Here is a 90,742-nt window from a genome sequence, read left to right as displayed (position 1 = left end):
TAGCGGTGTGCAAGTTCATTAAGTACAGAAACGGTGTTGTGGGGCGCTCCGCGCCCCACAACACCGTACTGAATCAACCTGCACAGCGCTATATTTGCTCATTCGGTATTGCCGAATGGAGAAACCCAGGAAGTCGAACCCAACCTGTCCATCCACCGCTTCGAGGGTGTGACAAATGCGGGTCTTACTCGGCTTGAATGCCAATCCTATCCTCTCTAACCACTTGGAGAGTAGCCGTTGGGCGTGTTCAATCACCTAGCGTTCAGGATGAATGACCACCAGGTCGTCGGCATAGCGAATCACTCTCGCCCCTTTGCAATAGCGGGCAATGTAGTTCTCCATGCCATGTAACGCCACATTCGCCAGTAACGGAGAGAGACTACCGCCTTGTGGAACGCCTTTTGACGTTTCACTGTATTGGAAGTTGTCCATTACCCCTGCCCGCAACCAAGCTCGAATTTGCCGAGTGATAAACGAGCTAGCGCTCAGCTTCTTCAACAAGGGCTGTTGTGCAATCATGTCGAAACATTTTGCCAGATCTGCATCTAAAATCCATTTCGGTTGATGACAAACCTGGAGGTAAATCGCCATGATTGCATCGTGGCAGGAGCGCCCTGGACGAAATCCGAACGAGTTTGGCTCGAACTTAGCTTCCCATTGCGGTTCCAGCGCGAACTTGAACAGGGTTTGTCTTGCCCTATCCTCTAATGTTGGAATATTTAACGGTCTGAGTTCTTCGGTGTTACCCGGCTTTGGAATCCAGACCCGACGCATGGGAGAAGCTTTGCCCCAACCAGATTTGAGACGTTGGGCAAGGGACAGCTGTTGATTCGCTGGAAGCGACTTTAAGCCGTCGATGCCTGCTGTCTTCTTGCCTGCATTGTCTTGTGTTACTCGTCGAACCGCCAGGATTCTGGCTGCCCAAGAGTGAATCAGGAGCCGTTGAAGCCTCTTGACTTTTGCCCGTTGACCACGGCAAGCGGCTCGGTAGATTTGTTTTTACAACTTAAAGACGTTCCGCTCCAGCTTTCGCCAGGGAATCATCTTCCATTCATACGTAGTCGTTAACTCGCTCATGACGTGTTCATTGCGACTGGCAACTCTACCTTCCCAATTGCTGTGTCTCCGTCTGCATATCCTTTGGCTTTCCTAAAGGCGTTGGCTTCTGAGACAATCCTTCCTCCTCAACCCATGCGGCTGACTACCTACTCTGCTATCGACCGATTCAGAGAGCAGTTGAGGAGGTTACTTCGTTCCCAGCTTCCGTTTTGCGCTGCACGTAGGCTTCCACTTTCCACCGGAATTATTTGAGAGTGTTTACAGGTTAGCTCGGCAACTACCTGCCTCGAATTCAGTCCCTTTTGGGCAAGCCCGTAAACCTGCGTGGGCTTGTTCACGTTGACGATGGTTCAGACATGGATTCGCTTTCGTTAGCCCTATGTAGCTCTGCTCGGCGGGGTTCCCAGTCAGGTTCTGAGTGACCGCCTTTTATCCCTGCTTCAGATGATTGAGAGTCAGTCGCACCTCTGAGGGATAGGCTGTTACCCCAACACTAGGGGAGATGGAATTGTCCAATTTGGACTCACCACACGGAAGTTGGGTTATCAAGGTTCAGTCCCTTGACTCTGCTTTATTTCAAGCCTGCTAAGACTTGACTTGAGCAGAAACGAATCGCACGCCGACATACGGGCAAAAAAGTGCAGGATGGGCTGGAAAGCTTTACTCCAATTGCTGTTCGTCCAACGAAATTGGTAAGGGAATCGCCGCTTCCAAGGATAAAGGGATCTGCTCAAAATCAATCACATAATCGCCATAACGCTTGAGGTGACGGGTGATGTAGGGACTCAAAGTTTTGAGCACGGCACGGTCTATCTTCATGCCCTCTGTAATCAATGTTTGGATCGCTAATGAAAAATCCACTGTATTTTGCAAGATCACCGCATTATCCACCAGATCCAGATATTTCAGTCGTTTTTCCTGCTCCACTGAGTTCAACTCCATTGCTATACAAAGGCGATGTCGGTTTTCAAAGGCACATTACAAAGCCTGTGGAGCCTGAGATGTTATTGAGGGCGATCGCAGGAGTACTCAATCAGTCCCAGCACTGACAAAGAAGTAATGCGAAACGTGGCAAACTTTGTTGTGTCCACAGTGATGTCACAATCATCTTTTAATCTTTAAGTATTGACTGGTAAAAAAAGTAACCTCATAAAACTCTAGATACGGAGGAATAGGGCTGAAAATCCATTTAGGGCTGAAATCTGATTTAACAGCGTGGTTACTTAGCACGATCTTCTATTGCTTGAACTTCTGGTTGAGTGAGAAGTTTCTTCAAAAATTCAAGAGCTTCCAAACATTAGCAGATCTATATGCTCTTCTGTTACACCTTTACCTTAGTTTTGCAAGCATTGTTTATAAATGCTTCTTTACACAGTTTTGGATGAAGCGGTATGAGTCTAGGAGCGTGAAATTATCTCCTGATATAACTTTCAACTTCAGTTTTATGTAGCTTAACAACGAATTAGTGTTAAAGCGACGAATTCAATCAGTGAGATTTGGAAAGGTTTGTTCTTTGGATAAGAAGGATGCAATCGATATTGAGTTGTTTGCCAAATGCTAAATCTATACAGAAGAAGGATGGAATATGTCGAATTTGCGTTCCTTAGAGTGACTTATTGTGATTTCAACATTTTGCTCCTAGAAGGTGTTTGCATCTGTGTCCAAAGCGAGATCCGTTATGATGAATTATGGAGATCATCTCTCTAAAGTAGTACAAGGTCTTTCTACTAGCCAATTAACAGCTCAATTTCAAATTGCTGCCAAATCCCACTTCAGTGGCAAGGTAGATTTTTCGGCTACTGATGGTAGGCAGTGGAGCCTTTACTTTCGACTAGGTCGTTTAATTTGGACAGCAGGTAGTGAACATCGCTTTCGCCGCTGGTATCGCCTGCTGAAACAATTTTGTCCAACGATCCAACCTGAATCCTTGCATTTACGGGAAAAGGACTTCCCATTCTACTGGGAATATCTGGTTCTGTCGGTCTTATTTAAACGTCAGCATATTAGCCGAGAACAGGCGATCGCCCTGATTCAGGCAGTTGCCTGCGAAGCCTTATTTGATTTGCTGTATGCCGGTGAGCAAATTACTAAAAGTGACTGTGTGTATCAAAAGCAGGAAGAGTTTGACGACCCGATCGCACCGTTCAACGCAGAACAGCTGCTTCTACAGGTGCAGCAAGACTTAAACGACTGGTATAACGCTGGGCTAGTTCATTATTCACCCAATGCGGCACCTGTGATTAAACGTCCAGAGGAGTTGAAACAATGTGTCTCTGCCAGAACCTATCAAACTCTGGAAACGTTGATAACTGGCAATGTCACTCTACGAGATTTGGCCAGGGCTACGGGGCAGGAGATGCTCAAACTGACTCGCGTTTTGGTTCCCCATTTTCAGCGAGATTTAATTGGACTGAACCAGATCCCCGATCTTCCCGTTCCCGGTAGCACTGGCAGTCAGGAAACACCAAGCGTTAGCACCGATCCAAATGCACCCCTGATTGTTTGCATCGATGATAGCCCAACGGTTTGTCAGGCAATGGAACACATTATGCAGTCGGCTGGCTATCGTTACTTCAGCATTGAGGACTCGGTGCATGCACTGCCATTGCTGCTAGAAAAGAAGCCCAGTTTGATTTTCCTGGATCTCGTCATGCCGATCGCCAGTGGCTATGAAATTTGTGCCCAGATTCGCCGGATTTCCGTCTTCAGGGCGGTTCCAATTGTGATTCTGACTGGCAAAGACGGGATTGTTGATCGGGTACGAGCCAAGGTTGTTGGGGCTTCTGGCTTCCTGACAAAACCGGTGGATGCGGCAAAAGTTCTAGAAATTGTCCAGCAATATCTACCCCATGCCCCATCTATTGATGCTCCGTCGAATGAGCGTACTGCCGTGACTCCGAACCCCATTCCAGATAGCTACAACATGGGCGAAACCACTGCTTTTTTGATTCATCAGAGCATGAGTAATGCTTCTGTGTCTCTGTAGTTAGGATCTCAAACTAAATAAAACCGGGGGAATATAGGGGCTTTGCCCCCAGCCAGGGGTTCCACCCCTGCACCCCGAATTCCTTCCCTTATTACTAACGAGTTTTACTTAGCGTTGCTGAGTTTCGGTGTGAATTAGACGTTAGATGAATTGAAAGTCTTCAATTCATCCGGCTATTTAGCATCCCTCTGTAGTTTGTCCCGTTCCATGTCTCTATCACCCGTTCATGAGCATCTAACCCTATGAATACCGTTCTACTGATTGAAGATAGTTTGACAGAAACCGAAATGTTGACCCGCTACCTCCAGCAGGCTGGTCTTCTGGTCATCAGTGCCAAAAGCAGCGAGGAAGCGCAAACCCATTTGAATGGGCGAAAGCCAGATCTGATTGTGCTGGATGTGATTTTACCAGGGCAAAGCGGCTTTGAACTGTGTCGAGAGTTGAAGTCAAATCAGAGCACAAAACAGATTCCTATTGTGATGTGTTCAACCAAGAACACAGACGTGGACAAGATGTGGGGCAATATGTTGGGAGCCGATGCTTACTTGCCTAAGCCTGTGAATCAGTCCGAGCTTTTGCAAACCGTCTGCCGCCTGATGGGGAAAGCCGCATGACCCAATCGCCACTCCCTGGCGATCGCACAAGCCAGAACCACACCCACCTGCTGCAATTAGCGTATCAGGGTGATGGCGAGGCAATGGCAACCTTAATGAATCGCCACCTGATCCGGCAAAATATCACATCCAGCGTGACCTGGGAGGGAAATCGGCTCCATGTTCTACTGGAGGCAGCCCAGATACCGGACCCGGAACCCCTTGTCTCCGTCATCCACCGCACCATGCTGAAACTGCACGTCCCAACGCTTAAAACGTTAAAAGTGAGTTGTCAGAAGACAGGGTGCCATGACATTGCCTGGAGCCGTGAACAGACCATAACCCCCAATCTGACTGAGGATGCCGACCTGTTGCAACAGGCACCTGCAACACCCCAAAGCCCCGTTGCAGCACCGATTTCGCTAGACGATTGGCTGGGTCAGACGGCCCAGTCATCTTTAGCGGAATTGATCCGACCCATCCCTGACGCGGAGGAAACTGAGACAGCGGCGCGATTCCTCCGGTTTTCTTTCAGTCCCTCAGAAACAGCACTGCTCGCCTTAAGCAGCATTCGGCAGGTGCTGAAGGTGCAGCCCCGGAGCGTGTTAAAAGTACCGGATATGCCCGCCTTTGTCGTCGGGATCTGTAACTTTCATGGCGAAATGCTGTGGATGGTTGATCTGGGTCTGCAACTTGGGTTTCAGGGAAGCACGATCAGTTGGGAAAACTGGCGATCGCACCCTCATCATTTTTCTGGCTCCCATCACAACAGCATGGCGATCGTGATTCAATCCCAGGGCAAATCCCTGGGACTGATTGTGCCCCAGGTCATTGATATTGAAAGTCACGATCCGGCTCGGATACAGCCACCGACAGCAGACCTGTTTCCAACTCCCCTTCTACCGTTTATGCAGGGCTATCTAGTACGTTCTAGCAGTCCTGTTCTGGATGTCACCCTACTGATTGGCGACCAACGGTTGCAGGTTCACACGACCTAAACGATCTGCCACAATAGCCCCCTGTGTAATCCGCTTAGTACTGCGGATTTGATAAAACCCGGAAATTATTTTTTGGAAGCGCGGCTTCGCCGCGCTTCCAAAAAATAAAAACTCGGTTTTAATTTATCCGCGATCCTTAGCCGCATCAATCAAGCTACACATTCATCCGAAGGTGTGCGGTTTTACTGTATTTATCCCACCCTACATCCCTTAGAGATTAAAACCCGTGACCCATTCTTCCTCGAATCAAGATTTGTTTGCGCTCTTTGACAACTCGTTAGACGATCCTGCCTTACTGGACAGTCGCTATGTTCCTGCTGCTGCGTTTATGCCGATGCAAAGTGATGACCACAATGGTGGGAATGGACAGTATCGCAACCCTATCTCCTCAGTGAATGGCAATGGTGGGATGGGAAATCGGATCGCCCCTGAAAACGGCAATCGCTCCAACCAGACCAACGGGTTCACCGATTTTAACGAAACCGAGAAAGCGGCGGTTCAAAAAACAGTCGTGGCTATCCAGACGATCGGCAAAGAGGTGGAGAGGACTCAATCCGCGATTAAAACTGAGCTGACGCGGTTAGGCACGACCCGTAACCCAGTGATTGCGGAGAATCTCGGTAAACTCGACAAGCTGCCTCCCCTCCTCAATCGGTTAGAGCAGTTTGTGCAACAGCAGTTTCAGGGACAGTTGACCCCGACCTTACAGCAACAAATAGCTGCGAATCGTGAATGGTTGGGTGCGATCGCCCAGCAGATGCAGCAGGCAGAAACCCAGAACGACCTGTTTACCATGATCATTGGTGAAATTCGCAATCAGCTTCAGGTCGATCGGGTGGTGATCTTCAACTTTGATACCGAAAATAAAGGCACCGTTTTGGCAGAATCGATCGCATCGGGGTGGACTCCTATGCAAGGCGAAGCGCTTCCCGCAATCCTGTTTGGCGCTGAAAATGCCCGCGAATACAAACGGAGACAGGTTGTTACTCTCTACAATCAAAACTCAGAGCGGGTCTTTGCCTACCAGCGCCAACTGCTCGATCGGTTTCAACTGGCAGCCAGTTTAGCTATTCCGCTGGTGCTCAACGATCGGGTTCAAGGCTTGCTGATTGTTCAGCAATGTCAACAGCCCCGCCTCTGGCAGGAACCAGAAATTTACCTGCTCACCGACATTGCCGCCAAGCTATCCCTCGCCTTGCAATTCGTACAATTCAAAGGGCAACTGAAGCAGGTTGCAGCGCGGGAACAGGCGATCGGCAAAGTGATCCAAAAGATTCGCAGTACGGTTGATGTTGATGCCATTTTCAAAGTCACAACTCAGGAAGTCAGTCGGCTGCTGAATGTGGAACGGGTGACGATTTACAAGTTTCGTCCTGACTTTTTTGGCGACTTCATTGAAGAAACGATTTCTGGTAACTATCCCCGTCTGGTGGGTAGCGGTTGGGAAGACCCCTACCTGAGTGAGCATCGCGGCGGTCGCTTCCGCAATAACGTGCCGCTGGTGGTCGAAGATGTGCGGGTAGGTGAGTTGCTGTGGGAGGGGGGACGGTTAAACGCCCAGGCTCCCCGTAAACCCATGACGGATTGCCACATTGAGGCCCTGGAATACTACCAGGTGCGAGCCTGTGCCGTGGTTGCTATCTTTCAGGGGCAGGAGCTTTGGGGATTGCTCTCGGCGTTCCAAAACACTGGCCCGCGCCAGTGGGAAGAACCAGACGTGCAACTGTTGATGCAGATTGCAAACCAGTTGGGAATCGCCCTGCAACAGGCTGAATTTGTCGCACAGGTGTCCGCCAAGGAACAGCAGTTGGAAAAATCGGTTGCCCGGGAAAAGGCAGTCGATCGCGTGATCCAGAAAATTCGCAGCACGTCTGACCTGCAATCTGTGTTTAAGCTCACGACCCAGGAAGTTAGTCGGCTGCTGAATGTGGAACGAGTGACGATTTACAAGTTTCGTCCCGACTTTTTTGGCGACTTCATTGAGGAAACGATTTCTGGCAACTATCCCCGCTTGGTCGGCAGTGGTTGGGAAGACCCCTACCTAAGTGAGCATCGCGGTGGTCGCTTCCGCAATAATGAACCCTTAGTCGTCGATGATGTTCGTGTCGGTGAAACCTACTGGTCGGGGGGACGGATGTACCCTGAGATGCCCCGTAAACCCATGACCGACTGTCACATTGAGGCACTGGAATACTATCAGGTTGAAGCCTGTGCCGTGGTTGCGATCTTCCAGGGAACGCAGCTCTGGGGGTTGCTCTCGGCTTTTCAGAACACTGGATCGCGCCAGTGGGAAGAAGCAGAGGTACAAGTGCTGATGCGGATTGCCAACCAATTGGGCTTTGCCTTGCAGCAAGCAGAATCGGTGGATGAAGCCCAGGCAAAGGCTCTGCAACTCCAGAAAGGGATTGAACGAGAACAGGGTCTGGCTCGCGTGGTCAACCGGATTCGGAATACCCTGGACATTGGCACGATCTTTAAGGCGGCGACGCAGGAAGTTCGCAGTCTGTTAAATGTGGAGCGGGTGACGATCTACAAGTTCCGTCCCGATTTCTTTGGTGATTTTATTGCTGAATCAGTTACGGGCGGCTATCCCAGCCTCACGGGTAGCGGTTGGGAAGATCCCTACATCAGTGAGCATCAGGGTGGCAGGTTCCGCCAAAATAATCCACTGGTGGTCAACGACATTCATGTGGGCGAAATCCTGTGGGAAGGCGGACGCTTGAATCTCCAGGCTCTCCCTAAACCGATGACCGATTGCCATGTGGAAGCACTGGAATACTACCAGGTGCAAGCCTGCGCCGTTGTTTCGATTTTCCAGGGAACCAAGCTCTGGGGCTTGCTCTCCGCCTTCCAAAACACAACCACTCGCACTTGGGAAGAGGCAGAGATCAACCTGCTGATGCAGGTCGCCAACCAGGTTGGCATCGGGATTCAACAGGCAGAATACGCCAGTGAACTTCAGGTGCGATCGCAGCAACTGGCAGAAGCCCTGACCCGTGAGAAAGCCTCAAAGGAATTGCTGCAACAGCGAGCGGTGCAGCTTCTAACGGCAGTACGTCCCGCCCTAGAAGGCGATCTGACCGTACGGGCACCCCTGACGGAAGATGAAATGGGTACGATCGCTGATGCCTATAACAACACCCTGCAAGCCCTGCGAAAAATTGTGGTGCAGGTGCAGGATGCGGCTACGCGGGTTAGCGAAACGTCCCAGAATAACAGTAGCGAGATCGCCAAACTGACTCAGGGTGCCCAAACTGAGGCGCAGCAAATGACAGCAGCGCTAGCCCAGATCCAGGCAATGGTTGATGGCACCCAGGCCGTCGCCAGCAGTGCCCACCAGGTGGAACTGGCCGTCCAGCAGGCAAACCAGACAGTACAACAGGGCGATGTTGCCATGAACCGTACCGTTGAAGGGATTCAAACGATTCGGCAGACGGTATCGGAAACCAGCCGGAAAATTAAACAACTGAGCGAATCTTCTCAGAAAATTTCGAAGGTGGTGAACCTGATTTCTGGCTTTACAACCCAGACTCAACTCCTGGCCTTAAATGCGGCGATCGAAGCGACCCGTGCTGGTGAAGCAGGACGAGGCTTTGCCGTTGTGGCAGATGAAGTCCGTTCCCTGGCACGCCAATCCGCAGAAGCCACGACGGAGATTGAAAAACTCGTCCAGGAAATTCAGGCAGAAACCAGCATGGTTTCCCAGGCAATGAATATGGGGATTCAACAGGTGGTCAACGGCACTGCTCTGGTGAATGAAACCCGCCAGAGTTTGACTGAGATTGTCACCGCAACGGCTCAGATCAGTAGCCTGGTGCAGCATATTACCCAGGCAACGCAGGCACAAACGCAGGAGTCTCAACTCGTGACGCAAACGATGGCGGCAGTGGTCGCGATCGCCACCGACACCTCATCTGCTACCCAACAGATTGCCACCTCATTTGACCAACTGCTCAAGACAGCCAGTGAGCTACAAGCCACGGTTGGACGGTTCAAACTGTAATTGAATTTCACCCGGAACGCTTGATTATGTTCATTCCATCTACTGTTCAGCCGGAAGACTATGCCAACTTCCGGACTGAGGCCAGCGATCTGCTCCAGACGATCGAGCAGGAATTGTTTCACTTAAAACAGGATCGTACAACTGCCCGTGTGCATCGTCTGATGCGAGCAGCCCATACCCTCAAAGGCACGGCTGCCAGTATTCAGTTAGAGACGGTGAAATCGGTTGCCCACGTTCTGGAAGATGTGTTCAGGGTGCTGTATAACCCGGACGTTGTCATTGATGCAGAGATTGAATCGCTGTTATTCCAGGCATACGAGTGTTTGCGATCGCCGCTAGTGGCAGAATTTGCCGATGGCACCGTGGATGACGCAGACGTGTTGGAACGCACTGCTACCGTTCTGTCCCAACTGCAAGACAAACTGGGCGATCTGTTTGAGCAGGAGACCCCCATTCCCACTGCGGCTGAATTGGGGTTTGATATGGTGCAATCGATGTTTGAAACGGGTGTAGAGCAACGTTTGCAAGCCCTGGAACAAGAATTAGTTCAAGCTCAATTCACCACCCTGGCAACCCAACTACAAACCGAAGCAGAGGTGTTTCTGGGGCTGGCAGAATCTCTGCAACTGGCAGGGTTTGGTGCGATCGCCCAGACTACCCTGGCGGCACTGGTGGCCCATCCCGATCAAATCTCTCAGATTGCTCCCCTGGCCATTGCAGATTTTCGTCGGGGGCAGGCAGCCGTTCTGGCAGGCGATCGCAGCCAGGGAGGTTCACCTTCCGCTGCTCTGCAACAGTTTGTCTGGCGGGAGCAAACGGACTTGGGGCAGCAGAATGGGCAGCATCAGCCGTCTGAGGATTTGCCATCAAACCAACCGCTTCCAGAAAAAAGACCTAAATATTTGATGCAACGGCTGAAGAACTTTCTCTTTATGGAGTTAAATTTTCACGCAGCACCTTCCGATGCTTCTCCACTGCCAGATCTGCCTGCCGCATCTCCCCCGCTCGATGACAATCTGGATGCCTTCTTTGATCAGATTCAAACGACCCCAACCCCTATTCCTCTAGCCCCAACGCTCGATCCCGATCCGTTTTGGGTTGCAGCGGAACTCGACCTGCCCCCTGTTCCGGCAGCCGCCACGCTGCCCCTGACTGATCGTTCCATTTCTGATGTCATGCTGGAAAGCCCGATCGCCCCCAACCCCGACCTGCTTTCTGACGGTCTCCTGACTTCACCTGCTCCAACGAACCAGGCTCCTCTGGCTACACCACCGCTTTCCCCATCATTGGCAACCGACCGTCCCCAGACTCTTGCTCCTGCACCGACCCCGGTTGTGCGCGTTAACCTGGGGCAACTCGAACGGTTAGATTACCTGACGGGAGAACTGCTGATCAATCAAAACCAGCAGGCCATGGAGGACGATCAGTTTCGCGTGGCGGTTCAGGAACTGCTGATGCATTTGCAGAATCATAAACGAACCCTCAGCAGTCTGCAAGGCTGGTCTGATTGGACGCTGGCAATCAATACGGCTTCAGCCCAACCGTTGCTGCCGGAAGTCATGGCAGGCTTTGATGCCCTGGAGATGGATCGGTATACGGATTTTCACAGGCTGGTGAAGTCTGCGATCAATGATCTGGTTCAGATCGAGATGGTGGGAGAAAGCCTGGGAAGCCAAATTCGGCAGGCGAGACAGTCGCGAGAAACCCAGAAACGACTGCTGACCAGCATTCAGGATGATCTGACGACTGCCCGTATGCAGCCCCTCAGCGAAACCTTGAATCGGTTGCCACGGGTTCTACAACAGTTAGCAACAGCCCATGCCAAACCAGTCGAAATGTCGTTAAGTGGGATGTCGGTGTTAGTAGATAAGGCGATCGCAGAACGGCTTTACAGTCCGCTGCTGCATCTGGTGCGGAATGCCTTTGATCACGGGATTGAATCACCTGCCCTGCGACAAGCCAAAGGCAAACCCGCCACGGGACAGATTCAGATCCACGCCTACCATCAGGGCAACCGCACGTTGATCGAAGTCCGCGATGATGGGCAGGGTATTGACTGGCAGCGGGTTGCCGAAAAAGCGATCGCCTTGGGGCTGGTCAGCGCGGAAACTGCTCAGGGCATGTCCAACGAGCAGTTAGCAAAATTTTTGTTTCAATCGGGTTTCTCGACTGCTAGTCAGGTTAACGAGCTATCGGGTCGGGGAGTTGGCCTGGATTTGGTACGGGCTGAAATACAGGCTCTTAAAGGGACGATTCACGTCAGTTCTACTCCCGGTCAGGGAACGCTCTTTACCCTTTCTCTGCCCCTGTCTTTCTCTATTACCCGACTCCTGATCTGTCAACATCAGGGAATGTCCTATGCGTTACCAATCAATACCATTCAGCAGGTGATTTTACCGCAACCGGATCAGTTCACTCACTCCAGTAGACAGCAGATGATCCTGCGCTGGCAAACGGAGCAGGGAGAACAGATGGTTCCCGTACATTCCCTATCACGGTTGCTGAATGACTCGTTGCCCCCCACTCCTGTGGATCAATCTGCCCAACCCACGCCGATCATTTTGCTGCAAGCAGCGACGGGTCTGTGGGGGTTGCTAGTGGATCAGGTTATGGGAGAACAGGAGTTGGTGATTCGCCCCTTGGGAACCGCGATCGCCCCTCCTCCCTATGTCTATGGCTGTAGTGTTCTAAACGATCAGCAAATGGCTCTGGTGATTGACCCGGTGCTGCTCCAGCGATCGCACATCGCCTCGCCCGATCCGATCGAACTGGTCGGCGGAAGTACAACTCCCGCGCCTCTGCCCGTCGCCTCCCCACCCCCTAGTCATATCCTGTTGATCGAAGATTCACTGACGGTTCGGCATCGCCTCGCCCGAACTCTCCAGGAACAGGGCTACCGGGTTTCCCAGGCAGGTGATGGTCTGGAGGCATTTGCCTTCCTACAGCAAGATCCCCACATTGATCTGATTATTTCTGACATTGAAATGCCGCGTATGAGTGGCTTTGAATTTCTCAGCGAGTTGCGCAAAACACCGACCTTACAAACCATTCCTGTCGTCATGCTGACCTCCCGCAGCGGCAATAAATATCGCCAGTTTGCCGCCAATTTGGGAGCCAGTGCCTTTATTAATAAGCCATCCTCAGCACAAGAACTCCTGCCGATTCTGGAGTCGCTGATTCATCCATCAAGCCCGCTCAAGAGGGCATCTGAATCGATGGATTTAGCCATCGCCATCTACCCCAACCGTTAGCAGGTTTATTCATGTCTACGCTGATACCATCGCCATCTCTACCAGTTATGTCTCAGGAGACCCACTCACCATCCTGTCCGGCGATCGCCTTTCAGATTGCCGGACAATGGCTGGCACTCCCCTCTACTGCCCTGCTGCGGGTTGTGCACAAATCCGTTCTGAATCCGCATGGTCTATCGGAAACTCTCGCCTATCTGGGGACGCATCCCCTAGCAATCTTGAATCTGCATCCGGTGTTGGTCAATGTTCATCGCGATTACCAGGATGTCCAACATCCGTCTGCCCAGATCACATCACCGTCAAACCCACCGTTTCTAGTGATTGCGGCGGTAGAAACAGCTATGGTTGGTATTCCAGTCAACCATCTCCCCACCTTGCTGGATATCCCCCTTGCCGAAGCTCATGCTTTACCGCCCAACTATTACAACGCTATTCAGGGGATTGCCAGTCATGGGCTCACCGTCCCTCAATTAGGGGCTGTGCTCCTGCTGAATTTAGACGCAGTTTTGAGCTTGGTGATCAGTTGAATTTCAGATGATGGGGTATGGCAACGATTCGTGTAAAAAAGGACCATTTGCCAAAATTAGGCATCGTTGATAGCTTTTGCTGATGCCTAATTGACTTCTCTGCGGTTGCTGTAATCGCAGTCAATCAAGATAGAAACGTCGAGCCTAGCTGTTAGCTACAATCTCAGTCGTATAAGCGTTACAGAGTTTCATGGCACAAAATTACACATGTCTCGGCACAATCCCATTCAGGTGTGCATGACAAGCACCCAGTTTTTGAGGAATTGAGTGAACAACAGGCACTGCAAGAATACAAAGGGCAACAGGGCGATGAACGAGGCTTTCGATTTCTGAAAAGGGTAAATTCAACTTCTGGAAAACAGAAGCAGGAATCATTCGCTCAATTTCTGCGATCGCAACAGGGGGCATTTCCACAGGCTTCTATCCAACCCTTCACATCCGCAATCGTTTCCTCCGTTGACCAGGGCGCTAGCTGTGATGGACTGGTATCACTATCACAAATTCACTCCCCTCACCATAAACAGACCTGCACTCTAACTTACCCCCGTGTTTTTCCTTGATAATCTGGTAGCTAATCGACATCCCCATCCCCGTTCCCTTTCCCACCCCCTTCGTTGTGAAAAATGGATCAAAAATGTGTTGTTGCACCTCTACAGGAATACCCGATCCATTATCTGCGATCGCAATTTCTACCCATCGTGCATCAATCATTGATGTCCGAATTGTTATAGTCGGCTTGGTTTGATTTTCTAGATTTTCCTGAATACGGGTCGGTCTTTCCTCCTCCAGAGCATCGATCGCATTCGCTAAAATATTCATCAAAACCTGATTGAGCTGCCCAGGATAGCACTCTACCAGCGGCAACGTTGCGTATTTTTTGATCACTTCAATAGCAGACTGCCCCACCTGAGCCTTCAACCGATGTTGTAGAATCAACAGCGTACTTTCGATGCCTTCATGGATATCAACTGCTTTAAACTCAGCTTCATCAATCCGGGAAAAATTACGAAGCGACAACACAATTTGACGAATGCGATCGGTGCCAACTCGCATAGAATCCAGAATTTTCAACAGATCTTCCTGCAAAAACTCCAGATCAATCATGTCAGCTTTCGCCCTAATTTCTGGCACAGGTTCAGGATAATATTTGCTATGAAGCTGTAAATACTCTAATAAATCTTTCGCATAGCTTTGCACATGGTTAAGATTGCCATAGATAAAGTTCACTGGATTATTAATTTCATGGGCAACCCCTGCAACCAATTGCCCTAAGCTCGACATTTTTTCTTGTTGAACCAGATGAGTTTGAGTACGCTGGAGCTGTTGGAGCGACTCCTTTAGCTCAAATGTACGCTCTTCTACACGCTGTTCTAATTTCTCATTAGCCCGTTTCAATTCACTGGCAGCAGCACGATTTTCTGCTACTGCGGCTGAAAGAATTAGAGTGGCAACCGTCAACGCACTGATAAATGACTGTAATAGCATCACTGATTCAGCCGCAGAACTTCTCGCAAACGGTCCGAACCCACGCGAAGTTCCTACAACGGCGATCGCATCAATGAGCAAAATAACTACGGTAGACTCACGCTGATCAAACCGTAGCGCTGCCCACAACAAGGGCAAGATCAGCATATACTCAATCGGATTGCCACCCCAAAATGAGGTGTATCCTATTCCCAGAAGAAAGAGTAATACTAGCAACAGTTCGCCAATATGCGATCGCGAAAAGCTAAGTTTTGGTTTGGAGCGTCGCAACCATGCCAACAGCATAGGGGTCACTGTCAACATGCTAACAATGTTGCCAGTAAACCAAATCCTCCAGACTAATCCCCAATTCTCCCAGGGTGTAAACCCTGCCCAACAAGTTGTTGTTACTGCAACGGCAGCACTCAAAAGCGGATAGGGAACCAGTAACACAACAAATTTGATTACATCCTGAACCCGGTCAAGGGGATAGCGTTGCTTAATCAGTCGCAGGATCAACCAGCTAATAATCAGTGGATCGCTCAGGTCAAGCAAGGCTACGATAATGCTAACCAGCGTATTGTCGTAGTAGAGCGTCCGCAGCACAATAAAGTCACTGAGCCAAATTGCCGGCCAAATTCGTTGACCAAATAGTAGGAATGCTGTCAAGAAAACGCTGGTTGAAGGCCAGATCGAAGACGTACCATCTTCGAAAGCAAACATGCCAGAGACTTGAACCAGGGCAAAGTGAACAGGCAGTATGATCAGCGTCGCTAACAAAATTGCCCGAACATCGATCGGGAGATGAAACTTCCTTAACATTTTGCTTTGTTGCATCTTGTCTCTAATATGTGTAGCGATTGAACGGGTTGAACCTTGCTGTAGAAAGCTGCCGCTGACTATTAATTCTCTAAAGTTTCACTACAGATTCTAAAGAGAGACGTAAGTGTACTCCATCCTTTGCAAATGGACGGTTACAGAACATTGCGCCAGCATTTGTTTTGTTAACCCTATGTTTAAGCAAAATTTAAGGAATGAACATAAAACTCTTATGCTGATCGCTTGACATCACTCTACTGCTAGCATAGTTCCCAAGCTAAGATTGAAAATCAACATATTTTTAATCCACGGGCAATTTTTTGCCGAAATAGCATATCTTACCCGGTCGATCCCTTTTGGGGTAAATTCGTTGCTGGGAAAGACAAAACAAGAACTTGTTACTCCCATGTCCCTTTCTCATTCCCATTCAGTCTCAGACAAGTCTACGACTCAAACCCCAGTAAACGTCTCTTCCCGCGCTCCGGCATGGCATCGCCCTACCCTTTCGCCCGAACATGGGGTTTATGTGGTGCTGATCGTTTCATTTCTAACGGGCGCAGCCGCAGCACAGCAGTGGACATGGGCGACGACTCTGGCTTTTATTTGTGCGTTCGCAGGGTTTCAGGCAGAACACCCGCTAGTCTTGCAAATCAAACAGCGACGGAGTTGGAAGCCTCGGTTTATTGTCTGGGGTAGCCTCTATGCAGGATTATCTCTGGGTCTTGCGGGTTATCTATATCTGCGATCGCACAGTGTGTCTACCCTATCATCACTCTCTCCGCCATCACCCCTGCTATGGTTATATCTGGGGGCGATCGTCGCTTTTACAGTCGATGCCGTCTCCGTTTTTTACCGCAACCAAAAATCGGTACTCAATGAACTGCTAACCTTTGCTGCGGTTTGTTTAGCAGCACCGTTTGCCTACGTTGCCACAACTGAAACACTGACAGTTCCTGTGTTGGGATTGTGGCTGTTGAATATGCTGTTTTTCAGCAGTGCCATATTTACAGTAAAACTTCGTAAACCCAAGACAGAATCTATTGTTCCGGGTTTAATCTATCATGCGATCGCCAGTCTAATCATTGGGGGCCTTTGGTATTGGGGTTGGCTTGCCCCTGTTACGGCATTCGCCTTTAGCATTGTGTTACTAAAATTTGGTTTGATTTTGGCAAGGCGAGAATGGTATAAAACCACCCCAATTCAAAATGTAGCACTTCTGGAAACCCTTGCCGCGCTGATGTTTTTGTCTATTACAGCGGTCTCTCTACTGCCAGCTCATTGGTAAAATTTAATTACCAAACTCAATCTATAGCAATTTCCTGTTGTGAGAGAGCCGCGCGGAGCGCGGCTCTCTCATACCAATTAATTAGCGCTTTCACCAGATCCCGTAGGGGCGCATTGCAATGCGCCCTTACAGGAGATCAATGTGCCGTGCAGTCTGTTTAAATTGGTATCACAACAGCTGTTTCAGACAATATTACAGTCCATTGCCAATCAAAATAAAGGGTGCCCAGTAATAGGGGTGACTAATGGAATCCGTTGGCATAGCCTCTGGAGGCAAATTCAGAATACTGAAATCACCTGTAATTAAAGCAATCTGTGCCTGTCGGAGTGCTTCTGCTTCACTCATTCCTTGCCCTAACGCAGCATAGAAAGCCGTCATCAAAGCCTGGGTGCTGGCGTCGTTAACATACCAGAGAGAAGCGATCGCCGCTCGTGCGCCAGTACGCTGCACTTGATAACCAAACCCTAGTATTTCTTCACCATTGCCTAGACCGCTAACCGCTGTTTGGCAGGCACTCAGCACCACCAGATCAACATCCGAAATTTTCCAGGAGCCAACATCTCGTAAGGTAACGCGATCGCCATTACCAAACAAAATAAACGACGCGTCGGGCGTACCCGGAACAAACTCTGCATGGGTCGCTAAATGAACAATCGAATAGTCAGACATTTGGGATTCAACAGCGACTCGGCTAAAGGCATGATTCAGCAACTGAGTAGTATCAGGCACTTCGGCAGCAATAGTAGCAACTTCAATACCGGCATGGGGCAACCCACTGAAGGCAAATTCTTCTGTGCCCACCCGAAACTGATAATTGAGCGTACTATCACTAAAAGCGCCCGCTAAAACTCGTAAAGGCGCATCTGCTGAAGAGCTAAAGTCCATTAAAGAAGCTGCCGTAATGTTATTAATCCGAAAACGTTGAATGAGCCACTGGTTACCGTCATATAACGCCCCTAGTGGTAGATAGCGCAACTGCCCATCGGCAGCATAGAGAATAGTCGTCGCCCCTATATTTTCCAGGTCTGCTTCAAGCGGTTGAATTAACCATTCATAAAGCTGTTGGGCTTGAGGTTTGGCATTGCGGCTACGGTTTTCAAGATTGGGCAATAATGCAGCTAAGGCAGCATTCAATTGTTCTCGATTGATCTGGACAGTGCGACGGATCGGTTCACCGCTGGGGGCGACTAAAATCAGCTCTAGGCGATCGTCTAAGATGAGGGGATAAAGAATGACAGCGGGTTGTTCTAAGTGTTGTAAATGAGTTTGTAAACTGGCAAGCTGTTCGGGGTTTAGATTCTGTCCTCGGGCAGTGCGCCGAAGCTGAACAACCTGCGCTTCTACTTCGACCTGGTGAACGAATTGATTGAAGTTTTCTCCTTGCTGGAGAGACGCATTATACAACGTTATAATGTCGTGTTCAGGTTGCCAAAAGTCTAATCCTTGAACAGTTTGAGCATTGCCACGCAGATCTCGAAGATAGTTTTGTAACTCCTGAATTTTCAGCAGATCCAGTACTTGTTGCGCCTCCAAGACTCGGTCTTGTTGCAATAATAAATCAGCTAAGTAGCGATAGGTATCTGAAACGGTTGCGGTAAACAATGCTTGCTGATCATCTGGTAAGACCTGCAATTCGTTGCGAATCCCTTCCCACAAATTGACCGATTGTTTAAGGAAGACGATCGCTAATTCTGGTTGATTGCGGTCAGCCAGGAGAGATCCGAGATTATCTAACGTGGTTGCTTCATTGGCGCGATCGCCAATTTCTCGACTCATTCTTAGCGATTGTTGATAAGACTCGATGGCTTCAGGGTTATTCCCCAATTCATGGTGAGCTACTCCAATATTATTCAGGGTTCTTGCTTGGCTAGCGCGATCGCCAATGTCTTGACTCGTCCTCAGCGATTGTCGATAGTAATCAAGGGCATTAGGATAGTCTTCTAGACTTCTGTAAATTCCTCCGATATTACCAAGCGTTATGCCTTCGCCCGAACGATCGCCAATGGCTCGACGAATCCTCAAAGATTGCTGGCAATAGTCAAGTGCCCTGGTATAGTCACCTAAATAATAGTAGAGCAACCCAATATGATTGAGCGTCACTGCTTCACCATCGCGATCGCCAATGTCTCGGCTGATAGCAAGTGATTGGTGATCGTAATCCAAAGCTTGCCGATAATTTCCTAAATTATCGTACACAACGCCCATGTTACCGAGTATGATCCCTTCTTCAGCGCGATCGCCAATGTCTCGGCTGATGGTCAACGCTTGTTGATAGGTATCGAGAGCATCGGCATAGTTACCCAAATAGTCATAGAGTTGCCCAATATTACTCAGGGTCTTCCCTTCGTCAGCACGATTGCCAATATCTTGATGAATGCGCAAAGCTTGCTGATAGTAGTCTAAAGCAGTAGGATAATCACCCAATTTGCTATGGATCGACCCTATATTATTTAGCGCCGACCCGACACCCATGCGATCGCCAATCTCTTGACTGATCCTCAACGCTTGTTGACAGCTATCGAGCGCACCCGAATAATTTCCTAAATAGATGTAAACCGTCCCAATATTATTTAGAGCCGTCGCTTCGCCCACCGGATCGCCTATGTCTCGACTGATGCTCAGTGATTGTTGATAAACATCCAGAGCACCAGGATAATTGCCTAAAGCGCTGTAGATTGAGCCCATGTTAGCCAGTGTCGTTCTTTCACCCGCCCGCAGGTATAACCTGTCTCCTTGAGAATCGCCTATGTCTCGACTGATATTGAGTGCTTGTTGATAGGCATCCAGTGCTTGGGGATAATTGCCCAGGCCATCGTACACTAAACCCATATTATTCAGCACAATGCTTTCACCTTCGCGATCGCCAATGTGTCGGGTGATACGCAAAGCGCGTCGATGATAGCCCAATGCCGTGGAATAGTCACCCAGATAACCATGCATCAACCCCATATTACCCAGGGTATTTGCCTCACCAGCGCGATCGCCAATGTCTTGATAAATGAGCAATGCTTGCTGAAACACCTGCAATGCATCGTGCAATCGGCTAGTTGAATAGTATTGGGTTCCCTGAGCCAACAATCGATTGGCTTCTACCTGTTGCAGAATGCGATCGCTAAATTGAGGCTGAGTTTGTCCGGCTGGTGTGGGGCGAACAGCAAGCGTATAACGCCCTTGCGCCTCAGCATACGCATTGACCAGGACCCGGTACACCCCATTTTGCGGCAATGTAATGGTTAAAGCAGAGTTGAGATTATCTTGATCAAAGTCGTCATTCTGACCCAAGGTTTGACCCTGAGCATCCCTCAAGATCAAATAGGTATCAAACTCTAGACTTTCCAAAACGATAGTAATAGATTGTCCTGCCTGTCCTTCAAAGGAATATTCATCATATAAGCTCCCATCAGACAGCAGGGGGTCTCCGGGTTCTAAAACGCCCCGAACTTCCAGGAGTGGCACTGTCGCAGGTTGGACGGAGGGACGTGCATCTTGTGCCCATACAGGTCTGCTGACAAGCAGCGAGATAGACATCATGCCCAAGCAACCGAGAGATGAAGTATATCGATTGAGAAATTTCATGGATTGTAACTCAATCTAAAAAAGGTGCAGTGGCGATCGCGTCTAACCCAACGGCACCCAGTAAATCATACCAATCCGTTAGCAGAGCCGGATTATCGGGTTCCGCCTGACGAAGCGTTGCTAAATCGGTCAACGCATCCTGCCAAATCCCATGACTGGCATAAATCGTAACTCGATCTATGCCAGAAGATACTTGCGATAAATCATGATTTAAAGTTTCATCAATTGCTACTCGCCGCACCCACCCGTCAACCACAGGATTTTGGGACGGATTACGGGCATTGATCAGCACAGAAAAAACCCATTGATAAGATTGATTCAGATCTAAGGGTTGCGTCAGGTGAACTGCAACAATTCCAGGAGTTTCGGTCAATGAAATGGATTGAGTATCGAGAATCTGCCCGTCTTTATCCAGCAAAACAAATTCTGCACTTATGCTAGATGGAGAACGAGATAGAGATAATGCAGGCACATAAAACCAGAAAGTCGGCGTATCGTCTACGGTTCGAGTGGGTAGGGAACGAGATGGCGCTTCACACGCTGTTTCTCCCGGTAGAATTGGTTCAGTTCCCGGAACAAGGGCAATCAGTTGATCGAGACACGGACCGCGCGACCCACCAGACGTTCGACTGCCCGGTCGTTCATCTCCAGCAAAATCGTCAGATGAAGCATTAAACACAAATTCTTTCGGTGACAAAAATTCAGGGTTTGAGTTCAAACGAGAAGCCGAATGAACCGTGGGCAAGGCTTGCGCTTGTGGGGCATACAAAAGTATTGGTAGCAGCATTCCTGCCATGAACCCTATGTTAGGAAAACGGGTTGTCCTCGTCATAACTGGGATACGTCCTCGGAGAGCTGAATGCCAGGTTAATGACTTCAGGAAAAATAGGATAGATTCCAGATCATCGATGTAATTATAGCGATCCTAAATCCGGTGTGAAAGCGCCCGCCCTTCGGGCGGGCGCTTTCACACCGAATCATTTTCACAGATCAAATAGGATTGCTATATGAAAAGGTAATGATTTTTTGTGGCGCGGGCGTTGCCTGCACTACAAAAAATCATTACCCAATACCCCAATCTAAAGGTCTCTTTTTTTCTAGCGCAGTGACGCGAATGCACAAGGATTCAGGGGCGTCTGACCAATTTACGACCCACCGATAAGACTGTTTAAACATCCTTTCGGGTCATGCTGATTTTGCTCATTTCCAACCAATATTCAGAGTCTGGTAAATTAGTATTTTGATATAGAAACCATCCTCAGGATGATAGATCCATGAGCCTGTCATTGTTTTTGCGACGGCTCCGCCATCACGGTCTCAAAAATTAATTGCAGACTAAATAACCAGACAGATGCTCAACTGCCCAGAATATCGCTCAGAATATTGATCATGACTCGAACCACGCGATCCCTCCTCATTGTCGATGACTCTCCAGAAGACCAGGAACTGTATCGACGTTACTTATTGCGGGATCAAGAGTTTTCCTACACTATTCTGAAAGCATCGATGGGACAGGAAGGTCTTGACCTGTGGGAACAGTACCGACCTGATGCGGTCGTGGTGGATTATCGTTTACCTGACCTGGATGGGCTGGAGTTTCTCACCCGACTTCAATCCCTGACCCAAGAAATTTGTTTGCCCATCATTATTGTGACAGGTCAAGGCAACGAGGCGATCGCCGTTCAAGTGATGAAGGCAGGCGCACAAGACTATTTAGTTAAAGAGCAATTAAATACTGAAGTCCTGCGAGTCGCACTCAACTCTGCTATCACAAATGTTAAGTTACGGCAACAATTGCGACGCAGTGAGAACGCCCTGCGAGCCAGCGAAGAACGGTTACAGGCGGTGCTAGATGCCTCTCGCGTAGGCACCTGGGACTGGAATATCCAAACGGGCAAGATTTCCTGGTCAAACAATCTGGAAGCTCTATTCGGTCTGGCACCTGGAGAATTCGACGGCTCCTTTAAAATGTTTTCCGATCGACTACATCCAGACGATCGCGATCGCGTCCTGACAGCGGTAGATCATGCCGTTGCGACCGGCGAAAACTATAGCCTTGAATTTCGGGTTTTATACCCTGATGGCACCATACGTTGGGCATTGACCCAGGGAAAAGTGTTCTATGATCCCGACGGACGCCCCATCCGGATGGCAGGTATTGATCTCGATATCACCGAGCGCAAACGTTCAGAGGCAGCCTTGCAAGAGAGTGAAGAACGCTTTCGCCAGCTTGCCGAAAATATTAATGCTGTATTTTGGCTCAAAGAGCTGCCCGACAACCGCGTCTCTTATATTAGTCCTGCTTATGAACGCTTATGGGGATTGGATCCTGAAGAACTGTATCAAAATCTACATGCCTGGGTTAATTACATTCACCCAGACGATCGAGACGCGATCGCCCTAGCCTTTCAGCAAAAAGCAACGACAGGTCAATTTGATCAGGAATACCGAATTGTTTTACAGGATGGCAGCATTCGCTGGGTGCGCGATCGCTGTTTTCCCTTAAAAGATGGAACCGGAAAAATTTGTCGGCTAGCTGGCATTGCCGAAGATATTACCGAACGCAAACAGATCGACGAACAGTTGTGGTTGCAAGCTCAAGTGCTCGACCAAACCCATGACTCAGTAGTATCCACCGATCTCGATGGCTATATCACCAGCTGGAATAAGGGCGCAGAGAGGGTCTTTGGCTATACAGCTGAAGAGATACTGGGTCAACATGTGGCGTTGCTCTATCCCCTGGAAGGTCGTGATTTTTTAGAAAATCAGGTCATTGCACCTCTAAAAGCAAAAGGAGTGCATGAAGTAGAGGCAGTTGCCCAATGCAAATCTGGCGATCGGATCGATCTGCTGCTCTCCCTTTCACTACTTCAGGATCAACAGCAAAATCCTGTCGGCATGATCGGCTTCTCAATGGATATTACCGAACGCAAACGGACAGAGCAAGCCCTACGAGAGAGCGAAGAACGCTTCCGGGCATCGGTTGAAAATATGTTGGATTGTTTGGGCATCTATCAGGCTGTGAGAAATGAACACGGTCAGATCGTCGATTTTCGCACAGAGTACGTCAACCAGGCAGCCTGCATCAACAACCAGATGACCTATGAACAGCAAATAGGGCGAGGGCTATGCGAATTGTTGCCGGGACATCGCAGCAGCAGTTTATTTTACGAATATTGTCAGGTGGTCGAAACCGGGCAATCGCTGGTCAAAGACAGCGAGGTTTACGAAGACAATTACGGAAAACAGCATTTGGTCAGGGCATTTGACATTCGTGTTGCGAAACTAGGCGATGGTTTTGTGGCAACGTGGCGAGATATTACCGATCGCAAACAGACGGAAGAAGAATTGCGCAAAAACGAACAACAATTGCGTCTGGCACTAGCAGGCGCGCAAGCAGGTTCGTGGGATTGGGATATTGAAACAGATAACATCACCTGGTCGCCCGAAAACTATGATTTGTATGGAGTTAGCACAGCAAATCATGCCAATTGGTATCAGATTTGGTATAACACCATCCATCCAGAAGACCGAGAACGCGTTCGCCTGAACATCCTGCACTTTATCGAACAACGCTTACTTGAGTTTCAAATTGAATTTCGCATTGTTCATCCCCAATTAGGTATTCGCTGGCTCTTGGGTCTGGGTCGCTCTACGTTCAATCAACAGGGTGAGCCTGTTCGGTTAAGTGGCATCAATCTAGATATTACCGATCGCAAGCAAGCAGAAGAGTCATTGCGCCAAAGTGAAGAGTTTAAACGCCGGATGTTAGACAGCAGTAGTGATTGCATCAAACTATTGGATCTCGACGGGCGACTCTTATATATGAATACGGGTGGACTCTGTCTCTTAGAGATCGATGACTTCACCCCCTACCTCAATACGAATTGGAGTAGTCTTTGGCAAGAGGACGATCGCAATCGTGTAGAAGTAGCGATCGCCGCTGCTAAAGCCGGTGAACTAGGGCGATTTCAGGGCTTTAGCCCCACTGCTACGGGCAAGCCCAAGTGGTGGGATGTCGTCGTTACACCGATTCTAGATACCTCAGGGCGAGTGTCGCAGCTTTTGGCAACTTCACGCGACATTACAGAACGCAGACAGTCTGAAGAAGCACTCCGCGCCAGCGAAGAACGCTTTCGCACCCTGGCAGATAATATGTCGCAGTTTGCCTGGATGGCAGACGAAAACGGTTGGATCTTTTGGTACAACCGACGCTGGTTTGACTACACAGGCACCACCCTGGAAGAGATGCAGGGCTGGGGTTGGCAAACAGTACATCATCCCGACCATATCGATCGAGTCGTTCGCTACATTCGCCACTGCTTTGAAACAGGTCAGTTATGGGAGGACACGTTTCCCCTGCGGGGACAAGATGGGCAATACCGTTGGTTTTTATCCCGTGCTATCCCGATCAAAGATGCCACTGGCAAAATTATCTGTTGGTTTGGCACCAATACAGACATTGACGATCGCAAACAAGTCGAAGAAGCGTTACTGCAAAGTGAAGAACGCTATCGCTGTTTGGCAGAATTGATCCCGCAATTGGTTTGGACAGCTGACGCCGAAGGTCTATTACTGGATGTCAATCAACGCTGGGTAAATTTTACAGGCTTAACGCTAGAACAAGTCCATGAAGCAGGTTGGGAGCAACTCATTCATCCTCACGATTTACCCACGATGACACACCTGTGGACAGAGTCTGTTCGCAAGGGCATCCCCTATCAAGCGGAAGGTCGCATGCGACGGGCAGATGGGGTCTATCGCTGGCATCTGCATCAAGCAATTCCTCAAACCAATGAGCAAGGTCAAATTGATAAATGGTTTGGCACAGCAACGGATATTGAAGCACAAAAGCAGATGGAGCTTGATCGCGATCGCCTGTTAGGGCAAGAGCAAGCGGCAAGAGCCGAAGCCGAACGTGCCAATCGGGTGAAAGATGAGTTTTTGGCAATTCTATCCCATGAATTGCGATCGCCCCTCAACCCGATTTTAGGCTGGACAAAGCTATTACAAAGCCGCAAATTTGATCAATCGAAAACTGCTGAAGCTCTGGCGACGATCGAACGTAACGCCAAACTACAAACTCAACTGATTGATGATTTACTGGATGTAGCCAAAATTCTGCGCGGCAAACTCAGCATGGAAATAGCGCCAGTTGATTTGGTGTTTGTGATTGAATCAGCCATGGATACCGTTCGAGCCGCCGCCGTTGCCAAATCGATTCTATTGCATCCCATATTGCCTCAGATTGGACGGGTATCGGGCGACTCAGCCCGACTTCAGCAGGTAGTTTGGAACCTACTGTCTAATGCGATCAAGTTCACCCCTAACGGCGGACGAGTAGATATTTCACTCACCCGAGTTGACAACCAGGCACAAATTACCGTCAGCGATACAGGTAAAGGAATCAACCCCAACTTCTTACCCCACCTGTTTGAATCCTTTCAACAAGAAGATACATCAACCACTCGCAAATATGGTGGATTGGGGTTAGGGTTAGCCATTGTTCGATCCCTCGTTGAAGCCCATGGAGGCACCATTGCAGCCTATAGCCTGGGTGAAGGGCAAGGCGCAACCTTTATAGTGACATTGCCCTTATTGGATACCGAACTAGAGCAGAGACACGCAGATGAATTATCCGAGCAAGAACTTGATCTCACAGGTGTTCGCATCCTCACAGTCGATGACGAACCAGATGCCCGTGAGCTACTCACTATCTTACTTACCCAATATGGAGCCGAAGTCCTGACAGTTACATCTGCGGCAGAAGTACTAGATGCGCTAGAGTCGTTTCAACCTGATGCCTTAGTCAGCGATATTGGGATGCCTGAGGTTGATGGTTATACGTTAATCAAACAGATCCGGGCTTTACCCCCCGAAAAAGGGGGACAAATACCAGCGATCGCACTGACTGCCTATGCCAGAGAAGAAGATCATCAACGCGCCATCAGCACAGGCTATCAACAACGGGTCACCAAGCCGCTCGAACCCGATCAATTAGTTCAAGCTTTAATGACCCTTGTCCGCAAGTAACCATAGGATCATCTTTACGTACATGATTAAGATTGATTTTGCTGATTGGCGATCGCCAGTATTGCACTACCAGACACCACAACCGTCAAGGCAGACGGAATCAGCGGCAACCATCCACCTGTCAGCAAAACAATCCAGCATACTCCATAGAGACTGAGCAAGGTACCCCCGATGATACATCCAAGCCAGACATACGGTCTTTTATAAGATCCTTTCCGGCGATGCCATTGCCCTACCATCCCCCCTGAAAAGATTGACCAGCTGACAATCCAGAGCCACTCTCCCCACTCTGGCAACCACCAGATTAGTGGTCGTTGATCTAACACTGCACTGATCAGTTGACTAATCATCTGAGCATGAATCATCACACCCGAGACAGCTTGGGGGACAGCACTTGAGGTGTAGGGTGTAAAGTGTAAATCTTTATCATCAACCACACCAATCAAAATGATGCGATCGCGGACTAACGTGGATAAATTTTGATCCAGCGAACCATTGAGAATGTCTTGAAGAAAGACCTGTTGAGGATTGGTGGCACGATAATTAATCAAGGTTTGATACCCGGCAACCCAATGACGGGGCAGATGATATCCACCCGCATTAGCCGTCAGTTTTGGAACCACCGTGTCTGCAATCTGCATGGCTCCGGTGGGCGATTTTTGCAGATCTTGAGATAAATAATGCAGCACAATCCCCAGGCTAAACGACTGACTGGTGGGGCATTGGGGTGAGGCTGGCATCGCCAACAATTGACGACGAATCACATGGCCCGCATCTAAAGGAACGTCAGCAAAGCCAAGCCATTCTTTGGTAAGTCCGGGTGGAGCGGCAATGCTGGTGGGTTGTTCAACCGTCTGAGCAATTTCGCAAGTAGCCATAAATCGCGGATCGGGCGCGAGCAAAACAGCCACATCTGGGGCAAAAGCAAAGTCGTGAAAGATATCTAAACCAATGACTTGAGGGTGATACGGGGCTAGTTTTTGCAACAGGTGTGCCAGGGCTTGATCCGACAGACTTCCCTTACGTTCCATTCCCAGTCGATCTTGATACTGAATATCTGCTTCTCGAATTGTGATCAGTAAAATGCGATCGTCGGCAGGTTCTGCCGGACGTTGCCGCATCAAGTGATCAAATGCCATCAGTTCAAAAGACTGCAACAGACCGAGCGATCGCACTGCCACTACGACAACCGCAACTGCCAAACTCATACAACACGGAATCCACATCGGAATCCAGGCTACGTCTGATTGCAGTTGGTGCAATTCATCTGCCACCCAGGTCGGATTAAACACAGCTTGATAAATCGGATTATTGACCACGAAATGACGACCTTGTTTCCTGATCAAGCCCGACAATCGTAACTCCCAATGTTCGGGTCTATCATGGGCGCGGATCTGACCTCGCTGTAATATTCGCTGGTAGAGTCGCAGCAATGCCACGGCATTAGACGAGTGCTTGAGAATGCGATCGCGAATAGTACGCAAATGTTCGGGTTCATCCTGAGCTTCCCAACGGTCAATCAAGCGCGATCGCACAAGTTTGGCAATACAATAGTCTTCCTCTCCTGCCGCAATGCAATGGTTCATTGTGGCAATCATCCAGCATATTTTTTGCGTCAAGAAAGGTTGTCCACCCGTCCAATACAACACAGCTTGCAACACAGCCTGGGGATGAGTGACTTTCCCAGTTAATCCTGTTGTCAACACCAAACTTTCGTGGAACTGAAACCCTTGTAACTCAATGGCTCGACCAATATTAAACGGTGTCACATGGTAATCTTGAATTAAATCAGATGGCGTTGCCACCCCTAATAAAACGAAGCTAAGTCGGCGGTAGTCGAGTCGAACCGCACGGGTTTCATAACAGTGTCGAATCAATGCAAAAAACTCATCCGTTGGAAACTGCAAACCCCGCACACTATCAATTTCATCAATAAAAATTACCACTGATTGAGCGATTTCAACCAATAACACTTGGTCAATAAATTCGCCCAACCGTTGCACAGGCGACAGATCATCATGATCTTGCAACCATGCCCGTCGATTGATCGGCAAAGCAAACCCACTGATCAATTCCTGGATGATGCCGCCATACCATTGAGATGCAGTGATTTGCTGACTCCCGATACCAGACAATTCAATCTCTGCACAGGCAATTCCCTGCGATCGCAACCGTTCCATCGTGCGAACACGAAGGGACGACTTACCCATCTGCCGCGCATTTAAAACGTAGCAATACTCACCGGCTAACAATGCATCATACAGATCGTGATCCGCTTGTCGCGTCACATAAGTGGGCGCATCCGGCGGCAAGCTACCTCCAGGCTGATAGGGATAATTGAAATCGCTGGCGTTCGGTTCTACACTCATCCCGCCTCTTCCAAACGGGTTTGAAAATATTGCCGATAGAGGTCACAGCGAGACATCGCCTGATTTCCAGATAATGTCACCAATCCCATGCGCTGTAATTGATAGGCTTGAATCGGTTCTAGCTGAATCGGTCGGTTGGCAAGCATCACCGTTTTCAACGCCATATATAACGCAGGCTGTTGTTGCAAAGATACCCAGATCTGGCGCAAATGATTCGCATAAATTCCCGCATCGGTTGGCGCAGTCGTTAAGAATTTTTCTAGGGATCGATCTACGTGACGTTTAAGATCAGAAAAGGCTTGTTCTAGCAAATACGGATGTCCGCCGACTAAATGCATTAACGGTTCCACGATCGCCATCTCCGTCAAGCCATGTCGCTTGGCAAAGGCTTTGCCTTGCTCCAAATTAAACTCAGGTAATTCGATCGGTAAGCCAACATTAAACGGAGATTGATGTAGATTGAGTTGGATATAGACATCGGTTGCATGAACGATCACCAATCGCAACTTTTTCCAATTCTGCCGACTGCGCGCCTTCTCATACCAAGAACGAAATAAGCCAAACACATCTTCGTAAATCTCCGGATGCGGAAACAGTAAATCAACATCGTCGAGACAAATGATTAAAGGGCGATCGCTCTCTGCCAATAAATACGCGTCTAAATACGTCGTACAACTGACCTTACTGCCCATACCTGCCTCATCCCAGTAGTCGTCTAGCGAATTGGGCAACCCTAATTCTCGACTAAGATTCATACAAAACCATCGCAAAAATTTGTCTAGATTCGTGAAGTGGGTTTTGCGATCGGCTAACTCAAAACTTAAGCTCACAGTGCGATAGTTTTGCTCATCCAATTGGCTCAGCACACGGTTCATCAGAAACGTTTTACCCATCAGCGTCGGAGCTTTAATTCGAATTAAAGAACCAGGTTGTAAGAGGGTTTCATAGCACAATGCCTCGATCGGAGGACGCTCAATATAGCGATCGCTTTCTATCTGGACAACAGGAATTCCATAGGCACCATATTGCAATTGGGGTTCAGCAGGTTGGGACGGAGTTAATTCAGCAATATTTGGTGAAATCACCTGAGTATTGCTGCTCCGCTGTTCTTCCCAACGCCGCTTTAGAGCATCTTTGAAGTTGCTTTTTTTAACTTTTTCACCTAATGCATCAGACAAGAGTTTCCAAAGTTTGGGAGCAACGTCTTGACTGATATAGCTGGTAGCATACTGATGTTTTGCAGCAATCTGATCATACTCTTCCCGCTCCCAAGAACCTACCAACACCAAAATCTCCACATCGGTGAGATGCCGCTCTACCGTCGCAAGCAGCACTTGATTGGCAACTTCAATAGCTTCTTTAATATCAAACGACATTTTGATATGACAACATTACCCACCCATTCCTTAATATACCTTGTTCAACTGGAGAACTGACATTTTTAGGATTGCTGAATAGCAGCTTACATACTCCTACCCTGAATTAACCTGAATTGAACTGAATGAATTGCGTCATCAGGGCTGAGATAGTCCTGAATTTAACTCAATTCTTGAATCACGTCATAAAACATACTGAAGCATATTCCATGACGAGATTAAAAGAAGGCTCCCATGAAAATTTACTGGTCCGCCGAAAGTATGCCTGAGTTAGCCCATTTACCACCTAAACAGCGTCAAAAAGTTTTGCAAGCTTGCATCCGCAAATATGCCTTTAGACATTGGCAAACCTGGGTTTGCATGTTTTTATTAGGGGTCGGGATCGTCATAGCAGGACGATATATAGGTCCTATGGGAGCGGCTCTGGTGAGTGGTATATCCTATGGCACCATCAGCACCGTCATGAATACGGCTGTACATCCTGATGTCAAAAAGTATGTAGAACGTGGGTTAAAACCCTGAATTTAACTCAACTCATACAGTGATTCATGAATCATACTTGCAATATCAACGACTGAAACCTGTAATTGCCCCACAGTCACAGATTTATTGAGACACTCACAAGGAGTTACAACGATCATGAGAATTGACGGTACACCCTCGGATGATATTTTGGACGCCCGCGACCTTGGACAAAGCAACGACGAAATGTATGGTGACGCAGGTAACGATACCCTATGGGGTTGGTTGGGGGATGATGTCCTCCACGGAGGAACCGGGAACGATACCTTGATGGGAGAGTATGGTAATGATCTCCTGTATGGCGAGGACGGTAACGACACCCTTGATGGTGGTAGCGGCATCGATACCCTCTACGGCGGAACAGGTAGCGATCTTCTCCATGGCGGAAGTGATGTCGATACGCTCTATGGGGGAGGCGATAATGACCAATTAACAGGAGATGATGGCAATGACCTTCTCTATGGTGAGGATGGGGACGACTCTGTTCTGGCTGGCTATGGTAATGACACTGTCTACGGGGGCGCGGGTACTGATGTCATTTACGGCGGTCAAAGTTATGCCTACCCGGTAGAAGACACGGGCGACGATATCCTCGATGGTGGAACAGGAAATGACACCCTCTACGGGGAAGCCGGGAATGATACTCTGTATGGCAGAGATGGTAATGATACCCTCAATGGTGATAGTGGCAATGACTACATCGTGGGGGGGTCTGGTGCAGATACCATGGCAGGGGGGAGTGGCAATGATAGCTATGTTGTCGATGCCTCTGATGTGGTGACAGAGGCTGCTTCAGCAGGACTTGATACCGTTGTTTCTGCGTCCAGCTATACCTTAGGAGCCAATGTCGAAAACTTGACCTTGACTGATTCTGCGATCGCTGACGGCACGGGGAATAGCTTAAACAACTATATTTTAGGCAATGCAGCAGCCAACACAATCAACGCCAATGGTGGCGATGATCAGGTGAATGGTAGAGGTGGCAATGATGTTATTAATGGGGGTCTGGGAAATGACTCACTTTTAGGTGACACAGGCAATGATACCCTGCAAGGTTCAAGTGGCAACGATATCCTGTATGGCAACGATGGTAACGATTCCCTGCTAGGTGGCGATGATAGCGACATCTTAACCGGCGATAATGGCAGCGACATCTTAACAGGTGGCAATGGCAGTGATACCCTCTCTGGGGGTCTAGGTGCCGATAAATTTAGCTTCTCTTTTGCCTCAGACGGCATTGACATCATCAAAGACTTCAATCGCAGTGAAGGCGACACGATTGAAATCGTCAAATCCAGTTTTGGTGCCACATCCCTTAGCCAATTCAGCTATAACAGCACCACAGGTGCCCTGATGTTTGATGCTTCACCCTCTGATAATGTTGGACCACTTCAGTTAGCAACCCTGGAGAATAAACCTACGGGCTTCTCAGTTCAAACCGATGTTGTTCTGGTGTAATACCTGAGGATCACAAATTAATTAAAAACCCGGAAGTTTATGTTTGGCAGCGCGGCTGAGCCGCGCTGCCAAACATAAATCTTCGGGTTTATTTACTCCACGATTCTTAGACAGTGTGAGAGGCACACCCCAAAAGGGTACGCCTCTCACAATCCGCTTATCTGACAATTCATTTAAGGTTGCCCTAGAATCCGAATTTTTCTCACGACAAAAAGCTGTGCAGTAGGGTGTGCCACACAGCTTTTATCTATTTCTGGGTAGGTTAAACCGATGGCTTTCGTTTAGCTGGCGATCGCCGGAGCAACCAGGGCAACAGGCTGTGGCTCAGCAAATGCCAGGTCAAGTGGGAAGTTGTGGGCATTCCGCTCATGCATCACCTCGATCCCCAAATTAGCCCGATTGAGGATATCTGCCCAAGTCGGAATCGGATGACCTTGATGATCCAGAATTGAATCATTAAAATTAAAACCATTCAGGTTAAACGACATCGTGCTAACGCCCAACGACGCAAACCAGATGCCAATAACAGGCCAGGCTGCCAGGAAGAAATGTAACGCACGGCTGTTATTAAAGCTGGCGTACTGGAAAATCAGACGACCGAAGTAACCGTGGGCTGCAACAATATTGTAGGTTTCTTCGTCTTGCCCGAATTTGTATCCTGTATTGGCTGATTCTAGTTCACTGGTTTCACGCACCAGGCTGGATGTCACCAACGAACCATGCATGGCTGAAAACAAAGCACCGCCAAACACACCAATTACACCGAGCATATGAAACGGATGCATCAGGATATTATGTTCGGGCGAAAACACAATCATGAAATTGAATGTTCCCGAAATCCCCAGCATCATGCCATCCGAAAAGCTACCTTGTCCAATGGGGTAGACCAGAAGGACAGCCGTTGCAGCCGCAGCAGGGGCTGAAAATGCAACAGGAATCCAGGGGCGCATTCCCAGGCGATAGCTCAATTCCCATTGCCGTCCCATATAAGCATAAACAGCAATCAAGAAATGCAACACAATCATTTCATAAGGACCACCATTGTAAAGCCACTCATCTAAAGAAGCGGCTTCCCAAATCGGATAGAGGTGTAAACCAATGGCAGCAGAAGTAGGGACAACCGTTGCTGTGATGATGTTGTTGCCATAGAGTAATGACCCCATCACAGGTTCACGAATACCATCAATATCGACAGGAGGAGCCGCAACGATGGCAAGAATAAACACAACTGTTGCCGTTAATGCGGTTGGAATGAGTAATACACCAAACCAACCCACATACAACCGATTTTCGGTGCTGGTAATCCAGTCACAAAATCGCTCCCAAAGACTAGCGCTACTGCGCTTTTGCAAAATTGTTGTCATGATGAAAAGAGTGCAAAATTGAAATAAATGATGGATAGATAGGACAAGAATTCTTGACCTCTTTTATTTAATGACTTATTGACTATATAACTGTCAAGCAATAAATAGAGTTGTGGAGTGCTCTCTTTTATAGCAGTACGCCTCTAGATGAGGACGAGTTACAAGGGTGGAACCCCCACCTCCCCTAGTCCTAACGCTTATATGTAGGGCTATAGGAATGAGTTAGGATAAGCAGCCAAAAGAACTACAGGTTCGTTAATCTGCGATCCTGAGAGATTAGATATAAAATAAGATCCCAAGTTTGTTACAGCGCGGTTCTGGCATACCACAACAAACCTGAAATTTTATTCAACCGTAGATTTCTTAGGATTTTTATAAGATTAAAACTCACAATTTTTTTGAGAGAGTGCGGCAGAGCCGCACTCTCTCAAAAAAGTCATGCAAGTTATTTTTGTAAAGATACTTAGATAACATGGGTGGCCTGGGATTCGAACCCAGAACCAGCGGATTAAGAGTCCGATGCGCTACCGTTGCGCTAGCCACCCGTATACTCCAATCTTACCACTGAGTGGATGGTCTTCTCTTTTTAACGAGCATTGCTGAAGCCGACATTACTGCTTGTGGGGATGAATTTGAACACGAACCCAGAGAGTTTATGTTCAAATTCATCCCCTTATTTAAGGATTAATGATACAGAGATAATAAAGCCATAAATCTACATTTGCACACAACTCTTTTTCATGGGTTAGTTCTAAGCCATTTTTCCAGGAATAAGCCTTAACCTGACTAAAATCGGGTGTTAGTTGATTGATTTGTTCAAGCGGTCGGACGTAATAAGTTTTTAAGCGGAAATTGTGAGATTCATCTTTAATAATGCTATAGGTCGAAGCCTTAAGCTGAGGGCGTGTCAACGAACGATTGAAGAGTCGCAGTAGCCCTAACATAATCAAATTGACATAGGTTGTCAGAGGGTTGCAACTCAGCTGATTTTTCCAGTTCAACTCTCGTTCCATTCCTTGCAAATTGTGGCTTGAAAAGAAGAAATATCCTCCAGGTTTACCCACCCGCTTCACTTCTTGAAAGACTTTCAATCGATCAACATGAGAAATTGAATCAATCCCATTAAAGCTAAATAAAATAAAGTCAAACGAATGATCCTCAAATCGACTCATATCTCTGGCATCGCAAACTTCAAACACTGCGGCAGGAGATGACGTGGAAAAACGCTTTTGACACGCTGCAATCATATCCGTAGAGTAATCAATGCCCACATAGTTCAGCACTAATTTAGAAAAGTGTGCCGTAGTGCGCCCACCCCCCACCCCAATATCTAACATTTTCATCTTTGACCATTGACCTCGAAGCAACTCAAGAATGCTTTGTTCGGCAGGTTGTAGCTGACTTAACTGAGTATAATGATGCACCACACGACGGGCAGTGTAGGTATGCTGGTTAGAATCAAGCATTCAGCATCAGGCTTGAGTCGGGCTGGCGATCGCAGTCTATTAACATTTCATGGCTATTTATTGGGTGTACAATACCCTACCATGATTGCGATACCTAAATTTGAGCGCCCTGTCAAAGAGTTATTGCCTTACACCATTGAGTTAAAAATAATGGGTTGAAAAGCGGTGCTCCGTGCCACTTTTCAACCCATTACCGTTCTATTTCTGAGTAAGGAATCGCCGTCAACTCTCGCAAGGGCGCACCAACTCCACCTCCGTGATAGCAGAGAGAACTTAATCCCTGATTGACCCTAATTGACCACATTGAGGGAGGCGATCGCCGGTTTTGGGGCACGCAAGTCTGCTTCAGATAAGTGGGGTGTCTGAACATAGACCGAATCTAGCAAGATATCCAATACCCCTGCCTGAGCCGCCGTTGAGATTGCATGGTGAGTAATCAAATCACCCACATTCAAAATCACATTGTCTTGAGCATCTAACACGACCCGCATTACCGGACGACCCAAAGCTCCTTTAATACGACGTTCTATCCACTGTTGCTGTAAATCGCGACGGGCATATTTCAGTTGCGACCACAGTTGACGCGCACTAAGCTTGATTTGCTCTGCCCCATAATATAACTGTTCGCCAACCGTTTGAGCTGTTGAACCCAGGCGATCGCCTGTGGCTGCTAAAGCATTGGTTGCACTATGACGCGTCGCAGTACCTGTGGATAACCCAACCGCTTCCAACAAGTCTTGTTCTAAGCGATAGTTTTTCGCCCGCTCAATCACCGATCCGGTGACAATTTGCCCCTCAGCCGCAATGATAAATCCATCAGCGGTTCTGACCATGTGGCGAACTCGACGCCCCAGGGATTGCTCAACCACATAGCCCGCAACAACACCATCTACCTGACGACCCAATGCCGTTGACACACGACCACCCGTTGCCCGATACAGTTCGTCTAATCCACCCCATTGCTGGGCAATTGCTGCCATCTCTGCGGTTACAGTTTGTCCCGCTGTCGCGATTAGGCTACCGTCGGGGGTTGCAACACTCCATTGTGCGACTTTACCGATGACAAACGCTTTCTGGGCAGCGGGATCGACCACCGTATTGGTTACAGATGCGATCGCAGAACGCTGACCTTGTTGAAACTTCGCACTGGCTTGATTAGCTGCCACTTGCAGGCGATCGCTACTTTCCTGAGCAGCGTTGTGTAACCGTTCTCCTGTTTGATGAGTTGCGGCTTGCAACTGATTGCTCGCCCGCTGGCGCACACTTCCTCCGGCGGCACGGTAGAGCTGGTCAAGCACGCCTCTTTCCTGAGCTGAATTTGCATCTGCTGGGCTAATGATTTGCCCTTGCCTGACAACGACAGCACCATCCAGGGTAGAGACATCTTTTTGAGCCACCTTACCCACAGCAAATGATTTCTGCTCAGCGGGGCTTACAATCGCGTTGGCAACCGACATTTCTGCTTGACGTTTTACTTCTTGCAGTTTGTAATTGGCTTCCTGCGTTGCCAGTTGCACCTTATCCCCAGTCGCTTGGGCAGTTTCCTGCACCTTGGCACTGGCAGATAGCATTGCTCCCTTAATCCCGCCGACCTGCTCTTCCATCAAGTCTGCGACGTCCGGTGGTACGAAAGCAACATGATGACCAATTTTAATTGTTTGGGGTGCAGGCACAAACGACTTACCCGTATAAGCATCGGCAAATAGTCCACCCGATACTTCATACCCTTCAACTTGACCAGTTTGTTCGTCAAAGTAAAGGTCAACCATTCGACCCAGATTACGCCCTTCTGTTGTCATAATCTGAGTTCCTTTCAGGACATTATTGCGCTTCAAAATCTGCTTGATTAAATCAGATTGACTTGCCGAAATAACACTTTCCCGAGACGGTGCAATGATAGCATCTGAGCCGATCGCTTTTATATCCTGTAGGAGCAAAACTCTTGCCTCACGCAGGAAGCCAGCTTCTTCAATCAGTAATGCCAACAATTGGTTGTCATCTTGATCAAAAATCAGATCTTGCACACGACAGAATTTCTCTCCGGTATCATATGCAACAATTGTTTTATTGATGATATCTGTTCCCTTGCGCATTTTTGATATCTCCTGAAGGCTTACTTCTGAGTATTTATGGATAAATTGGGATCGTTAGACGGATGAACGTTACTAACATAATTTCTTTGCGCGCCAAAGTTAGGAACAACGTCTATAAAGCCGAAGTATTCCAGATAGCCCGTTACACCTACAACAGCGACAAGGAGTAACCCTGGTACCCAACTATTATCTGATTTCTGACCGACTAATCTAGGCATCTTTGACCTCCCATTAATTTTGATACGATCTAGGAGCGGAGGCGCATCCGGGGGCATCAACTTCACCCCGATTTGGCAACTCATCTCAATCTTTTCATCTACCTTGAATTCTCAAAGCCAATTATAAATTTGAACGTGAGACCTATAGGTTTCGCGCTCAAATTCGTGTGTAAAGCTACAACGCTTGAAAGGTAAAGGAAGATTGCTCCGGATCACCGATCCCCTAACCCAGAGTTCTCCGTGAGAAGGTAACAGCTTTGCCTGAATGCGTAAAGCTATATTGTTTCAAACGAAGCCTGAGTTTTAGGGTCGAAGACACCCCCGCATTAGAAATGCCGAATCTCTTACGCTGCTTTCTCTTTATTAAAGTCTACACCTGAGGCTCCAGCATCGTTCCACAGTTACAGGTGTCGTGATTAGTATCTCTATCGGAAGTACGGACTTACTAAAAAAGGCACCTGGATAGCCTTATTGACAAAGGATTTAGGATCGCTATATTAATTGATGTATTATAAAAACCGCTCAGCTTCTATTTACTTTCTAAACATACAGGAATCTCAAGCGTAAACTGAGTCCCTTTGCCCGGTTGCGAATTACAACTAATTCGTCCTCCGTGTTTCTCTACAATAATCTGGCGACTAATCGATAATCCTAATCCAGTCCCACGTCCAACCGCCTTAGTAGTAAATAAATGATCAAATATCTTCTCTTGCACATCGACAGGAATTCCTGATCCGTTGTCTTCAATATGAATTTTGACCATTTGAGAATCTGCCGAAACTTCAGTACGAATCATAATTTGATTAGGATTCTCCTGAATTTCACTAAATGTTCGAGTTTGATTTAATTCATCTAACACATCAATTGCATTAGATAAGATATTCATAAATACCTGATTGAGTTGCCCCGGATAGCAAGTAACTAACGGTAAATCTCCATAATCTCTAATTACTTTGATCTCAGGTTGTTTCTCATTGGCTTTAAGTCGATGCCTCAAAATCAATAACGTGCTTTCTAAGCCTTCATGTAGGTTAAATGTAACTTTATGAGATGTATCAGATCGGGAGAAAGTTCTTAAAGAAGTACTAATATTGCGAATTCGGTCAATCCCAGTTTGCATAGAAGCGACAATCTTAGGCAGATCCTCTAGAAGATATGCCAAATCAATTTCTTCAGCGTGTTCTTCAATTTCGGGATCTGCCGGATATTTTTTTTGATAAAGATAACAGTGATTCAATAAATCTTGCGTATAGTCCTGAATGCAGCGCAAATTACCGCTGATAAACCCTACAGGATTGTTGATTTCATGAGCAACACCCGCGACGAGTTGACCGAGTGTTGACATCTTTTCACTCTGAACCAGTTGAAGTTGGGTTTGTTGCAGTTGATGGACAAATTCAGATAACTCAGCCGTTCTTTGCTCAACCCGCTGTTCTAACTCCTGATTGAGCTGCTGTAACTTGGTTTCAGTTATAGTTTGTTCGGCAATTTTTTGATTCAGCAATATATTTTGATCTTCCAATCGCTGGGTCAAGTGATAAAGCTTTAAGTGCAACTTGACACGAGCTAATACTTCTTCTTGCTGAAAAGGTTTAGTGATATAGTCAACAGCCCCCAATTCTAGACCTTTCACCTTATCAATCACATCTGACAGCGCTGTCATGAAAATAATAGGGATAGCTTGAGTACTTTCACGTTGCTTCAGCCGTTGACAGGTTTCAAATCCGTCAATTCCTGGCATCATCACATCCAATAAGATGAGGTCAGGTTTAGCATACTCGGCTTGTTCAATCGCAGATTCTCCATCTGTTGCGACTAACGTTGTCCAATTCTCATCACGAATCGCTTCCGATAGCACTTTCAGATTGGTGTGGTTATCGTCAACGAGAAGAATTCGAATCAAGTCAGAAGAAGGTGTGATTAAGGAGAGAGTCATAGTCGTCACTCTGACATAGTAAATGGGCTAGTACACCAAATTAAAAGTTTTGAGAGGGGTGGAGATTCAGAATCGCTACGGACAAAGTTTCTTCAAACGTTAGAAGGGCAGACAAAATCAGGTACTTACAAATATTTTCTACGGCAAAAATTATTCTTCAAAGCGGCAACATTGACTTAGACATAAGCAGGGTTACGATTCCGATTTTAAGTTCCAACTGTGGCATTCTTGTGACAAAACAAAGTCCGACTGGGAGAATTCTTAGAAAGCAGTACCTGTTGCTCAAAGAATACCCCACCGATTTCCCAATCTCTCACCTCATAGCCAAGGCTCCATGTCCTTCCCCATTTAGGGGTATGGAGAATCTTCACGGAGAGAAGCCAGCTGATCCAAAAGAAATTCTCGTACTTTTTTGGTTTGAAACGCTGTCAGAAATGGCTGTAATTTGGATGCGAATACCATCAGCTTAGGATCATGACTCATCATCTCCTCTAAAGCTGTCTCAATCCCTTGCAGATTACCCATTAATGAAAGGTGATAGAGTTGTTCAAGCATATTTTCTGGAGGAACCGTCATCTCAGCCGTAGCTACATGTGCTGACTTGGCCATAGGGTTCTGAGGTTCACCACATTGATGCTCTCGATACAGCCATTCTAATTTGAGTTGATTTTGTAGAACTGTGAGTAACTGATTCAGTTGGATTGGCTTCGGTAAAAATGCATTGGCACCTGCCTTTAGGCTTTGCTGACGATCCGATTCAAATACATTTGCACTAGAAACAATGATTGGTACATCTTTAAGTTGCGGATGATCCCGAAGTTGGCTCATGAGCGCAAATCCATCCATCATGGGCATAGACAGGTCGGTCAACACTAAATCAGGTTGGTGAGTTGACGCTAAATCAAAGCCGGTCTGTCCATTATTTGCTTCAAGAGTGATGAACCCAACAGGTTCCAGCAAACTGACTAACATTGAACGAGTTTCTGAATTGTCATCTACAATCAAAATCTTAGGATGCCCTGATTTAACACCAATAATCTCCTGAGTTTGAGACGTTAGCCCTGCCAACATCGGATCGACAATGGCGGGTAGATTTAGATCAATCCAAAAAACACTACCTTCGGCAGCCTGGCTTTGTACATTTAATTGACTACCCATCAGCTCGACAATTCTCTGGCTAATCGATAATCCTAAACCTGTACCCTCTGATTTACGAGATGAATCTCCAACTTGTTCGAAGGGGAGAAAGATTTTTTCAAGTTGTTCTGGTGTCATCCCAACACCCGTGTCCTCAATCTGAAAACGGATGGTTGGATTTACACGATGAGAAGAAGAGGAGGATACAAGATCTTTTTCCTCTTGGTTCTCTTCCCTTATCTCAGTTGTAAATACATCCTTCCGCCTTTGACCGTCTCTGGTTTCTTGATGTCTACTATTGTTTGAATCTTGTGTTTCCTGGTCAAGAATTTGAACCTTAAAAGTAACACTACCCTGATCCGTAAATTTAACAGCATTGCCCAGAAGATTGATCAACACCTGGCGGAGCCGTTTTTCATCAACGTAGATCCGCTGAGGTAACTGATCTGCGATCGCCACCTGAAAGGTAAGATCCTTTTGTTCAGCCCGAATCCGACAAATTTCAGCGACACTGTGTAAAAACGCTGGAAAGTTAACATCGTTGGGATAGAGTTCTAACTTCCGGGCTTCAATTTTTGATAGATCAAGGATATCGTTGATCAACATCAACAAGTGAGACCCACATTGATAGATAATCGCAATGCCTTCTTGCTCTTTGGGAGTCAGTGTTTTAGAACGTTCTAAAACTTGAGCATAGCCCAAAATACCGTTCAGCGGCGTGCGTAATTCGTGACTCATATTCGCCAGAAACTCGCTCTTCGCCTGATTGGCAGCATCAGCAGCGTGTTTCGCTTCTGCCAGTTCTTGAGTTCGTTCTTTAACCTTTGCTTCTAGTGTTCTGGAATAATCTAACAGTTGATAGTTGGCAAATTCCAATTGCTGGTTGGTTAACTGCAACCGTTGGTGTTTAAAGGCAGCCGTCGTCAAAATAGTACTGATCGTTAACCCCATTAATGGAGAGACAACCGGGATCAGCATGCCGCCTAAAAAGGTGAGATACGCACCACCCATCAGCAGGCACCCTGCCCCAAATGCAGCAATAAATGGTCTAGACGTCCAGCGCTTTCGTGTTCCTTCCCGATGATTGATGGTTTCCAACCACCAACTGCCAACCGAACCTGCCATTGTCCAAATCAGAATCCATACCCCTTGCGACGGTTCTGACCATCCCCACAGCATAGCGCGACCTTCGGTCGCACCCCGAATAATCTGGCTGACTAAATTTGCGTGGATAATGACGCCGGGAGTGGGGCTAGTCGCAGAAAACCAGGAGTTGCTATAGGGGGTTTCGAAAAAGTCATTGGTGCTACTGGCAATTGAACCAATCAAGACAACGCGATCGCGCATTAGCTCAGGAGCAACCTTACCTGCCAAAACATCTTGCATAGGCACCGTTTGAAAGGCAGACTCCGCCCCCCGCCAATTCATGAGAATTTGGTATCCTCCCAAATCAGTAGTAGAATAGCCCGCAACCCGAGCTTTCATCGGCGTAAATATGGCTTGCCCTAAACGAAACTTTTGTTGATTGATATCAACAGATTCCAGGGTAATACCCTCAGCTTCCAGGTACTTTAATGCAGCGGCGGCTCCCAGGCTCATTTTGACAGTGCCTGCCGCTTGAGAGTCTTCTGCCGAAAGCAGGGCTCGACGAATTTTACGATCTGCATCTAACACTAAATCTGCTAGAGCAACCTGATTGACTTCCTCTAAGGCGGGCGGAGGAGCAACACGACCACTTGTAATCCGCTCAATCCCTAACAACTCAGGCGTGTTGCGAAACACGTTGGCAAGGTCTTCATACCCTGGCTCTTCTGGCAGATCTCGATAAAGATCTAAGCCAATGACTCGGGGTTGCTGAGCATGAATTTTTTCCAATAACTCTGCCAGAACCTGATCTGGAATAGGCCAGTCGCCGATAGCAGCAATGTCTGCCTCGCTAATGGTAACAACTACAACTTTATCTTCAATCGCTTCATGGGGTCGCAGGCGAAAAAATTCATCTCGAACTGCCCACTCTAATAAATTGAATATACCTAGAAAACTACCCGCGATAATGGCAGTCGCAACACCAGGTGTAATTATCCATACACTGCGGTGTTGTTGAATAATCGCTCTAAGTTTCTTCCACATGGGAGTTAAGGAACAAGATCGATAGAGAACATGGTGCTTTGCACGGGATTATAGCGCTGTACGGGTTGATTCAATACGGCGTTGTGGAGCACGGAGTGCTCCACAACGCCGTTTCTGTACTTAACAAACTTGCACACCGCTATAGTCGAAATTACTATTTTTTAGAAAGATCCTTTCATTTAGAAAGGGAACCCAAAACCTGATCAACTCTGAATGAAGTCATCGTAAAAAAGAAACCCTGTTTTTGGTGCGGCGCGATGCACCGCACCAAAAACATAGTATGGGTTTTCAAACGAATTCGATATCAGAAGGGAACAACGAAGCATTCTAGCCTTGATCGTTTGGGGTTACGAATGGATCTTAGTCAGCCGAGACAGTCGTAATCGGTGTGGCTACCACTTCGTCAAGCCCGACAGAATTAAGCAATTCTTCCCATTCCTGGGTAATAGCTTCACTCGTGGGTTGTTCCATGCGTAACGTTGCCCACAGGGCAGCCGTGTCATACCAAACTCCATTCTCAGCCAGCACTGTCGCAGATTCTACAGGGTTAGCTTGAGCAAGGGCCAAAGCCAGAGTAGAATCCGTTTCAATCCGCCGAACCCAGCCATCGACAAAGGGACTGGCAGGTGTTAAATTACCATCCAAATTCAGGGTGAGATACCACTGATAGTTTTTGTCGATTTCCAAAGCAGGTGCATCTTCTGGAAGTTGCACCGTAATAATGCCTGCCTCGCCAGAGATAGGGATCTCCATGCGGTAGACCAGATTACGGTTTTCATCCTTCAAACTGAAGACAGCTTCTTGAGCAGTAGAAGCCGGAAGATATACCAAAATTGTTGGATGTGCAGACAGAGTAGTGCCGTAGAAGCTATCAGGCATCAGAGCCATCATCGACAATGGTTGACTGGCTAATGCGCCATTGGAACCATATAAATTTGTCCTTGAGGCTCCTGCATCGGCATATGTAGGAGATGCATTATCCGGTGGTGGAGTAAACCCATTGCGAGAAGCACCCCCACTGCCATTCTGTGGAGTTGCATTATCCGGTGGTGGAGTAAACCCATTGCGAGAAGCACCCCCACTGCCATTCTGTGGAGTTGCATTATCCGGTGGTGGAACGAAGCCGTTACGGGAAGCACCCCCACTGCCATTTTGTGGAGTTGCATTATCCGGTGGCGGAATGAAGCCGTTACGGGAAGCACCCCCACTGCCATTTTGTGGAGTTGCATTATCCGGTGGCGGAATGAAGCCGTTACGGGAAGCACCCCCACTACCATTCTGTGGGGCTGCATTATCCGGTGGTGGACTAAATGTAACAGCGTGGACTGGTTGAATGGCAGCGTCCATCATTCCCACCACGAGAACCATTCCTCCCAGTGTTTTCAGGAAGTTACGTTTCATTGTGTGGTTTCACTTGGTAATTGGAACATAGAAATCAGTTGGAACACACTTTTTTGCCGAGTTTGAATGTCTAGCCTCAAGCCTGAACAGGAGATACCTTTTATATAAGTAGATAAACAGAAATAGAGATACGCCATTTTCAGGCCATGTGCGCTGAGGGCGCGCACCTCCTAAAAATAAACAGGTACTGTATTTTGTCTAAGTACTTATCAAGATTCCCTATTCTCATCTTAGAAAGATTAATCACATTGGGATTCCGCAATTCCTCGTATTTACTTATCCGATACCACCGTAGTTTTACTTATTTTCTATACGAATCCTCTTTAAAGCTAAGTAGAACAAAGGAAATCTATGGGTATATGCCCCCTTGTGGCAACGGAATCTTTACAATCCTGTTGGTAATCCTATTGGGATTAAGGCTCATTTTCGATACAGCCATTTTCAATTGATTAAGCCACAGATTTTTTGTTGTGTGCCGCGCTCCGCGCGGCACACAACAAAAAATCTAAACATATTCAAGCGCGAAGCGCTGTAGGTCAATAGAGTACTTCACGCCCGAATCGATAACGGGCGTTGTGTGATCGCCTCGCGAAACGAGGCGATCACACAACACCTTACACGTCACACCCTTGAGCAGATTGAGCCATACATTACAACCAATTTCCGACCAGAACATAGGCTGACCAAAAAAATGGATCCGTATAAATCGGGTCTGCCAGCAAAGATTGCTGTGCTTTCTGCAACGCCGTAGCTTTGGTCGTACCAGGGATTTCCAATTGCTGATAAAAAACGGTCATGAGTTGAGCAGCGGCTTGATCTTTAACGGGCCACAACGTTGCTAGAGTAGAGCGAGCGCCAGATTTGACGGCTAAGCCTGCCAGCCCTAATACAGCGCGATCGTCACCCGCTGCCGTATCGCAGGCACTCAAAACCAACAGCTCAATGGTTTCTGCCTGACTATTGGCTCGACTCTGCAATAATTCGGACAACTCCCAAATGTTGATTTGCCCGTCCCAGGTCAGCAGGAATGTATCATTTTGGTTGGAGCTAAATTGCCCATGGGTGGCAAGATGAACCACATTGGTTGACCCCCTGCGTAACTGTTGAGCGATCGCCTCTTTAGTAAAATCTTGATTTAGAACAACAGGTGCCGAAAGTAACTGGGCAATATCATTGACTTCTGATTCTACGGCAGGAAGAGCACTGAAAAGTCCACGGGCTTCGCTGATACCACCGACCATGGCATGAATGTGCTGTTGATCCAACGGTTGTGCCGTCATCAGTTGTAAGCCCGGAGAAAGGGCGATCGCATACGTTTGGATGACATACTGTTGTCCATCATGAAGCGCTGCCATGGGTACATTGCGAAGCAGTCCATCTAGAACAAAAACCAAGGTTTTGGTCTCATCCAACAGGTGATCGGCTTCCGCTGGACGAATCAACCAGTTATAGACTTGTTGTGCATAGGCCAAGTGTTCTGCCCGATCGGCTGAGGGGTGAAGTGCAGCCAATAACGCATGCAGAGTATCTTCGACATCAGATTGACTGACATCGGTGCTGTAATAGTGTAAAGACTGACCTGGCATCGAGACGATAACCGCTAACCGATCGGGCAAGATGATCGGATAGATGACAGTCGCGGTGCGATCGACCTGGTCAATTTGTTTGGGTTGAGCATCCAGACAGGCTTGTCGTAAAAAGTTATCGAGTTCTGCCAGTTGCAGACCTTCAATCAGTTCTCGCGCCTGGGTCAGTGACGATTGATTGGGGCTACCAGCCAACAATAATTCCACCAATTCTCGATAAATGGGTTCAACATTTTCTCGGAAAGAAAATTGAATATCTGGATTAATTGCTACCAAATCTCGGCGTAAGGATTGCAATGCGTTAACCGATTCAGTGTATGCAACGATCGCATCCTGGCGCTTTCCTTGATAGTTCAAGAGTTGCCCTAGCTGCCCTGCCGATTGTGCAACCAGGTCTTCTGCCTGGGTGTTACGAGCGATCGTAAGGGACTGCTGGGTCAGGTCAATCGCCTCCGACCATTGTTGGGTTTGTCGATATAACAACCCCAATTGTCGGAGTGCATGAGATTCTGCACGAGAATCTTGAATCGTCCTTGCGGACTGCACCGAGGTTGCCAGCAATTGTGCCAATGATGAATAAGACAAAAGGGAATCTGGCAGGGAATCGTCCATCAAACTATGGGCAAAATTCACGGTGGCATAAATGGCATCTCGGCTCGGTGGCAGTTCAGTTAATTGTTGCTGAATCAGAGGAATCAGGTTTTCTACCTGTTGCCATTGGGCTTGCTGAATCGCGATCTGAAGCTGACTTAAGCGTGCATGTACCTGATCGATAGGAGTATGGGCTGCTTGTTCTGCGGCTTCAAAGTAGGCGATCGCAGTGGTCGGATCATCCAACTCGGCTGCCAGTTGACCAATATTCAACAGCGTAGAACTCAGTTCATTCACTGCCCCAATGCGTCTGGCGATCGCTAAACTTTGCCCCAGGACTTCATAACTACTTCTAACATCGCCAATGACCTGCAATGCCGTGCCAAGACTGCGCAACCCACTGACCTTCAAATCAGAATCAGGTAGGGTTGCCAATTGTTGATTCAAATCGTCTAACCGTCGTCTGGCTCGCTGATAAAACCCTAAACTTTGCAGAGCTTGCGTCTGATTGATTTGGCTGCCCAATGCACCCAATTCATCACCAGCTTGTTCATACAAACGTTGGGCTTGCTCCCAGGTAGCCAAAGCTGTTTCAGCTCGCCCCTGATGCAGCCATAAACTGGCTTGTGTATTCAGTGCCTGTGCTCGCAAAATTGGGCTGGCAGGCGGATTGGCACGATCGAAAAGTTCTAGACTCTGGTTAATCGCATCCTGAGCCGCATCCCATTGATTGAGCACTTGATAGGCTGAGGAGAGATAGCTCAGTGCCAATGCCTGCTGTAGAACATCTCCACTGGCTGCGGACGCAGCAACGACAGCTTGCCAGGTGGCGATCGCATCTGCAAATCGACCCGCTGTGTAAAACTGTTTTCCTACGTCTATTGAAGGAGCTGTGTTTTGTGGTGGTGTTACCTCAATTGGAGGAGATGAAGATACTTCGGTACTGGATGCCCCAGAGAATGGTGCAAGAGTCGCATGAACAGCCGTAGGTATTAGGGTTAAAAACACGCCTAACGAGGCTAAGATAACGAGTTTCCAAGTCTTTTTCATAACAATAGTTAGCTCTGCTAATAAATAATGACTGGGATAGAGAGTAGGTTACTTTTTTTAAGGCTTACTGGTTTAGCCTGGAGTGCCTTGGTTGAAGAGTTATGAACAATCAGAGTTGAGCCAGGAAATCTTAGAAAATGCGATCGCACTTTAGTGCCCCATGCTTGTAGCTGAGCAGGTTGCAGAATTGGGTGCAGGCATCTGTGCAGGGGTGACTGCAATCAATTCTACTTGCCCTGCTTCATTTCTCACCCACCCATTCATTTCAACCAGGTGTTCAGGGTCGGTCGGTACGGTTGGAGTAGCATTAGTCAAAGGTTGTTGTCCTCCATTCATCGCGTCAGACAAATCACGCATATCATTCCAGGGGCGATCGCTGGTTACCTGTTCACTCGGATTCAGCGGCACCCCTCCTCGTCCGGTGGCAATAAAGCGACTGCTCGATTGCTCGGCACATCCCGTTGCCACTTGATTGCTGACATCGACCACCGTGTCCGGCAGGGGGACGACATCTGACCCTGGATCTACATCCGGATTGCTGATAGCCACCGTGCCACTGTAGGCAGACCCCAACCCAGACGACGCTGTAATATCACTCTGGGGGGTGAGCTGTTCGCGAAATTCAGTGCCAAAAATGCCCAGAGCATCAATCGCAATTTGTCCACCAAAGCTATTGGTGGAATTGGCAGTGATATCGCTGTTTTCACCGTCTACTGCCACAATGAAATCGCTGTTAATCGCAATGTTGCCACCGCTACCCCGACCACCCGCTGTGGTTGAAATGCGGGAGCGATCGCGCATGAGTAATACATTCTGAATGTTTAATTGAATGTTACCTCCCTCCCCTGCTGCTGTGGCTGCTGTAATTTGCCCCTGGTTTCGAAGATTCAGGGTATCAGCATGAATCGTTAGTTGTCCGGCATTGCCAATTCCTTCATGCTGCACCGTAATGAGCCCACCCTCTGCTACTGTCACCTCATAGGCATTGAGAGATAGCGCTCCCGTATCTCCCCTGGGCACAGCAGGTAGATTGAAGGCTTGTTGAATACTTGGATCAAGGATACTTGTGCTTGCAAAAATTTGTGCTGGTCTACCGTTTGCAGCCGTTCCGCTCACTAGTACTGTATTCGCATCAATGGTGACCCGACCCGCCGAACCTGCTGCCCCATTTGTCGAGCCAACCGCGCCGCCATCTTGAACTGCCAAGCGAGGGGTTTGAATAGTGATATCGCCCGCGTCCCCTCGACTGATCGTGAAGGTGCTCAGTGATCCATGGAGATTTGACCTTGAATCAACACCTCGAACGGTGATGGAGTCAGATGCATGTACTCTGAGATTGCCACCATGTCCAGTTCCTACTCCGGTATATAGGTTTTGCCCAAGGATAAATTGGGTTCCTGATGCCAGTACCGCACCTTGTTCAACCAGCAACCGTTGGGTGGAGATGCTGACATCTCCAGCATTGCCTGACGTAATGGTGCTCGTACCAATACTACTCGTAATGATAGGATCAAGATTGACCCCAGATATCTCGATCGATTCACGAGCATTGACTGTAATACTTCCAGAATCGCCACTGGCGACTCCTGAAGGGCTTGTAGACTGAGAAAGTGAAGCACCAGAAATATTTGCACCCTCGTAGAGACCGAGACGCCTCGTAGAGACTGAGATATTTCCGCCATGACCAGACCCTAAAGTGAAGCTTCCTAACCCACCTAGCACCAGGGGACTGATTCTTCTGGCAGTAATCGTCTGGTTAGCACTGGCAGTAATATCACCGCCTTGGCCTGCGCCCAGGGTAAACGACTGGAGCACTCCACCATCCAATAGGGTGAAGCGATCGCCCAAAATTGTCAGATCTCCGCCTGCACCGGCACCGGCTGTCATCGTGCTGAAACCGCTGCTGGTGGTGGAATTGAAAGAATCAACACCGACCGCAGTAATCGTTCCCGATGCATTCACCATAACGTCGCCCCCGTGTCCAGTTGCCTGGGGTCCCACCAGACTACTCACCTGCCCACCATTTCGCAGTCTGATGTCTCCAGTCGATATACGAACAGTGCCACCATTGCCTGTTGCCAGCGTATCCGTTGTAATTCGGCTGTTGAACAAGTCTTGCTGGGCAGGATTGGCACTGGCAGGGGAAGATCCACCAACGAACACGGAATCGGCGTTGATCTGGATATCTCCCGTTGCACCACTCCCTTGATTTAAGGTTTGGATGCGACTTCCCGATCGCAATGTCAACTGTGGGGTATTGATTTGGATTTGCCCGCCCCGACCCCTTGCCCCCGGAGTCAGTTGATTGACAATCCAACTGCTAAAGGGATAGATGGAATTTACACCCGTCAACTCCAGCGCATCTGCTGCTCGAATGACGATATCTCCGCCGGGTTGCTGCCCGGATGTGGTTGCTGCAATTTGCGAATTGTTTAGCGTTACTCTGCCTCCGTACACATGAATGCCCCCAACCTCATTGCTCAAGGGCATCCACAGCGACGATCGATTCAGAAATTGAACGGTTCGAAAGGTATGGATCTGTTCATACCCCAGTTCCCAACCGACGGGGCTGGGGGTCAGGCTCACTTCTCCATCGGCAACACTACCAATTTCCAGTCTGCCTGCCACTGCTGTCGCGATCGCTCCATCAAACGTGACATTTCCCCCCACGAGTGCCAGAGTTTGTCCGGGTGCAACAGCCAGCCCGAAATGGGTCGTTGGCAATACCTCTTGATTTCCTGAGCCGTTGACCCGGATACGACCGGGATTTTCACCCATTTGCAAGCCGATGGGAGCACTGATGCTTAACAGAGGAGCCGTTGAGGCAGGGTTAGCACTAAACACCGTGCCATCGGAAAAGTGCAAACGGTCGGCTGTGCTGCCGATAAAGGAACCCCCAATGTTTAACTGGGCATTGGGTCCAAATAAAATGCCAGATGGATTGAGTAAAAACAAATTGGCATTCCCATTGGCACGAATTAGCCCATCAATGTGAGAAATATTGCCACCCGTCACTCGGCTAAAAATATTCCGTACATTGGCAGCATTATTAAAGTAGGCTGACCCGCCACTGGGCACAGAAAAGTCACGAAAGCTATGGTACAGGTTACGTCCAGCGCGATCGCCAGCTTCAATGGTAAAGTTGCGTCCATCGGGCGAAGTAATACGAGTGGAAAGCGTGCCATCAGATGTGATTTGCGACCATCCGGGTTGTGCCGTCAAACAAGCTGCACAGACAACAGCAACAGTGAGCGCCAATGGAAAACTTTGATACATACAAAAATAGTCCTATAAAAATAAGGCGATCGCCTACCACTCCAGCAACTTTATCTTTCAGGGTTCCCACACTGGAGAGACAGAATACTTATTGCCCCATACCGAATGCTGAGCAGGTTGCATAAGTGGGTGCAGGAACACTTCCAGGTGTGACAGCAATCAGTTCGAGTTGCCCTGCTTCATTCCGCACCCAACCATTCATTTCAACAATCTGAGCAGGGTTCGTCGTTGTAGTTGAAGAAGCACTCGCAACAGTGGGTTGTCCTCCATTCATCGCGTCAGACAAATCTCGCATATCACTCCAGGGGCGATCGCTGGTCACCTGTTCACTTGGATTCAGCGGCACCCCTCCTCGCCCGGTGGCAACGAAGCGACTGCTCGATTGCTCGGCACATCCCGTTGCCACTTGATTGCTGACATCGACCACATTGTCCGGCAGGGGGACGACATCCGACCCTGGATCTACATCGGGATTGCTGATGGCAACTGTGCCACTGTAGGCAGACCCCAACCCGGACGACGCTGTAATATCACTCTGGGGGGTAAGCTGTTCACGAAATTCAGTGCCAAAGATGCCCAGAGCATCAATCGCAATTTGTCCACCAAAGCTATTGGTGGAATTGGCAGTGATGTCGCTGTTTTCTCCCTCAACCGCCACAATAAAGTTTGTATCAATCGCAATATTGCCACCACTCGCCGTTTCCGTTGCATTGGTGGTAATCGAACTGCCCTGACGGAGCAACAACATCTCACTTTGCAACGAAATGTTGCCCTGATCACCCCCGGCAACATCGGCACTCACGCTGGATTGATCATGCAGTTGAATCGTATTCGCTCGCACGGTGACGTTGCCTGCACCTCCACTCCCCTGTCCACTCACAGAAATGTTGGCGCGATCGCTCAAGTACAGCTCAGGAGTGCGCAGAAAGATTGACCCCGCCGCCGCATCGGTCGTCGATTCAGCCGCCAGTTGCGTATGGTATCCGCTCAATCGAATCCCCTCATTGGCAAGAATGCGTAAGTTACCTGCCCTACCACTCCCGGAGGTGGACGCGCTGATTTGAGAGTTATTTAATAGCGAGAGGCGATCGCCTTCAATGCTTAACTCTCCTCCTACAGCAGTGCCCTGAGCATTGGTTGAAATCCGGCTACCATCATCCAGCACCATCTGAGTTGCCGTAACCTGAACGTTGCCTCCGCGTCCGGCTTCATGGGCATCGGCTAAAATCTGGCTTTGATGAGTTAGTTGCAGCGTATCGTCAACTTGTAATTGCACATCGCCACCCTGTCCCACTTGCGTTGAAGCATTGATCAGGCTGCGATGGTTGAGGTGCACAGAGTCTGCTTGAATGGTGAGACGACCGGCATTGCCCGTACCCAGGCTTTCCACACGAATTTGTCCTTGATTGGCAAACAGCTCCCCCACTCGTAAATTGAGCGTACCAGCATTCCCTGTGCCTTCAGCCTGGGTGCTAATGCGGCTAGTACTCAACAAATCCAGGGTGGCAGCCACCAAATCAATCTGTCCGCCATTCCCGGCACCCGTTGTAGAGGCAATGATGGTGCTACCCTGGCGCAAACCAATAGTATTGGCGTGCAGACGCATATTGCCGCCGCTGCCTGCTATCGTGCTTGCTCGCAAGTTACCTGCTTGATTGAGAAAAATGGCGTTGGCATCGACACGCAGATTTCCAGCATCCCCACGTCCAGAATTGCTGACGGTGATTTCCCCGCGATGGTGAACCCGGATGGTATCTGCGGCAATCGTAACCGAGCCTGCTGCGGCATCTGTGGTTGAAGAAGCAGTGATGCTGCTGGGCAATAGCGCACCATTGATGGGGACTTGAGCAACACCCCCAACATTGATCGTGTTGACGCGCAAGTTGATATTTCCAGCCGTGCCATCTCCTTGAGTAGACGAGGTCACTTGTCCACCGCTAAAGACATGCAGGCGATCGCTCTGAATCGTTAAATTGCCACCGTTACCCACAGCACCGTCACCCACAGCAACGGTGATGCCGCTAACCGTGTGGCTGAAATTATCCATAACCGCATCCCTGACCGAAATATCTCGTGCGTGAATATTTACATTACCGGCGGTTCCGTTCCCCGCTAGAGCAGTAGAAATGGTTCCACCGTTGGACAAGCGTATATCTCCAGCATCGATCGTAATCGTTCCGCCCTGACCTTCCGCAAGCGGTTGGATAGAACTGATGACCGCAGCCGTTAGCCCCACAGGTGTCGCTCCCTCAATTTCCAGACTATCGGTAGCCCGGATTGAGATATCGCCAGTCGTACCCGTCGTCAAAGATTCAAATCCAGGGAAATTAAAACCGAGCAAATCGGTACTAATGCGCCCTCCATGAAGTAAGCGCACCCGATCTGCCTCAATCGTGATGTTGCCGCTATTATTCTGGTTGCCCGCACTGACCAATGTGGTAATGGCACTGGGAGAAGACCCCGTTGTGGGGAAAGGGTTGTATCCATTCAGCTCTACATCTGAGGCTCGCACAGTAATATTGCCAGAACTAGAATTGTTAATCAGCACAAGCTGAAACGTAATCGGATCAAGACCAAAACTAATGAGAGACTGAAGCCAAGCACCATTGGCAATGTATAACCGTTCCGTTTCAAGCGTAATATCCGCTGCTCTAGCATGGTCTCCCGAGACACTGGTGTAAATACCCGATGTAGCGTACTGCTCTGGCGCAGAAGCTCCTAACAAATCTACAAATTCTGTGGTTTGAATCGTGATTCCCTGCCCTTGACCCGATGCGCCAGTAACGGATGAGATCCCCGACCCATCTTGTAGGGTCAAACCTCGCGCCCGGATATTGATTGCACCACCATTGACGCCACTGGTGTCAAGCGAGGAGGATCGACTTAATGAAATCGTGCCCCAATCCGCCGTGCTGGGCGAACTTGCAAGATGGAGATGGGTTCGAGCATTCAAACCTACTTCAGCATTCTGCACAGCCCACAATTCCATCCGTCCATCCGGAACCGCTATCGTTGCACTATCAATATCAATCTGGCTACCAACCAGGGCAACGGCTTGAGCCTGAAACAGTTGGCGAGGTCGCAAAAAGAAGTTGGATACTGGTAATCCCTCTGCTCGAATGGCTCCAGCATTCGCTCCCAGTTGTAACCCAACCGGAACACTCATAGTCAACAAGGGCGTTCCCGTCCTGCGAACAGCACTGAACTCGGTACCATCGGCAAAGCGAATGCTGTCAGCCGTGGTACCAACAAACGTGCCGCCGATGTTTAAAGATGCATTGGGTCCAAATAAAATTCCGGCAGGATTGAGGAGAAATAAATTGGCATTACCATTGGCACGAATTAGTCCATCAATGTTAGAAATATTGCCACCCGTCACTCGGCTGAAAATATTCCGCACATTGGCAGCATTATTAAAGTATGCCGAGCCACCACTGGGCACAGAAAAGTCACGAAAGCTATGGTAAAGGTTACGTCCGGCGCGATCGCCAGCTTCAATGGTAAAGTTGCGTCCATCGGGTGAAGTAACACGAGTGGAAAGAGTACCATCAGACGTAATTTGAGCCAAACCTGGATGTGACGTCAAACCCGTCACAACGGCAACAGTCAGGGCAATCGTAAGGGATAATTTTTTAGACATAACAGTGACATTGTTTGATGTGTGCGATCGCCTGCCAGTCCCCAGCAGACTTGATTATGTATAGAGATAACTAATTCAAAAAGGACGCCAGAGCAGAGAGAAATAAACGCCATTCTCCTGCAATGAATCCCCTTCTGAATCGACATCAATTAGAGGAATACCCCAGTCTAACCGGGCAGAAAAGCGATCGCCCATTTGCCATTGCAAACCCAAGCCAACAGATAAAAGGCTATTGGGGTCTGGGTCTGGGCGATCGCCATTATTCCAGCCCATCCCAAAGTCAACAAATGGAATCACCTGTAAGATGCCATTTATATCTCGTGCTCTTAAAATGGGCACGCGGACTTCGGCTGATGCCAGAAACCCGCTGTCTGTTAGTAATTGATCTTGGCGATACCCTCGCACCGTCCGTTGCCCACCCATACCAAACTGTTCTTGGGGTACCAACTCATCGCCGGTTAACTGTAAATCAGATCGTAAAACCAGGAGTGTATCTGGGGCTAAGAGATGAACCCACTGCCCTTGACCCCGCCACGCAAAAAAGCGGCTATCGGGCCCCCTATCACTGATGGTCGAGTCTAATGCATCTAATCCCACACTAAATTGCGATCGCACCGCAAATACATCGTGTTGATCTCGGTTAGTCCATTCCTGGGTAAACCGTAATGCTGAAATGCGGGTACGACCATCCTCATCGGCTCCAATCGATGGAAAAGGAATTGGATCACCAAAGTCTTCTAAAAACTCACTTCGACTTTCTTGCCGAGAAGCGGTCAAACTCAGCGCAAACTCTTCACTGGGTGTTTGGATAAGCGGTTGACGATAGGTTAATTCATAATACCGAGACTCTGATTGTATATCTAATACATCAAAGGGAGCTTCAATAATATCGCTGTTACTAAACCCAATACTAAAATTCAAGGTGCCATTACGCGGATTCACAGGAATGGTATAACTTGCATCAACGGCGTTACTTCCCTCTGTGTTGGTATAGTCCAGGTTCAGGCGATCGCCCAGACCGAATACGTTAGCATGGGTCAGGCTGACTCGTCGGCGAAAGCTTCCAACGGCTGGCGATCGCCCATTATCAATCGCAATTTCTGCACTGAAGGGATCAGCTTCATCAATTGCTACATTTAAGATGCTGGTTCCGGGTCGAACACCCGCCGCTAAATCAGCGGAAATGCTATCTAACAGCGGATCAAGCTGTAGCAATTGCAAGCTTTCTAAAAGTCGATTAACATTCAACGGCGTATCTGCCGTTCGTGCCAGACGACTGCGAACATATCCAGGATTTAAGTGGCGGTCGCCTGTAATCGTAATGTCTTCCAGTGTGCCTTCTACGACCTGGATTTGGATAATACCAGTGTCTAGAATTTGGGGTGGAATATAGGCACCGGAGGTAACGTAACCCTGTTCAACATACAGTTGTGTGATGGCAGTCCGGACTTGAAACAACTCCGCAAACGTTAGCGGTCGGTGGGTAAACGCAGTGGTGACCGCAGCAAAATCGTCTGCACTAAAAACCGTGCTACCCACTACTTCAAACTTTTCTACTGTAACGGTTTCAGGAATCTCTTCTGGATTCGTTCCGGATGGAACGACGGGAGTAGAAGGAGAAGGTTGCAACAGTTCTGCCGGAGGGGGCAGAGGCATCGGAGCGTCCAGCTCCGGTAATGGCTCTGTGGAAGGTGCTTCTACGTCTTGTCGTAATACAGGAGCCAGAGGATCTGAGAGCGCTGGGCGATCGACATTGGGCACTTGTGCAACGCTCATCTGTGCTGACAGGGGAGCGGCTTGCAGCACAGAGTCCTGAACCTCTAAAGTCATGGACTCCGACGATGCTGCATCTGGGACACTGAATGGTTGCATAGGTCGAGGTTCAACCATGAAGCTCTCTACTTTAAGGCTCTCAGGCTCATGCTTCGAATCAGAACCAATACGATTGAATTGAAGGGGATCTGAAATAGCATTTGATCTCAGGGCGGCCTTTGCTGAATCAGACACGATTACTAAAACACTGATCAACGAGCACAGGTGAATAAAAACTCGAACGGCAAATAAATACTGCCGAAAACTGAACTTGTTCATAAGAGTAATAAGGAAATATGCGGATCCAATCCGTTGTCATAGCAAGCAGTGAGGCAGTAGACTAACCCTTAATCGGAGAATTCCCGCAAAACTGGCAATCCTACCTATTTCAAAAAGTTTATTTTTGCCAGGGCAATGACGCCTTTACGGAAATAAATCTATGGTTCTAGCCGATTCATGATTCTTAAGGAATTGGATGAGACCCCTGATTGCCCTTCACATTCATACCCAAAACTAGCCACGTCCTATCTTGCAGATAGCTCAACCCAACGGCGATCGCCTTTCAGGTTTCTATCAGTAAATACCGAAACATATCTAGATCACTTAAAAAAATAAGATTTAGTTAAGAAAACAAGATAAATTTCCCCAAGTTTTTCACATTTCATATCTAATCTGGAAAAAGAGAACTGTTTAATGAAAGCTCTGTTCATTAAACAGACGCATATCTGATGGCAACGACTAACCCCTAAACCCGCATTCAGTTCATAGACTCAATCGTGGCATTGCTTAGGATCACAAATTAATTAAAACCCGGACGTCTATTTTAGGAAGCGCGGCTCCGCCGCGCTTCCTAAAATAAATCTTCGGTTTTATTAAATCCATGATCCTTAATAGCGGGATGAATTTGAACGTGACCCCAAAGGGGTCACGTTCAAATTCATCCTCAAAATCAGTAGTGCTGAATAGTTTGGCTGACTTTTTGTCCAGGTTTCATCGAAACCACAACTCAATCCTATACGCTTATATTGACTAATGTAGTGATGCTAACTAGACGAGATTTTACACGACTATCTTTATTTTCGTTGGGGTTAGGACTGACGAATTGCGCCCGTGTATCGGGTCAGACTCAGTCAGCCATGAACTTGGGAACATCGTCAAATGCTACTGATCTAACCATCTGGTGGGAACAAGGGTTTTTGGCTGAAGAAAATGAACAAATTCTCCAGATTGTCCAGCAATGGGAACACCGTTCAGGGCGACGGGTGAGCTTGAAACTCATGTCTGTTGACAGCATGAATCAACAACTCAGTCCGTTGCTAGCCGATCCAGATCATCACCAAATTCCCGACATTGTTTACTCGGTCGGAGTGGATACCAGCCTTGCCCCTAACCTTGCTTGGCGCGATCAACTCCTCGATCTATCAGACGTCATTCAACCTGTTCAAGACAAATATACAGCGATCGCCTTATCTCAAGTCTCCTATCGCAATCAAATTCGAGGTGAACGGAGCTTCTATGCATTACCCCTATGGCAGTCAGATGATTACATTCACTACTGGGGCAATTTGATTGCCGACATAGGTTTTAGCCCAGAAGATGTACCGCAAGAATGGCACCCCTTCTGGCAATTTTGGCGATCGGCTCAAGCTCAATTGCAAGCGAAGGGTCATGCTGATCTCTATGGCGTTGGGTTATGCATGTCATCAGTCGGCTTTGATACGTACACATCGCTCAAGATGTTTTTAGACGCCTACGATGTCGGTGTCGTGAATGAATCAGGTCAACTGTTATTAGAACAACCTGAAAATCGTCAGCGATTTATAGATGCTTTGACCGAATATACTAATTTTTATTTACAAGGCTATGTGCCTCCCACAGCCGCGCAATGGACGGGTTCAGGAAATAATACGATGTTCCTGGATGGTGGCATTTTGATGACCCAAAATCTTACCTTATCTATTCCTTTAACTCAAAAGCTGACCGACAACCAATATAACCAGGATGCGTTCAGGCGCTATCGGCAAATTGTCACGATCAATCGCCCTCTCAAGCTCGACGGTACCGAATTATTAACACGCAAAGGCATCAAACAAGCCATTGTACCAAAAGCGAGTAAGAATCAAACAGCAGCTAAGGAATTCTTGAGCTACTTGATTCAACCAGCCAACTTAAATCAGTTGCTTCAGGGGTTTAAAGGACGGATCTTCCCCGTCATGCCAGAATTACTCAAAGATCCCTTCTGGAAAGATACCAACGATCCACATCTGTCATCGGCTTTAGAGATTTACAATCGTCCTAGCTTGATTCCCTATGAGGTCATGCACTCTGCTTTTAGTGAAGTTCAAAACCAACAGCTTTGGGCAAAGACGGTATTGAAGGTGATTCAAGACAAGGCTTCGCCAACCCAAGCGGTCGATTGGGCGATCGCCCAAATCAAAACCATTTGGACAGCATGGGAAACCTGATAGTAGCATCCAGTCAGCCATTAAACTCTAGCGACTCTCTATCGATCAATTCATCATATTGATAAACGTGAGCGTCAAACAAATGCTTACCAGACGTAATTTTACACGGCTATCTCTGTTCTCCTTAGGTCTGGGGTTAACACAATGTTCTCCCATGTCTGATCAATCGAATATCACAATCAGTACAACTTCAGATACAACAGATCTCGTCATTTGGTGGGAGCAGGGCTATTTACCCGAAGAAAATGAAGGCATTATTCAACTAGTCCGCCACTGGGAACAAGAATCAGGACACAAGGTCAGTTTGAAGCTGATGCATATTGACTTGCTAGAACAACAGCTCCTAAAAGCACTGGAGCACCCGGAGCAAGGTCAAGTTCCAGACATTGTCTTTGCCATTTCGTTAGATGCCAAGTTAGGTCCCAAACTGGCGTGGCAAAATCAACTGACTGATGTTTCCCAGATTATTGAACCTGCCAAAGATTTATATATTGCCGAAGCGCTCTCTCAAGTTACCTATCAAAACAATATCCTCAAAGAGCGTCACTACTACGCCGTGCCTCTGGGCTATGCCAGTGAATACATCCATTGCTGGAACAGTTTATTGTCTGATATTGGTCTGACTCAACAGGATATTCCTAAAGAATGGAGTGCCTTTTGGCAGTTTTGGCAACAGGCTCAAGATCAGCTGCGCGATCGCTATTCAGAGCTTTATGGCATCGGTCTCTGTATGTCGGCGTCCGGCGTCGATACGTTTACGTCCCTCAGATTATTTCTGGACGCTCACAACGCTACTGTCGTCAACGATCAGGGTGAATTGGTCTTCCCAGAACCCGAAAATCGGCAACGATTTGTCGATGTCTTAACAGAATATACAGGGTTTTATCAAGCTGGCTATGTGCCACCCGACGCCATAGATTGGACAGCTTCCGGCAACAACTTCACATTCCTGGAAGGGAAGATCTTGATGACACACAATCCGACCCTTTCCATTCCCCTGACTCAAAAGCTGGACAGCAACCGTTATAACCGGGATGCGATCGACCGCTACCAAAACATTGCAACGCTTGATCTGCCTCACAAACCCGATGGTACACCCCTTTTACTCAGAAAGGGAATTAAACAAGCCATTCTACTAAAAGCCGGACAACACCCGGATGCCGCTCAAGATTTTTTTACATACCTAATTCAACCCGATCATCTTAATCGCTTGCTCAAAGATACCAAAGGGCGCATTTTGCCCGTCATGCCAGACCTTCTGCGTGATCCCTACTGGGACAATTCCGACGACCCACATATTTCCGCAGCCCTGAAACTCCTCTATCAGCCCAGCCTGCCTCCCTACGAAACGTTGCACCCAGCCTACAGCGAAATTTTTATTCAACAAATTTGGGGTAAAACAGTTCTCAAAATTCTTAAAGATAACGTATCTCCTGAAGCTTCAGCTGACTGGGCGATCGCACAAATCAAAACGATTTGGACTGCATGGGAAGAATAACTATGAAATTTTGGAATCATAAAAGTTTATTAGCACAACTGGTAAGTTACTTTTCTGTATTATCGGTTGTAACACTTGGTACCGTAGCCGTTGGCTCTTACTTCCAGGCTCGAAGTTCCCTGGAAAAAGAAGTGATTGATCGGCTTACGGTCGCCACCAAACTGAAAAGCGATCAATTAGATAAATGGGTTGAAAACCAGCGTCGAGACATTTTATTAATTGGGCAAGAATCAGAGATTCGGTCGGCTGTCATGATTTTGTTGACCACCGATTCCAGTCAACCTGCCTATCAAACTGCCTATGCAACCCTTAAGCAGTATACCGATGATCTCATTACCATCAAGCCCAATCTTCGTAGTATTCGCCTGACTCGAAATAGTGGGTTTGTCGTGTTTGCGTCTGATGATCCGACTTTAGTCGGCAAATATCGTCCCCTCGGCGATCCAGCCACCTACTTCACCCGTCAAGGTATCGACACTGTTGTTCCCAACTTTTACCTCTCCCCAACTACTCAAAAAGCTTCGATCACCTTCGCGACACCCGTCGTGGATGACGATGGCATCAAAATGGCAGCATTAATTGTCGATCTCAACTTAGATGAAATCGATACCCTGATTCGAGACAAGACAGGGTTAGGCGAGACGGCTGAAACCTACCTTGTGGGTCGTGCTAAAGCCGAAACGATCTTTATCTCTCGACAACAAAGCGATGATGCCAATCCACAACAACCCGACGGACTCAGCAGCACGGGCATTGACCGTGCCATCAATCAGCAAACGGGCTTCGGTAGCTATCAAAACTATGCGGGTGTTCCAGTGGTTGGAGTCTACCGCTGGTTGCCAGAGCAAAATTTAGCACTGATTGCTGAGATTAGCCAAACTCAAGCCTTTACACCTGCCCGTCATTTAGCCTGGAGCATTCTGGGAATTGGATCTTTGTCATCCGGTGTGCTTCTGGTCGCCATTTATCTACTCTCACGCCGCATTATCAAACCCATCGTCGCCATTAGTGAAACAGCAGCCCGCCTGGCAGAAGGCGATTTAACCCAAACTGCACCCGTCTATACCGAAGATGAGGTGGGTGTTCTGGCACAAACGTTTAACAAAATGGCAGGACAACTTAAGGCGTCTTTTGAAACGTTGGAACATCGTGTCACCGAACGTACCCTTGAATTGGAACAAGCCAAAGAACAAGCCGAAGTCGCAAACCAAGCTAAAAGCGAGTTTTTGGCAAACATGAGTCATGAATTGCGCACACCGTTAAACGGTATTCTTGGCTATGCTCAAATCTTAGGTCGATCCAGAACATTACCCGACAAAGAACGTCATGGAGTCAGCATTATCCACCAATGCGGTTCTCATTTGCTGACGCTGATCAATGACATTCTTGATCTATCTAAGATTGAAGCCCGCAAGTTGGAACTCGATGCTAAAGCGTTGCATTTCCCGTCCTTTTTGCAAGGCATTGTTGAAATCTGTCGGGTGCGTTCGGATCAAAAAGGAATTGGGTTTCACTATCAACCAGATAGTCAGCTACCAGCGGGTATTGTCATCGATGAAAAACGGTTGCGTCAAGTATTAATCAATCTCATCGGAAACGCCATCAAGTTTACAGATAGCGGTTCGGTGACCTTACGCGTTGAATACCTGACATCGCAGCTATCGGCAACTCCATCAGCTCGATTACGCTTTAGTGTTATAGATACTGGAGTAGGGATTGATACAGCCGATATCAACAAGCTTTTTCAAGCCTTTGAACAAGTCGGAGAAAAGCGTCGTCAAGCAGAAGGTACAGGATTGGGGCTAGCAATCAGTCAACAAATTGTGCAGCTCATGGGTGGACAAATTAAGATTAAGAGCCAGTTGGGAGTCGGCAGTGATTTCAACTTTGAATTGGATGTTCCCCTAGCCCATGACTGGAACTATCAACAGACAGCATCTGCTGGTCATATCGTCGGCTATGAAGGTGTACAGCGTTGTATTTTGGTGGTTGATGACCGCTGGGAAAACCGAGCAGTGGTGCTAAACTTGCTGGAACCGCTTGGGTTTAAGGTAATCGAAGCAGACAATGGGCAAGATGGTCTGGATCAATTGCACGCAAGTTTACCCGATTCAGTGCCAGATTTAGTCATTGCAGATCTGGCAATGCCTGTGATGGATGGGTTTGAGTTTCTCAAACAGTTGCGTAGCCAACCTCACTTTACTCATTTAAACGTGATTGTTTCATCGGCATCTGTCGCCCAGTTTGATCGACAAATGAGTTTGGATGCTGGAGGTAACGACTTTCTGGCAAAACCACTACAGGTCGATGATTTATTCAAGTTATTAGAAAAACATTTATCTCTCACCTGGAAATATGAGGAATTCTCTACCCAAGCGGCTCAACCCGCGCCCTCAGAGGTCTCGTCTAATCAAGACTGGACACTACCATCCGTGAAAGATTTACAGGAATTGCTGCAACTGGCTCAAGAGGGACGATTGAAAAAGCTTAGAGATGTGGCTGAACAAGTAAAGAGCAAAGACGATCGCTATCAGCCATTTATCCACCACATCATAAAATTGGCACAGCAATTTCAGACCGAACAAATAGAAAGTTTCTTGCAACAATGCCTGATGCAAGAAAATCTATAGGAGGATAAACCCATGACTTCGCTCACATCTGGATTAATTTTAATCGTCGATGATATGCCCAGTAATTTAGATGTGATTTCTGAAACCTTGAGTTCTGGAGGGTTTGATGTCGCGATCGCCACCAGTGGAGCACGAGCAATTCAGCAAGCAGTACGAAGCAAACCCGATCTAATTTTATTAGATATCATGATGCCCGAGATCAATGGTTTCGAAACATATCAACGGCTGAAGGCAAATCCAATCACGGCTAACATCCCAGTTATATTCATGACGGCTCTAGCCGATATCGATAGTAAAGTGCATGCGCTTAACTTAGGTGCTGTCGATTACATTACCAAACCCTTCCAAGAGCAGGAAGTATTAGCCAGGGTCAAAACGCACGTCACGTTGAATATACTTCAACGAGATTTGGAACGGCTTGTGCAGGAACGTACCGCCGAGCTAGCACAGGAAAAGATCAAGGCAGAGAGTGCAAACCAGGCTAAAAGTGCATTTCTCTCCGTTATGAGTCACGAACTCCGGACACCTCTTAACGCTATTTTAGGCATCGCTGAAAGTTTAAGAGAAGGAATTTTTGGGGAATTGAATCTTACCCAAGATCAAGCTTTATCAACGCTAGAAAAAAGTGGGAAAAAATTATTAGATCTGATCAAAAATATCCTGGATGTATCCAGCCTCGAAGCCGGCAAGATAGAGCTTGACTGCACAACCACGATGATTGAATCTATAGTAGACGATGTCATTCCGTGCATTCAACAACGTGCAGATCTGAAAAATGTTCAACTCATCACAGAAATTCCATCTCATTTGGAACCCGTTGTCATCGACGAACAGCGTATGACTCAGGTTTTATTCAACTTATTAGATAATGCAGTCAAATTTACCCCCACTGGGGGTAGAGTCACACTCAATATTCAACAACAATCATCATCATCACTTACTAAACCCCAAGTATCCAGCACCGAGATCACCCAGACAGATAGTTTTCAGCGTCAGCAAGGTGGCACACCAACGACCTCCTGGTTGCTCATAGCCATAACCGATACGGGGATTGGCATCGCCCCAGAAAATATTACAACCTTGTTTCAACCCTTTGTGCAATTAGATAGTCGTCTCACACGCCAATATGAAGGGTCTGGACTCGGTCTGCTTTTGGCTAAACGTATTGTAGAACTGCATGGAGGAGAGATCAATGTCAATAGCACCCTGGGTCAAGGAAGTTGTTTTACCATTAGAATTCCCTATTAACGAAACGATGATGATATCCACGAAGGGACTAATTTTAATTGTTGATGATACACCCACCAACCTAGATATCATTTCTGAAACGTTGAGTGATGCCGGGTTTGATGTGGCGATCGCCACCAGCGGAGAGCGCGCCCTTCAACAAATTGCCCGCAAACCCCCTAACTTAATTTTACTGGATGTGATGATGCCGGGAATTGATGGGTTTGAAACCTGTCAACGGCTAAAAGCTAATCCAGAAACGCAGGATATTCCTGTTATTTTTATGACAGCTCTGTCTGAACTTAATACTAAGATTCAAGCATTAGAACTGGGTGCCGTCGATTATATTACCAAACCTTTTCAGGAAAAAGAAGTATTAGCACGGGTCAAAACGCATTTGCAACTTCACTATTTAACGCGCAATTTAGAAAGCCAGGTTGCCCAAAAAACAGCGGAGTTGCAAGCATCTCAACTACAGCTTGTACAAAATGAAAAAATGTCTGCCTTAGGGAATCTGGTGGCAGGCGTAGCCCACGAAATCAATAATCCAGTTGGATTTCTGGCGGGTAATATGAAATATGCCCTGGACTATATCGATCGACTTTTTAAGATTATCAATTTATACCAACAAAAATTTCCTGATCCAGATGCCGAGCTTGCAGACCTGTTAGAAACCACCGAATTAGAGTATTTAGTTGAAGATTTACCCAAACTCCTCAATTCGATGCAGCAAGGCATCGATCGCATTCGTCACATTAGCAATAGTTTACGCACCTTTGCCCGAGCCGATATAGATCAAAAACAATCGTTTAATTTGCATGACGGTTTAGATAGCACATTACTGATTCTTCAACATCGGATCAAAGCCAATGAGACACGTCCCATGATCGAAGTAATCAAAGACTATGGAGACTTGCCCAGCATAGACTGTTTCCCTGGACAAATGAATCAGGTATTTATGAATGTTCTGGCTAATGCCATTGATGCATTAGACGAGGCTAGCCAGGATCGTCCGTTTACTAAGAGTCAAGCCCATCCCCCTCAGATTCGCATTCAAACACAGTGGCTCAAGTCAGATCATCCCGACAATCAGCCTTCGAGCAATGGCAAATCGGCACAACATGTTGCCATCATCCGGATTTCAGATAATGGTAAGGGTATGACCGATGCAGTGAGACAGCGGATTTTTGATCACCTGTTCACCACTAAAACAGTTGGCAAAGGAACGGGCTTAGGATTGGCGATCGCCCACCAAATTATTGTTGAAAAGCATGGCGGCACGATCACTGTCAACTCCACACCAGGTCACGGTTCTGAATTTGTCATGACGCTGCCTCTAACATCAGGCATCAGCTAAACCTTACCTTCAAACCATTGGTGCCAAATCATTTGGCAGACAACGGTAATTGTCAGAGTAATCCCACCTCCAACCCAGCCCAATATGGGATTGTAGCTACCACGGCTGAGATTTTCCATCCACAGGTGAGTTCGTTCGGATGACACTAACGCATCTGCGATGACGGGGAAAAGATACATCAAAGATGCACCCACGATGAGCCAGCCCACCATAACAACCAGCAAATAAATAGTTTTGGTCGGAGATTGAGAACCCATAAGCGATCGCAATAGATAACTAAACCTGAGGGTACCATGGAAACACCAGGAGATATAGCCTGATGCCACTTTTAGTGCTGAGCGCTTAGCGTTTAAACCCGCCAGACTGCGTAGAAAAAATCCCTCACAATTTCCTCATGTTTAGTAACTATTATCAAGGTAGCGGTGTGCAAGTTCGTTAAAGACAGAAGCGGTGTTGTGGGACGTGATATGCCCCACAACACCGTACCGAATCAACCCGCACAGCGTTATAGTTAGGGCTACTATTATTAGGGTTTGTTTTAAAAGTTGTTTTTTCGTGTGCGAAGCGCAGAAAAAACAACCCGCTTAGCGAGTTTTAAAACACGCCCTAGATCCTCCAATTGCAGCCAGAATTCGAGGTACTTTGACATTTATCCGGGAGTCGTGGCGTATGAATTATCCCAGCAAAATTATTACGCTTTGGGCTGTTTTCCTTTTAGGCACACTCTTTCATACTCAATTGGGCTTGATGCCATTGTTTCATGGAGCCACAGTGGCACGCCCGGACGTGCAAGATACACCAGAAAAAATTGCACTGGTGCTATGGTTAATGCTGGTATTTTTTGCCCTGCCTCTGTTCGCCATGATTGGGGCACTGTTTACCGATAACCGTTCCTTCCGCATCGGGCATTTTTGGCTAACTATATTTTATTCAGTCCTAAATTTTTTCCATGCTGTGGCAGATTTGACGGTTCCACCCATCGTCTGGTCGCAAATTACGTTAATGTTCATCTTGTTTGGGGTTGGGCTATTGTTAAATGTGGTGTCGTTTCAATGGCTGTCTGTCTGGAAACAGCACCCTCCTCACCCGACGTTAGTGCCCCATACTTAGGAATAGGAATTAAATAACTCCGATGATTTGTTGTACGGGCGAACAGCCGTTCGCCCCTTCAAACGATTCAATATTCGATCTTATTTAATTCACGATCCTTAGGATTGTGGATTTAATCAACCCGAAGATTTATTTTTGGCAGCGCGGCTCCGCCGCGCTGCCAAAAATAAATCTTCGGGTTTTAATTAATTTGTGATCCTTAGGTAATGATGGTTGGGTGCGCGGGCTTTGCCCGCGCACCCAACCATCATTACGTTTTGAGAACTCCCCCGATAGGGTTTCCATGGCGAAGGTGTCGGACTCAGGATTACCAGATCGCCAGCCAATCCCCGATTTTACGGCAATTGACAGAGAAAAAACCCGCCGTTTCTCTCTATTCCGTTGATCTGCACGTCTGCCACAATGGCATTAAGCCATTTCAACTCTAATATTGCAGGATCAATTTCGTTGATCCTGCAATGTTGGCATGGCTGATTTGAGTTTTTGCTGGATCAACGATTGCCAAAATAGCCATGAACCTGCCCCTGCCCACTAATGGCGATCGCATTCCTGAGATTGCCTCCTATCACCTCACCAAACTCTTCTACGAAGGTAGTCGAACTCTGGTATATCAGGGCATCCGTCAGGCAGATCAGCAACCCGTTATCCTGAAATGTTTAAAGGCAAATTTTCCTAGCCTTCACGATCGCCTGCGCCTGCATAATCACTACACCCTTGCAACGCATCTGAATGTGCCAGGAGTAGTGCAACCACTTGGACTAGAACCCTGGGGCAATGGGTTTGTTCTGGTCATGCCAGATCAAGGGTATATCTCCCTTTCAAACTACATCGTCACTCACTCACTGCCATTAGCTGAGTTTTTGGCGATCGCCATTCAACTGGCAACGATCCTGCATGACCTCTATCAGCACCGCATCATTCACAAAGATATTAAACCCTCTAATATCCTGATTCATCCGCAAACTCAACAGATCCAGTTAACCGATCTGGGGTTAGCGTCGCAGTTGCCCCAAGAAACCCAGGAATTAACAGCACTCGGAGTTTTGGAAGGAACACTGGCATATCTCTCGCCCGAACAAACAGGACGAATGAATCGAGGGATTGACCACCGCAGTGACTTTTACTCATTAGGAGTTACCTTCTACGAACTACTAACCGGGCGACTCCCCTTTGAAAGCGACGATCCCTTGGAATTGGTGCATTGTCACCTGGCGACAGAACCAATACCCCCTCATCACCTGCACACGGCATCGCCGCAGCCTACTTCATCCCTATACCCCGCCGTCACACCCGCACCCCATATCCCCGCGACCCTCGGCAAAATTGTCCTCAAGTTGATGGCAAAGAATGCTGAAGATCGCTATCAAAGTGCCCTGGGGTTAAAGACAGATTTAGAAATGTGTTTAGAACACTATACCAGGACTGGAACGATCACCGAGTTTCCGTTGGGGCAGGTGGACGATCTGGCTCAGTTTAGCATTCCGCAAAAGTTGTATGGACGCAATACACAAATACAAATGCTGTTAGATGCATTTGAGCGTGCCAGCCAGGGACGTTGTGAATTAGTCCTGGTAGTGGGCTATTCTGGGGTCGGCAAAACCTCACTGGTGAACGAACTTTTAAAGCAATTAACCCGCCGAAAAGGATACTTCACAGCAGGCAAATTTGACCAATTTCAGCGCAATCACCCCCTAGCTGCCATGGTACAAGCCCATCGGGGTTTGATTCGGCAATTGCTAACCGAAAGTGAAGAACGATTGCAGTATTGGCGCGATCGCTTTCTTGCTTGTCTGGGAGCCAATGCTGCTCTGATCATAGATGCGATTCCAGAACTAGAACTGATTATAGGACAGCAACCCCCTGTACCTGCCTTAGGGGCGATCGAATCGGCAAACCGTCTGGTGCTGACGTTAGAGCAATACGCTCAAGCCTTGCAAAGTCCCCAGCATCCCATTGTTCAGTTTATGGATGATGCCCAATGGGCAGATACAGCGTCGTGTGAAGCCTTGCAAGGCTTCCTACAAAATCCTGCCAACCATCATTGGCTGATGATTGCTGCCTATCGCGATCATGAAGTATCTCCAACCCATCCTTTTATCCAAACGGTTGAAGCGATGCGCCAAGCAGGTGCAATGATTACAGAAATCCATTTGGAGCCATTGGCATTAGCAGATGTAACCCAATTGGTTGGCGAAACACTTCATACATCAACCCCAACGGTTACCCCTCTGGCTAAACTCCTGGTCGAAAAAACAGCAGGCAATCCCTTCTTTTTAGCGCAATTACTCACAACATTCTATGAAGATGGGTTGATCTACTTTAATACAACGTCTCCTACAGGAAGCGAGTGGCACTGGGATCTGGAGCAGATTCAACACCAAGCGAGTAGCGACAATGTGGTTGAACTGATGCTGGGCAAAATTGGCAAACTATCAGACCCAACCCAACGCACCTTGCAATTAGCCGCCTGCATTGGCAATCCATTTGATTTACAAACCCTGGCGATCGTGAGTCAGCAATCGATCTATCAAACGGCTCAGGAATTATGGGAAGCCATTCAGATAGGGCTGGTAGTGCCCGTGGGAGAAGGGTATCGATTGCCGCAACTGTTGAACGCAGATGAAGTTGCAGATATTTTAGCGCAAGGACAGGCGATCGCATACCGCTTCTTACACGACCGCATCCAGCAAGCAGCCTATACACTTATTCCCCTGGAACAAAAACAAGCAACCCACCTCAAAATCGGACAACTTCTGCTCGCTAATACCCACGCATGCAAACTAGAAGAAAAGATTTTTGAAATTACCCATCAGTTGAATCGGGGACTTGAACTGATCATTGATTCAGCAGAGCGAAATCGGTTAGCTCAGTTAAACCTGATAGCGGGTCGCAAAGCAAAACTTGCCAACGCCTACGGCACAGCGATCGCTTATTTAAGTACGGGGTTAATGTTATTGGCTGCCGACAGTTGGCAAAGCCATTACGCATTAACTCTATCTCTGTACGAAGAAACGGCGGAAGTCACCTATCTCAATACCCACTTTGAGCAGGCAGAAACCTTGGTCAGCGTCATTTGGCAACAGGCAACCCATTTATTAGAGCAGGTCAAAGCCTCAGAGCTAGCCATTCAAATCTATATGGCTCAAGGGAAACAACTCAAAGCGATTGAAACTGGATTAGACTTGCTCCCTAAATTGGGCATTCATTTATGGAGTGAAAAAGAAACCCAACCCATCGAATTTCTGCTGCCTTCCCCGTCGGAGCTGGATCAGGTTCCGCCAATGACCGATCCAGAAAAGCTAGCAGCCTTCAGAATTTTGATCGCCATTACACCTCCCATTCATCGGGCAAGACCTGAACTCTTTCCAGGAATCGTGAATGCCATGATGGATCTCTGTACTCGTTTTGGCTACTCAGAATTAACAGCCTATGCGTATGAACTCTACAGTTTCTACTTATGGTCAGTGAAACAAGATTTGGTCGCCGCATATGATGCAGGTAAATTGGGTCTGAGTTTACTAGATCGCTATCACGCTAAGACCGTTGTATCTAAGGTAAATCTGGTGTTTGGGGTTTTTGTTTGCCCCTGTCAAGAGCATATTACCACCTCTCTATCAGCCTTAAAAAAGGGTATTGAAGCGGGCATTGAAGCAGGGGATATTGAGCATAGTAGCTACTGCATCCTTGCTTATTTCAACTATTTGTTTTTGAAGGGAGAACAACTGGAGCTGTTATCCATCGATCACAATAAGTACTTTGACCTCATCCTCAACCTGAAACAAGAACATCCTATTTACGATGCAAAAATCTGGGTACAACTGAGTTTAAGCCTGCAAAAAATCACCCCCGATCCATTGGTATGGGCAGACGAGTTCTTCAATCAAGACGAAGTTCTACCGTACTTTGAAACCCATCATTGCTATCAATCTTTATTTGGATTTCATGTTGCCAAGTTGATCGGGTTCTATCTTCTGGGTGAGTATGATCGTGCCCTGAGTAGTGCTACTAAAGCCGCAAACTATCAGGAAGCTGCCCTAGGGCTGTTGATGCTGGCTGCTCACAATTTTTATGGTTCACTATCGCTACTGGCTCACCATTTTGCTTTGCCCATTGAAGAGCGATCGCATAACTTACAGCAGGTGGCGATCAATCAGCAAAACATGCAGAACTGGGCTAATCATGCTCCTAGCAACTTTCAACACAAATATCATCTAGTGGAAGCAGAGCACTATCGTGTCTTAGGCAATAAGGCTGAGGCGATCGACTATTACGATCGTGCGATCGCTGAAGCAAAAGCCAATGGCTATCTCCAGGAAAACGCCTTAGCCCATGAACTGGCTGCCAAGTTTTATCTCGATTGGGGCAAAGAAAAAGTTGCTGCTGTCTATATGCAGGAAGCCTACCATGCCTATAGCAGTTGGGGAGCCAAGGCTAAGCTTCACGATCTTGCACACCGCTATCCCCACCTTCTAATTCCCATCCTGCAAACAGATCGCACCGTTAGTGCCGCCCAACCTCTATCCAGTTCTTCTTCCAGTAATGATTCTGGAGCCATTGATCTACATGCCTTGATCAAAGCATCGCAAGTCATCTCCGGAGCCATTGAACTCGATCAACTGCTGACGACTCTCCTCAAAATTGTAGTTGTCAATGCAGGTGCAGAAAAATGTGTTTTATTGCTGCAAGACGACCAGGTCTTACGCATCGCTGCCCTTGTAGCATCTGGACAACACCCGCACATCCTATCATCACCAATCCCCCTGGAGCTGAGTCAAGATGTAGCGGCGAGCGTGGTGAATTGGGTCAAGCGCAGTTTAGAATCACTCGTCTTAATAGATGCACGGGAAGATTCTCAGTTTGCCGACGATCGCTATATTCTTCAGCATCAGCCCAAAAGTATTCTTTGCACTCCCATTTTGAAACAAGGGCAATTGCGAGGCATTTTGTACCTGGAAAACAATCTCATACGAGGAGCATTTACGCGCGATCGCCTGGAACTCTTGCAACTCCTCAGCACTCAGATTGCCATCTCTTTAGAAAATGCTCAGCTTTATCAAACCGCCCACACCTATGCCCATCAGTTAGAAACGTCTCTGACCCAACTCCAGAGCAGTGAAACTCGCTTGCGCCACCTGGCAGCCAACCTTCCCGGTATGATTTATCAATTTCGGGTTGCCGCAGATGGTTCTACATCCCTCCCCTACGCCAGTTCCAGGTGTTATGACCTCTATGAAGTATCGGCAGAAGAGATGATGGCAGGCAACTACACTGTTCGAGAGTTTGAGCATCTCGAAGACCGTAAAGCAATTGACCAGAGAACAGCAGATTCCGAACGAACCCTGCAACCATTTCACATGGAATTTCGCATTGTCACGCCATCAGGCAAGGTGAAATGGGTGCAAGCCGTCTCCCAACCGGCTCAACAAGCCGATGGCTCCATCATCTGGGATGGAGTAGTAATGGATATTAGCGATCGCAAAGCCGCAGACGCCCAGCTTCAATCTCAAGCACACCAGTTAGAACAAGCAAATTCTCAATTAGCCGAATATTCTCAAACCCTGGAACAACGAGTCGCAGAACGCACGACCGAACTCTCTCAGGCACTGACCAACCTGCAATCGACCCAAGCCGAGCTGATTCAATCAGAAAAAATGGCGGTACTCGGACAACTGACTGCCAGCATTGCCCATGAAATCAATACGCCCTTAGGGGTGATCCGGGGTGCGACCAACAATATTGTGGCAGCATTTCAGAGCTTGCTTCAGCAATTACCTACCCTCTACCAAACCCTATCCGTGCAACAGCAAACCGACTTTTTGGCGTTAATCAATGTGGCACTGCAAACCCCACAATTGCTCTCAACCCGAGAAGAACGACAATTGCGCCGACGGCTGCAAACCCAACTGCTAGACCAGGAGATTGCCAATGCCCATATCATTGCCTCCCAATTAGCTCAGATGGGTTTGGGATCTGACCTGACGCCCTATGAATCGATCCTGCGTGACCCTGACTGCACGCACATTTTACAGGTGGCGTATAACCTGGTTTTGCAACACTACAGCACACACAATATTCAGCAGGAAGTCGATCGGGCTGCCAAAATTGTCTTTGCCCTGAAAACCTATAGCCACCGTAGTGATGTCAGCGAGACCAGTCTTGTGCCCGTGATTGATAGCATTGAAGTGGCGCTAACACTCTATCAAAATCGCCTGAAACAGGGCATTGAGGTGGTTCGCCACTATCAATCTGATGTGCCTGACATTCTATGTAACCCAGATGCATTGATACAGGTATGGATCAATTTGATTGAAAACGCCTTACACGCCATGGGGCAGCAGGGCACTTTAACCATAGCTGTAACTCAGCAATCTGGGTCGGTGCTGGTAGATATCACAGACTCAGGTTATGGCATTGCCCCAGAAGTGCGATCGCATATTTTTGAGCCATTTTTTACCACCAAACCCCGAGGAGAAGGCAGTGGCTTGGGGTTAGACATTGTTCAACAAATCGTCCAAAAACACGCAGGCGATATTTACGTCCATAGCCAACCGGGGCATACTACATTCACAGTGCAATTTCCTCTACCCAAAACCCACGATCGTTAGAACAAGTAAGCCTATACACGAGCACCGATGCGAAAGGAGAGGACTGATGAGTCAGCCGACCATCATTTGTGTGGATGACGAACGCAATGTTCTACTTACTCTGAGAACGCAATTGTCGCGGCATTTTCCAGACTACGCGATCGAAATTGCGGAGAGCGGAGAGGAAGCATTGACACTGATTGATGAGATTTTCTCTGAAGGGGGCGAAATTCCGCTGGTGATTACCGATCAAATCATGCCGGGAATGAAAGGCGATGATTTGTTGATTGCACTACATCACCGCTATCCCCAAATTATCAACGTCATGCTGACGGGGCAAGCCAGGGCAGAAGATGTAGGCAACGTGATCAATCGGGGGAATCTCTATCGCTTTCTTGCCAAACCCTGGAACGAAACCGAACTTAATTTAACCGTTGTCGAAGCCTTACAGCACTATCAACATACACACAAATTGGTACAACATACCCCTGATGACAAAGAATTGATTTTGGTGGTCGATGATGCTCTCGAAAATTTAGAAACCATTTCTGAAGCCCTGGCAATAGCTGGCTATGATGTGGCGATCGCGACGTCTGGTGAACGTGCCCTCAAACAAACCGAGCACTGTTTGCCCGATCTGATTCTTTTAGATATCGTCATGCCCGACATGGATGGATTTGAGACATGCCGCAGGCTGAAAGCGAATCCTCTGATGCAAGATATCCCTGTGATCTTCATGACGGCGTTAAATGATGACATCAACAAGGTATTTGGCTTAAACCTGGGAGCCGTTGACTATATTACCAAGCCCTTTTCTCTCACAGAAGTCCTAGCCCGCATCAAGGTACATTTGCGATCGCGCCAACTCACCAAAGCTCTGGAACGGCAAAACCAACAATTTCAGCAAGAAATTGCCGAGCGCAAACTCATCGAAGCCGCCTTGCAAATGAGTGAAGAACGCTATCGGTTATTGTCAGAGGTTAGCCCTGTTGGCGTTTATCGCAATGATATCCATGGGCAATGTATCTACGCCAATCCTAAAACACTCGAAATCATTGGGCTGTCGCCAGACGATAACTTAGGCAATGGCTGGCTCAAGCATTTGCATCCCGATGATCGAGAGTGGATGGGCATAGCCTGGGCTAATTTTGTTGAGCAATCAAAGCAGAACCATACTGCCAAATATCAGGTGGAGCCTCGCTATCGTTATCCCAATGGCGAAATTAAATGGGTATACGCTCAAGCCGTGCCCGAACGTAATGCCGCCGGAGAGTTAATTGGCTTCATTGGTTCCATCATTGATATCACAGAGCGCAAGCAAACCGAACAAATCTTGCAAAATCTGGTGGAAGGTACGGCATCCGTTACCGGGGAAGATTTCTTTCCCGTCTTAACCCAACAAATCGCAGCAGCCCTCAATGTCTCCCATGTTCTGGTGACTCGGCTGATCGACGATCAATTACACTCCCTGGCATTTTTTGCCGACCATCAGCACTTAGACAAAATTGCCTATTCACTCCAACCCACGCCCTGTGGACGGTCGGCTGCAACAGGTTGCTATTACTGCGCCGCTGGCGTTCAGGCTGAGTTTCCGCTTGATTCAGAGCTGCAATCATTAAACACGGATAGCTATTTGGGCATCGCCTTACACAACAGCGAAGGAAACGTAATCGGAGTTCTGTGTATTTTCGATCGCATTCCCATTGCCCATCCTCAACGAGCAGAAACCCTGCTGCGGATCTTTGGGGCAAGAGCCGCCGCAGAAATTGAACGGTTACACGCGATCGAAGCCATTCAACAACTCAATACCGATCTAGAGCAACGGGTGCAGCAACGCACGCGGGCACTGCGGCAACAAGCGCAATTGCTAGAGTCAGAACGCCTACGCTTACAGCTGGCGTTAGAAGCGGCTGATATGGGAACGTGGGAGTCTAATCTAGAAACAGGGTTTTGGTCAGAACGAACCGAAGCCATTTTTGGCTATGCCCCTGGCACCTTTCCGGGCGATCGCGATGCCTTCCTGAAACTCATCCATGTTGCCGATCAAGAGCGGGTGTTTCAGGCACTGTCCCATAGTTTTGCCACCCAATCTCCCTACAACATCGAATATCGGATTCACCGCCTGGATGGGGAATTACGCTGGATATTGATGCGCGGTAAAGTCGTCTCGGCTGAATCGGGGACGGGTGTACGCATGGTCGGGGTAGCACTGGATATCACAGACCGCAAACAAGCCGAAGAAGCCATCCGTCTGAGTCAAGAGCAATTGCAATTAGCCCTGGAAGGATCGGGTGATGGCTTGTGGGATTGGGATATTATCACGGGAGAGGCATATCTCAGCCCCCGATGGCTGGGGATATTGGGCTATGAAGTAGGTGAATTACCCGGTCATGTTGATACCTGGGAGCAATTGATTCATCCAGACGATAAACCCTGGTTAATGCAATTGCTCAATGCTCACCTGGAACAGAGTGAAGTCCCCTATCAAGTAGAATATCGGGCGCTGGCTAAAACCGGGGACTGGCGCTGGATTGCCAACTATGGCAAGGTAGTTGCCCGCGACGCAGACGGTAAACCATTGCGCATGGTCGGGTTGCAACGGGATATTACCGATCACAAACACGCCGAAATTGCCTTGCGAGAAAGTGAAGAACGGTTCCGCCAGATTGCTGAAACCATCCAAGAAGCATTTTGGCTGACCAATTCGGATCTAAGCGAGATGTTATATATCAGCCCTGCATTTGAGCGGATTTGGGGATATTCCTGCGCCGACGTTTATCACAATCCCAAACTCTGGTTAGCCTCGCTCCATCCTGAGGATCGCGATCGCCTGGAACACACCATAACCCATTGTCCAACAACAGGCTATGACGAAACTTATCGGATCATTCGACCCGACGGAGAACTTCGCTGGATTCGCGATCGCGCTTTCCCTATTTGCCATGAAACCGGAGACGTTTATCGCGTAGTTGGCATTGCCGAAGATATCACTGCCTTTCGGCTGGCAGAACAAGCCCTGGCAGACCAAAATGTGATCTTACAATCCATCATCGACGGCACACCGGATGTGATTTTTGTCAAAGATCTAGACGGACGCCATGTGATTGTTAATGCTGCCTTTGCCCAACTCTCGGGAAAACCCTTGCAATGGTTCATTGGCAAAACTGATGCAGAGATCTATCCCGCCGATTGGGTCGCACCCATCCGAGCAGACGATCGCCGCATCATGACCACCGGGATAGCCGAGTCATTTGAAGAAATCGCACCCATCGAACACGAACGCAAGACTTTCTTGACCGCCAAATTTCCCTGGCGCGATGCTCAGGGCAACATCATTGGCGTCATTGGGGTGGCACGCGATATTAGCGATCGCAAACGAGCAGAAATGCTGCTCCAAGAGCAGCAACACTTTTTGCAATTGGTTTTAGATAACATCCCTCAGCAAATCTTCTGGAAAGATCGCAACTCTGTCTATTTGGGTGCCAACGTCAGTTGGAGAAAAGCCGTAGGTCTGTCACATCCTGAAACCGTTGTGGGCAAGACAGATCAAGAGATTTTTCATACCGTTACTTCTGATCAATTTCTGGTCACAGATCAGTCCGTTTTAACAACGGGTTTGCCCATTCTCCATCGAGTTAAACGGCGATTGAATCCAGATGGCAGCTACAGCTGGTTGGATGTCAGCAAACTGGCTATCCGTAACGGTGCAGGCGACATCATCGGAATTTTAGGCGTCCTGGAAGATATCAGCGATCGCAAACATGCCGAAGAGATCTTGCAAGTCAATGAAGAACGGTTGCGTTTAGCCCTAACCGCGACAAAACAAGGGCTTTATGATCTCAATTTGAAAACCGGGGAAGCCATTGTCAACGACGAATATGCCACCATGCTGGGCTACGACCCCGCAGAATTTGAAGAAACCAATGCCCGCTGGATTGAGCGACTCCATCCCGATGATTTAGAAAGGGTTAGCCATACCTATCAGGCATATGTCGCCGGAGACCTTAAAGAATATAAAGTAGAATTTCGCCAACGCATGAAGAATGGGGAGTGGAAATGGATTTTGTCGTTGGGCAAGATCGTTTCCTGGGATGAAGCAGGGCAACCCTTGCGGATGTTGGGCACCCATACCGACATGAGCGATCGCAAACGAGCCGAAGCCGAACTCCAGGCAGAGCGACTGCGGTTACAACTGGCATTGGATGCAGCCCAAATGGGCACCTGGAGTTGTAGCCTTCAGACGGGACAGCTCATCTGGTCAGATCGTGCCCACGAAATTTTTGGCTTTGCACCCGGTTCTTTTCCCGGCGATCGCGGTACGTTCCTTGCCATGATCCACCCAGACGACCATGACCGGGTAACTCAGGCGATCGCCCATACGTTTGAAACAGGGGCACCGTATCAGATTGAATATCGGGTTTACCGTCGAGATGGCGAACTTCGCTGGGTGGCAGTATGGGGCATCATTCCTGCTACTCTCAACCCACAGGAATGGCATATTGTCGGCGTTGTCACCGACATTACAGAGCGTAAACAAGCCGAACAAGACTTGCAAAACAGTCAAGCCCGCCTGGCGGAAAGAAATGCCATTTTGCAATCTATCATCGAAAGCACCCCCGATGTGGTGTTTGTCAAAGATCAAGCAGGGCGAATTGTGATTGCCAATTCTACGTTTGTCCAATTTTTTGACCAATCCTTAGCAGAGCTTCTGGGTAAGGATGACGCAGCCCTCTGGCCTCCTGACATGGCACATCAACTGCGTCAGCGAGATCTGCACATTATGACCACAGGAATACCTCAAACCTTAGAGGAAACCGTCCCCCACCCCGACGGCATCCGCACCTATTTGACAACCAAAAGCCCCTGGTATGATGCCGAGGGTACTATTATTGGCACGATCGGGCTATCGCGCGATATCAGCGATCGCAAACGTACCGAGTTAGCCTTGCAAGAAAGTGAAATGCGGTTTCGCCAGATTGCCGAAACCATTAATGAAGTCTTCTGGCTGGTTGACCCTGCAACCAACGAGATACTTTACATCAATCCTGCCTACGAACCTATGTGGGGGCAACCTCGCAGCAAACTGTATGCCGACGGCATGGCTTGGCTCAACGATGTGCATCCCGACGATCAAGATGCGGTCAAGGCACTGTTACCGCGTCAAGAAATCGAAGATCTGATGTTTGAATATCGCATCATTCGTCCAGATGGTGCCATTCGCTGGATTCGCGATCGCTCTTCCCCAATCTACGACGAAGCCGGAAACATTCACCGTATCGTCGGAATTGCGGAAGACATTACCGACCAAAAGCAGGCAGAAGACTTTCTCTTACAGGCGAATGCTGAATTAGAAACCCGAGTTGAAGAACGGACGCTAGAACTAAAAGCCGCCAAAGAAATTGCTGAATCTGCCAACCGCGCCAAGAGCGAATTTTTAGCAAATGTGAGCCACGAATTACGCACGCCTCTCAATGGCATTCTGGGCTATACCCAAATTTTGCAACGGTCTGACCATTTAAGCGATCGCGACAAAACGGGGTTAGATGTTATCCATCGCTGTGGGTCGCATCTCTTAACCCTGATTAGCGATATCCTCGACCTCGCCAAAATTGAAGCCCGCAAACTAGAACTGTATCCCAGCGCCTTCCATCTCTCTCTGTTCCTCCACGATCTGGCAGATATTTGCTGTATTCGAGCCGAACAAAAAGAGATCCAATTTACGTTTAACGTACTCTCAGACCTACCCGATGGCATTTATGCCGACGAAAAACGCCTGCGGCAAGTGCTGCTCAATCTCCTCAGCAATGCCATTAAATTTACCGATCAGGGCAGCGTCAGCTTTAGTGTAGAGATGATCGGTCACAATACATCGCTCTCTGATCCAGCCAGACCTGATCCCGACCCAGCCGATCCCACCCAACCCCCCACCCGACCGAATGCCACCTTGCGCTTCCAGGTACAAGATACCGGAATTGGCATCCACCCAGATCAACTCGAAACCATTCTGCTACCCTTCGAACAGGCAGGAGATCTGATGCATAAAGCCGAAGGTACAGGTCTGGGCTTAGCCATCACCCAAAATTTGTTAGCGATGATGGGTTCCCGACTCGACATTCAAAGCCAACTGGGGCAGGGTAGTCTCTTTAGCTTTGAGCTTCAGTTACCCATCGTGTGCTTAGAACAAGCAACCTGCAACATCTCTCCTTGCAACATTATTGGATTTGTTGGCGAACCCCGCAAAATTCTCATTGTGGACGACCAGCTAGAAAATCGCCTGGTTTTCCGCAATTTGCTTCAGCCGTTAGGGTTTGCTTTATTTGAAGCCAATGATGGGCAAACTGGTTTAGATTTGGCGATCGAGACCCAGCCCGATCTGATCATTGCCGACTTGATCATGCCAGAAATGGATGGATGGGAAATGATTCGTCTCTTGCGGCAATGCCCCGGAGCCCAAGCAACCGTGGTGATCACCTCTTCGGCGAGAGTCTTTGATGCAGACAGGCAAGAAAGTTTGGCAGCCGGAGCCAACGACTTTCTCCCCAAACCCATACAGCTAGACACTCTATTAGATCTAATACAAACCCATCTAAACCTGACATGGATCTATCAAAGCTCTCCAACACCAGCTAACCCACAAGAGCATGGGGAGACGAACATCACCCCATCCAGCCTGGTGACGCCCCCAATCGATGTACTGGAGCAATTATATGATTTAGCTTTGCGGGGTAACTTACAACGATTATTAGCGGTGATCAGCGACCTTGAACAATCTGATGCCCAATTTACACCCCTGGCAAACGAACTTCGATCACTGACAAACCACTTTCAAATTAAGAAAATTCAGAAGTTACTGAATTCACTCAGACCTCAAAGTGATAAATGATACACCCCAACAGGATTTTCTATGGATAAGGAATTAAAATAGTACAGAACTATATGTTTCGCGCTCGGCTAAACCCAGATGTTTTTTGAAAGCCATACGGAGCGTAGCTTTCAAAAAAACATCTGCACTCCACTTAATTGGAAATTGCTATAGAGTATCTACCGGAGGCACAAAGCCCTCCCGACCGTTCCAATCCTCTTCAAGAGCAATGGTTACCCCGTGGAGAGGCAGGGGATCTTATGCCTGACTGGGCACGATTTCTATCCCCTCTCTCAACTCTCGTTCTAGATCAATCGGCACCACTCCTCAGGATTCAACGTAGCATTTAGAACTGATATTCTATGACCGACATAGACAGAGAACAAGCCACAATTCTGATCGTCGATGACATTGCAGACAATCTGCGAGTGTTATCTCAGTTATTGACCCGCGAAGGCTGGGAAGTTTTGATTGCCACTAACGGAGAAATGGCGATCGAGCAGGCTAAATATGCCCAACCGGATCTGATTTTGTTAGATGTGTTGATGCCGGGGATCGATGGCTTTGAAACGTGCCAGCAGCTCAAAGCGAGCCCTCAGGTAGATGAAATTCCTGTGATTTTTATGACCGCCCTGAATGACATGGTCGATAAGGTCAGGGGGTTTTCGGTAGGAGCCGTGGACTATATTGCCAAGCCGGTGCAGATTGAAGAACTGTTGGCGAGGGTCAAAGTACATTTACAAATCCGTAGCCTGACCAAAAAGCTAGAGCAACGCAACAAACTCTTGACCCAAACCAATGATGAACTGGTCAGAGAAATCGTAGAGCGCCAGCAAGCCGAAAAAGCGATTAAGCAGAAAAACCAGGAGTTGCAAACAGCATTGCGACAACTTCAGGATGCCCAAACGGAACTCGTACAATCTGAAAAAATGGCAGTTTTGGGTCAACTGGTGGCTGGGGTTGCCCACGAAATTAATACGCCGTTGGGGGCAATTCAGGCATCCATTCACAATATCAGTGGGGCGCTAGACCACTCCTTAGCACAGTTGCCCTGGATAGTTCGACAACTGTCTCCCCAGCATTGGGTTGACTTTTTGTCGCTGTTGAAGAGTGTGCAAACTAACCAGGAGTTCCTTTCGTTTCGGGAAGAACGCCAACTCAAACGCCGACTGAATGAAGAACTGAAAACCCTGGCGATCGCCAATTCTGAAATCGTTGCAGATTTTCTCAGCAGAATGGGTATTTCTGAAAGTGTTACCTCCTGGCTTTCTTTGCTGCAAGAACCCAACAATCGTTTTATTTTAGAAACTGCCTATAATCTATCCGCCATCCAAACCAACAGCCAAAATATCAGCCTGGCTATTGAGCAGGCAACCAAAATTGTCTTTTCGCTCAAGAGCTATGCGCGCTACAACGCCGATGGCAAAATGACCTATGCCTCGATTACAGAGGGGATCGATATTGTCCTGACCCTTTACTCTAATTTATTAAAGCAAGGAGTAGACGTCCACAAAACCTACCATCAACATCCCAAAATTCTTTGTTATCCTGAAGAACTAAATCAAGTCTGGACTAATCTGATTCATAATGCGATTCAAGCCATGCATCATCGAGGTCGATTGGAGATCATAGTGTCGGAGCAAAAGGACGATGTGATCGTACAAATTATTGATTCCGGTGATGGCATTGCACCCGACATCCAGGCACAAATCTTTGAGCCATTTTTTACCACCAAACCCATGGGAGAAGGGACGGGTCTGGGGCTTCATATTGTCCGTAAGATTATTGAAAAACATCGAGGCAAGATTGAGGTAGAGAGCACACCGGGGCGAACCCAATTAACAGTCTGGCTACCCATCCAACCTGTCACCCTCCTTTCTTAACACCCTTTGAATGCAAGTGCTGAACTGCCAACCGGAGATCTCCAAATGACCGACCCCAGACTTCAACCGACTATTATTTGTGTTGATGACGATCGCACTGTGCTGGTTAGTCTGAGAGATCAGCTCACTCGAAATTTGCACAACACCTACAACATTGAGCTGGCAGAAAGTGCGCAAGAAGCACTGGAATTACTCGACGAACTCAACGCCGATGGCATTGAAGTACCGTTGGTGATTTCTGACCACATCATGCCCGGTATTAAAGGCGATGAATTATTGATTCGGGTTCATTCCAAATATCCCAAAATGTTGAAAGTATTATTGACGGGGCAAGCCAGTGCTGATGCCGTTGGCAATGCGGTCAATGGTGCCTGTCTCTATCGCTACATCACCAAACCCTGGGATGATACCGACCTGAATTTAACCGTTACAGAAGCCTTGCGGCGATATCACCAGGATCAAGAATTGGAATTGTCTCAGCAAACCTTACGCCAGAGTGAAGAACGCTTCCGCCAACTGGCAGAAAGTATTGATGAAGTATTTTGGCTGACGGATGTTGAGCAGCAACAAATTATTTATATCAGCCCCAGTTATGAGCGGGTTTGGGGACAACCCTGCGCCATGCTATATCAGTCACCCCAGGCATGGTTTAAGGCTATTCATCCCGAAGATTGCGATCGCATTCGAGCTTCTCTCAGTAAACAAGTCCTGGGCAAATATGACGAAGAATATCGCGTGATTCGACCGGATGGTGAAATTCGTTGGATTCGCGATCGCGCCTTTCCCGTATTGAATGAAGCAGGCAAGGTTTATCGGATAGCCGGCATTGCAGAAGACACCACCCAACGCAAACAACTAGAGCAAAAACAAGCACGCTTGTTAGCCATTCTAGAAGCATCTCCAGATTTTATTAGTATTGCCACTAATGATGGACAAATTATTTGGCTAAATGCGCCCCTGAGACGCCTCCACAATCTATCTCCCAATCATGATTTTTCGCATCTCAAGCTAATCGACTTTCATCCCCAATGGACTCACGATTTAATTCTCAATCAAGGTCTACCCTTAGCCACAGAAGTCGGGCTCTGGTTAGATGAAACAGCCATCTCGACCCAATCTGGACACGAAATTCCGGTGTCTCACCTGATCATTGCCCACAAAAATGAATCAGGCACGGTAGACTATTTTTCGACCATCATGCGCGATATTACGATGTTGAAACAGGCAGAAGCTGCCTTACGCCAATCAAACAGTGACTTAGAAAGACGGGTAGAGCAACGCACCCTTGAGTTAAAAACCGCCAAGGAAGCTGCCGAAGCAGCTAATGTGGCAAAAAGTACCTTCCTGGCAAATATGAGTCATGAATTACGCACCCCCCTGACGGCGATTCTTGGCTTTACCGAATTGTTATCGCGGGATCATTCCATTAGCCAATCCCAACGGCAACAGATTGAGATTGTCAATCGCAGTGGTGAGCATCTATTGCGGTTGATCAATGACATTCTAGAAATGTCGAAAATTGAAGCCCGCTTGGTGATATTTAATCCGGTCGAATTTGATCTCTATGCCCTGTTAGATAGTTTGCAAGGCATGTTTCAACTGCGAGCGCAGGCAAAGGGCTTAAAACTGAGTTTTGCCCCGGTTCCTGACTTACCTCGCTATATCCAGACCGATGAAAATAAGTTGCGCCAGATCTTGATCAATTTGTTGGGAAACGCGATCAAGTTTACGCAGCACGGTCAGGTTACGTTACGCATCAAGCACTATCCGGTGTCTGTCCGACCGCTTGATAAAGAAGCCGTTACGGTGGCAGATATCCTCAAATTTCCAGATCTAGATTTAAGCTTTGAAGTCGAAGATACTGGCGTAGGAATTGATCCCGATGAGTTGGAGTACTTGTTTGATCCCTTCGTCCAATCTAGAAGTGGACGCACTTTGCATGAGGGAACTGGGCTGGGGTTATCAATTAGCCAACAGTTTGTCTATCTCATGGGGGGCAATTTGCTGGTGACAAGTATGCCCGATCAAGGTGCATTGTTCCGGTTTGATATCCCCATCAAGTTGGTTCAGCGCACGGATGCCTTAGCCACCCTGCCGAAAGAAAGGGCGATCGCCCTGGCGTCCGACCAACCCACCTATCGCATCTTGGTGGTTGATGATCATTGGGCAAGCCGACAGGCATTGGTGCAATTGTTGCAATCCGTTGGCTTTGAAGTACAGGAAGTCAACAATGGCAAAGAGGCGATCGCGTCCTGGCAGCGCTGGCAACCCCATCTGATTTGGATGGATATGTGGATGCCTGTAACCGATGGCTATGAAGCAACCCATTGGATTAGACGAGAAGAGAGCAAACGCACCAAACAACAACCCGCTAAAAAACGTACGTCATCGCGATCGCGGAGTTCGTCTCAGTCTCCAGCTTCATTATCCCTGTCTCCAACCAAAATTATTGCCATTACAGCCAGTGTATTTGAAGAAGATCGCACGAAGGTTTTAGCCGCAGGCTGCGATGACTTTGTCCGCAAGCCGTTCCAGGAAGCCATGATTTTAGAAAAAATGGCAGAACATTTAGGGGTGCGGTATGTCTATGAGTCGCCCAATTCAGAACGGGTTCTACAGCAGGATTCGTCGATTCCTACTGCGTCCGAGCCATCACTGCTGGCAATGGCATCCCAGTTTGACATCACTCCAGATGCTCTCAAAATTATGCCTACTGAATGGATTGAAAAATTCCGGCAAGCGGCGATCAGAGGTTCTGACCAGCAATTACTCAAACTTCTGCAACAAATTCCCGAACCTCATGCAGATCTGGCTCGCGCCCTGACCCATTGGATCAATAACTTTCAATTTGATTACCTGCTCAACTTAACCCAACCTTAAATCCGGTCTGCATCGCTTCATCCAGCTATGAAATTTGGTGAGAGAGCCGCGCTCCGCGCGGCTCTCTCACAGCCTGCTGATTGAACCGTCTCGACGATTGCTATCGTTGGGGCGATCGCCCCATTCACTCAAAGAGGGTGCAGAGGTTTTACCTCTGCACCCTCTCCTGCGGATCGTAGACTTAAGAAAACCGAATATGTATGTCTGGAAGCAGGGCGACGCCCCGCTTCCAAACATACACGTCTGGGTTTTAATTAATTTGTCATCTCTAAGTTTGATGGCGAATAGCCAACTATGACTACGAAGCCGCCTGACGTTCTTTGGCTTCCTTGATCACTGCCTCTGCCACGTTAGCGGGGCAAGGAGCATAGTGAGAGAAAGACATCGAGAACTGACCGCGACCAGAGGTCATGGTTCGCAGATCGCCGATGTAGCCAAACATTTCACTCAGGGGCACATCTGCCTTAATACGAGCGCCAGTCACGCCTGTTTCCTGAGACTTCATCATGCCTCGACGACGGTTGAGGTCGCCAATAACATCGCCCATGTAATCATCTGGTGTGAACACGTCCACATTCATGATCGGTTCTAGCAACTGAGGACCCGCCTTGGGAATCGATTGCCGATAGGCAGCTTTTGCCGCAATTTCAAAGGCGATCGCAGACGAGTCAACGGGGTGGAAACCACCACCTGTCAGCGTGAACTTCAAGTCCACACAGGGGTAGCCTGCCAGCACACCTTTGCCAATGCTGCTTTCAAATCCTTTCTCAACCGCCGGCCAGTATTCCCGAGGAACAGCACCACCGACCACTTTAGATTCATACTGGAAGCCACTGCCAGCTTCACCGGGTTCGATGATGTACTCGATTTTACCGTATTGACCCGAACCCCCAGACTGTTTCTTGTGGGTGTAGCTATCTTCAAGCCGCTTGGTAATCGACTCACGATAGGCAACTTGAGGCTTACCGACCTCCACTTCTACGCCGTGCGTCCGCTTCAAGATATCAACCTTGATTTCCAAATGCAGTTCGCCCATCCCTTTGAGGATGGTTTCACCGCTTTCTTCGTCGGTCATCACATGGAAGGAGGGGTCTTCTTGCACCATTTTATTCAGCGCAATCCCCATTTTTTCGTCGCCACCCTTAGTCTTGGGTTTGACAGCAACCGAAATCACAGGATCAGGGAAGACCATCGGTTCTAGCGTCGCCGGATTTTTAGGATCGCAGAGCGTGTGCCCAGTTTGGACATTTTTCATGCCAACGATCGCCACAATATCGCCCGCCTGAGCCGATTCGATTTCTTCACGAGAGTTGGCGTGCATTTCCACCAAACGGCTAACCCGCTCGGTTTTACCCGTGGCAGTATTCAGCACGTTATCGCCCTTCGACAACGTCCCCGAATAGAGACGGGTGAATGTCAGTGCCCCAAAGCGATCGTCCATGATCTTGAAGGCAAGAGCACGTAAGGGTCTTTCGGGATCAACGATGGCAAACGTGCCTGTCTCGTTACCTTCCAGATCCACTTCTGGCTGAGGTTGAACTTCCGTAGGATTGGGCAAATAATCAACCACCGCATCCAGCACCAACTGCACGCCCTTGTTCTTAAAGGACGAACCGCAATAGGTGGGGAAGAAAGCCATATCACGAGTGCCCTTGCGGATACACTTCTTGATTTCTTCAATCGTGACTTCTTCGCCTTCCAGATACTTTTCCATGATCGTGTCATCCTGCTCAACCGCCAGTTCGATCAACTGTTCGCGGTACTTTTCGACATCATCTTTCATGTCGGCAGGGACATCTTTGATTTTGTAGTTCATCGGGTCGCCAGAATCATCCCATACCCAAGCTTTGCGGGTGAGCAAATCGACAACGCCAATAAACTGCTCTTCAATACCAATCGGCAACACCATGACTAACGGTTTGGCAGCCAATATCTTATCTACTTGTTGCACAACCCGGAAGAAATCCGCACCTGTGCGATCTAGCTTGTTGATGTAGATAATACGAGAGACTTTAGAATCGTTGGCATAGCGCCAGTTGGTTTCAGACTGCGGTTCCACACCACCAGAACCACAGAAAACCCCGATTCCACCATCCAGAACCTTAAGGGAGCGATACACCTCGATCGTAAAGTCAACGTGACCCGGAGTATCGATAATGTTGAGTTGGTGGTCGTTCCAGAAACAAGTGGTAGCGGCAGATTGAATCGTGATGCCACGCTCCTGCTCCTGCTCCATAAAATCTGTTGTCGCTGCGCCTTCGTGCACCTCACCAATTTTGTGGATCTTGCCCGTCAGTTTCAGGATTCTTTCAGTTGTAGTCGTTTTACCTGCATCGACATGGGCGAAAATGCCGATGTTACGATACCGAGTGAGGTCTTTCATAGTTGCTCTCTAGAGTTATAATGCGACAAACAGTTTTAAGGACGACCTTTTAAGCGTTACCCAAATGAAAATGAGCGTTGCCTTCGTAGCCAGTACAGGCTGGATTTGAGTCATGCAGAATCCTGACAAATTCCATGCCATGTCTATAATAACGTTGCTAATTGTAAAGTGTCGTGGTAACGAAGTGGAAGCAATTTGACAGAAGAAGTAATAAGATTTTCTGCTGTTGCCCTATCCAACCGAATGAGTAGAGTCTTTCTCTACGAAAAAACTCTCCCTGTCCAATTCATTACCCTGGTCGTGCAAACACTAAATTTTGCAACATCGGGGTTGGGGGCTATGCCCTCTAGATGGAGGATTCACCCCTTCCATGCTCTCTAACGCTTTGAACTTAGCGTACCAGGCTGCACACCAGCAGGGAGCTTGACCACTGATTAAGAGTGCCCCCCATTCGATCGAATGACTACACATTTATTCAAACAGACAAATCGAGGCGGGTGCAACGGGGCAGGTGCGATCGCGCAGAGGATTGCCTGCCAGATCCAGCACGTCTAGATTTGGTAAACTCGATAGCGGGCTGGCATCAGTAATCTGGTTGCCACTGAGGATCAGCGATCGCAACTGGGTCAGCGTTGCCAGAGGACTAACGTCACTCACCTGATTGAAAAACAGAGAGAGCGTTTCCAGCTGAGTCAGGTGGCTGAGCGGACTCAAATCGTTCACCTGGGCTCCATCCAGATTGAGAAATTTGAGCTGAGTTAGCGGCGCAAGGAAGGTCAGGTCGCTAATCGGTTGGGCAGACAGGTCGAGCGTGGTTAACTGGGTCAGGGTAGACACGGGGCTAAAGTCCTCGATGGGGTTGCCACTGATCCCGAGAGTTTGCAGTTGAGGCACATCAATCAGGGGACTCAGATCAGTAATGGCGTTATCGGTCACATCCAGATGCATCAGTTGCGGGAGCGATCGCACGACACTGATATCTTGAATCTGGTTATCGTGCAATTCCAGCTTAACCAGGCTAGAAAGAGCTGCCAGGGGCGCAATCGTAGTTAATTGACTGCTATTGATACTCAGTTGCTCTAAATGGGTCAGAGAGGCCAGGGGACTGAGGTCACTAAAGTTACCACCATAGAAACTCAACTGCTTGAGTTGGGTCAGGCTCGCCAGCGGTCGTAAGTCAGTCAATGTGGCGATCGGGGGTTGAGATTCCTGGGGCAATCCCGTAAACAGGTTAAGCAGCTCTACTGCTCCGCCAGAATCCTGTAGCGTTAACCCTTCTGCTGTAGATAAAATTTGATGTGCGGTAGCACAATCCTCAGTTCCGGCTTGTGCCAGCATCAGCTCGATAGTGTATTGCGTATCAGCCGATAAAGTGTCTCGTTGTGCACACCAGTCGGCAAACGTTTGCAGGCGATCGCCCGTATCCTGCACGGGTGCATGTTCATCAGAATTTACCTGAGCTAGGCGGGTTTGAGCCGATCCTGAAGCGGTCAGACTGAGCAAGACCGCCAGTCCAAGCAGAGAACTGAAACCATAGGTGAAAGAGCGATCGCGAAGTAACATAGGGGTTGTGACAAAGGGGATGAGCGAATATAGCGCTTCGCGCCTGGATAAATTACGAGTGCTGTGTGTGAGCTGCGCGGAGTGAGGCTCTCGCACAATAGCGTGTACGTTATACCGTTGAGAATTGCTATCGTCTTTTATTATTTTGACACCGCTGACAAACATTAGGAAACGAAAGAATCAGGTAAAACGTGCGGTAATCACTACACCGACTGCGTTGAAGCTACAACGCTCCAGGGTTCAATTCCGTACTCTTCTGCACCCGGTTTACAGTGCTTTGCACTTGGATCTGTTGAGATTTTTTGTGGTGTGCCGCGCTTCGCACGGCACACCACAAAAAATCTGTGGCTTAAGCCAGTGGCAATTACGGTAAGCACCTGGTTTTAAGTCCCCGGTTTAAAGTAGTCGAATAGGCGATCGCCAGAATCTGCCCGAATCAGAGCCACGACAACATCGGGTAAGGCAACTAAACCGGGATAGATGAGATAACGGGGTTCCCAGCGGGGATGGAATTTTTCTTTGTAGTTGTGCAACCCTTTGAAGTTATAAAACCGATTCAAATGCTCGTAGAGGTAATGAATTCCTTTTTCAAGTCGGGGCGATTGCTGGGTTTGCCCGACGCCCGAAAGGGCTGATAAGCCTAAATTAAAGCCATCATAGCCGCGTTGTTGATAGTGCTGAAATAAGGAGATAAATAAAAAGTCCATGGTACCATGCTCTGCATTGGCTCGATGACGCATCAGATCGATGGTGATGTCGTTGCGTTGATATTCAGGCACAATGTTGGCAAATGCCGTAATTTGTCCATCGCTGGCATAAACCGTAGCAATTTCACAATCACCCAAATAGCGATCGTCAAACCAACCCAGAGAAAACTTTTTCTCGGAACCGTGCATCAGTTTTAGCCATTCATCGCTGACCGTGCGCAGTTGGTTGAGCAAGTCGGAAGCAATTGGGGGTTGAGACCATTGGACGGTATAGCCCAGTTTTGTAAACTTGTTCACTGCTGTGCGCAAATTTTTTCCAGCTTTACCGTCGAGGGTAAAGGTTTTCAGATCTACGATGGCTTCTTCACCAATTTGTAAGACTTGAAATCCCAATGATTCATATATCATCACGTCATCGGGTAAGGTCTGGTAGAAAGCCGCATACCAATCATTTTGCAAACAAAATTGCTGAAATCCAACGATCGCCTCTCGGCAATCGTCGGGGTCTCCAATCGGATCTCCCAATGCGATCGCACCCCTGCCTTTGGCGACATAAGCAATCACACTACGACCCGATGGGCTGAAGTAATAGGCTTTATCGTCTAACAACGCAAATCGTGCCAGAGACGATTGTCCGTAAGTCGTCACCAAGGACGTTGCCCGTTGACGCTCTCGCTCACTGGCTGGCGATCGCAGCAGCACAGGACGCAGTAACATCAGCAGAGCATACCCCAGAGTGACACTGCCAATGATGTAAATAGAGTTGATAAAAAATTGTCCAAACCGAGTAGTGGGCTGCGACCCAGCACTGGTATCGGCAAAAAACATGGCTAGCGTTTGGATAAAAGCCGTTGGCAAATTAAAATTGACTGAATAATGGTGATCCAGCCAATCAAACCCCAGAGTTCCATAGGTCAGCGTAAAAAGTAACGCCACCACAAACACACGTATCCCTTGAGCAATGGAAGGGCGATCGGATTGAGCTGTAAACGCCGGTCTCATCCAGATCAATTGTCCTAATAACACCAGAGACAGTAAGCCTTCTTCATAATCTAATCCTTTGATCAGATTACTAAAAATAGAAACCATCAGTACGCCAATTGCCATCCACCAGGCAATCCGTTTGCGTCGAAGAAGATGGACAGCGAGCGTAAGCAGAAAAAACCCAGTAATAGCCGTAAATAAATGTCCCCCAACTCGGACTTCAAACGGAATCAGGGGTTTAAGCAATGCGACCCGTTCGGGTAAGCTAGGCGTAACCGCAGAAAACAGGTTAATCATGCCTGCCAGACCCGTAATCAGGCTGACAGTCCAGAGTCCAATTCGAGTTCGGTAGCTGAGCATGGCGATAGATGTTAAGAATCACAAGTTAATTAAAATCCGGAAGTTTATTGTTGGAAGCGCGGCTCCGCCGCGCTTCCAACAATAAATCTTCGGTTTTATTAAATCCACGATCCTAAGTACCTTAACCGACTTGATGTTGTGCGAGAGCCGCGCGGAGCGCGGCTCTCGCACAAAAACCGTAATCTATCCAGTCGTGACGCGCTATAGTGTTTGCACGACTCGATCTAAAC

42 protein-coding genes, 1 tRNA gene and 1 pseudogene are annotated in these 90,742 nt (G+C 48.0%); 20 read left to right on the top strand and 24 right to left on the bottom strand.

Going from position 1 to position 90,742, the window contains the following annotated elements; genetic code table 11:
* Positions 1-255: 255 nt before the first annotated feature.
* From ACR6Z4_RS06610 to ACR6Z4_RS06600, 3 genes and pseudogenes are all read right to left on the bottom strand, one after another.
* Positions 256-774 (bottom strand): reverse transcriptase/maturase family protein, encoded by a 519-nt coding sequence (locus ACR6Z4_RS06610; RefSeq protein WP_479716440.1) that lies wholly within the window; start codon positions 772-774, stop codon positions 256-258.
* 39 nt (positions 775-813) lie between these two features.
* Positions 814-993, bottom strand: a pseudogene (locus ACR6Z4_RS06605) (reverse transcriptase N-terminal domain-containing protein); the annotation flags it as partial.
* A 726-nt stretch (positions 994-1,719) separates the two neighbouring features.
* Complete coding sequence (locus tag ACR6Z4_RS06600; protein WP_479716439.1) at positions 1,720-2,001, bottom strand: Tn3 family transposase; 282 nt, start codon at positions 1,999-2,001, stop codon at positions 1,720-1,722.
* A 736-nt stretch (positions 2,002-2,737) separates the two neighbouring features.
* Here ACR6Z4_RS06600 and ACR6Z4_RS06595 point away from each other — a divergent pair.
* From ACR6Z4_RS06595 to ACR6Z4_RS06570, 6 genes are all read left to right on the top strand, one after another.
* On the top strand, positions 2,738-4,045 hold the full coding sequence (locus ACR6Z4_RS06595) for a response regulator (protein WP_479716438.1): 1,308 nt from the start codon (positions 2,738-2,740) through the stop codon (positions 4,043-4,045).
* Positions 4,046-4,287: 242 nt separating this feature from the next.
* The gene (locus ACR6Z4_RS06590) at positions 4,288-4,659 is read left to right on the top strand and encodes a response regulator transcription factor (RefSeq protein WP_479716437.1); all 372 of its coding nucleotides are present in this window, start codon (positions 4,288-4,290) and stop codon (positions 4,657-4,659) included.
* Positions 4,656-5,636 (top strand): chemotaxis protein CheW, encoded by a 981-nt coding sequence (locus tag ACR6Z4_RS06585; protein ID WP_479716436.1) that lies wholly within the window; start codon positions 4,656-4,658, stop codon positions 5,634-5,636. The genes ACR6Z4_RS06590 and ACR6Z4_RS06585 overlap by 4 nt, the downstream gene beginning before the upstream one ends.
* A 226-nt stretch (positions 5,637-5,862) precedes the next feature.
* Positions 5,863-9,639, top strand: coding sequence for a GAF domain-containing protein (locus tag ACR6Z4_RS06580; RefSeq protein WP_479716435.1), 3,777 nt, complete (start codon positions 5,863-5,865; stop codon positions 9,637-9,639).
* A 26-nt stretch (positions 9,640-9,665) separates the two neighbouring features.
* Complete coding sequence (locus ACR6Z4_RS06575) at positions 9,666-12,890, top strand: hybrid sensor histidine kinase/response regulator (protein WP_479716434.1); 3,225 nt, start codon at positions 9,666-9,668, stop codon at positions 12,888-12,890.
* 11 nt (positions 12,891-12,901) lie between these two features.
* Positions 12,902-13,417, top strand: coding sequence for a hypothetical protein (locus ACR6Z4_RS06570; protein ID WP_479716433.1), 516 nt, complete (start codon positions 12,902-12,904; stop codon positions 13,415-13,417).
* Positions 13,418-13,618: 201 nt separating this feature from the next.
* On the opposite strand, the gene ACR6Z4_RS06565 is transcribed toward ACR6Z4_RS06570, so the two are convergent.
* Both ACR6Z4_RS06565 and ACR6Z4_RS06560 read right to left on the bottom strand, forming a co-directional pair.
* Positions 13,619-13,831: a hypothetical protein gene (locus ACR6Z4_RS06565; RefSeq protein ID WP_479716446.1), complete on the bottom strand. Its 213-nt coding sequence runs from the start codon at positions 13,829-13,831 to the stop codon at positions 13,619-13,621.
* A gap of 54 nt (positions 13,832-13,885) precedes the next feature.
* Positions 13,886-15,718, bottom strand: coding sequence for an MASE1 domain-containing protein (locus tag ACR6Z4_RS06560; RefSeq protein WP_479716432.1), 1,833 nt, complete (start codon positions 15,716-15,718; stop codon positions 13,886-13,888).
* Positions 15,719-16,106: 388 nt separating this feature from the next.
* Between ACR6Z4_RS06560 and ACR6Z4_RS06555 the strand changes: the two genes are divergently transcribed.
* A complete protein-coding gene (locus ACR6Z4_RS06555) occupies positions 16,107-16,985 on the top strand; it encodes a YwiC-like family protein (RefSeq protein ID WP_479716431.1) in 879 nt (292 codons plus the stop codon).
* A 192-nt stretch (positions 16,986-17,177) separates the two neighbouring features.
* On the opposite strand, the gene ACR6Z4_RS06550 is transcribed toward ACR6Z4_RS06555, so the two are convergent.
* Both ACR6Z4_RS06550 and ACR6Z4_RS06545 read right to left on the bottom strand, forming a co-directional pair.
* Complete coding sequence (locus tag ACR6Z4_RS06550; protein WP_479716430.1) at positions 17,178-20,516, bottom strand: CHAT domain-containing protein; 3,339 nt, start codon at positions 20,514-20,516, stop codon at positions 17,178-17,180.
* A gap of 55 nt (positions 20,517-20,571) precedes the next feature.
* Positions 20,572-21,393 (bottom strand): DUF928 domain-containing protein, encoded by an 822-nt coding sequence (locus ACR6Z4_RS06545; protein WP_479716429.1) that lies wholly within the window; start codon positions 21,391-21,393, stop codon positions 20,572-20,574.
* Between the two features lie 557 nt (positions 21,394-21,950).
* Between ACR6Z4_RS06545 and ACR6Z4_RS06540 the strand changes: the two genes are divergently transcribed.
* Positions 21,951-26,594, top strand: a complete 4,644-nt coding sequence (locus tag ACR6Z4_RS06540) for a PAS domain S-box protein (protein WP_479716428.1) — start codon at positions 21,951-21,953, stop codon at positions 26,592-26,594.
* Positions 26,595-26,620: 26 nt separating this feature from the next.
* Here ACR6Z4_RS06540 and ACR6Z4_RS06535 read toward each other — a convergent pair whose 3' ends face one another.
* Positions 26,621-28,963: a CHASE2 domain-containing protein gene (locus ACR6Z4_RS06535; protein WP_479716427.1), complete on the bottom strand. Its 2,343-nt coding sequence runs from the start codon at positions 28,961-28,963 to the stop codon at positions 26,621-26,623.
* Positions 28,960-30,339, bottom strand: coding sequence for an AAA-like domain-containing protein (locus tag ACR6Z4_RS06530; RefSeq protein WP_479716426.1), 1,380 nt, complete (start codon positions 30,337-30,339; stop codon positions 28,960-28,962). Before ACR6Z4_RS06530 ends, ACR6Z4_RS06535 begins: the two co-directional genes overlap by 4 nt.
* A gap of 234 nt (positions 30,340-30,573) precedes the next feature.
* Here ACR6Z4_RS06530 and ACR6Z4_RS06525 point away from each other — a divergent pair, with 234 nt between their 5' ends.
* Entirely contained in the window at positions 30,574-30,861 is a 288-nt protein-coding gene (locus tag ACR6Z4_RS06525) for a hypothetical protein (RefSeq protein WP_479716425.1), read from the top strand.
* A 117-nt stretch (positions 30,862-30,978) separates the two neighbouring features.
* Positions 30,979-32,319, top strand: a complete 1,341-nt coding sequence (locus ACR6Z4_RS06520) for a calcium-binding protein (protein ID WP_479716424.1) — start codon at positions 30,979-30,981, stop codon at positions 32,317-32,319.
* 281 nt (positions 32,320-32,600) lie between these two features.
* Here the strand turns inward: ACR6Z4_RS06520 and psbA are convergent, their stop codons facing one another.
* From psbA to ACR6Z4_RS06465, 11 genes are all read right to left on the bottom strand, one after another.
* A complete protein-coding gene (gene psbA / locus ACR6Z4_RS06515; RefSeq protein WP_479716423.1) occupies positions 32,601-33,683 on the bottom strand; it encodes a photosystem II q(b) protein in 1,083 nt (360 codons plus the stop codon).
* A 473-nt stretch (positions 33,684-34,156) separates the two neighbouring features.
* Positions 34,157-34,228: transfer RNA gene (locus ACR6Z4_RS06510), tRNA-Lys, on the bottom strand.
* Positions 34,229-34,360: 132 nt separating this feature from the next.
* The gene (locus tag ACR6Z4_RS06505; protein WP_479716422.1) at positions 34,361-35,149 is read right to left on the bottom strand and encodes a class I SAM-dependent methyltransferase; all 789 of its coding nucleotides are present in this window, start codon (positions 35,147-35,149) and stop codon (positions 34,361-34,363) included.
* Between the two features lie 290 nt (positions 35,150-35,439).
* Positions 35,440-37,242 (bottom strand): PRC-barrel domain-containing protein, encoded by a 1,803-nt coding sequence (locus tag ACR6Z4_RS06500; RefSeq protein WP_479716421.1) that lies wholly within the window; start codon positions 37,240-37,242, stop codon positions 35,440-35,442.
* Between the two features lie 747 nt (positions 37,243-37,989).
* On the bottom strand, positions 37,990-39,396 hold the full coding sequence (locus tag ACR6Z4_RS06495) for a sensor histidine kinase (RefSeq protein WP_479716420.1): 1,407 nt from the start codon (positions 39,394-39,396) through the stop codon (positions 37,990-37,992).
* 348 nt (positions 39,397-39,744) lie between these two features.
* On the bottom strand, positions 39,745-42,663 hold the full coding sequence (locus tag ACR6Z4_RS06490) for a CHASE2 domain-containing protein (RefSeq protein WP_479716419.1): 2,919 nt from the start codon (positions 42,661-42,663) through the stop codon (positions 39,745-39,747).
* 360 nt (positions 42,664-43,023) lie between these two features.
* Positions 43,024-44,064, bottom strand: a complete 1,041-nt coding sequence (locus ACR6Z4_RS06485; protein WP_479716418.1) for a DUF928 domain-containing protein — start codon at positions 44,062-44,064, stop codon at positions 43,024-43,026.
* Positions 44,065-44,714: 650 nt separating this feature from the next.
* On the bottom strand, positions 44,715-47,291 hold the full coding sequence (locus ACR6Z4_RS06480) for a CHAT domain-containing protein (protein ID WP_479716417.1): 2,577 nt from the start codon (positions 47,289-47,291) through the stop codon (positions 44,715-44,717).
* Positions 47,292-47,441: 150 nt separating this feature from the next.
* Entirely contained in the window at positions 47,442-50,567 is a 3,126-nt protein-coding gene (locus ACR6Z4_RS06475) for a two-partner secretion domain-containing protein (protein ID WP_479716416.1), read from the bottom strand.
* A gap of 88 nt (positions 50,568-50,655) precedes the next feature.
* Positions 50,656-54,207 carry a two-partner secretion domain-containing protein gene (locus tag ACR6Z4_RS06470; protein ID WP_479716415.1) on the bottom strand — a complete coding sequence of 1,184 codons (3,552 nt, stop codon included), beginning with the start codon at positions 54,205-54,207 and terminating at the stop codon, positions 50,656-50,658.
* Between the two features lie 75 nt (positions 54,208-54,282).
* Positions 54,283-56,097, bottom strand: a complete 1,815-nt coding sequence (locus tag ACR6Z4_RS06465) for a ShlB/FhaC/HecB family hemolysin secretion/activation protein (protein ID WP_479716414.1) — start codon at positions 56,095-56,097, stop codon at positions 54,283-54,285.
* Between the two features lie 962 nt (positions 56,098-57,059).
* Between ACR6Z4_RS06465 and ACR6Z4_RS06460 the strand changes: the two genes are divergently transcribed.
* From ACR6Z4_RS06460 to ACR6Z4_RS06440, 5 genes are all read left to right on the top strand, one after another.
* The gene (locus ACR6Z4_RS06460) at positions 57,060-58,484 is read left to right on the top strand and encodes an ABC transporter substrate-binding protein (RefSeq protein WP_479716413.1); all 1,425 of its coding nucleotides are present in this window, start codon (positions 57,060-57,062) and stop codon (positions 58,482-58,484) included.
* A 154-nt stretch (positions 58,485-58,638) separates the two neighbouring features.
* Entirely contained in the window at positions 58,639-59,982 is a 1,344-nt protein-coding gene (locus tag ACR6Z4_RS06455; protein WP_479716412.1) for an ABC transporter substrate-binding protein, read from the top strand.
* A 2-nt stretch (positions 59,983-59,984) separates the two neighbouring features.
* Entirely contained in the window at positions 59,985-62,612 is a 2,628-nt protein-coding gene (locus ACR6Z4_RS06450) for a hybrid sensor histidine kinase/response regulator (RefSeq protein WP_479716411.1), read from the top strand.
* 12 nt (positions 62,613-62,624) lie between these two features.
* Positions 62,625-63,860 (top strand): ATP-binding response regulator, encoded by a 1,236-nt coding sequence (locus ACR6Z4_RS06445; protein ID WP_479716410.1) that lies wholly within the window; start codon positions 62,625-62,627, stop codon positions 63,858-63,860.
* 7 nt (positions 63,861-63,867) lie between these two features.
* On the top strand, positions 63,868-65,196 hold the full coding sequence (locus tag ACR6Z4_RS06440; protein WP_479716409.1) for a sensor histidine kinase: 1,329 nt from the start codon (positions 63,868-63,870) through the stop codon (positions 65,194-65,196).
* Here the strand turns inward: ACR6Z4_RS06440 and ACR6Z4_RS06435 are convergent.
* Entirely contained in the window at positions 65,193-65,453 is a 261-nt protein-coding gene (locus ACR6Z4_RS06435) for a hypothetical protein (protein ID WP_479716408.1), read from the bottom strand. The two genes, ACR6Z4_RS06440 and ACR6Z4_RS06435, sit on opposite strands and share 4 nt — an antisense overlap.
* Positions 65,454-65,865: 412 nt before the next feature.
* On the opposite strand from ACR6Z4_RS06435, the gene ACR6Z4_RS06430 reads away from it, so the two are divergent.
* From ACR6Z4_RS06430 to ACR6Z4_RS06410, 5 genes are all read left to right on the top strand, one after another.
* Positions 65,866-66,306 carry a hypothetical protein gene (locus tag ACR6Z4_RS06430; RefSeq protein WP_479716407.1) on the top strand — a complete coding sequence of 147 codons (441 nt, stop codon included), beginning with the start codon at positions 65,866-65,868 and terminating at the stop codon, positions 66,304-66,306.
* 512 nt (positions 66,307-66,818) lie between these two features.
* Complete coding sequence (locus tag ACR6Z4_RS06425; protein WP_479716406.1) at positions 66,819-72,911, top strand: trifunctional serine/threonine-protein kinase/ATP-binding protein/sensor histidine kinase; 6,093 nt, start codon at positions 66,819-66,821, stop codon at positions 72,909-72,911.
* Between the two features lie 46 nt (positions 72,912-72,957).
* Entirely contained in the window at positions 72,958-79,773 is a 6,816-nt protein-coding gene (locus ACR6Z4_RS06420; RefSeq protein ID WP_479716405.1) for a PAS domain S-box protein, read from the top strand.
* Between the two features lie 341 nt (positions 79,774-80,114).
* On the top strand, positions 80,115-81,635 hold the full coding sequence (locus ACR6Z4_RS06415; RefSeq protein ID WP_479716404.1) for a hybrid sensor histidine kinase/response regulator: 1,521 nt from the start codon (positions 80,115-80,117) through the stop codon (positions 81,633-81,635).
* Positions 81,636-81,680: 45 nt separating this feature from the next.
* Entirely contained in the window at positions 81,681-84,515 is a 2,835-nt protein-coding gene (locus ACR6Z4_RS06410; RefSeq protein ID WP_479716403.1) for a response regulator, read from the top strand.
* 298 nt (positions 84,516-84,813) lie between these two features.
* Here the strand turns inward: ACR6Z4_RS06410 and fusA are convergent, their stop codons facing one another.
* The 3 genes from fusA to ACR6Z4_RS06395 form a co-directional block, all read right to left on the bottom strand.
* Positions 84,814-86,898, bottom strand: a complete 2,085-nt coding sequence (gene fusA / locus ACR6Z4_RS06405; protein ID WP_479716402.1) for an elongation factor G — start codon at positions 86,896-86,898, stop codon at positions 84,814-84,816.
* 471 nt (positions 86,899-87,369) lie between these two features.
* Positions 87,370-88,461, bottom strand: coding sequence for a leucine-rich repeat domain-containing protein (locus ACR6Z4_RS06400; RefSeq protein WP_479716401.1), 1,092 nt, complete (start codon positions 88,459-88,461; stop codon positions 87,370-87,372).
* A gap of 383 nt (positions 88,462-88,844) precedes the next feature.
* Positions 88,845-90,512, bottom strand: a complete 1,668-nt coding sequence (locus ACR6Z4_RS06395; protein ID WP_479716400.1) for a phosphatidylglycerol lysyltransferase domain-containing protein — start codon at positions 90,510-90,512, stop codon at positions 88,845-88,847.
* Positions 90,513-90,742: the final 230 nt, after the last annotated feature.

Source organism: Calyptranema fuscum S582, from assembly GCF_055793305.1.
This window is presented reverse-complemented; position numbering and strand designations above follow the sequence as displayed.

What these genes read in the sequence shown, in the direction of transcription:
- ACR6Z4_RS06610 (WP_479716440.1), bottom strand. Translation starts at nt 774, where the DNA reads ATGCGTCGGGTCTGGATTCCAAAGCCGGGTAACACCGAAGAACTCAGA.
- ACR6Z4_RS06600 (WP_479716439.1), bottom strand. Translation starts at nt 2,001, where the DNA reads ATGGAGTTGAACTCAGTGGAGCAGGAAAAACGACTGAAATATCTGGAT.
- ACR6Z4_RS06595 (WP_479716438.1), top strand. Translation starts at nt 2,738, where the DNA reads ATGATGAATTATGGAGATCATCTCTCTAAAGTAGTACAAGGTCTTTCT.
- ACR6Z4_RS06590 (WP_479716437.1), top strand. Translation starts at nt 4,288, where the DNA reads ATGAATACCGTTCTACTGATTGAAGATAGTTTGACAGAAACCGAAATG.
- ACR6Z4_RS06585 (WP_479716436.1), top strand. Translation starts at nt 4,656, where the DNA reads ATGACCCAATCGCCACTCCCTGGCGATCGCACAAGCCAGAACCACACC.
- ACR6Z4_RS06575 (WP_479716434.1), top strand. Translation starts at nt 9,666, where the DNA reads ATGTTCATTCCATCTACTGTTCAGCCGGAAGACTATGCCAACTTCCGG.
- ACR6Z4_RS06570 (WP_479716433.1), top strand. Translation starts at nt 12,902, where the DNA reads ATGTCTACGCTGATACCATCGCCATCTCTACCAGTTATGTCTCAGGAG.
- ACR6Z4_RS06560 (WP_479716432.1), bottom strand. Translation starts at nt 15,718, where the DNA reads ATGCAACAAAGCAAAATGTTAAGGAAGTTTCATCTCCCGATCGATGTT.
- ACR6Z4_RS06555 (WP_479716431.1), top strand. Translation starts at nt 16,107, where the DNA reads ATGTCCCTTTCTCATTCCCATTCAGTCTCAGACAAGTCTACGACTCAA.
- ACR6Z4_RS06550 (WP_479716430.1), bottom strand. Translation starts at nt 20,516, where the DNA reads ATGATGTCTATCTCGCTGCTTGTCAGCAGACCTGTATGGGCACAAGAT.
- ACR6Z4_RS06545 (WP_479716429.1), bottom strand. Translation starts at nt 21,393, where the DNA reads ATGACGAGGACAACCCGTTTTCCTAACATAGGGTTCATGGCAGGAATG.
- ACR6Z4_RS06540 (WP_479716428.1), top strand. Translation starts at nt 21,951, where the DNA reads ATGACTCGAACCACGCGATCCCTCCTCATTGTCGATGACTCTCCAGAA.
- ACR6Z4_RS06535 (WP_479716427.1), bottom strand. Translation starts at nt 28,963, where the DNA reads ATGAGTGTAGAACCGAACGCCAGCGATTTCAATTATCCCTATCAGCCT.
- ACR6Z4_RS06530 (WP_479716426.1), bottom strand. Translation starts at nt 30,339, where the DNA reads ATGTCGTTTGATATTAAAGAAGCTATTGAAGTTGCCAATCAAGTGCTG.
- ACR6Z4_RS06525 (WP_479716425.1), top strand. Translation starts at nt 30,574, where the DNA reads ATGAAAATTTACTGGTCCGCCGAAAGTATGCCTGAGTTAGCCCATTTA.
- ACR6Z4_RS06520 (WP_479716424.1), top strand. Translation starts at nt 30,979, where the DNA reads ATGAGAATTGACGGTACACCCTCGGATGATATTTTGGACGCCCGCGAC.
- psbA (WP_479716423.1), bottom strand. Translation starts at nt 33,683, where the DNA reads ATGACAACAATTTTGCAAAAGCGCAGTAGCGCTAGTCTTTGGGAGCGA.
- ACR6Z4_RS06505 (WP_479716422.1), bottom strand. Translation starts at nt 35,149, where the DNA reads ATGCTTGATTCTAACCAGCATACCTACACTGCCCGTCGTGTGGTGCAT.
- ACR6Z4_RS06500 (WP_479716421.1), bottom strand. Translation starts at nt 37,242, where the DNA reads ATGCGCAAGGGAACAGATATCATCAATAAAACAATTGTTGCATATGAT.
- ACR6Z4_RS06495 (WP_479716420.1), bottom strand. Translation starts at nt 39,396, where the DNA reads ATGACTCTCTCCTTAATCACACCTTCTTCTGACTTGATTCGAATTCTT.
- ACR6Z4_RS06490 (WP_479716419.1), bottom strand. Translation starts at nt 42,663, where the DNA reads ATGTGGAAGAAACTTAGAGCGATTATTCAACAACACCGCAGTGTATGG.
- ACR6Z4_RS06485 (WP_479716418.1), bottom strand. Translation starts at nt 44,064, where the DNA reads ATGAAACGTAACTTCCTGAAAACACTGGGAGGAATGGTTCTCGTGGTG.
- ACR6Z4_RS06480 (WP_479716417.1), bottom strand. Translation starts at nt 47,291, where the DNA reads ATGAAAAAGACTTGGAAACTCGTTATCTTAGCCTCGTTAGGCGTGTTT.
- ACR6Z4_RS06475 (WP_479716416.1), bottom strand. Translation starts at nt 50,567, where the DNA reads ATGTATCAAAGTTTTCCATTGGCGCTCACTGTTGCTGTTGTCTGTGCA.
- ACR6Z4_RS06470 (WP_479716415.1), bottom strand. Translation starts at nt 54,207, where the DNA reads ATGTCTAAAAAATTATCCCTTACGATTGCCCTGACTGTTGCCGTTGTG.
- ACR6Z4_RS06465 (WP_479716414.1), bottom strand. Translation starts at nt 56,097, where the DNA reads ATGGTTGAACCTCGACCTATGCAACCATTCAGTGTCCCAGATGCAGCA.
- ACR6Z4_RS06460 (WP_479716413.1), top strand. Translation starts at nt 57,060, where the DNA reads ATGCTAACTAGACGAGATTTTACACGACTATCTTTATTTTCGTTGGGG.
- ACR6Z4_RS06455 (WP_479716412.1), top strand. Translation starts at nt 58,639, where the DNA reads ATGTCTGATCAATCGAATATCACAATCAGTACAACTTCAGATACAACA.
- ACR6Z4_RS06450 (WP_479716411.1), top strand. Translation starts at nt 59,985, where the DNA reads ATGAAATTTTGGAATCATAAAAGTTTATTAGCACAACTGGTAAGTTAC.
- ACR6Z4_RS06445 (WP_479716410.1), top strand. Translation starts at nt 62,625, where the DNA reads ATGACTTCGCTCACATCTGGATTAATTTTAATCGTCGATGATATGCCC.
- ACR6Z4_RS06440 (WP_479716409.1), top strand. Translation starts at nt 63,868, where the DNA reads ATGATGATATCCACGAAGGGACTAATTTTAATTGTTGATGATACACCC.
- ACR6Z4_RS06435 (WP_479716408.1), bottom strand. Translation starts at nt 65,453, where the DNA reads ATGGGTTCTCAATCTCCGACCAAAACTATTTATTTGCTGGTTGTTATG.
- ACR6Z4_RS06430 (WP_479716407.1), top strand. Translation starts at nt 65,866, where the DNA reads ATGAATTATCCCAGCAAAATTATTACGCTTTGGGCTGTTTTCCTTTTA.
- ACR6Z4_RS06425 (WP_479716406.1), top strand. Translation starts at nt 66,819, where the DNA reads ATGAACCTGCCCCTGCCCACTAATGGCGATCGCATTCCTGAGATTGCC.
- ACR6Z4_RS06420 (WP_479716405.1), top strand. Translation starts at nt 72,958, where the DNA reads ATGAGTCAGCCGACCATCATTTGTGTGGATGACGAACGCAATGTTCTA.
- ACR6Z4_RS06415 (WP_479716404.1), top strand. Translation starts at nt 80,115, where the DNA reads ATGACCGACATAGACAGAGAACAAGCCACAATTCTGATCGTCGATGAC.
- ACR6Z4_RS06410 (WP_479716403.1), top strand. Translation starts at nt 81,681, where the DNA reads ATGACCGACCCCAGACTTCAACCGACTATTATTTGTGTTGATGACGAT.
- fusA (WP_479716402.1), bottom strand. Translation starts at nt 86,898, where the DNA reads ATGAAAGACCTCACTCGGTATCGTAACATCGGCATTTTCGCCCATGTC.
- ACR6Z4_RS06400 (WP_479716401.1), bottom strand. Translation starts at nt 88,461, where the DNA reads ATGTTACTTCGCGATCGCTCTTTCACCTATGGTTTCAGTTCTCTGCTT.
- ACR6Z4_RS06395 (WP_479716400.1), bottom strand. Translation starts at nt 90,512, where the DNA reads ATGCTCAGCTACCGAACTCGAATTGGACTCTGGACTGTCAGCCTGATT.